The 90574-nt window shown below is 70.6% G+C and carries 76 protein-coding genes and 2 riboswitches; of the genes, 39 read left to right on the top strand and 37 right to left on the bottom strand.

All coding sequences use genetic code 11. The features are described from left to right. Positions 1-276: 276 nt before the first annotated feature. Complete coding sequence (gene ahcY / locus VFV21_RS04180; RefSeq protein ID WP_329668228.1) at positions 277-1701, bottom strand: adenosylhomocysteinase; 1425 nt, start codon at positions 1699-1701, stop codon at positions 277-279. 74 nt (positions 1702-1775) lie between these two features. Next, positions 1776-1863, bottom strand: a riboswitch (S-adenosyl-L-homocysteine riboswitch). 182 nt (positions 1864-2045) lie between these two features. Next, positions 2046-3281, bottom strand: a complete 1236-nt coding sequence (gene metK, locus VFV21_RS04175) for a methionine adenosyltransferase (protein WP_329668227.1) — start codon at positions 3279-3281, stop codon at positions 2046-2048. 196 nt (positions 3282-3477) lie between these two features. Here metK and VFV21_RS04170 point away from each other — a divergent pair, with 196 nt between their 5' ends. The 3 genes from VFV21_RS04170 (at position 3478) to VFV21_RS04160 (ending at position 7153) form a co-directional block, all read left to right on the top strand. Next, positions 3478-5199, top strand: coding sequence for a lysophospholipid acyltransferase family protein (locus VFV21_RS04170; protein WP_329668226.1), 1722 nt, complete (start codon positions 3478-3480; stop codon positions 5197-5199). After that, entirely contained in the window at positions 5199-6008 is an 810-nt protein-coding gene (locus tag VFV21_RS04165; RefSeq protein ID WP_329668225.1) for a UDP-2,3-diacylglucosamine diphosphatase, read from the top strand. Before VFV21_RS04170 ends, VFV21_RS04165 begins: the two co-directional genes overlap by 1 nt. A gap of 98 nt (positions 6009-6106) precedes the next feature. Next, positions 6107-7153, top strand: coding sequence for a metal-dependent hydrolase (locus VFV21_RS04160; protein WP_329668224.1), 1047 nt, complete (start codon positions 6107-6109; stop codon positions 7151-7153). 4 nt (positions 7154-7157) lie between these two features. Here the strand turns inward: VFV21_RS04160 and VFV21_RS04155 are convergent, their stop codons facing one another. The 14 genes from VFV21_RS04155 to VFV21_RS04090 all read right to left on the bottom strand — a co-directional run bounded on the left by VFV21_RS04155 (position 7158) and on the right by VFV21_RS04090 (position 24731). Beyond that, positions 7158-9002: a serine hydrolase gene (locus VFV21_RS04155; protein WP_329668223.1), complete on the bottom strand. Its 1845-nt coding sequence runs from the start codon at positions 9000-9002 to the stop codon at positions 7158-7160. A gap of 113 nt (positions 9003-9115) precedes the next feature. After that, positions 9116-10114 carry a tRNA dihydrouridine synthase DusB gene (dusB, locus tag VFV21_RS04150; protein WP_329668222.1) on the bottom strand — a complete coding sequence of 333 codons (999 nt, stop codon included), beginning with the start codon at positions 10112-10114 and terminating at the stop codon, positions 9116-9118. Between the two features lie 40 nt (positions 10115-10154). Next, positions 10155-11240 (bottom strand): PepSY-associated TM helix domain-containing protein, encoded by a 1086-nt coding sequence (locus tag VFV21_RS04145; RefSeq protein ID WP_329668221.1) that lies wholly within the window; start codon positions 11238-11240, stop codon positions 10155-10157. An 8-nt stretch (positions 11241-11248) separates the two neighbouring features. Then, a complete protein-coding gene (locus VFV21_RS04140; RefSeq protein WP_329668220.1) occupies positions 11249-13363 on the bottom strand; it encodes a TonB-dependent receptor in 2115 nt (704 codons plus the stop codon). Positions 13364-13480: 117 nt separating this feature from the next. Then, positions 13481-14437, bottom strand: coding sequence for a ribokinase (locus tag VFV21_RS04135; RefSeq protein WP_329668219.1), 957 nt, complete (start codon positions 14435-14437; stop codon positions 13481-13483). A gap of 96 nt (positions 14438-14533) precedes the next feature. Continuing rightward, complete coding sequence (locus tag VFV21_RS04130) at positions 14534-15826, bottom strand: NupC/NupG family nucleoside CNT transporter (RefSeq protein WP_329668218.1); 1293 nt, start codon at positions 15824-15826, stop codon at positions 14534-14536. Between the two features lie 66 nt (positions 15827-15892). Then, positions 15893-17026 carry a GGDEF domain-containing protein gene (locus tag VFV21_RS04125; protein WP_329668217.1) on the bottom strand — a complete coding sequence of 378 codons (1134 nt, stop codon included), beginning with the start codon at positions 17024-17026 and terminating at the stop codon, positions 15893-15895. A 76-nt stretch (positions 17027-17102) separates the two neighbouring features. Then, on the bottom strand, positions 17103-17669 hold the full coding sequence (locus VFV21_RS04120; RefSeq protein ID WP_329668216.1) for a TMEM165/GDT1 family protein: 567 nt from the start codon (positions 17667-17669) through the stop codon (positions 17103-17105). Between the two features lie 93 nt (positions 17670-17762). Next, positions 17763-17858, bottom strand: a riboswitch (yybP-ykoY riboswitch). Between the two features lie 30 nt (positions 17859-17888). After that, the gene (locus VFV21_RS04115) at positions 17889-18863 is read right to left on the bottom strand and encodes a hypothetical protein (protein WP_329668215.1); all 975 of its coding nucleotides are present in this window, start codon (positions 18861-18863) and stop codon (positions 17889-17891) included. Next, positions 18863-19891 (bottom strand): hypothetical protein, encoded by a 1029-nt coding sequence (locus VFV21_RS04110; protein WP_329668214.1) that lies wholly within the window; start codon positions 19889-19891, stop codon positions 18863-18865. Before VFV21_RS04110 ends, VFV21_RS04115 begins: the two co-directional genes overlap by 1 nt. Before the next feature lie 145 nt (positions 19892-20036). Beyond that, entirely contained in the window at positions 20037-21182 is a 1146-nt protein-coding gene (locus tag VFV21_RS04105; RefSeq protein WP_329668213.1) for a PDZ domain-containing protein, read from the bottom strand. A gap of 55 nt (positions 21183-21237) precedes the next feature. After that, positions 21238-21780: a hypothetical protein gene (locus tag VFV21_RS04100; protein WP_329668212.1), complete on the bottom strand. Its 543-nt coding sequence runs from the start codon at positions 21778-21780 to the stop codon at positions 21238-21240. Further along, positions 21773-22342: a sigma-70 family RNA polymerase sigma factor gene (locus VFV21_RS04095; RefSeq protein WP_329668211.1), complete on the bottom strand. Its 570-nt coding sequence runs from the start codon at positions 22340-22342 to the stop codon at positions 21773-21775. The genes VFV21_RS04100 and VFV21_RS04095 overlap by 8 nt, the downstream gene beginning before the upstream one ends. A gap of 193 nt (positions 22343-22535) precedes the next feature. Beyond that, entirely contained in the window at positions 22536-24731 is a 2196-nt protein-coding gene (locus VFV21_RS04090; RefSeq protein ID WP_329668210.1) for a TonB-dependent receptor family protein, read from the bottom strand. 183 nt (positions 24732-24914) lie between these two features. Between VFV21_RS04090 and VFV21_RS04085 the strand changes: the two genes are divergently transcribed. The 5 genes from VFV21_RS04085 to VFV21_RS04065 all read left to right on the top strand — a co-directional run bounded on the left by VFV21_RS04085 (position 24915) and on the right by VFV21_RS04065 (position 30311). Continuing rightward, entirely contained in the window at positions 24915-25907 is a 993-nt protein-coding gene (locus VFV21_RS04085) for an extracellular solute-binding protein (RefSeq protein ID WP_329668209.1), read from the top strand. A gap of 4 nt (positions 25908-25911) precedes the next feature. Next, a complete protein-coding gene (locus VFV21_RS04080; protein WP_329668208.1) occupies positions 25912-27495 on the top strand; it encodes an iron ABC transporter permease in 1584 nt (527 codons plus the stop codon). Positions 27496-27602: 107 nt separating this feature from the next. After that, positions 27603-28694, top strand: a complete 1092-nt coding sequence (gene gcvT, locus VFV21_RS04075) for a glycine cleavage system aminomethyltransferase GcvT (protein WP_329668207.1) — start codon at positions 27603-27605, stop codon at positions 28692-28694. Between the two features lie 87 nt (positions 28695-28781). After that, positions 28782-29177, top strand: a complete 396-nt coding sequence (gene gcvH / locus VFV21_RS04070; RefSeq protein WP_034214748.1) for a glycine cleavage system protein GcvH — start codon at positions 28782-28784, stop codon at positions 29175-29177. A 750-nt stretch (positions 29178-29927) separates the two neighbouring features. Next, entirely contained in the window at positions 29928-30311 is a 384-nt protein-coding gene (locus tag VFV21_RS04065; protein WP_329668206.1) for a hypothetical protein, read from the top strand. Between the two features lie 138 nt (positions 30312-30449). On the opposite strand, the gene VFV21_RS04060 is transcribed toward VFV21_RS04065, so the two are convergent. Next, positions 30450-31667, bottom strand: a complete 1218-nt coding sequence (locus tag VFV21_RS04060; protein WP_329668205.1) for a serine hydrolase domain-containing protein — start codon at positions 31665-31667, stop codon at positions 30450-30452. Positions 31668-31744: 77 nt separating this feature from the next. Here VFV21_RS04060 and VFV21_RS04055 point away from each other — a divergent pair, with 77 nt between their 5' ends. Next, positions 31745-32332, top strand: coding sequence for a LemA family protein (locus VFV21_RS04055; RefSeq protein ID WP_329668204.1), 588 nt, complete (start codon positions 31745-31747; stop codon positions 32330-32332). 8 nt (positions 32333-32340) lie between these two features. Then, complete coding sequence (locus VFV21_RS04050; protein WP_329668203.1) at positions 32341-34242, top strand: M48 family metallopeptidase; 1902 nt, start codon at positions 32341-32343, stop codon at positions 34240-34242. Here the strand turns inward: VFV21_RS04050 and VFV21_RS04045 are convergent, their stop codons facing one another. Continuing rightward, positions 34243-35835 (bottom strand): choline dehydrogenase, encoded by a 1593-nt coding sequence (locus VFV21_RS04045; RefSeq protein ID WP_329668202.1) that lies wholly within the window; start codon positions 35833-35835, stop codon positions 34243-34245. 166 nt (positions 35836-36001) lie between these two features. On the opposite strand from VFV21_RS04045, the gene VFV21_RS04040 reads away from it, so the two are divergent. From VFV21_RS04040 to VFV21_RS04025, 4 genes are all read left to right on the top strand, one after another. After that, the gene (locus VFV21_RS04040; RefSeq protein WP_329668201.1) at positions 36002-37348 is read left to right on the top strand and encodes an NTP/NDP exchange transporter; all 1347 of its coding nucleotides are present in this window, start codon (positions 36002-36004) and stop codon (positions 37346-37348) included. Positions 37349-37466: 118 nt separating this feature from the next. Then, positions 37467-38576: an S-(hydroxymethyl)glutathione dehydrogenase/class III alcohol dehydrogenase gene (locus VFV21_RS04035; RefSeq protein WP_329668200.1), complete on the top strand. Its 1110-nt coding sequence runs from the start codon at positions 37467-37469 to the stop codon at positions 38574-38576. Continuing rightward, positions 38576-39418: an S-formylglutathione hydrolase gene (fghA, locus tag VFV21_RS04030; protein ID WP_329668199.1), complete on the top strand. Its 843-nt coding sequence runs from the start codon at positions 38576-38578 to the stop codon at positions 39416-39418. The genes VFV21_RS04035 and fghA overlap by 1 nt, the downstream gene beginning before the upstream one ends. A 13-nt stretch (positions 39419-39431) precedes the next feature. Beyond that, positions 39432-39782, top strand: a complete 351-nt coding sequence (locus VFV21_RS04025) for a DUF1304 domain-containing protein (RefSeq protein ID WP_345786026.1) — start codon at positions 39432-39434, stop codon at positions 39780-39782. 105 nt (positions 39783-39887) lie between these two features. On the opposite strand, the gene VFV21_RS04020 is transcribed toward VFV21_RS04025, so the two are convergent. From VFV21_RS04020 to VFV21_RS04010, 3 genes are all read right to left on the bottom strand, one after another. Then, positions 39888-40358, bottom strand: coding sequence for a hotdog fold domain-containing protein (locus tag VFV21_RS04020; protein ID WP_329668198.1), 471 nt, complete (start codon positions 40356-40358; stop codon positions 39888-39890). A gap of 261 nt (positions 40359-40619) precedes the next feature. Further along, positions 40620-43091 (bottom strand): acyl-CoA dehydrogenase, encoded by a 2472-nt coding sequence (locus VFV21_RS04015; RefSeq protein ID WP_329668197.1) that lies wholly within the window; start codon positions 43089-43091, stop codon positions 40620-40622. Continuing rightward, positions 43088-43984, bottom strand: a complete 897-nt coding sequence (locus tag VFV21_RS04010; RefSeq protein WP_414638477.1) for an alpha/beta fold hydrolase — start codon at positions 43982-43984, stop codon at positions 43088-43090. The genes VFV21_RS04015 and VFV21_RS04010 overlap by 4 nt, the downstream gene beginning before the upstream one ends. A 123-nt stretch (positions 43985-44107) precedes the next feature. On the opposite strand from VFV21_RS04010, the gene VFV21_RS04005 reads away from it, so the two are divergent. The 7 genes from VFV21_RS04005 (at position 44108) to VFV21_RS03975 (ending at position 51811) form a co-directional block, all read left to right on the top strand. Next, entirely contained in the window at positions 44108-44692 is a 585-nt protein-coding gene (locus VFV21_RS04005) for a TetR/AcrR family transcriptional regulator (protein ID WP_329668195.1), read from the top strand. A gap of 130 nt (positions 44693-44822) precedes the next feature. Continuing rightward, complete coding sequence (locus VFV21_RS04000) at positions 44823-46571, top strand: phosphoenolpyruvate carboxykinase (GTP) (protein ID WP_329668194.1); 1749 nt, start codon at positions 44823-44825, stop codon at positions 46569-46571. Between the two features lie 114 nt (positions 46572-46685). After that, on the top strand, positions 46686-48749 hold the full coding sequence (locus VFV21_RS03995; protein ID WP_329668193.1) for a S8 family serine peptidase: 2064 nt from the start codon (positions 46686-46688) through the stop codon (positions 48747-48749). 111 nt (positions 48750-48860) lie between these two features. Then, the gene (locus tag VFV21_RS03990; protein ID WP_329668192.1) at positions 48861-49778 is read left to right on the top strand and encodes a histone deacetylase; all 918 of its coding nucleotides are present in this window, start codon (positions 48861-48863) and stop codon (positions 49776-49778) included. A gap of 32 nt (positions 49779-49810) precedes the next feature. Continuing rightward, the gene (locus VFV21_RS03985) at positions 49811-50410 is read left to right on the top strand and encodes an RNA polymerase sigma factor (protein WP_329668191.1); all 600 of its coding nucleotides are present in this window, start codon (positions 49811-49813) and stop codon (positions 50408-50410) included. Then, the gene (locus tag VFV21_RS03980) at positions 50397-50867 is read left to right on the top strand and encodes a hypothetical protein (protein ID WP_329668190.1); all 471 of its coding nucleotides are present in this window, start codon (positions 50397-50399) and stop codon (positions 50865-50867) included. Before VFV21_RS03985 ends, VFV21_RS03980 begins: the two co-directional genes overlap by 14 nt. Then, positions 50864-51811, top strand: coding sequence for a DUF4097 family beta strand repeat-containing protein (locus VFV21_RS03975; RefSeq protein ID WP_329668189.1), 948 nt, complete (start codon positions 50864-50866; stop codon positions 51809-51811). Before VFV21_RS03980 ends, VFV21_RS03975 begins: the two co-directional genes overlap by 4 nt. 70 nt (positions 51812-51881) lie before the next feature. Here VFV21_RS03975 and VFV21_RS03970 read toward each other — a convergent pair whose 3' ends face one another. Beyond that, the gene (locus tag VFV21_RS03970) at positions 51882-53384 is read right to left on the bottom strand and encodes a tetratricopeptide repeat-containing sulfotransferase family protein (RefSeq protein WP_329668188.1); all 1503 of its coding nucleotides are present in this window, start codon (positions 53382-53384) and stop codon (positions 51882-51884) included. Positions 53385-53400: 16 nt separating this feature from the next. Beyond that, on the bottom strand, positions 53401-54351 hold the full coding sequence (locus VFV21_RS03965; RefSeq protein WP_329668187.1) for a class I SAM-dependent methyltransferase: 951 nt from the start codon (positions 54349-54351) through the stop codon (positions 53401-53403). A gap of 119 nt (positions 54352-54470) precedes the next feature. On the opposite strand from VFV21_RS03965, the gene VFV21_RS03960 reads away from it, so the two are divergent. Genes VFV21_RS03960 through VFV21_RS03945 form a run of 4 tightly spaced genes read left to right on the top strand, consistent with a single transcriptional unit; the run spans position 54471 to position 59706 of the window. Further along, complete coding sequence (locus tag VFV21_RS03960; protein ID WP_329668186.1) at positions 54471-54956, top strand: hypothetical protein; 486 nt, start codon at positions 54471-54473, stop codon at positions 54954-54956. Between the two features lie 4 nt (positions 54957-54960). After that, positions 54961-56820, top strand: coding sequence for a tetratricopeptide repeat protein (locus VFV21_RS03955; protein ID WP_329668185.1), 1860 nt, complete (start codon positions 54961-54963; stop codon positions 56818-56820). Next, positions 56817-58082: an aspartyl/asparaginyl beta-hydroxylase domain-containing protein gene (locus VFV21_RS03950; RefSeq protein ID WP_329668184.1), complete on the top strand. Its 1266-nt coding sequence runs from the start codon at positions 56817-56819 to the stop codon at positions 58080-58082. Before VFV21_RS03955 ends, VFV21_RS03950 begins: the two co-directional genes overlap by 4 nt. Positions 58083-58107: 25 nt before the next feature. Then, positions 58108-59706 (top strand): tetratricopeptide repeat-containing sulfotransferase family protein, encoded by a 1599-nt coding sequence (locus tag VFV21_RS03945; RefSeq protein WP_329668183.1) that lies wholly within the window; start codon positions 58108-58110, stop codon positions 59704-59706. Between the two features lie 742 nt (positions 59707-60448). On the opposite strand, the gene VFV21_RS03940 is transcribed toward VFV21_RS03945, so the two are convergent. Both VFV21_RS03940 and VFV21_RS03935 read right to left on the bottom strand, forming a co-directional pair. Then, positions 60449-63325: a TonB-dependent receptor domain-containing protein gene (locus VFV21_RS03940; RefSeq protein ID WP_329668182.1), complete on the bottom strand. Its 2877-nt coding sequence runs from the start codon at positions 63323-63325 to the stop codon at positions 60449-60451. A 330-nt stretch (positions 63326-63655) separates the two neighbouring features. Beyond that, complete coding sequence (locus tag VFV21_RS03935) at positions 63656-65134, bottom strand: M20 family metallopeptidase (protein ID WP_329668181.1); 1479 nt, start codon at positions 65132-65134, stop codon at positions 63656-63658. A 216-nt stretch (positions 65135-65350) separates the two neighbouring features. Between VFV21_RS03935 and VFV21_RS03930 the strand changes: the two genes are divergently transcribed. From VFV21_RS03930 to VFV21_RS03915, 4 genes are all read left to right on the top strand, one after another. Then, entirely contained in the window at positions 65351-65692 is a 342-nt protein-coding gene (locus VFV21_RS03930; RefSeq protein ID WP_329668180.1) for a helix-hairpin-helix domain-containing protein, read from the top strand. 65 nt (positions 65693-65757) lie between these two features. Beyond that, positions 65758-66321 carry an REP-associated tyrosine transposase gene (locus VFV21_RS03925; protein WP_329668179.1) on the top strand — a complete coding sequence of 188 codons (564 nt, stop codon included), beginning with the start codon at positions 65758-65760 and terminating at the stop codon, positions 66319-66321. A 34-nt stretch (positions 66322-66355) separates the two neighbouring features. Continuing rightward, positions 66356-66820: an SET domain-containing protein gene (locus VFV21_RS03920; RefSeq protein ID WP_329668178.1), complete on the top strand. Its 465-nt coding sequence runs from the start codon at positions 66356-66358 to the stop codon at positions 66818-66820. After that, positions 66820-67410, top strand: a complete 591-nt coding sequence (locus tag VFV21_RS03915) for a HutD family protein (RefSeq protein WP_329668177.1) — start codon at positions 66820-66822, stop codon at positions 67408-67410. Before VFV21_RS03920 ends, VFV21_RS03915 begins: the two co-directional genes overlap by 1 nt. On the opposite strand, the gene VFV21_RS03910 is transcribed toward VFV21_RS03915, so the two are convergent. From VFV21_RS03910 to VFV21_RS03875, 8 genes are all read right to left on the bottom strand, one after another. Next, positions 67407-67721, bottom strand: a complete 315-nt coding sequence (locus VFV21_RS03910) for a non-heme iron oxygenase ferredoxin subunit (RefSeq protein ID WP_329668176.1) — start codon at positions 67719-67721, stop codon at positions 67407-67409. The genes VFV21_RS03915 and VFV21_RS03910 overlap by 4 nt on opposite strands. After that, entirely contained in the window at positions 67718-68242 is a 525-nt protein-coding gene (locus VFV21_RS03905) for an N-acetyltransferase (protein WP_329668229.1), read from the bottom strand. The genes VFV21_RS03910 and VFV21_RS03905 overlap by 4 nt, the downstream gene beginning before the upstream one ends. 80 nt (positions 68243-68322) lie before the next feature. Beyond that, the gene (locus tag VFV21_RS03900) at positions 68323-69552 is read right to left on the bottom strand and encodes a cysteine desulfurase (RefSeq protein ID WP_329668175.1); all 1230 of its coding nucleotides are present in this window, start codon (positions 69550-69552) and stop codon (positions 68323-68325) included. Further along, complete coding sequence (gene sufD / locus VFV21_RS03895) at positions 69552-70847, bottom strand: Fe-S cluster assembly protein SufD (RefSeq protein WP_329668174.1); 1296 nt, start codon at positions 70845-70847, stop codon at positions 69552-69554. The genes VFV21_RS03900 and sufD overlap by 1 nt, the downstream gene beginning before the upstream one ends. Before the next feature lie 2 nt (positions 70848-70849). Then, positions 70850-71614 (bottom strand): Fe-S cluster assembly ATPase SufC, encoded by a 765-nt coding sequence (gene sufC / locus VFV21_RS03890; RefSeq protein ID WP_329668173.1) that lies wholly within the window; start codon positions 71612-71614, stop codon positions 70850-70852. A 128-nt stretch (positions 71615-71742) separates the two neighbouring features. Next, positions 71743-73185 (bottom strand): Fe-S cluster assembly protein SufB, encoded by a 1443-nt coding sequence (gene sufB / locus VFV21_RS03885; RefSeq protein WP_329668172.1) that lies wholly within the window; start codon positions 73183-73185, stop codon positions 71743-71745. 1 nt (position 73186) lies between these two features. Beyond that, a complete protein-coding gene (locus VFV21_RS03880) occupies positions 73187-73636 on the bottom strand; it encodes an SUF system Fe-S cluster assembly regulator (protein ID WP_329668171.1) in 450 nt (149 codons plus the stop codon). A gap of 108 nt (positions 73637-73744) precedes the next feature. After that, entirely contained in the window at positions 73745-74779 is a 1035-nt protein-coding gene (locus VFV21_RS03875) for a VIT1/CCC1 transporter family protein (RefSeq protein WP_329668170.1), read from the bottom strand. A gap of 97 nt (positions 74780-74876) precedes the next feature. Between VFV21_RS03875 and VFV21_RS03870 the strand changes: the two genes are divergently transcribed. From VFV21_RS03870 to VFV21_RS03850, 5 genes are all read left to right on the top strand, one after another. After that, positions 74877-75356 carry an SET domain-containing protein gene (locus tag VFV21_RS03870; protein ID WP_329668169.1) on the top strand — a complete coding sequence of 160 codons (480 nt, stop codon included), beginning with the start codon at positions 74877-74879 and terminating at the stop codon, positions 75354-75356. 183 nt (positions 75357-75539) lie between these two features. Further along, positions 75540-77750 carry a DUF5916 domain-containing protein gene (locus tag VFV21_RS03865; protein WP_329668168.1) on the top strand — a complete coding sequence of 737 codons (2211 nt, stop codon included), beginning with the start codon at positions 75540-75542 and terminating at the stop codon, positions 77748-77750. A gap of 182 nt (positions 77751-77932) precedes the next feature. Then, positions 77933-78502 carry a GbsR/MarR family transcriptional regulator gene (locus tag VFV21_RS03860; protein ID WP_329668167.1) on the top strand — a complete coding sequence of 190 codons (570 nt, stop codon included), beginning with the start codon at positions 77933-77935 and terminating at the stop codon, positions 78500-78502. Then, positions 78499-79842, top strand: a complete 1344-nt coding sequence (locus VFV21_RS03855) for a cytochrome ubiquinol oxidase subunit I (RefSeq protein WP_329668166.1) — start codon at positions 78499-78501, stop codon at positions 79840-79842. The genes VFV21_RS03860 and VFV21_RS03855 overlap by 4 nt, the downstream gene beginning before the upstream one ends. A gap of 1 nt (position 79843) precedes the next feature. After that, entirely contained in the window at positions 79844-80836 is a 993-nt protein-coding gene (locus VFV21_RS03850) for a cytochrome d ubiquinol oxidase subunit II (protein ID WP_329668165.1), read from the top strand. Positions 80837-80913: 77 nt separating this feature from the next. On the opposite strand, the gene VFV21_RS03845 is transcribed toward VFV21_RS03850, so the two are convergent. Both VFV21_RS03845 and fusA read right to left on the bottom strand, forming a co-directional pair. Next, positions 80914-81408, bottom strand: coding sequence for a pilin (locus tag VFV21_RS03845; protein WP_329668164.1), 495 nt, complete (start codon positions 81406-81408; stop codon positions 80914-80916). A 58-nt stretch (positions 81409-81466) separates the two neighbouring features. Beyond that, positions 81467-83503: an elongation factor G gene (gene fusA, locus VFV21_RS03840; RefSeq protein ID WP_329668163.1), complete on the bottom strand. Its 2037-nt coding sequence runs from the start codon at positions 83501-83503 to the stop codon at positions 81467-81469. 229 nt (positions 83504-83732) lie between these two features. On the opposite strand from fusA, the gene VFV21_RS03835 reads away from it, so the two are divergent. The 4 genes from VFV21_RS03835 (at position 83733) to VFV21_RS03820 (ending at position 87468) form a co-directional block, all read left to right on the top strand. Continuing rightward, complete coding sequence (locus VFV21_RS03835) at positions 83733-84161, top strand: OsmC family peroxiredoxin (RefSeq protein ID WP_329668162.1); 429 nt, start codon at positions 83733-83735, stop codon at positions 84159-84161. After that, positions 84154-84882: an alpha/beta fold hydrolase gene (locus tag VFV21_RS03830; RefSeq protein WP_329668161.1), complete on the top strand. Its 729-nt coding sequence runs from the start codon at positions 84154-84156 to the stop codon at positions 84880-84882. Before VFV21_RS03835 ends, VFV21_RS03830 begins: the two co-directional genes overlap by 8 nt. Positions 84883-85016: 134 nt before the next feature. Continuing rightward, a complete protein-coding gene (locus VFV21_RS03825; protein ID WP_329668160.1) occupies positions 85017-85691 on the top strand; it encodes a glycine zipper 2TM domain-containing protein in 675 nt (224 codons plus the stop codon). A 115-nt stretch (positions 85692-85806) separates the two neighbouring features. Continuing rightward, positions 85807-87468, top strand: a complete 1662-nt coding sequence (locus VFV21_RS03820) for an amidohydrolase (RefSeq protein ID WP_329668159.1) — start codon at positions 85807-85809, stop codon at positions 87466-87468. Between the two features lie 34 nt (positions 87469-87502). Here VFV21_RS03820 and VFV21_RS03815 read toward each other — a convergent pair whose 3' ends face one another. Together VFV21_RS03815 and VFV21_RS03810 are read right to left on the bottom strand one after the other, a co-directional pair. Next, positions 87503-88378, bottom strand: coding sequence for a PhzF family phenazine biosynthesis protein (locus VFV21_RS03815; RefSeq protein WP_329668158.1), 876 nt, complete (start codon positions 88376-88378; stop codon positions 87503-87505). A 31-nt stretch (positions 88379-88409) separates the two neighbouring features. Further along, on the bottom strand, positions 88410-89288 hold the full coding sequence (locus VFV21_RS03810; protein ID WP_329668157.1) for a PhzF family phenazine biosynthesis protein: 879 nt from the start codon (positions 89286-89288) through the stop codon (positions 88410-88412). A gap of 116 nt (positions 89289-89404) precedes the next feature. Between VFV21_RS03810 and VFV21_RS03805 the strand changes: the two genes are divergently transcribed. After that, the coding region (locus tag VFV21_RS03805) for an aspartate kinase (protein ID WP_329668156.1) at positions 89405-90574 on the top strand (1170 nt) is incomplete at its 3' end.

Here is a 90574-nt window from a genome sequence, read left to right as displayed (position 1 = left end):
CGGTGGACCCAGGTCGCCCAGCGCTCGTCGGCGTGGCTGTAGCTGATGAATGCGGCGTAGTGCCTCGACCCGCTCATCGGAAGTCGATGCCCCGCCCGCAGCGAGATCGCTGAACGCCCCTGCTCATCCCGGCTCCCCAGCCGACGGCCCGACCCATCATGGCATCGTCCGATCGGACGTGCCCGCACGCGCGCGCTTTCGCCCCCCATCAACGGAAACGGCGCCCGAGGGCGCCGTTCCGGAAGCCGGGCGGAGAACCCCGCCCCGTGGGGTCGATCAGTAGCGGTAGTGCTCGGGCTTGTACGGGCCTTCGACCGGCACGCCGAGGTAGTCGGCCTGGGCCTTCGTCAGCGTGGTCAGCTTCACGCCGATCTTCTCGAGGTGCAGGCGGGCCACTTCCTCGTCCAGCTTCTTCGGCAGGATGTAGACCTTCTTCTCGTACGTGTCCTTGTTGGCCCACAGGTCGATCTGCGCGAGGGTCTGGTTCGAGAACGAGTTCGACATCACGAAGCTCGGATGGCCGGTGGCGCAGCCGAGGTTCACCAGGCGGCCTTCGGCCAGCATGAAGATCGAGTTGCCGTTGGCGAACGTGTACTTGTCGACCTGCGGCTTGATGTTCAGGCGGACCGCGCCCGAGCTGTTCAGGCGGTCGATCTGGATCTCGTTGTCGAAGTGGCCGATGTTGCAGACGATGGCCTGGTCCTTCATCTGCTGCATGTGCTCGAGCGTGATGACGTCCTTGTTGCCGGTCGTCGTCACGTAGATGTCGCCACGGCCGAGGGTGTTTTCGACGGTGTTGACCTCGAAGCCTTCCATCGCGGCCTGCAGGGCGTTGATCGGATCGATCTCGGTGACCACGACGCGGCAGCCGTAGGCGCGCAGCGAGTGGGCCGAGCCCTTGCCGACGTCGCCGTAGCCGCACACGACCGCGACCTTGCCGGCCAGCATCACGTCCATCGCGCGCTTGAGGCCGTCGGCCAGCGACTCGCGGCAGCCGTAGAGATTGTCGAACTTCGACTTGGTGACCGAGTCGTTGACGTTGATGGCCGGGACCAGCAGCTTGCCGGCTTCCAGCATCTGGTAGAGGCGGTGCACGCCGGTGGTGGTCTCTTCCGAGACGCCCTTCCAGTCCTTCACCACGTTGGTCCAGAAGCCCGGACGCTCCTTGGCGACGCGCTTGAGCAGGTCCTTGATCACCTGCTCCTCGTGCGAACCCGAGGGCGAGTTGACCCAGGCGGTGTCGCCCTTCTCGAGCTCATAGCCCTTGTGGATCAGCAGGGTGACGTCGCCGCCGTCGTCGACCACCAGCTCCGGGCCCTTGCCGCCCGGGAAGGTGACCGCGTCGAGCGTGCAGTCCCAGTACTCCTCCAGCGTCTCGCCCTTCCAGGCGAACACCGGGGTGCCCGACTTGGCGATGGCCGCGGCGGCGTGGTCCTGGGTGGAGAAGATGTTGCAGGACGCCCAGCGCACGTCGGCGCCGAGGTCCTTCAGGGTCTCGATCAGCACGGCCGTCTGGATGGTCATGTGCAGCGAGCCGGTGACGCGCACGCCCTTCAGCGGCTTGGCGGCGGCGTACTTCTCGCGGATGGACATCAGGCCCGGCATTTCCTGCTCGGCGATGTCGATTTCCTTGCGGCCCCATTCGGCCAGGGACAGGTCGGCGACCTTGAAGTCGTGCTTGAGGTTTACGACAGCGTTCATTTGGGTATTGCTCCGTTTTGTGGGACGGCCGCGGACCCCTGTGGGAGGGGCTTCAGCCCCGACGGGCCGTCTCAATCTAACGGGCGCGGTTGGTACGGAACCTCAGCCGAGCCTGATCCCTTGTCCGCAGCGCGGACCGGGCTTGCAGCGCCCCTCGGCGGAGGGTCCGGCGGGCCGCGGGGCGGCTGCCGGGGGTGCGGGTCTTTCCAGACCGGGCGCCATTGTATCGCCAGTTCGCGATGGAGGGATGAATGCCGGGGGGTGCAATGAAAACGGGCCGCTTTCGCGGCCCGTTTTTCCCTCTCCCCGGCCCTCTCCCGCGAGCGGGAGAGGGGGCAAGGCGGTTACTTCTTCTTGGCGGTGGACGGCTTGTCGAGGCCGGCGGCCTTGCGCAGGGCGTCGGCCTTGTCCGTCTTCTCCCAGGAGAAGGCGGTGGCGGTGTGCTTCTTGCCCTTGCCGTCGGTGTAGGTCACCTGGAACGGCTTGCGGCCGAAGTGGCCGTAGCTGGCGGTGAGGCGGTAGATCGGGTGCAGCAGGTCCAGCATCTTGGTGATGCCGTACGGGCGCAAGTCGAAGTGGGTGCGAATCAGCTTCTCGATCTTGTCGTCGCCGATCTTGCCGGTGCCAAAGGTGGTGACCGAGATCGAGGTCGGCTCGGCCACGCCAATCGCGTAGCTCACCTGCACTTCGCACTTGTCGGCCAGGCCGGCAGCCACGATGTTCTTGGCCACGTAGCGCGCCGCGTAGGCGGCCGAACGGTCGACCTTGGACGGATCCTTGCCCGAGAACGCGCCGCCGCCGTGGCGGGCCATGCCGCCGTAGGTGTCGACGATGATCTTGCGGCCGGTCAGGCCGGCGTCGCCCACCGGGCCGCCGATCACGAAGTTGCCGGTCGGGTTGATGTGGATCTTCGACTTCGGCAGCGCCTTAAGCCACGCCTTCGGCAGCACGGGCTCGAGGATGTGCTTCATGACGCCGGCGACGATGTCCTTGTGCTTGACGTTCGGGTCGTGCTGCGTGGACAGCACCACGGCGTCGAGGCCGACGATCTTGTCGTTCTCGTAGCGCAGGGTGACCTGGCTCTTGGCGTCCGGGCGCAGCCACTTGAGCTTGCCGGCCTTGCGGACCTTGGCCTGCTGCTCGACCAGGCGGTGCGCGTAATAGATCGCGGCCGGCATGTACTCCGGCGCCTCGTTGCAGGCGTAGCCGAACATCAGGCCCTGGTCGCCCGCGCCCTGTTCTTCCGGCTTCTTGCGGTCCACGCCCTGGTTGATGTCGGGCGACTGCTTGCCAATCATGTTGACGATGGCGCAGGTGTGGCCGTCGAAACCAACGTTCGAGTTGTCGTAGCCGATGTCGTTGATCACGCCACGGGCCAGGGCTTCGATGTCCACCCAGGCGGAGGTGGTGATCTCGCCGGCGACGATGGCGGCGCCGGTCTTCACCAGCGTCTCGCAGGCCACGCGGGCCTTCGGGTCCTGGGCGAGGATCGCGTCCAGCACCGCATCGGAAATCTGGTCGGCCATCTTGTCCGGGTGGCCTTCGGAGACCGACTCGGAGGTGAAGAGGTAGCTGGACATCGTCGCTTATATCCCTTGATTGAGATGAAAGGATGGGTGGGGCGGGCATGATACACGCCCGGACCCCCGGGTGCATCCTGCGCCCCGCCATGTTGCCTCCCGGTTAAGCCGGCTGTCACCCCGCTGACGCCGGGGTTTCACCGGGCTGTCAGGCGCGGGCGCGAAGCTGCCGCCGTCGCAAGCACGGGGGCTGTCCATGATCGAGCTCGAGCGTCGCCTGGCCGAACGCTATCCGAGGTGGTTCGAGGGCCCGCAAGGGCGGCTGGCGCGGCCGCTGGTGCGCGGGCTGGGCAAGTGGTCGGGGCTGGAAGAGGCCGAGCGCTTCCTCGCGGACAACGGCCACCTGCGTGGCCGCGCATTCATCGAGGCGGCGCTGGACCACCTCGAGGTCCGCTACACCGTCGACCAGGTCGAGCGCGAGCGCATCCCGCAGTCCGGGCGCGTGCTGATCGTCGCCAACCACCCGTCGGGCGCGCTGGATGCGCTGGCACTGCTGCATCTGGTCACCGGCGTCCGCCGCGACGTGCGGATCCTGGCCAACGATTTACTTGACGCCGTCGAACCGCTGCGCGACCTGCTGCTGCCGCTGCGCATCCTCGGCGGCAAGCCCGATGCCGGCAGCCTGGCCGCGGTGGACGCAGCGCTGGCGCGGGAGGAGTGCGTGATCGTATTCCCGGCGGGCGAGGTGTCGCGCCTGGGGCTGCAGGGCGTGCGCGACGGCCGCTGGCGCAAGGGCTTCCTGCATTTCGCGAAGGCGAGCGGGGCGCCGGTGCTTCCGGTGCGGATCGGGGCGCGCAATTCGGCGCTGTTCTACGGCGCGTCGGCGCTGTTCAAGCCGGCGGGCACGGCCCTGCTGCCGCGCGAATTGTTCGCCCGCCGCGGCAGCCGCATCGCGCTGCGCATCGGCCGGCCGCTGGTGCTGGCCGACGACCAGCCGCCGGCGAACGCGCTGGCCTCGGTGCGGCAGGCGCTGTACGCCATTGGTTCGCGGCGCGAGGCCGCGGCAAAGGGCCCCGAGCCACTGGTGCACGCGGTCGACCGCCGTTTTCTGGTGGGCGAGCTGGCGAAGCTGCCGCTGCTCGGCAGCACGCCCGACGGCAAGCGCATCCGCGCCGGCCGGCTCGACACCGACTCGCCGCTGCTGCGCGAGATCGGCCGCCTGCGCGAGCTGACGTTCCGCGCGGCAGGCGAGGGCACCGGCCGCAAGCTCGATCTCGACGCCTACGACAGCTGGTACGACCACCTGGTGCTGTGGGACCCGGAGGCGCTGGAAATCGCCGGCGCCTACCGCATCGCCGACGGCGAGCGCGTGCTGGCCGAGCGTGGCCGCGAGGGTTTCTACACGGCGTCGCTGTTCCGCTACCCCTGCGAACTGCTGCCGCGGCTGGCGCAGGGCATGGAGCTGGGCCGCAGCTTCGTCGCCCCGGCCTACCAGGGCACGCGCAGCCTCGATTACCTGTGGCTGGGCATCGGCGCCTACCTGCGCGCGCACCCGGGCGTGCGCTACCTGTTCGGCCCGGTGACGATCAGCGCCGAGCTGCCGATCGCCGCCCGCGAGCAGCTCGTGGCCTACTACGACCGCTATTTCGGCGGTCATCGCGGCGAAGTCGTCGCGAACCGGCCGTTCCGCTTCCTGGCCGCGCCGCCGGCCTGGGGCGAGCTCGGCGCCGACGACGCGTTCCGCGTCCTGAAGGCCAACCTCGGCGCGCTCGGCACGCGCGTGCCCACGCTCTACAAGCAGTACACAGAACTGTGCGAACCCGGCGGCGCGCGCTTCCTGGCGTTCGGCGTGGACCCGGCCTTCAACAATGCCGTGGACGGGCTGGTGGAAGTGGACCTGTCGCGCGTGCGGCCGCGCAAGCGCGAGCGCTACCTCGGACCGGTGCCGGCGGCGCTCGCGGCGGGCGACGCGGCGTGATGGCGGCCGCGACGCGCCGGCAGCGCGCGGTCTTCCTGTCCGACGTGCACCTGGGTTCGCGCAACTGCCACGCGGCCGAGCTGGCGGTCTTCCTCGACGGGCTCAGCACGCGGCGCCTGTACCTGGTCGGCGACATCGTCGACCTGTGGTGGATGGCCCAGCGCCGCGCCGCCTGGGGTGCCGACCAGAACCGGGTGGTGGAGGCGCTGCACGAACTGGCCCGCGCCGGCACCGAGCTCATCTACGTGCCGGGCAACCACGACCGGCCCATTCGCCGTTTTTGCGGGCTGATGCTGCCGGCGATGCAGGTGCGCCGCCGCGCCATCCACCAGATCGCCGACGGCCGCCGCCTGCTGGTGACGCACGGCGATGACTACGACGCCGCCACCCACTTCGGCGGCTTCCAGGAGCGCTTCGGCGACTGGCTCTACGACCGCATCCTGGCCGGCAACCGCGTGACCAACCTGGCGCGGCGCCGGTTGGGCCTGCGCTACTGGTCGCTAGCCGACTTCCTGAAGCGCCAGAGCGGGGCGGCCGAGCGCTACATCGCCCGCTTCGTGCAGGCCGGGCTGGACGATGCGCGCCGGCGTGGCCTTGACGGCGTGCTGTGCGGCCACATCCACCGCGCGGCGCTGCGCGAGGTGGACGGGCTGGTGTACGGCAATGACGGCGACTGGGTCGAAAGCCTGACCGCGCTGGCCGAAGACGCCGACGGCAGCCTGGTGCTGCTGCGCCACGACGGCACCGAGCTGGAGCGACTGCCCGCGCGCGCGCCGCGACTTCGGCTCACGCTGGATCAGGCCGCCTGAGGCGCATCGGCCCGCCCGATCCGCGCGGCGTCGGCGCGGCCGCCCCTGGGTCCGGTGCATCACGCCACGGCGACCGCGGCCGCGGTTAGCATCTCGGCATGGACTCGTTATCGCAGATCGTACTGGGCGGCGCCCTCGCGGCCGCCGTCGCCCCGGCCGGCCATCGCCGCGCCGCGCTGCTGGCGGGCGCGGCGCTCGGTACGCTGCCTGACCTCGACAGTTTCGTGATGCTGCCGCTGGGCCTGGATCCGGTGGCGATGATGACCTGGCACCGCGGGCCTTCGCACTCGCTGCTCGTGCTGCTGCCGCTGGCCTTCCTGGTTTGGGCGGGCTTCCGCGCGCTGGGCGGGCGGGTGGCCGAATCGCCCGGGCGCTGGTTCGCGGCGATCGCGCTGGCGCTGGTCACGCACCCGATCCTCGATGCCTTCACCGTTTACGGCACGCAGCTGTGGTGGCCGATCCCGGTGTCGCCTGCGATGTGGTCGAGCCTGTTCATCATCGACCCGCTTTACACGCTGCCGCTGCTGGTGGCCTGCGTGCTGGCCTGGTCCTGGCGCGAGCGCGAGGCCGCCCGCAAGGCGCTGGTCGTCGGCCTGGCGCTGAGCACCGCCTACATCGGCTGGTCGCTGACGGCGAAGTGGCTGGTGGATCGGCAGGCCGAGCGCACGCTGGCCACGATGGGACTGCAGGAGGCGCCGCGGTTCTCGGTGCCGATGCCGTTCAACACGCTGCTGTGGCGGGTGGTCGTGATGACGCCGGACGGCTTCCTGGAGGGCGAGCGTTCGCTGGTCGCGGATTCCGGCCCGATGGTGTTCCGGAAGTATTCGTCCGACACCGAGTCGCTGGCCCGCGTCGGCGAATTCCCCGCCGTGCAGCGGCTGCTGTGGTTCAACCACGCCTTCGTGAAGGCCGAGGTGCGCGACCGGCAGCTGGTGCTGAGCGACCTGCGCATGGGCGCCGAGCCGGACTACACCTTCCGCTTCGTGGTGGCCGAGCGCGACGGCGTGGGTTGGCGTGAAATCCCGCCGAAGCAAATCAGCTGGCCGTGGGAGGCCAGCCGGCGGCTGTCGCAGATGTGGAACCGGATCTGGGAGGCGCCGCCCGCGCCCGAGGCGGACGGGGCGGCGACCCAGGCGGCGCGCTAGCCGGTCAGAACAGGTCGACCGACGGCCACGTGTCCACGTCGTTGGCGATGGCTTCCATCATGTCGTTCATCGCCTTGGTGCTGCTGTTGTTGCTGTTGCTGGCGGCCACCAGGCCGAAGCCGTCGCTGCGGCGGCGATAGGTGGACATGGTGCCGCTCATCTCGCCGTAGTGCGCGTAGGGCGTGCCGAGCCAGCTTTCGTGCTTCATGAAGCGGAGCAGGTCGATCGGGCGCGCGATCCAGCCGCCGTGCGAATCGAAGCGCTGAGGCTTGACGCTGGAATAGGCGCCGCCGCCGTAATAGACCACTTCGCCGGGCTTGCGGTCGGCCAGCTTGTCGCCGCCGATGACGATGTCGCCCGCGCCCGCCGGCTTGAGCAGGGCGTCCCGTACGTAGGCCTCGTACGACTTGCCCGAGCGCGCCTCGATGATGCGGCCCAGCAGGCAGTAGCCAAAGTTCGAATACATGTCGTCGCTCGTTAGTCCGGCCGGCGTCGTGCCGGGGGTGTAGCCCAGCGGATAGTTCTCGAGCGCCCAGTTGATCAGGCCCGTGTGGCCGGTGCCGGTGTAGTCGAACATCGGGTCGCTCTTGGCGCCGTCGCTGTTGATGCGGCGGAAGCCGGCGCGATGGCGGATCAGGTGGTCGACGGTGATGTCCTCGATATCCGGGTTGCTGTCCGGCGTGGCGAAGGTGCCGCCCAGGAGGCTGTTCGCACCGAACACCCGGTCGCCAGTGTCGAGCGACGTGTCGTTGGCGAGTTTCAGGATCGCGGCATGGGTGATCGGCTTGGACACGCTGGCGACCCGGAAGCGGTGCATCGGGCTGACCGGCATGCCGCTGTCCTTGTCGGCCACGCCGAAGCCGGCCGCATAGACCAGCTTCTCGTCGCGCATCACCGCGATCGACAGGCCCGGGATGTCGTTGGCGCGCATGTACGCGCGGGCCTTGTCCTCGATCAGCTTGAGGTCCTTCGCGGCGAAGGTGGTGTTGCGCCAGATCGTGTTGAAGCGCACGCCGTCGGCGCCATTGAAGGCCTCGACGTAGTCCGGCTCCCACGACTGGTAGAGGTGGTTGTCGAACACCGCCTGGTAGTGCGCCGCCGGCGTGCCGTGGCGCGCCGACCACTGCGGGCCGCCGGACTTGGTCCAGACCGCGGCGTAGCGGTCGCTGCCGCCGTCGCGGTAGCCGCTGACGACGCTGAGCCGGTAGCCCTGGCCGGTGAACTCGTCGAACGCCGCCTGGTACTGCGCCGAGGTCAGGCCGTGGCGCGCGACCCAGGCCGGGCCGCCCTTCTCGAAGATCGCGGCGAAGCGCGGCGCGTTGCCCACCGTGTAGGCGCTGACGTGCTTGAGCGCATAACCCTGGCCGGAAAGTTCGGTCACCGCGGCCTGGTACTGCGCGCCGGTGAGGCCGTGGCGCGCGGCCATCGCCGGCCCGCCGGACCTGGTCCAGATCGCGGCGTACTGCGCGGTGTTGCCGACGGCGTAGCCGTTGACGAAGGTGAGCCGGTAGCCCTGCTCGTTGAAGCTGTTGAACGCAGCCTGGTACTGCTCGGCGCTCAGGCCGTGGCGCGCGGCCCAGGCCGGGCCGGCCTGCTTCTTCCAGACCGCGGCGTAGCGGGCCTGGCCGCGGCCGCCGTCGTAGCCGCTCACCGACACGAGGCGGAAGCCCTTGCCGGTGTACTCCTCGAAGGCGGATTGGTATTGCGCGGGCGTGAGCCCGTGGCGTGCGACCCATTCCGCCGCCAGCGCGGGGGCGGTGGCGGCGAACAGCAGGGCGGCGGCGAACAGCGCGGGCCACGGGGACGGCCGGTCGGCCGTCGCGGGGACAACGGGGGGGTGCGGAATCATGCGAGTGCTCCGGGGGTTGCGAACAGGGGATGCGCCCGTCGCGATCGTGCGCTTTCCAATGAACGATGCGTGGCGCGAAAACCGGCCTTCCCGGTGGTCGCGTAAGAAATCTCTTACGCGGCGGCCGCGGCATCCCAGGGCACGCCCGCCACCAGCGCGTCGAAGTATTCGCGCGTCAGCCGCAGCTGCGACCCGGCGTCGTCGGCGCGATTGACGACCGCGCGGAAGGCGGCGTTCTCCGGCCGGTCCTTCGCGTACCAGCCCAGGTGCTTGCGCGCGATGCGCACGCCGGCGACGTCGCCGTAGAAGGCATGCAGGTGGGCGAGGTGGCCCAGCAGCACGTCGCGCACTTCCTGCAGCGTGGGCTCGGGCAGCTTTTCGCCGGTGGCGAGGTAGTGCGCGACTTCGCGGAAGATCCACGGGCGGCCCTGTGCGGCGCGACCAATCATCACCGCGTCGGCGCCGGTGTGGCGCAGCACGAAGGCCGCCTTCTCCGGCGAATCGATGTCGCCGTTGGCCAGCACGGGGATGCGCAGCGCGGCCTTCACCGCGGCGATGGTGTCGTACTCGGCGTGGCCGGTGTAGTGCTGGTCGCGGGTGCGGCCATGCACCGCCAGCGAGGCGATGCCGCTGTCCTCGGCGATGCGCGCGATGGTGAGCGCGTTCTTCTGGTCGGCGGCCCAGCCGGTGCGGATCTTCAGCGTCACCGGCACGTCCACCGCGGCCACCACGGCCGAGAGGATGCGCGCCACCAGCGGTTCGTCGCGCATCAGCGCCGAGCCGGCCCAGGTGTTGCACACCTTCTTCGCGGGGCAGCCCATGTTGATGTCGATCAGCTGTGCGCCGTGGTCGACGTTGTAGCGCGCGGCCTCGGCCAGCATCACCGGGTCGGTGCCGGCGATCTGCACGCTGATCGGGTCGGGTTCGCCGGCGTGGTCCATCCGGTGCAGCGATTTGTTGGTGTGCCAGAACTTCGGGTCGGAGATGGTCATCTCCGACACGCACAGCCCCGCGCCCAGGCGCTTGCACAGCATCCGGAACGGTTTGTCGGTGACGCCGGCCATCGGGGCCAGCACCACGCGCGGTTCGATGCGGTAGGGGCCGATCTGCATGGGGCGGCATTCTAGCCGCCCCGGGGAGTCCCCGCCCCGGTCAGCGCCGGGTGCGGCGCCGCCAGAACAGGAAGCCCGTGACCAGCAGGAACGTGGGCAGCAGGCCGGTGATCGCGAGGGCCAGCTTCATGCCGGGTCCGCCGACGGCGGCGACGTGGAGCGGGTAGATCGCATCGCTGAGGCGGGCGCCCGGACGGTCGGCGGTGGCGTCATGGCGGAGCAGCACCTGGCTGCCGTCGCGGCTGACGCCGACCAGGCTACGGCCCACCGGATGCCATTCGCCGGGAGCCTGCACGCGGAACGTCACGCCCGGGGCCGCGTCCGCCGGCGGCGCGACGCGCGCGACCCTTGCGCCGGGGAATCCGTCGCCTGCGGCCCGCAGCACCGCTTCCCAGTCGAACCGCGTCGTGGTCGTTTCAGGGGCGGCGGCGATGGGGGCTGGCCGCTCGCCCAGCGTCGCCACCAGCACGGCGCGGAAGCCGCTCGAATAGATCATTGCCACGCCCGTCAGGGTGGCGAGCCCGAGCAGCGGGAGCAGCAGCACGCCGCTGCTGCGGTGCCAGCTGAGCCAGCGTCGTGCGGGCGGTCCCGTGTGCCAGCGCAGCTGGGCCAGCATGCGATGGCGCTTGGGCCACCACAGGTATAGCCCGCTGGCGAGCAGGCCGAGCGAGATCCAGCCGACCACGCCGAGCACTTCCTTGCCTACGGCCCCGCCGAGCAGGTCCACGTGCCAGTGGTGCAGCCACATCAGCCAGTCGTCGCCGGGGCTGCGCACCAGCAGCAGGCGGCCGTCCTTCGGCGCGAAATAGGCGCGCCGGCCATCGGCCAGGTAGCCCTGCCACACGGGCAGCGCTTCGCGCGGCAGGTCGAGCGCGGTGATGCCCAGCCAGGGCGCCTCCTCCAGCAGTCGCCCCATCACTGCGGCATCGGCGACCGGCGCATGGCTGGCGAGCGCCGGGCGGGTGGCGAGCAGCAGCTCGTCGTGGAACACGAGCACCGTGCCCGCCAGCGATACCAATGCGAACAGCGTGCCCACGACCAGCCCCAGCCACAGGTGCAGCCAGGCCAGGGCCGCGCGCAGGCGCGGCCGGGATTTCCGGACGCGGTCGAGTCCGCCCTCGGGCATGGCCGACCTCAGAAGCGATGCGACCAGGCGACGCTGAGCACGCGGCCGCGACCGGCGACGTAGTCGTCGTTGGAGGGCGTGGTCTGCGAGTAGTAGCTGACGTACTGCTCGCCGAACAGGTTTTCCAGGCCTACCGCGAGCTGGCCCACGGGCAGCGCGATCGTGGCCTGCAGGTCGACCGTGGCGTAGCCCTCGAAGGACGCCACGCGCGTGCCGAAGCGCTCGAACTCGCGGTCCATGGCCTGGCTGGCCTGCAGGCGGGTGGCGATGGCCTCGCTCCAGCGGCGCTCCCAGAACAGCGTGGCGCGATCGGGGCTAATGTTGATGCCCTCGAGGTCGGTGTCGACCGCCCCGTCCTGGTTGCGGTCGTAGCGGCCTTCGCTGCGCGCATAGGCCACGCCGAGGCGATCGGCCGGTGACAGCTTCAGCGCCACTTTGCCTTCCACGCCGCGGATCTCGGTGCGCTGGCGGCTCACGTTGTAGTTGTCGGTGGCCGGGTCGTAGACCAGCAGCGAGCCGAGGTCGGAATCCGACCAGTACGCGGCGAGATGGGCGCTCCAGCGTCCGTCCTCATAGTCCAGGCCCACTTCCCGGTTGTCGGCGACCACCGGGGAGAGATCGACCAGGCGGTCGACGTCCTGGCCGGGTCGGTTGATCGCGCGCAGGACGCGACCGATGTCGGCGACGGTGTAGCCCTCGGCGTAGGAGCCATAGAAGGCGAGCGCGCTGGTCGCCTGCCAGACGATGCCGGCGTTGGGCAGCGTCTCGCGCGTATCCGGGTTGCCGCCGCCCACTTGCTGCGCGCCGTAGATCGGCAGCGTCACGTAGTCGTCCACTTCCAGTTCGCCGCGCTCGTGGCGCAAGCCGCCGACCAGGCTCACTTCGCCGATCGTCCACTGCAGCTGGGCGAAAGGCGACAGCGAGGTGTAGGTCGTCTCGGGCACCCAGGCCAGGTCGCTGGCCAGCAGCACCTGCGAGGTGGTGTCCTGCTGCAGGTCGACGCCGATCGTGGCCTGCACGGGAAGCCCGAACAGGTCGCCGCGGGACCAGCTGAACTTGCCGCCGAACTTTTCCGACTCGTTCTGCGACTGGTCCTGCCAGATCGAGCCAGGGTCGTTGCGGAAAAAGTCTACCCAGGGGCTGGATCCGTAGCGGGCCGCGAAATCGACCCAGAACACCTGCGCCTGCAGGTAGCCGCCGGCCAGGTCGCGGTCGAGGTAGTCCAGGGCGACCTGGCTCGAGCGGTTGCGCGCCGGATCCAGCGGCAGGTCGCCGCGCACCGAGGTCGCGGTCCGGCCACTCGCCACGTCGCCCGGCACCGAGACGTAGTTCCCTTCGCCCTCGAGCTCGTAGTGACTGACGCTCAGCTGCAGGCGGCGCTGTTCGCCGAGGTTCCAGCCGACCTTGGTGAATAGGTTGGTCGCGATCGAGTCCATCAGGTCACCCTGCACGCCGTTGACGGCCAGGGCGCGGCCGTCGCCGTCGTAGTGCAACCCTTCGCGCGCGAACGAGAGACCGCCCACGAGATCGACCGAGCCCTGGTGTGTCGCATAGAGCCAGGAGCCGCGCGTGCCGGTGCCGTCGTCCTCGCCCGGCAGCGCGCTGCTGGCGCCGAGCGTCACTTCGTGGAAGGCGCTGCCGTCGGCGGTGGGCGCCCGCCGGGTGATGATGTTGATGATGCCGCCCGAGGCCCCCAGCCCCTGAAGCGCATTGGCGCCGTGGATGACCTCGATGCGCTCGATCATGGCCGGGTCGATGGTGTGGGCGTCGCGGGAGCCGTCGCGCAGCGGCGTGGACTGCGGCACGCCGTCCACGAGGTACATCGGCTGCCGGCCGCGGAGCGATTCACCAAAGCTGGTGAGCTTCTGGCGCGAGGGCGCGAAGGCCGGGATCAGGTTCGCCAGCACCTGCGACAGGTCGCGGGTCAGGGCCAGCTGCTGCTCGAGCTGGGCGCGGTCGATGACCGTGATGGTGTTGGGCAGGGCCGCCTCCGACCAGGGCAGGCGGCTGGTGCTGGCGGATACGGTGACTTCGTCGAGCACGGCCAGGTCATCCGCGGCGAGGGCCGGGGGCGAGGACAGGGCGCCGAGGACGGCGAGGGCGAGCAGGGAAGCGCGGGGCATGCAGGCGGTCCGGGGAGGAAAGTGGCCGCATGATAATAAGAATGATTCGTAATTACAAACAAAAGACGCTGCGGGATGGGGCGGCCCAGGGCGCCCCGCGGTACCTGTCGTGAAGGATTACTTGTCGAGCTCGGAATGGCGCGGCATCGCCAGCGCCGCGCCGCGTCGCTCGGTGGACCGGGCGGCGAACCGGGTGGCGAACCGCACCGCGTCGGCAAAGGCGGCGTCCGGCGGGGCGCCGGCCAGCGCGGCCGCCAGCGCGCCGCTGAAGGCGTCGCCGGCGCCGGTGGTGTCCACGGCTTGCGCCGGCGCGGCCGGCACCCGGTAGGCCGATGCGGCATCGCCGCGCGGCGAGTCGCCGTGCGAGACGAAGGCACCGGCGGCGCCCAGCGTCACCACCACGGTGGCGCGCGGCGCTAGCAGGCGGCACAGCGCGTGCAGCCCGGCGTCGGGCATCGCCGCGAGCGCCGCGGCGTCGACTTCGCGGCCTTCATGCCGGGCCAGCATCGCGGCGAACTCGGTTTCGTTCGGCGTCAGCACGTCGGCGACGGCAAGCATCGTATCGGTGGTGGGCGCGTTCGCGGGCGCGGGGTTGAGGATGGCGAGCACCCCCGCCCGTCCGGCGGCGTCGAGCGCGGCCTGCACGGCGTCGGCGTCGACTTCGAGCTGGGCCAGCACCACGCGGGCGCTGGCGAAGGCGTCGGCCTGCGACTGCACGAAACCGGCAGAGAGTGCGGCATTGGCGCCGGGCGCGACCACGATGACGTTGCGGCCGGACGCATCCACGAAGATGCCGGCGGTGCCGGTGGCCAGATCCGGGTGAACATCGTCGCGCAGGTCGATGCCCTCGGCGGTGGCCAGCAGGCGCGCGCCGGCGGCGGTGTCGTCGGCGCCCAGCGCGGTGATGAAGGTGGTGCTGGCGCCCGCGCGCGCCGCGGCGACGGCCTGGTTGAAGCCCTTGCCGCCAGGGCCGCCGGCGAAGGTGCCGAGGCGCGTGGCGCCGGGGGCCGGCAGCGCATCGGTGGTCCAGACGAAATCCTGGTTGTACGAACCCACCACCACAACCTTGGCCATGAAAGATCTCCCGCCGCTAATGCTGTAGGAGGGACTTCAGTCCCGAGGCTTTTCGGCGAAAAGCTTCGGGACTGAAGTCCCTCCTACAAGGGTCCGTCAGGCGCCGAGGGTGGTGAGGACGCCGGCGATGGTGGCGGTCATGAAGGTGGCCAGGGTGCCGCCCAGCACGGCGCGCAGGCCGAACTTGGCCAAGTCCTGGCGACGCTCGGGCGCGAGCCCGCCGATACCGCCGATCTGGATCGCGATCGAGCTGAAGTTGGCGAAGCCGCACAGCGCGTAGGTGGCGATCAGCTTGCCTTTGTCGGTCAGCGCCACGCCTTCGACGTTGCCGTTCACGATCTCGGCCAGCTGCAGGTAGGCCACGAACTCGTTGAGCACGATCTTCTGGCCGATCAGGCCGCCGACCGTGGTCGCGTCCTGCCACGGCACGCCGATCACCCAGGCGATCGGGGCCAGCAGGTAGCCCAGCAGGGTGGCCATGTCGGTCGGACGGCCGAGGGCCTCGGCCAGGCCGGTCACTTCGCCGATCCAGGTCAGCGGCCAGTTCAGCATGGCGATCAGGGCGATGAAGGCCAGCAGCATCGCGCCGATGTTCAACGCCAGGCGCAGGCCGTCCGCGGCGCCGGCAGCGGCGGCGTCGATGATGTTGCTGGTGGTCTTCTCGACCTCCATCTTCACCGTGCCGCGGGTGAGCGGGTTGCCGGTTTCCGGTATCAGCAGCTTGGCGATCACCAGCGTGGCGGGCGCGGCCATGATGGACGCGGCCAGCAGGTGCTTGGCGTAGTAGGCCGACTCCACCGGATCGCCGCCGCCGAGCATGCCCACGTAGGCCGCCAGCACGCCGCCGGCGATGTGGGCCATGCCGCCGATCATCATGGTGATGAGCTCGGATTCGGTCATGCGGCCGATGTACGGGCGCACCGTCAGCGGCGCCTCTGTCTGGCCAATGAAGACGCTGGCGCACACGCTGGTGGTCTCGGCACCCGACACCTTCATCACCTTGGTGATGGCCAGCGCCATGACGCGCACGATGAACTGCATCACGCCCAGGTGGTAGAGCACGCCCATCAGGGCGGCGAAGAAGATGATGGTGGGCAGCACCTGGAAGGCGAAGATGAAGCCGTAGGTGTTCACGTCCATCAGGTTGCCGAAGATGAACTTCGAGCCTTCGCCGACGAAGCTGAGGATCTTGACGAAGCCATTGCCCAGGGCGTCGAACACGTCGCGGCCGCCCGGCACCAGCAGCACCAGCGCGGCGAAGCCGACCTGCAGGGCGATGCCGGTGAGCACCAGGCGCCAGTCCACCGCACCGCGGTTGTTGGAGAACAGCCAGGCGATGAAGATGAGGACGGACAGGCCGAACAGGCCAAAGAGGATGCTGGTGATCATTGAGCGGCGGAACCCCCGGGACGATGCGGCAGGGTAGAGCAGGCCCCCCGCCCCGGCAAGGCGGGCTCAGCCCTCGTCGCGGGCGGCCACCCGGTTCCGGCCGGCCTGCTTGGCCACCTGCAGGCGCTGGTCGGCCCGTTTCATCAGGCCCGAGAGGTCATTGGCGTCCTGCGGGCAACTGGCCAGGCCAGCGCTGAGGGTCATCCGGCGTGGCTCCACGCCCGCCTCGGGCACGAAGGGTGCGGCCTCCAGCCGGCGCCGCAGCAGGTCCAGCCGCTCCCAGGCGGCCCCGATCGGCAGCCGCAGCACCAGCACGAACTCCTCGCCGCCGACGCGGATCATCGGCTCCTCGCGCGCCAGCTCCTTGCGCAGCACCGTCACCGCGTGGCGCAGGGCGCGGTCGCCGGCCAGGTGGCCCAGCTCGGCGTTGATGTGGCGGAAGTTGTCCAGGTCCACCAGCGCCAGGCTGACGGTATGGCCCTGCGCCCGCGCATCGCGCACCAACTGGGGCACGCGGGTGTTGAGGTAGTTGCGGTTGGGCAGGCCGGTCAGGCCGTCGGTGGCCGAGAACTGGGTGAGGCGCTGGGCGCGGAACACCACCATCGCGGTCACCAGGGTCACCGCCAGCAGCAGCACCAGGCGCTGCACCTGGGTGGAGGTGCTGACGGTGCCGTAGGTGGCCGAGACTAGCGGCTCGCTGCTCAGCGTCACCACGGCCGCCCACAGCAGGCCGGTCTGCAGCATCGCCAGCGCGCCGGCGAACAGGGTGACGCGCACGTCGTGGCGCAGCGCGGTGGCGAAGATCGCGAGCGGGTAGCAGCCCCAGACCACCGCGCTGTTGATCGCCGCCACCGGCGTCTCGAGCGACAGCAGGGCCAGCACCAGGGTCACCATGGTGATGTCGGAGGCCGCCGTGATGGTGGCCAGGCCGGCCACGCGCCGCGGCCGCCTGGCCAGGCGCAGCCAGAGCAGGCTCAAGCCCAGCGCCAGCAGGGCGCCGCACAGGCCGGCCAGGGTTTCGTGCAGGGTGCCGCCCGCCCAGCGGTTGAGCAGCGGCAACAGGAGCAGCAGGCTGGCGACGCCGACGCGCAGGTGCGCCACCAGCAGTTCGCCGCCCGCGCCGACCTCCAGCAGGATTTCGTCGGGCGGCTCGCGCAGCGAGGCCGCCAGGTCTTCGAAGGTTTCGCGCAGGGTACTCACGCGGGGGGTCGTGGCCTGTCCAGAACTGGCCGGAGCATAGCCGGGCCGCCGGCGCGCTGTCAGGCCGGGCTTCGGCTCAGCCCGGCAGGCCCCGCAGCGCCACCCACAGCGCCAGCGCTGCGAACAGGGCGGCCGCGGCCCAGCGGGCGGCCTTGAGCGGCAGCTTCGCGGCGAACTTCGCGCCCAGCAGCACCACCGGCACGTTGGCCACGGCCATGCCCAGCGTGGTGCCCGCGACCACCTGCCACAGCGGCGAGTACTGCGCCGCCAGCACCACCGTCGCCACCTGGGTCTTGTCGCCGATCTCGACGATGAAGAAGGCGATCGTGGTGGCGACGAAGGCGCCGAAGCGCGAGGCCTTCACCTCGCCGTCCTCGAGTTTGTCCGGCACCAGCGCCCAGGCGGCCACCGCGGCGAAAGACAGCACCACCGCCCAGCGCAGCACCTCGGGACTGAATAACGTGGTGACCCAGGCGCCGATCCAGCCGGCGAGGCCGTGATTGGCCAGCGTGGCCACGAGGATGCCGGCGATGATCGGCCAGGGCTTGCGGTAGCGCGCCGCGAGCATCAGCGCGAGCAACTGCGTCTTGTCGCCGATCTCGGCGATGGCGACGGCGAGGGTGGAAACGTAGAAAGCGTCCAATGAAAGACTCCGGGGCCGGGACGCGGTTTGGACGAAGGCCGGCGCCTCGCGGCCCGGCCCGGGTTCGCGACGCGCTGGCCTTCGGTCTTGCCCGCAAGGCGTGTGCCTTGCCCGCGCACCATGGCGATCGCCAAGTATGTTGATGCGAGGTGGCCCGGAGGGCCTGGGCTACTCCCCGAAGCCAGGGAAAGCGCGCCGATTATACCCGCAGGCGGCGGCTCAGGGCTCGCGGCAGAAGTCGTGGGTGGTCTGGCCTGGAACCGGCGGCAGGAAGGCGGGGTACGGGTACGCACTGCCGCTGAACCTCCTTCCCTGGAAGTATTCCCGGTGCATGGCTTCGGCCTGCCGTATGGCTATGGCCTGGGAAGCGGCATCCATACCCCTGAGGCGGCCTTCCATACTCTGGCTTCCATACAACCTGGCGTACAGCAGCCCGATCACCGCTGCCTGCTCGGGATCATTGGGGATCAGGGCCGCGTGGAAGCCTCCGTCGTCCTGGTACGCGATCATCAGGGCGAACGCCGCCTCCGGATAGCCGGCTTTCAGGGCCCGCCGCATCATGCCGGGCGCGTTGCGGCGCCAACGATCGAAGGACGGGTCCGCCATCGCGCCGCGGCTCGACGGTGGCCAGTGCTGTCCCTCGGCGTAGCGCACCATGGCCTCGGGCTCGCCGGCGAGGGCCGCCTGCTCCAGGTATCTCGCGCCCTGGCCAGCGAGGGCGGTGGGTACGGCCTTGCACTGCGCTAGCCGCTCCGCGATCCACGCCGGTTCACGCATGAGGAAGTCGACACTCGCGCTGCTTCGCATCGCCTTGCGTGCGTCCTGGTCATCGGGCGGGGCGGGCGGCGGCGCCATGAGTGCTGCTTGGTGTTCCAGGTGTTCGCAGCGCAGCAGCTCCATCCCCAGCCGGCAGGCGGCCTTGCGGTCCCCCGCGTCGGCGCGTGCAGCCAGTGGGCCCAGGAGGGATGCCAATGGCCGATCCTCAGGCGGCAAGGGCTCGGCATCCGCGGGTTCGACGGGCCGCGGCCGTGTGGTTCCAGGCGCAGGGACCAACGGTTCTCCCCTGCCGCCCAAGAAAGCATCGGACGGAGCACTCGGCGTCATCGAAGCCTCTTTTTGCCACAGCGTCACTGCGAACAGCGCCAGGGCTGCCATCGCCGCGATGCCAAGCGCGCGTCGGATGCGCGGCATCATTAGTGGTTCTCCCCGGGGCGACAGCCCTGGCCCAGTGCCACTGTGGCGCCTGGCAGCGGCCATTCGATGCCGCCGAAAGCGTCATGCAGGGGTATCAGGCCGTGGGCGGCATCCGCGAAGTCGAGAGTGGCATTGTCGAAGTGCCGGTCGTGCCACTCTGCGGCGCGACGTTCAGCCACGGCCGCATGCCGCGGATCATCGCGCACCGGGATCTGGAAATGGCTGGTGTCGAATCCCACGCCGAATACGCGACGCGCCAGGGCCAGGCTGGCCTCGGCCGCCTCCGCGTCGGGCGGCGTCACCCACGGAAGGAAGTTGTGGTTCATGGAGTGCGACTGCAGCATCAGCAGCACTGCGCCCGGCTGACCCGTCTCCAGCGCGCGTTGGACCAAGGCCGGGGCCTCGCGCCGCCACTGGTCGAACTCCGGCGTGGTGATGAAGTTCATCGATCCGGATTGCCCGAATGCGCCACCTGCGGCGTACCGCACCACGGCATCGGGTTCTCCTGCCAGCGCAGCCTGTCGAAGATAGTGCCCGCCGCGCGCGATGAGGTCCTCGTCCAGTCCGGCGCACTGTCGCTGCAGCTCGACCATCTCGAGGAGCTTTGCCGCAGTGTTGTTGGCGGCATCGAGTTCTCCTTTCTCGGTCAGCTCACGTTCCTGTTTCGCCATCGCCTGCGCCCGGTCGTCGGTGAGGTAGGCCAGGGCCTGGCATCGAAGCAGATCCACGCCCAGCCGGCAGGCGGCCTGGGCATCGCCAGCATCGGCGCGTGCCTGCAGGGCGGGGGCGATGTCGGCCAACGGGGTGTCGCTGGCGCGGCGAAGGGTGATTTCGCCGGGCGGCGCCGCGGTGGCTCCGGAGGTCGCGGCGGGTGGCGTGGCCACGCGCTCGACCGCCGCAGGCGCACGCGGCGCGACCGGTTCAGGCGAAGGGAGCGGCGCGGGCGCTGGCCACCATGCGCGGATCGCGAAGATGCACAGGACGACAGCCAGCAGGAGCGCGGGGGCGCGGCGGAGGCGGCTCGTCAAAATCAGGGGCCTGCGGAAGACGGGATGCCTGGAGTAAAGCGGCTCCCGGACCCCGTGGCAACCCAAAGCCTGTGGGAGGGACTTCAGTCCCGATGCCTTCCGGCGAAAGGCATCGGGACTGAAGTCCCTCCCACAAAGAGGCGGATCAGACGGCGGTCAGGGGCTTCGGCGGAGCCGGTGGCGCGGGGGGCGCGGCGGCGGGCGTGCGCGGGGTGGGCGGCGTCGGGGCCACCGGCGGCGCGGGCGGCGCGGGCGGCGGCGGCGGGGCGAACCAGCGCAGCGGCGGGGCGTCGGGCACGGTCACTTCGACGGTGCGCGGCTTGCGGTCGCGGAGCACCTGCACGCTTACCTTCTCTCCTGCGTCCTGCTCGCGCAGCGCGCGCATCGCATCGCGCGGCGTGGCCACGGCGTCGCCCTCGATGCGCTGGATCACATCGCCCGGCTCCAGCGATTCCAAGCCCGGCCCACCGCTGAGCACCAGCACGCCGCGGTCGGTGCCGAAATAGCGGCCGAGCTTCGCGTCCACCGAGGCCAGGTTAAGGCCGCTCCAGCGGAAGGCCTGGCTGAGCACGGGCAGCTGGCAGTCCTCGCTGCCCGGCGCGCAGGGCGCGGTGCGCAGGCGTTCGATCTCGATCGCCACGTCCGGATCGATCAGCGGCGTGCCTTGGGCGCGCTCGAAGGCGAGCGCGCGGGCGACGGCGCCGTCCGCGCGGTTGAAGACCATCACGCGGCCGATGTCGTCCACCACCACGTTCGCGGTGCCGGGCTTGCCGTCGCGGGTATAGCCCAGCGCGATCTTCTGGCCCTTCGACAGGCTGCCCAGGGATTCGCGGGCCTGGGTGATGGCGGATTCGCCGCGCTGGTCGATGGCCTTGCCGTCCACCCGCACCAGCACGTCGCCGGTGCGCAGGCCGGCCTTGGCCGCGGGGCTGTCGGGCGTCACCGCGGCGATGCGCACGCCGGGGCCGGCCTCGTTCTCGGCCATGACGATGCCGACGCCGGGGCGGCGCAGGCCGTCGCCGGCTTCCGACAGGTTGATGCGCAGGTCGTCCACGTCGAGCGTGTTGCCGCCGGGGCCGACCACGATGGCCTGGCGATACGTGCGCACGCCATCGGCTTCGCCCAGCGCGCGGCTGAGTTCGGCGACGCGACGGGCGCTGCGCTCGAGTTCGGCGCGGGCCTGTTCCAGTTCGGCGCGGGTGGCGGCCTCGTCCTTCGGCGCATCGGCGCCGAAGGCGGCGGCGGGCAGCAGGGCCGCGGCGATCATCAAGGACATCAGTCGAAGCTTCATGCGGGCATTCCTCGGAGGAAAACGGGCTCAGGAAAAACGGGGGCGGGTTCAGTGCTCAGAACGTGGCGACCAGGGCGCCATCCACGGTGTCGCCGTCGGCGGCCAGGTACTGGCGGGTGCCCTGGAAGCCGGCGTATTCGCGCAGCAGCGAGACGCGCAGCTGCCAGAGGGCGGCGCGGCCGTCGGGGCCGAGCGCGGGGTCGGACAGCGCGGTGTCGATCTGCTGCAGCCGGTCCTCGAACTCCAGGCCGAGCAGGGTGCCGCTGGCCGAGGCCATGCCCTGCGGGGACACGACGCTGACCAGGTGCTCGAGGCGTGCGGATTCCGCCATCAGCGCGTCGACGTCGGGCGCCGCCGCGGTGGCGACGGGGTCGGGCGCGACCGGCGGGGTGGCGATGCGGCCGGGCAGCAGCGCCGCCAGGGCCAGCACGGCCGCGGCGGCGAGCGCGAACGGCCAGCGAATGCGGGTCTTGTGCTGGCGTGCAGCGAGTCGCTGCTGCAACGGCGGCCAGGCGCTGCGGTCCGGGGTTTCCAGCGGCAGCTGCCGCAGGGCCTCGGCGATCGGCAGGCCGGGGTCGTGGGCGCGGGCGTCAGGCATGGGACAACTCCTGTTCGATCTTCAGCAGTTCGCGCAACTTGCGGGTGCCGCGCGCGAGCTGGGATTTGGAGAAACTGGGCGTGCGGCCCATCAGGCCGGCGATCTCGTCGTGGGTGTAGCCCTCGGCGTGGTAGAGCCAGAGCACGCTGCGGGTGGCGTCGGCCATGCGGCCGAGCGCGCGGGTGAGCAGGGCGGCATCGGCGGCGGCGGCCGGCAGCATCACGTCATGGTTCTCGAGCTCGGCGTCCACCGCCTCCTCGGTCTGGGGCAGCCGGCCGCGGCGGCGCAGGCGCATCAGCGCTTCGTTCACCGCGATCTGGCGCAGCCAGCCCCAGAAGGGCGAATCACCGCGGAACTCACCGATGCGGTCGAACAGCTTGAGCATCGTGTCCTGCAGCACGTCCTGCGCCTCCTCGCGCTCGCCGGTGAGGCGCAGCGCCAGGGTGAAGACGGGACGTTCGAACAGGCGGTAGATCTGCTCGAACGCCCCGGCCTCGCCGCGCCGGGCGCGGTCGACCAGGGCGGCCGGGACATCGATGGCGAAGGACGAGGGGTGGCTCACATCGGTCAAGGATGCGGCGGAGCGGGAAAGCGTCGCAGGCGATTTTGCATGCGGGCAGCCTGTGCCTGCCGGACAGCCCTGTAAACCCTGCCGGAAGGCCCGAAAACAATGTGGGAGGGACTTCAGTCCCGATGCTTGCCGGGGAAAGGCATCGGGACTGAAGTCCCTCCCACAGGAGGGCGGCGCCGGGCGGTCAGAAGCCGATGCGCATGCCCACGAAGGCGCTGCGGGGCTGGCCCGGGCGGGCGCCGGCCGGGCGGCGGGCGACGACGTAGGTTTCGTCCGACAGGTTCTCGACCCGGGCGTAGAGCTCGATCTTGTCGTTGAGCTGGTAGCCGCCGGTCAGGTCCCACACCATCGCCGAATCCGTGCGCTCGCCGGGGCCGCTGCCGGCCTCGGTGCGCATGTCGTCGAGGTAGTTGGCGGCCAGGCCCAGGCGCCAGCGCTCGCCGGCCAGGCCGAGTTCGGCGTGCACCAGGTGCTCGGGCAGGTAGGGCAGCTGGTCGCCCACGGCCACGGTGCCCCACTCCTCGAACGAGGACACGAAGGCGTTGCGGAACTCCGCCTGGGTATAGGTGTAGGCCAGCGAGAACGGCACGGAGACCGCGCCGCCTTCGTTGAAGTCGTAGCCGAGGCTGGCCTCGAGGCCGCTCACCCGCGCTTCGCCGCCGTCGAACTGGTCGCCGAGGTTGCAGTTGCCGCCGCTCGAGGCCGTGCAGGTGCCCACCAGGTTGGAGTAGTCATTGACGAAGCCCACCAGCTCGACGCCCGTCGCGCCCTGGTTCCAGCGCAGGCCGAACTCGCCGTTCACGCTCTTCTCCGACAGCGCGCCCGAGGCCGGGCCTGGCGGGTTGAAGCCGCGGTGCACGCTGCCGAACAGCGTCAGCGAATCGCTCAGCAGGTAGGTGGCACCGAAGCCCGGGATGACTTCGTCCACTTCCGTCTCCACCTTCGACAGCACCACGTCGCGCAGGCCGGTGGCGGTGGAATAGCGGGTGCTGGCCAGGTCGATGCGCTCGTAGCGCACGCCCGGGGTCAGGATCCACTTGCCGAAGCTGATGGTGTCGTGCACGAACAGCGACAGCGCCTCGGCGTCGCCGACGCGGTTGTCCTGGGTGCCGGGTGCGCCGTCGCGGGTCAGCACGAACTGGCCACCCTGCAGGCGGTAACGGTCGTCGTCCTGGTAGCGGTCTTCCTGGTCGCGGTGCACGCGCAGGCCGACTTCCAGCTCATGGCTGGCGGCGCCGGTGGCGAAGCGCGTGCCGAGCACGGTCTGCAGGCCCTGGGCGTAGTAGCTGCGGTTGTTGTTGCGCAGGCGCAGCGCGTTGGCCGGGCTGTCCTCGCCGGTGAGCCAGGCGTACTGGTCGGCCCAGGTGGCCGGGTCGGCCAGGATGGTGCCGATGCCGACGTAGCTGCCGTTGAGCGGGTTCAGCACGTCGTTGAGCTTGTACCAGTTGCGCGAGAACTCGGTGCGGTAGGCGACCGTGTTGAGCGTGGTGTTGTCGCCGAGCTCGATGAGGTGGCGCAGCTCGAGCAGGTTCTGTTCGGTCTGGATGTTGTCCAGGCGCGAAGCGGCGTAGCGGCGGTTCGGGTCGGCGCGGAAGTCGGCGTCGGCCAGGCCGAGGTAGGTCTCGTTGCTGTCCTGGGTGTTGTGGCCGACCTTGAGGTCGAGCTGCTGGTAGACGCCGGCGTCCGGCGCACTGACCCAGCGCAGCTTGGCCACCACGTCGTTGAGCTCGTAGCCCGCGTCGCCGCCGCCGTCGATCTGCTTGAAGCCATTGGTCGACTGGCGCACCACCTCGACCATGCCGCCGAAGCGCTCGCCCATGCCGCCGGCCCAGCCGTGGGCCAGCACGGTGGCGTCGGAGCCATAGGAAAGGTCGAGCTCACCGCCGCCCTCGGACGGGATCGGCGTGGAGATCAGGTTGATGGCGCCGCCGGTGGTGCGCGGGCCGGCCTGGATGGCGGAGGATCCTTTGCGGATCTCGACCGCATCGATGCGGGCCATGGTCGGGAAGTAGTAGGCGGCCGGGGCGGCGTAGGGCGCGGGCGCGATCAGCACGCCGTCCTCCATCACCGTGATGCGGCTGTTGCGGTCGGTGCCCGAGCCGCGGATGCCGATGTTCGGGCGCAGGCCGTAGCCTTCCTCTTCGACCAGGTAGACGCCGGGCACCTGGCGCAGCACGCGGTTGATGTCGCGGTAGTTGAAGCGCTCCAGCGTTTCCTGGTCGACGTAGTGGGCCGAGCCGGCTGCCTTCTGCGTGTCTTCGGCAGTGCCGAAGACGTTCACGCTGTCGAGCCGCTGCAGCTCGGGCGAGGGCGCGCCGCTGGCGAGGGCGGCGGTGGGCAGCAGGGCGAGGGAGATCGCGAGGCGCAGGCTGGGCGACATGGCGGGGGAGTCTCTGGAGAAGTAAGGGAAGTCGGGGGCCGGGGCCGGAATGGGCAAAAGGTTACTGCAAGCGAGAATGATTCGCAATAGCGAAGGCTCGCCGGCGCCCCTCGCCACGCCCCGGCTTTGCGGCTAGGATGAGAATCATTATCATTTTTCCCATTCCCCGGACCGGAGCCCGCCATGTCGCGCCTCACGCTTTCGCTACTCCTCGCCAGCCTGCTGGCCCCGGCCGTGCAGGCGGCCGAACTGGTGGTCTACACCGAGCGCAAGGAGCCGCTGGTCAAGCCGCTGTTCGAACGCTACGAGCGCGAGACCGGCACGAAGATCCAGCTGCTGTCCGATGGCGCCCCGGTGCTGATCGAGCGGCTGGCCGCGGAGGGCGGGAACACCCGCGCCGACGTGTTCATGGCCGTGGACGCGGGCAGCCTGTGGCAGGCAGCCGAGCGCGGCCTGCTGGCGCCGGTGCAGTCGCCCGCGCTGGAGGCGGCGATCCCGGCCAACCTGCGCGATCCGCAGGGCCGCTGGTTCGCGCTGTCGCAGCGCGCGCGCACCATCGTCTATTCCACCGAGCGCGTGCAGCCGTCCGAGCTGTCGGGCATCGGCGACCTGGCGCGCAAGAAGTGGCGCGGACGCCTCTGCCTGCGTTCGTCCAAGAAGGTCTACAACCAGTCGCTGGTGGCCACGCTGATCGAGCGCATCGGCGTTGAGTACACCGAGACCGTCGTGCGCGGCTGGGTCGCCAACCTTGCTACTGAGCCCTTCGCCGACGACACGCTGCTGGCCAAGGCCATCGCCGCCGGCCAGTGCGACGTGGGCCTGATCAACACCTATTACCTCGGCCGCCTGCAGCACGACGACCCGGCGTTCCCGGTGCAGGTGTTCTGGGCCAACCAGGCCGGCGTCGGCGCGCACGTGAACGTCTCGGGCGCCGGCATCGTCGCCGCCTCGAAGCAGAAGGACGAGGCGCGCAAGTTCCTCGAGTGGCTGGCCTCGGAGTCGGTGCAGGCCGACTTCGCCAGCGTCAACTTCGAGATCCCGGCGCGCCCGGGCGTGGCGCTGGATCCGGTGGTCGCCGCTTGGGGTCCATTCAAGGCCGATCCGGTGAACGTGTCGGTGGCGGGCGCGCGCCAGGCCGAAGCCGTGAAGCTGATGGATCGCGCCGGCTGGCGCTGACCGGATGAGCGCCGCCGTCGCGCGCGCCGCCTGGCCGCGGGTGCTGGCCTGGGCGCTGGCGCTGCCGCTGCTGCTGCCGGCGCTGTGGCTGGCGAGCGCGTTCGCGACGCCGGCGCCCGACGTGTGGCCGCACCTGTTCGCGCAGGTGCTGCCCGGCGCGGTGCGCAACACGCTGGTGCTGCTCGGGCTGATCGCGGCGCTGTCGCTGCTGGTGGGCGTCGGGCTGGCCTGGGCCAGCGCGCGCTACGAGTATCCGGGGCGGCGCCTGTTCGACTGGGCGCTGGTGCTGCCGATGGCGCTGCCCGGCTACGTGGTCGCCTTCGTCTACGTCGGGCTGACCGACTACGCGGGGCCGCTGCAGTCCGCATGGCGCGCGCTGGGCGGTGCGGCCAACGGCTTCCCGGAGCTGCGCAGCGTGCCGGGGGCCGCGCTGGTGCTGTCGCTGGTGCTTTATCCCTACGTCTTCCTGATCGTGCGCGCCGCTTTCCTGCGGCAGGGCAGCGCCGCGATGGATGCCGCGCGTTCGCTGGGGCACGGGCCGCTGTCGGCTTTCTTCCGCGCGGCGCTGCCGATGGCGCGGCCGGCTTGGGTGGCGGGGCTCAGCCTGGTGCTGCTCGAAGCGCTGGCGGACTTCGGCGCGGTCAGCATCCTGGGCGTGGATACGCTGGCGACCGCCATCTACAAGACCTGGTTCGGCTTGTACTCGCTGACGGCCGCGGCACAGCTGGCGTGCGCGATGGTGGCGCTGGTCGCGCTGGTGCTGGTGCTCGAGCGGCTGGGGCGCGGGCGGGGCCGGCACGCGGGGCCGCAGCTGATGCCGCCGCCGCGGCGTCCGCTGGCGGGCTGGCGCGGCTGGGCTGTTTCGGCGGCCGCGCTCGTGGTGGTGTCGCTGGGGTTCGTGGTGCCCGTGGCGCAGCTGCTGGCCTGGTCCTGGCAGTCCCGCGCCGCGCTGCCCGACGTCGGCGCGCCGGCGCTGAACACTGCGCTGCTCGCGGCGATGGCGGCGGGCCTGGTGCTCGCGATCGCGCTGGCCTTCACCCTGCTGGGCCGGCGCGGTGGCGGTGACCGGATCGTGCAGGCGGCGGGGTTCACGGCCGGCCTCGGCTACGCGGTGCCGGGCACGGTGCTGGCGGTCGGCGCGATGTGGCTGCTGGTCGCGGCCGAGCGCGCGATGCCGTGGCTGGGCGGGCTGGCGCTGAGTTCCAGCCTGGTGGCGGTGCTGCTGGCGCTGTCGGTGCGGTTCCTGCGCGTGGGCCACGAGGCGACCGAGTCCGCGTTCCAGTCGCTGCGTCCCTCGTTGCTCGAGTCGGCGCGCGTGCTGGGCGTGCCGGCGGGCGCGCGCCTGCGCCGCATCGTGCTGCCGCTGCTCCGGCCCGGCCTGGTCGCGGCGCTGCTGCTGGTGATCGTGGAGACCGTGAAGGAACTGCCCGCCACGCTGATGCTGCGCCCCTTCGGCTGGGATACGCTGGCCGTGCGCATCTACGGCTACACCACCGAAGGCCTGTGGGCGCAGGCCGCGTGGCCCGCCCTGTGGCTGTGCCTGGTCGGCCTCGCCCCCGTGTGGTGGCTGGTTCGCCAGCAGCGGTAGTTTTCCGCATTCGCTGAGAACCACCCCACGGTCCGCGTTGCGGATCACGTGTCCGGGACGGGGCGGGGTGCGATAATGGCGGCCTTCCCCGAACGCACTGGCAGGCCATGAGCAAGAAGACCGTCCTCAACGAAACCCACCGGGCGCTGGGCGCCAAGATGGTCGACTTCGGCGGCTGGGACATGCCGATCAACTATGGCTCGCAGATCGAGGAGCACCACCACGTGCGCCGCGACGCCGGCATGTTCGACGTCTCGCACATGACCATCCTGGACCTGCGCGGCGAGCAGGTGCGGCCCTTCCTGCGCCAGCTGGTGGCCAACTCGGTGGACAAGCTGCAGAAGCCGGGCAAGGCGCTCTATGCCTGCATGCTTGATGCCAACGGCGGCGTCATCGACGACCTGATCATCTACTTCTTGGCCGAGGACTTCTTCCGCCTGGTGGTCAACGCCGCCACCCGCGACAAGGACCTGGCCTGGATCACGGCGCAGGCCGCGCCCTTCGGCATCACGATCCAGGAGCGCCGCGACCTGGCCATCGTCGCGGTGCAGGGTCCGAATGCCCGCGACAAGGTGCTGGGCCTGCTCTCGCCGGACGCCGCGCAGCGCGCCGGCAAGCTGGGCAAGTTCGTGGCCTGCGAGGCCGACGGCCTGTTCGTCGCCCGCACCGGCTACACCGGCGAGGACGGTTTCGAGGTGATGGTGCCCGAGGCGCAGGCGGTCGATTTCTGGAACCGCCTGCTGGCCGCGGGCGTCAAGCCGGCCGGCCTCGGCGCGCGCGACACGCTGCGCCTGGAGGCGGGCATGGCGCTCTACGGCCAGGACATGGACGAGTCGGCGACCCCGTTCGAGGCCGGCCTGGCCTGGACGGTCGCGCTCGACGAAGGTCGCGACTTCACTGGCCGCGCCCGGCTCGAGGCGCAGAAGGCCGCCGGCGCCGCGCGCCAGATGATCGGCCTGGTGCTGGACGAGAAGGGCGTGCTGCGCCACGGCCAGGCGGTGTTCACCGCGGCGGGCGAGGGCGAGATCCTCTCCGGCACCTTCTCGCCGACGCTCGGCAAGGCGATCGCGCTGGCCCGCGTGCCGGCCGGCGAGGTCGGCGCGGTCGAGGTCGACATCCGCGGCAAGCGCCTGCCGGTGCGCGTGGTGAAGTATCCCTTCGTCCGCGACGGCGCCGCCCAGCCGGGCGTGCTGGCCTGAGCCACCGCGCGCGGCGGATGCCTTCGCCCGCGCTCCCCGCTAGACTATCGACCACCCCCCGCCACGCACCGACCATCGAGGCCTGTCATGAGTGAGATCCCCGGCGACCTGAAGTTCCTCAAGTCCCACGAATGGGCCCGCGTCGAAGACAGCGGCCGCATCACCGTCGGCATTTCCGACCACGCCCAGGGCCTGCTCGGCGACCTGGTCTACGTCGAGCTGCCCAACGTCGGCGACAGCCTGGAGCAGGGCGCCGCCGCCGCCGTGGTCGAGTCGGTCAAGGCCGCCAGCGACGTCTACGCCCCGGTCGCGGGCAAGGTGGTCGAGGTCAACTCGGCGCTGTCGGACAAGCCCGAGACCATCAACGAGGACGCCTACGGCGAAGGCTGGCTGTTCGTGCTCGAGGCCAGCGAGCCGGAGCAGCTCAACGAGCTGCTCTCGCCCGACGACTACGCCCAGCTGCTCGAGGACGAAGGCCACTGACGGCCCGCCCGACCGAAGCATCCGACACCGGCCGCCACGTGCGGCCGGTGTCGTTTCCGGGTGTCGGAAAGTCGGTGCCGGTGTCGGCGGCGGCGGCGGAAGTTCGCGCAGTTCGGCCATCCGGGGCATCGAAACGCGCCGGTTCGGCGCCCCGCCGGAAAGTTTTTTTCGGGCGCGCCAGGCGTGCTTTCCCGACCGTCGGAGCGCACTTCGCGCGCCGGTGCGGCGCGCGCGCGGCGCCGCGCATCGCGACGCGCGTGGCTTTTTTCCAGCGCTTTTTTCGCATGCGCTTTTTTCGCACGCATCGCGGGTGGTTCTTCCCAGTCGCGCCGACCACGCGTTCGGCACCAGAACATGGCGAGGGGCCCTTGAAATTTTTTCTGCAAAGTTGTTGACATCAAGATTTCCCGTGATTAGCTTTCGCCCAGCAGATGTCAACTGCGGAAACGAGTGATCAGGATCGAATCGACAACGCGGGCCACAACACCGAACTCCACCCGGACTCCGTCGTCGGTGGATCAGGGCAACCATCCCTCCGCGAAATCGAAATCGACCGTCCGCAAGAACCGCCATTCCAACGCCCGGGCCGGTCATGGCCCGGGCGTTTTCATTTCCGGCGCCGCCCCGCGCCGGACCCGATCCGTCCACGGCGCCCTTGGCGCGGTGGCGGTGCTGCGTCGCGGGAATCCTCCCGCGGCGATGCTTTTGTGACTGGGCAGTCCAAACGCCAACTGACGAGGAGTTGACACCATGGCTACGAAGAAAGCTGCGAAGAAACCGGCCAAGAAGGCCGCGAAGAAGTCCGTGAAGAAGACGGTCAAGAAGGCGGTCAAGGCCGTCAAGAAGACCGTGAAGAAGGCGGCCAAGAAGGTTGCCAAGAAGCCGGCCAAGAAGGCCGCGAAGAAGGTCGCCAAGAAGCCGGCCAAGAAGGCCGCGAAGAAGGCTACCCGCAAGCCGGCCGCCAAGAAGGCTGCCAAGAAGTCGGTCAAGAAGACCGCCAAGAAGGCTGCCAAGAAGCCGGCCGCCAAGAAGGCTGCCAAGAAGCCTGCTGCGAAGAAGAAGGCGGCGCGCAAGCCCGCTGCCAAGAAGCCGGCGATGGCGATGCCTGCCGCCCCGGTGGCTCCGTCGCTCTAAGACGGATCGCAAGCGCGGTATCTGGGCTCTCTCCCCGTATTGCCCAGGCGGGGAGGGAGACTTTCCAGAAGCTCCAAAGAGAACGCCGGCCCTGGGCCGGCGTTTTGTTTTGTTCTGGCGCCGGCGCCGGGCCCAGCCTCAGCGCCGGCGGCGCGGCCTCACCGGTTCCGGCGCGAGCCAGTCGCGCGCGGGCAGGCCCAGGGCCCGGTCGAGCGCGGTCGGCAGCAGCGCGGCCGGCATCGAGGATTCGGAGTTCCAGAGGATGACCACGCCGATGTCCTTGTCCGGCAGGAACGCCGCCATGGCCCGGTAACCCTGCACCGCGCCCGCGTGGTAGACCAGCGTGTGGCCGGCGTAGTCGTAGATGCGCCAGCCCAGGCCGTAGTACGCGCTGCGCAGCCGCTCCCGGCGCCAGCTGTTGCCGCGGATCTCGCCCGGCGTCTCGACCTGCGGCGTCTGGATCTCGTTGAGCAGTTCCGGCGGCAGCACGTCCGGGCGGTGGCCCATCTGCGCCACCAGCCACTGCGACATGTCGCGGATGCTGGCGTTGACCCCGGCCGCGGGCGGGATGCGGTAGTAGGTTTCCTTCGGGCGCACCGGCAGCCACTTGCCGCCGCTGCGCACGTGCGGGCGCGCCCAGCTCGGGCTGGCCTCCAGGCCGTCGCGTCCGAAGGTGGCGCCGTACATGCCCAACGGGTGGAACAGCCGCTTCTCGACCTGGTGGTGGTAGAAGTCGCCGGTGACCGCGAACACGAGGTCGCCGACCAGGCTGAAGGCGATGTTCTGGTAGGCGTAGCAGTCGCCCGGCGCGCAGGTGAGGGGCGCGTCGGAAAGTTTTTCGGCCAGGAGCGGGTAGGGCTGGTCGGCCTCGAGGTCGCGGTCGAAGGCGTTGTAGCCGAGGCCGACGCGGTGGCTGAGCACCTCGCGCACCGTCAGCCGCTGCGCGCCCTGCAGGTCGCGCAGGGTGAAGGCGGGCAGCTGGTTGGCGATGGGGGCGTCCCAGCTCATCGCGCCCTCGCTGACCAGCATCGCGCTCAGCGTGCCGGCGAAGGCCTTGGACAGGGAGGCGACGCGGAACACGGTGTCGGTGCCGACCGGCTGCGGGTTGCGGCTGTCGACCACGCCGTAGCCGCGCATCGACACCACCTTGCCGTCCTGGACGATGGCCATGGCCATGCCCGGGATGCGCGACTGGGTGACGACGCCTTCGGCCAGGACCTCGAGCTCGCGTGCCTGCGCGGTGAAGTCGGGCGCCTTGGCTGCATCGGCGGCGGCGGCCGTGCCCGCGACCGCGAGCCAGAGGGCCGCGAGAGCGGCGGGCAGGCGGGACGGCGCGTTGGCTTTCTTGCGTGGCATGTCCGACGTATGCTTGGGGAACAGCCCCATTCTAGCGCGCGTTCCGCGCCGGGGGACTGAACAGGGGAGAGTCCATGATGATCACTTTGCTCGTGCTGGTGTTGGTCGTCGGTGTCGCCGCCGCCTGGGGCGTCGGGATTTACAACGGGCTGGTCACCGCCCGCAATGCGTTCAAGAACGCCTTCGCCCAGATCGACGTGCAGCTGACCCGGCGCTACGACCTGATCCCGAACCTGGTGGAAGTCGCCAAGGGCTACCTCAAGCACGAGCGCGAGACGCTGGAGGCCGTGATCCAGGCCCGCGCCGCCGCCGTCAGCGGCCTGGCCGCCGCCAAGGCCAACCCGGGCGACCCGAATGCGATGGCCTCGCTCGGCGGCGCCGAGACCGGCCTGGCCGGCGCGCTGTCGCGGCTGATGGTGGTGGCCGAGGCCTACCCCGACCTCAAGGCCAACCAGAACATGATGCAGCTCACGGAAGAGCTGACCTCCACCGAGAACCGGGTCGCCTTCGCGCGCCAGGCCTACAACGACTCGGTGATGGCCTACAACAACAAGCGCGAGGTGTTCCCCTCGAACCTCATCGCCGGCCTGTTCAACTTCGCCGCCGCCGCCCTGCTCGAGATCACCGAGCCGGCCAAGCGCGAGGCGCCGAAAGTTTCGTTCTGAGCTGACGGATGAACTTCTTCGAGCGCCAGGAGCAGGCCCGGCGCCAGTCGGGCCGACTCGTCATCCTGTTCGGCCTGGCGGTGCTGGCCATCGTGGCCGCGGTGAACCTGGTGTACTTCATCGCCGTCGGCGGCCTGCCCGACGAGGGCTCGCCGCGCCACGTGCTGGGCGGGATGCTCGTGGTCAGCATCGTCACCGTGGGCATCATCGCGGTGGCGTCGATGCACCGCATCTCCAGCCTGGCCGGCGGCGGCGCCGCGGTGGCGCTGCAGATGGGCGGCACGCCGGTTCCGGAAGACACCACGGACCTGCACTACCGGCGCCTGCGCAACGTGGTCGAGGAGATCGCGATCGCCTCGGGCGTGCCGGTGCCCCAGCTCTACGTGCTCGAGCAGGAGGCCGGCATCAACGCCTTCGCCGCCGGCTACGCGCCCGGCGACGCTGCCGTGGCGGTCACCCGCGGCGCGCTCGACAAGCTCAACCGGGATGAGCTCCAGGGCGTCATCGCGCACGAGTTCAGCCACGTGCTCAACGGCGACATGCGCCTGAACATCCGGCTGATGGGCATGCTGTTCGGCATCCTGGCGCTCACCGTCATCGGCCGGAAGGTGCTGATGCACGCCCGCGGCGGGTCGCGCGACGGCGTGCCGATCATCCTGCTGGCGCTGGCCGTGATGCTGGTCGGCTACGCCGGCCTGTTCTTCGGCCGCCTGATCAAGGCGGGCGTCAGCCGGCAGCGCGAGTTCCTGGCCGATGCCTCCGCGGTGCAGTTCACGCGCCAGACCAAGGGCCTGGCCGGCGCGCTGAAGAAGATCGGCGGGCTGCACGGCGGCTCGAAGCTGGCCAGCGGCGACACCGAGGAAGTGGCGCACATGCTGTTCGGCGATGGCGTCGGCTACCGGTCGCTGTTCGCCACCCATCCGCCGCTCATCGAGCGCATCCAGGCGCTGGAGCCCTCGTTCCGGCCGGAGGCGCTGGTCGAGCAGTCCGCCCGCTGGCAGATGCATCCGCCCTCGGGGCTGGACGAGGACATCGCGCTGGGTTTGGACGCGAGGACGTCGCCGCCGCTGCCGGGCGATCGCGCCGAGCTGCAGGTGACGCCCCCGGCGGTGGTGGCGCAGGTGGGCGCGCCGAAAGCCAACGACTACGAGCGGGCCGGCGCGCTGGTCAACGCCCTCCCGGAAACCCTGCGCCGGGCCGCGCACGAGCGCGACGAGGTGCCGGCGCTGCTGTTCGGCCTGCTGATGGCGCCCGCGGGAAAGGTGCGCGAGCGCCAGCAGTTCGAACTCAGCAGCCGCCTCGACGAGCGCGTGGTGCGGCAGGCCCTGGACTACGCCGACCGCCTGGCCGACCTGCCGCGCATCCTGTGCCTGCCGCTGGCGGCGATGGCGATGCCGTCGCTGCGGCGCCGCCCGCGCGCCGAGCTCGAGCAGTTCATGGACGCCTGCTACGTGCTCACCCACGCCGATGGCCAGGTCAGCCTGTTCGAGTACAGCCTGGGCCGCCTGCTGGGCAGCCACGTCAAGCACGTACTGGATCCGGCCGGCAGCTCGCGACCGGCGACGCAGCGGCTGGCCGACGCCAGCGCGGCCGCGGTCGAAGTGATGGCGGTGCTGGCGCAGGCCGGCCACGACGACCCGGCGGCGGCGCTGCGTGCCTACCTCGCCGGCCTGGCGCGCGTGTTCCCGCGCCTGAATGCGCCCTACCGCCCGCCCGCCGACCCGCTGCGCGCGCTGGACGAAGCGCTGCCCAAGCTCGACGCCGTCGAGCCGATGGGCAAGGAGCTGCTGCTCGAAGGCCTGGTCGCGGCCGTCAGCCACGACGGCCGCATCTGCGTGGCCGAGGCCGAACTGCTGCGGGCGGTCTGCGCGACCCTGCGCTGCCCGCTGCCGCCGATGCTGGAAGTCTGATCAGGCCGCCAGGCCGCGGATCAGGTCGGCGGCGCGCTCGGCGATCATCATGGTCGGCGCGTTGGTGTTGCCGCCGACCAGCTTGGGCATCACCGAGGCATCCACCACGCGCAGGCCGCGGACGCCGCGCACGCGCAGCTGCGGGTCGACCACCGCGTCGGCATCGTCCTCCGCGCCCATCCGGCAGGTGCCGACCGGGTGGTAGATGGACTCGGCCTTGCGGCGGATGAAGGCGACGAGGTCGGCCTCGTCCTGCAGCTGGTCGCCCGGGAAGAGCTCCTCGCCGCGGTAGGGCGCGAACGCCGGCTGCGCCAGGATCTCGCGCGACAGCCGCAGCGCCTCGAGCATCACCTTCAGGTCGTAGCCCTCGGGATCGCTGAGGTAGCCGGCTTCGATCTTCACCTTGTCGGCGGCGTTGGCGCTGGCCAGGCGGAGGCGGCCGCGGCTGCGCGGGTGCAGGCCGCAGGCGTGCAGGGTGTAGCCGTTGCCGGGCAGGCGGTTGCGGCCGTGGTCGTCGAGCTGGGCCGGCACGAAGTGGAACTGGATGTCCGGACGCTCGTCTTCCGCCAGCCGGCTGCGCAGGAAGCCGCCGGCCTCGGCGATGTTGCTGGTGCCCGGACCGGACTTGAACAGGTAGTACTGCAGCGCCACCGAGACGTCGCTGAGCTTGTCGTAGCTCAGGCCCTGGGTGCAGCGGGTCATGGTGCAAACGTCGAGGTGGTCCTGGAGGTTGGCGCCGACGCCCGGCAGGTCGCGGCGCACCGCGATGCCGTGCTCGCGCAGGTGCTCCGCCGGGCCGATGCCCGAGAGCATCAGCAGCTGCGGCGAGTTGAGCGCGCCGCCGCACAGGATCACCTCGCGGCTCGCGGTCTCGCTGAAGCCGGCCTTGCCGCCGACCGCGTACTCGACGCCGCTGGCGCGGTCGCCGTCGAAGGTGATGCGGCTGGCGGTGGCGCGGGTCACGACCGTGAGGTTCGGGCGCTGGCGCACCGGCGCCAGGTAGGCGCGGGCGCTGGAGCTGCGGGCGCCGTCGCGGGTGGTGGTCTGGTACCAGCCGAAGCCGTCCTGGCGGGCGCCGTTGAAATCATCGCTGCCGGCGTGGCCGGCCTGTCGCGCCGCCTCGATGAAGACTTCCGACAGCGGGTTCTTGTGCCGCGGGTCGGACACGCCGAGCGGGCCGTCGCCGCCGTGGAACTCGCTGCCGCCGCGCTGGTTGCCTTCGCTGCGCTTGAAGTAGGGCAGCACGTTGGACCAGTGCCAGCCTTCGGCGCCCATCGCGGCCCACTCGTCGTAGTCGCCGGCGTGGCCGCGGATGTAGCACATCGCGTTGATCGAGCTGGAGCCGCCGAGCACCTTGCCGCGCGGCCACCACAGCGAGCGGCCATCGAGCGCGGGCTCGGGGGCGGTGTTGTAGTCCCAGTTCACGCCCTTCTTGCCGACCAGCTTGGCCAGGCCCGCGGGCATGTGGATGAAGGGGTGCCAGTCGGACGGTCCGGCTTCGAGCAGCAGCACGCGGCAGGCCGGGTCTTCGCTGAGGCGGTTGGCCAGGACGCAGCCGGCGGAGCCGGCGCCTACGATGATGTAGTCGTACACAATGTCTTCTTCATTCGGTCACGGTCCGAGGCTAGGCCCCCGTTCTAGAGCAAACACTCGGGGCGCGGCAGCGGCGTTTGCGGGGTGTGACGGGGCTCACACGCGGTTAACGGACTGGCGGCCACCGGGCGGGTTGGCTATCGTGCGCCGACCCCCCGGGAAGCGCATGCAACCAGAACAGCACACCGCCGGCCGCTTCGACCACCTGCGCGGCGCGCTGCGGGAGTTCCCGCCGTTGATCTGGTCCTTCCTGTACTTCTTCTTCCTGCTCACTGGCTACTACGTCATGCGACCTGTGCGCGACGCGGTGGCGGCCTCGAACGACCCAGCCATGGTGTTCCCGCCGGCGATGGTGGAGTGGTTCGCGCTGCGCGGCGTGGACCTGGGCGAGTTCCAGATCCAGGCGCTGTTCACCGGCACTTTCCTGTCCATGCTGCTCCTGCAGCCGGTGTACGGGGCGCTGGTGAGCCGGTTCCCGCGGCGGGTGTTCCTCCCTGTCGTGTACCTGGTGTTCATCGCCTGCCTGTTCGGCTTCTACGTCGCCTTCGACATGGACATGCCGGGGCGGGGCGGGGCGTACTTCATCTGGGTGGCGGTGTTCAACCTGTTCGCCGTGTCGGTGTTCTGGAGCTTCATGGCCGACATCTACACCGACCCGGAGGCACGCCGGCTGTACGGCTTCATCGCCGCGGGCGGCACGGTCGGCGGCCTACTGGGGCCGGAGATCACCTCGCGACTGGTCAGCCAGTTGGGCGTGGGCAACATGCTGCTGGTGTCGGCGGGGTTCCTGGGCCTTTGCCTGGTCTGCATCCTCAGGCTGGGGCCCTGGGCGCGCCAGCGCGAGCGCAACCGCGGCAACCTCGCCGAAGACGAAGCGATGGGCGGCCGCGTCCTGGAGGGTCTTCGCCGTATCGCCGCCGATCCGCTGCTGCGGGCACTGGCTTTCCTGATGTTCTTCGGCGTCGGCGTGGGTACGCTGCTTTACAACGAGCAGAACGCGATCGTGCGCGAGATGACAGCCGGCAACCCTGCGGCTGCGGAGCAGGCCACGGCCTTCTTCTCGACGATCGACAAGTGGATCAACTGGGTGGTGCTGGTGGTGCAGGTATTCCTGACCCGCACGCTGCTGACCCGCTACGGCGTGGCGCCGTTGCTGCTGGTGCCGGCGCTGGCGATCATGGCCGGCTTCTGCGTGCTGTTCGCGTCGCCGCTGCCGATGCTGGTGGCGGTGGTGCAGGTGCTGACCCGCGCTTCCGAGTTCTCGCTGTCCAAGCCCGCGCGCGAAACCATCTACACCCGCGTCGACCGCGAGGCACGCTACAAGGCCAAGGCCGCGATCGACACCGTGGTTTACCGCGGCGGCGACCTGGCCTTCGCCTGGCTACACAAGCTGATGGCGGCGTTCGGGTCCTCAGGGGTGTTCGCGGGCGGCATCCTGGTCGCGGGTGCCTTCACCGCCAGCGCCTGGCGCGTGGTGCGCGAGCAGGCCAGGCTCCCGTCCGACCGGCACTGAGTCAGGCCTTTCGACCGCCTTTCGGCTCCCGGGTCGCGCGCCGGCCTTCGCGCCCCGGCGACACTCGCCGCGGCGCGCTGCGGTACGCTGGGCGCTATCGTTCCCGGGGAGATTCCGCATGAAGGTCAAGGCTGCCGTCGCGCACAAGGCGGGCGCACCGCTCACCATCGAAACCGTCGACCTCGAGGGCCCGCGCTTCGGCGAGGTGCTGGTCGAGCTCAAGGCCACCGGCGTCTGCCACACCGACGAGTTCACGCTGTCCGGCGCGGATCCCGAGGGCCTGTTCCCGGCGATCCTTGGCCATGAGGGCGCCGGCATCGTGGTGGACGTGGGCCCGGGCGTGACCACGCTCAAGAAGGGCGACCACGTCATCCCGCTTTACACGCCCGAGTGCCGCACCTGCGAGTACTGCCTCAACCCGAAGACCAACCTGTGCCAGGCGATCCGCTCGACCCAGGGCCAGGGCCTGATGCCCGACGGCAGCAGCCGCTTCAGCCTCGACGGGAAGCCGGTGCTGCATTACATGGGCACCTCCACGTTCGCGCAGTACACCGTGGTGCCCGAGATCGCGCTGGCCAAGATCCGCGAGGACGCGCCCTTCGACAAGGTCTGCTACATCGGCTGCGGCGTCACCACCGGCATTGGTGCGGTGATCTTCACCGCGAAGGTCGAGGTGGGCTCGAAGGTCGTGGTGTTCGGCCTCGGCGGCATCGGCCTCAACGTGATCCAGGGCGCGCGCCTGGCCGGCGCCGACATGATCGTGGGCGTCGACCTCAACCCGAACCGCGAGGCGATGGCCCGCAAGTTCGGCATGACCCACTTCGTCAACCCGAAGGACGTGGGCGCCGACCTGGTGCCTTACCTGGTCTCGCTGACCAAGGGCGGCGCCGACTACACCTTCGAGTGCATCGGCAACACCCAGGTGATGCGCCAGGCGCTGGAGTGCGCGCACAAGGGCTGGGGCACCAGCGTGATCATCGGCGTGGCCCCGGCCGGCGCCGAGATCAGCACGCGGCCGTTCCAGCTGGTCACCGGCCGCAACTGGCGCGGCAGCGCCTTCGGCGGCGCCCGCGGCCGCACCGACGTGCCCAAGATCGTCGACTGGTACATGGACGGCAAGATCGACATCGACTCGCTGATCACGCACACGATGCCGCTGGAGAAGATCAACGACGCCTTCGACCTGATGCACCGCGGCGAGTCGATCCGCAGCGTGGTCGTGTACTGATGTCGGTCGAGGTCGCCAGCGAGCACGGCTGCTTCGGCGGCGTGCAGGGCTTCTACCGCATGGCTTCGCCGGCCTGCGGCGGGTCGATGCGCTTCGCCGTGTTCCAGCCGCCGCAGGCGCGCGAAGGGCGGGTGCCCGTGCTGTACTTCCTGGCCGGCCTGACTTGCAGCGAAGAGACTGCGACCATGAAGGCCGGCGCCCAGCGCGTCGCCGCCGAGCTGGGCCTGATGCTGGTGATGCCCGACACCAGCCCGCGCGACACCGGCATCGACGGCGCCACCGGCGACTGGGAGTTCGGCGAGGCGGCGGGGTTCTACCTCGATGCCACGCAGGCGCCGTGGTCCTCGCGCTTCCGGATGGAAACGCACGTGGTGCACGAGCTTTCGGCCGCGGTGGCCGAGCATTTCCCGGCCGATCCGGGCCGGGCGGGCATCTTCGGCCATTCGATGGGTGGCCATGGCGCGCTGGTGCTGGCGCTGCGGCATCCGGACAAGTACCGCAGCCTGTCGGCGTTCGCGCCGATCGTGGCGCCGAGCCGGGTGCCCTGGGGCGAGAAGGCTTTCTCCCGCTACCTCGGCGAGCACCACCGCGCCTGGGCCGAGCACGACGCCTGCGAGCTGGTGAAGCGGCGGCCGTTCGGCGGTCCGATCCTCATCGACCAGGGCCTGGACGACAAGTTCCTGGCGCTGCAGCTGCAGCCCGAGCGTTTCGAGGCCGCCTGCGCCGAGGCGGGGCAGGCACTGACGCTGCGCCGCCACGCTGGTTACGACCACGGCTACTACTTCATCGCCAGCTTCATCGAGGACCACCTGCGGCACCACGCCGCGGCGCTTGCCGACTGACCGGAGAGAAGCCATGTCCCTGACCGCAATCGTGCTGACGGCCTTCGTCGCCCTGCTGCACGTGGGTTTCCTGGTGCTCGAGATGTTTTTCTGGACGAAACCGCTGGGCCGCAAGGTGTTCCGGCTCGATCCGCAGGTGGCCCGCGACTCCGCCAAGCTGGCGATGAACCAGGGCCTCTACAACGGCTTCCTCGCCGCCGGCCTGGCCTGGGGCCTGTGGCTGGACGACAAGGGCATCTGCCTGTTCTTCCTGGGCTGCGTGGTGGTGGCGGGCTTGTTCGGCGCGGCCACCGTGAAGCGCTCGATCCTCTACGTGCAGGCCGTGCCGGCTATATTGGCGGCCATCGCGGTGCACTACTTCTGAGTTTCTGGGAACAAGGAAATAGTGAAGAGGAGATAGGAGATAGTGAAAAGCGGAGTCTCGCAGGCTCCCGCCTCCCACTATCTCCTATCTCCTATTCACTATTTCCTACTTCTTGGCGCTCAGCCACATGCGGATTTCCGCATGAAAGACCTTCTCGCCGGCCGGATCCAGCACATCCACGTTCACCGGCAGGTCGTAACCCTCGGCGGCGCTGACAATCGGGATCATCGGCGTGGCGATGGCGCGCATCGTGCCGTTGGCCTTCTTCAGGTACGACACCGTCATGCCCTTCGGGATCCAGCGCATGTCCTTGGGCAGCGAGGCGTCGGTCATCACGCCGGCGCAGAGTTCGGCCAGGTTGCACAGCGCGATCGCGTGCACGGTGCCGATGTGGTTCTGCACCGCGCGGCGGTGCGGGATCGTGGCTTCGCAGCGGCCCGCCTCCAGCACCCGGATCGTCGGCTTGATGCTGCCGAAGTAGGGCGCCTTGAAACAGACCGCGCGGCTGAACAGCCAGTGCCCGGCGGGGTAGCGGGTGAACTTGCGGTAGAGCCGGAGGAGCGGGCTGTCGGGCATGGGGGGTAGGAGATAGGAGATAGGAGGTAGGAGGTAGGAGGTAGGAGGTAGGAGGTAGGAGGTAGGAGGTAGGAGGTAGGAGGTAGGAGGTAGGAGGTAGGAGGTAGGAGGTGGGAGGTAGGAGGTAGTGACTGGGAACTAGGAACTAGGAACTAGTGAAAAGCGCGCCCGCGAGCCCGGGAATGCTCTTACTAGTTCCTATTTCCTCTTTACTATTTCCTATTTCCTATTTCCTATTTCCTATTTCCTATTTCCTCGCTCTCACGCTGCGCGATGCTGCTGCGTCCGCTCACCGCGATGCAGCGACGCCGACACCAAATCCGCCGGGTCGAAGTCGTCGACCGTGATGGTTTCCCAGGTCAGGGCGCGCAGCTCCTCGAGCTGGGTCTTTTCCTCGGCGGTGATCCAGCCCTCGGCGACGCCCTCGGCCAGCTGCGACGGGAAGTCGAGCGCCTCGATGTCGCTGTTCTTGAGCGCCTTGAGGAACTTGCGCTCCACCGGCTCGGCCAGGATCACCTTGGGCAGGAAACTGTTGATGCGGCCGGCCGGGTTGTTCTCGCAGGGCGTCAGGAAAATGCCCGAGGCCATGCGGTCGCGCGCGTCCGACGGCGACATCAGCAGCGCGGCGGCGCGGCGGCCCAGGCGGTCCGACGGCAGCTGGGCGCGGCGGCCCCACGGGAACACCAGCATCCACATCAGCCAGCCCACCGGGCGGATCGGGAAGTTGCGCAGCGCGCCGGACAGCGCGAGCTCGATCTTGTGCGCCGAATCGTGGAAAGCGTAGGCCAGCAGCGGCTGCTCGGCCGCCGGGCGACCCTCGTCCTCGTAGCGCTTGAGCATCGCGCTGGCGATGTAGAGCTGGCTGAGCACGTCGGCGAAGCGGCCGGAGATCTTTTCCTTGAACTTGAGCTTGCCGCCCAGCGTCAGCATCGACACGTCGGCCACCAGCGCCAGGTTGGCCGAGTAGCGGTTGAGCTTGCGGTAGTAGCGGCGGGTGTAGGCGTCGCCCGGCACCTTGCCGATGCGCGCGCCCACCAGGCCCAGCACCCAGCTGCGCACGGCGTTGGAAATGGCGAAGCCGATGTGGCCGAACAGGTTGCGGTCGAACTCGCGCAGGCCGGCGGCGGCGTCCGGGTTCTGGGCCGCCTGCATTTCCTTGAGCACCCACGGATGGCAGCGGATCGCGCCCTGGCCGAAGATCATCAGGGTGCGGGTCATGATGTTGGCGCCCTCGACCGTGATCGAGATCGGCGCTGCCTGCCAGCCGCGGCCCATGTAGTTCATCGGGCCGAGGATGACGCCCTTGCCGCCGTGGATGTCCATGGCGTCGGCCGCGACCATGCGCGCCATTTCGGTGGCGTGGTACTTGGCGATGGCCGACGGAACGGCCGGCTTCTCGCCGCGGTCGACGGCAGCGGCGGTGGCCTGCGACAGCGCCGCGCAGGCATAGGCGTTGCCGGCGATGCGGGCCAGCGCCTCTTCCACGCCCTCGAAGCGGCCGATGGAGAGGCCGAACTGCTTGCGGATGCGCGCGTACGCGCCGGTGACCACGGCCGCCAGCTTGGACGCGCCGCTGGAGGTCGAGGGCAGCGTGATCGCGCGGCCCACCGACAGGCACTCGACCAGCATGCGCCAGCCCTGGCCGATGTACTGCTCGCCGCCGATCAGCTGGCTCAGCGGCAGGAACACTTCCTTGCCGTTGAGCGGACCGTTCTGGAAGGCGCAGTTGAGCGGGAAGTGGCGGCGGCCGATGTTCAGGCCCGGGGTATCGCGCGGGATCAGCGCCAGGGTGATGCCGCGGTCGCTTTCGCCACCGAGGAGCTTGTTGGGGTCATGCAGGCGGAAGGCCAGGCCGATCACGGTCGCCACCGGCGCCAGCGTGATGTAGCGCTTGTCGAAGGTGAGCTTGACGCCGAGCACGCGGGCGCCGTTCCACTCGCCTTCGCAAACGATGCCGAAATCGGGCAGCGAGGTGGCGTCGGAGCCGGCGGTCGGGCCGGTCAGCGCGAAGCAGGGCACCTCGCGGCCGTCGGCCAGGCGCGGCAGGTAGTGCTTCTTCTGCTCGTCGGTGCCGTAGTGCAGCAGCAGCTCGGCCGGGCCCAGCGAGTTGGGCACGCCGACGGTGGAGCTGAGCGTGGCCGAGATCGAGGCCAGCTTCTGGATCACCTTGTGGTGGGCGAGCGCCGAGAAGCCCAGGCCGCCGTATTCCTTCGGGATGATCATGCCGAAGAACTTGTTCTTCTTCAGGAACTCCCAGAGCTCGGGCGGCAGGTCGTTGCGGACGTGGGTGATCTCCCAGTCGTTCGTCATCTTGCACGCTTGCTCGACCGGGCCGTCCAGGAAGGCCTGCTCCTCGGCGGTGAGTTCCGGCTTGGGCTGGGCCAGCAGCTCGTTCCACTTCGGCATGCCCGAGAACAGCTCGCCCTCGAAGCCGACGGTGCCGGCGTCGAGCGCGGTCTTCTCGGTGTCGGAGAGCTTGGGCAGCATCTTCTTGTAGATGCCCAGCAGGGTCCGGGTGATCACCGCCTGGCGCAGCGGGGTGATCAGCAGCGGCAGCGTGACCACGGCCAGCAGCGCGGCCGCGACGTAGGTGGCCGTGAGGTTGGCGCCGGCGAGGCCGACGGCCACCAGCAGGGTGGCGGCCACCGCGGTGAACACCGCGAGGCTGAGCCGGTGGTAGGCCACCAGCAGGATCGCCAGGGCCAGCGCGAGGAAGGGGGCGAGGATGCTCATCGTGGATCTCCGTGGGCGGCCGTGGGGGCCGGCAGGTCGTGCAGGAATGAAAGCAGGGTATCGGTAAAGGCGCTGTTGTCGTCACCGGCCACCATATGGGTGGCTTGTGGCAGTCGGACGTGGCGCGCGTGCGGCGCCAGTTCGAGGAAGTGTTCGACCGTATGGTCGGTGACCAGGTCGCTGCGGCCGCCGCTGACCAGCAGCACCGGCACGTCCAGGGCGCGGCAGGCGTCCTCGATGGTGCCCTGCAGGCCGTCGGTGTCGGGGATGAACTCGCTGAGCAGGCGCGGGTCCCAGTGCCAGCCGAGGCGGCCATCGGCGCGCCGGACCAGGAGGTGCGCGAGCTGCGCGGGAGATTTTTTCTCGCGGCGGTGGGGCAGGTAGGCCGCGATCTGCTCGGCCGCGTGCTCGTAGGACTCGAAGCCGTCGGGGTGCGCGGTCATGAAGCCAAGGATGCGCTCGACGCCAGCGGCTTCCCAGCGCGGCGTGATGTCCACCAGCACCAGCGCCGAGAACGCCCGGTCGCGGGCCTGCGCCATCAGCCCGGTCAGGCCGCCCATCGAGGCGCCCACCAGGATCGGTGCGGGGCCCAGCGCGCGGGCCGCGACGGCCACGTCGTCCACGAACTGCTCGCCGGCGTAGCGCGAGGCCACCGGATTGCGCGCCGACTGCCCGTGGCCGCGCACGTCCCAGGCCAGGCTCGCGCGCCCGGCCTCGGCCAGCCGCTGCTGGGTGCTGCGCCAGGCTTGCCGGGTCTGGCCGAAGCCGTGCGCCAGCAGCAGCCCCGGGCCGGCGCCCGGCAGGTGCTCGGCGGCCAGCGCCAGCCCGTCGCGCGCTTGCAGCGTCAGCGCGACGGGGGCGGGCACGGCAGCAGCTTGGGCGGTTGAGTCCATACGGGCGAGTATGGGTTGGCCGCAATGGGCCTGTCAATACCAAAGCGTATGGTGCATCATGGGCCCGTCCGGAGAGCCCGTGAAGGCTTACCCGGCTCCCCTGCAGCCAGTAGACTCCGCCGTATGGTCGCCTCCGCCCCCAAAACCGAACGCCCCTCGCGCCTGAGCGCCGAGGACTGGGCCCTCGCCGCCCTCGACGTGATCGCCGAGCAAGGCCTCGCCGCCGTGGCGGTCGAGCCGCTGGCGCGACGGCTGGGCGTCACCAAGGGCAGCTTCTACTGGCATTTCCCGTCGCGCGAAGCGCTGCTGGTGGCGGCGCTGGAGCGCTGGGAAGTGATGGAGCAGGAAACCGTGTTCGGCCAGCTCGAGGCCATCTCCGACCCGCGCGCGCGCCTGCAGTCGCTGTTCCAGCTGGTGGCGCACGAGCTCAAGCCGCACATCATCTATAGCGAGCTGCTCAAGGCGCTCGACCACCCGGTGGTCCAGCCGGTGCTGCACCGGGTGTCGCAGCGGCGCATGGATTACCTCACCGCCAGCTTCCGCCAGGCCGGCCTGCCGCGCCTGGATGCCCAGAACCGCGCCCGCCTGACCTACGCCGCCTACGTCGGTTTCCTCCAGCTCTCGCTGCAGCTCGGCCAGCCGCGCCTGCACCACGACGAGTTCGAGGCCTACGTGGGCCACGTGATGACCACCCTGATCCCCGAGTGAGGGCGCGCGTTCGCGCGGCGGCGACGCACCGCCGGGAGCGAGCGGTTAGAATGGCCCCCGACGTCCGGCGCTGGGTCCCCGCGCCGTCCCCGCTTTCCCCTTGACCGGCCCCGCCAGGAGCCCTTACGCCATGCCCAGCCAGCTCGCCAGCCTCAAACAGTGGGTCGACGACGTCGCCCGCCTCACCCAGCCCGACCAGGTCCACTGGTGCGACGGCTCCGACGCCGAAAACGCCAAGCTGGTCGAGCTGATGCTCGCCAACGGCGACCTGCACAAGCTCAACGAGCAGACCCACCCTAACTGCTACCTGCACCGCTCCAGCCCGCAGGACGTGGCCCGCGTCGAGCACCTCACCTTCGTGTGCACCACGAATCCGGCCGACGCCGGCCCGAACAACCACTGGATGGAGCCCGCCGAGGCCCACGCCCAGATGGACGCGCTCTACGCCGGCTGCATGCGCGGCCGCACCATGTACGTGGTGCCGTACTGCATGGGCCCGATCGACTCGCCGCTGTCGCGCTGCGGCGTCGAGATCACCGACAGCCCGTACGTGGTCGCGAACATGCGCATCATGACCCGCATGGGCGCCGCCGCGCAGGCGCGCATCGAGCGGGAGGGCAAGTTCGTCAAAGGCCTGCACTCGATCGGCGAGCTCGACCCGAACCGCCGCTTCATCATGCATTTCCCGGAAGAGCTCAGCATCCAGAGCTTCGGCTCCGGCTACGGCGGCAACGCGCTGCTGGGCAAGAAGTGCCACGCGCTGCGCATCGCCAGCTACCAGGCGCGCACCGAGGGCTGGCTGGCCGAGCACATGCTGATCGTCGGCATCGAGAACCCGAAGGGCGAGACGCACTACGTCGCCGCCGCGTTCCCGTCGGCCTGCGGCAAGACCAACCTGGCCATGCTGATCCCGCCGGAGGGCTACCGCCGCGACGGCTGGAAGGTCTGGACGGTCGGCGACGACATCTGCTGGATGCACCCGGGCGCCGACGGCCGCCTGTACGCGATCAACCCGGAGGCCGGCTACTTCGGCGTGGCGCCGGGCACCAGCGAGAAGACCAACGCCAACGCGATGGCCATGCTCAACCACGATGCCATCTTCACCAACGTCGGCGTCACCGCCGATGGCCAGCCGTGGTGGGAAGGCATGACCACGGGCACGCCGGCGCAGGACTGGCAGGGCCGCCCGTACGACAAGGCCGTCAGCCCGGCCGCGCACCCGAACGCGCGCTTCACCGTCAGCGCGAAGCAGTGCCCGAGCTACACCGACAAGGCCGAGGATCCGCAGGGCGTGCCGCTGAGCGCGATCATCTTCGGCGGCCGCCGCGCCTCGCTGGTGCCGCTGGTGCTCGAGGCCCGCGACTGGACCCACGGCGTGCTGGTTGGTGCCTCGATGGCGTCCGAGACCACTGCCGCCGCCACCGGTGCGGTCGGCGTGGTGCGCCGCGACTCGATGGCGATGAAGCCGTTCGCCGGCTACAACTTCGGCGACTACTTCGCGCACTGGCTGTCGTTCGACAAGCCGGGCGCGAAGCTGCCGAAGATCTTCCAGGTCAACTGGTTCCGCAAGGATGCCGACGGCAAGTTCATGTGGCCGGGCTTCGGCGACAACCTGCGCGTGCTCGAGTGGGTGCTCAAGCGCGCCACCGGCCAGGCCGGTGCGCTGGAAACGCCGGTGGGCAACGTGCCCAAGCCGTCCGACCTCAACACCGACGGCCTGGGCCTCGACGCCGCGGTACTCGAGCAGCTGCTCGCCGTCGACCGCGAGGGTTACAAGGCCGAGCTGGCCAGCATCGGTGAGTACCTCGACGAGTTCGGCGACCGTACCCCGCACGCCCTCAAGGCCGAACGCGCCAAGATCGCCGCCCAGCTCGCCTGAGCGGCCGTCCCGCCCTGGGGGTAGGCCCGGGGCGGGCGTGGGGGAAATTCCGGATGGGCGCGGGCAGGGACCCGGCGCAGGGTGGAGGGGTCTTCTTCCACCCTGGAGCCCGCCATGCGCACGACCCTTTCCCTGTCCATCACCCTGGCGCTGGCGCTCGGCGCCAACGCGGCGTCCGCCGAGGCCCGGCTCGGCAGCTCCCTGCAGGACGTCCTCGGGCAGGGCGGCACGCACGAGGTCATCGTGACGTTCCGTGACACCGAGGCCGCCCGCTCGATTTCGCTCTACACCCTGAAATACCAGCTGCTCAGCGAGCTTCCGATGGCGGGCGCGGTCCTCACGCGCACGCAGATCGAAGCGCTGGCGGCGCGCGATGACGTCGAGAGCATCTATCTCAACGAACCGCTGTCCTTCGGCAACCACGAGGCGGCAGAGATCACCGGCGGCCACTTCGTGCACGACCAGTACGGCGCCAAGGGCGCCGGCGTCACCGTCGCGGTGATCGACTCCGGCATCGATGCCAACCATCCCGACCTCAGCTACGGCAGCACCACCGTGCAGAACGTGAAGCTGGTCGGCGACCTCGGCCTGGCCGGCGTGGCCGCCGCGATCGAGAACCAGCCCAATACCGACACCAGCAGCGGCCACGGCACCCACGTCGCCGGTACCGTCGCCGGCACCGGCGCCGCCTCGGCGAACGATCCGCGCCGTGCCGCCTACTACGACGGCATCGCGCCGGAGGCGAGCCTGATCGGCCTCGGCGCCGGCGAAGGCCTGAACATCTTCTTCGCGCTGCAGGGCTTCGACTGGGTGCTGGCCAACCAGCAGCGCTATGGAATCGACATCGTCACCAATTCCTGGGGCTCCTCGGAAAGCGTCTACGACCCGAGCAACCCCATCAACCGCGCGAGCTACGAGGCCTACCGCCGCGGCATGGTGGTGACCTTCGCCGCCGGCAACGACGGCCCCACCGAAGACACGCTCAACCCCTATGCGATCGTTCCCTGGGTGGTGAACGTCGGATCGGGTACCAAGGACAAGGCGCTGTCCGACTTCTCCAGCCGCGGCCTCGCGGGCGATTTCTACAAGCACATCGACGTGGTGGCCCCGGGCTCGGGCATCTGCTCGACCCGCGCCATCGGCACCGCGATCGGTGCCACCGGCACCCTGCTCGACGCGACCGACCCGACCTACACGGCCTATTACCACTGCATCAGCGGCACCAGCATGGCCACGCCGTTCGTCGCGGGCACGGCCGCGCTCATGCTCGAAGTGAACCCCGAGCTCTCGCCCGACCAGATCGAGCGCCTGCTGATGGAAACGGCCAATCCGATGCCGGGCCAGGCCTACCAGGACGTCGGCGGCGGCTACATCAACGTCGCGCGCGCCGTCGAGGCGGCGGCGCTGGAGGTTGGTGAGCGGACGGCGTTCCTCGCCGGCGCGACCGCCTGGTCCAGCCAGGGCGCCTGGAACACGGCCGCGGAGAACAACGACAACATCAGCCTCGAGGGCCGCTGGCGCGCCGTGTCGGACGCCACGGCCGTGGACGGTGCCTTCACCAGCGCCAGCCTGGGCAAGCGGGAGGTCCCGCGCGCGCGTTTCGCGTTCTCGGGCAGCGCGTTCCAGCTGCGCTTCCCGCGCAACGCGTCGGGCGGCCAGGCCGACGTGTACGTCGACGGCGTCCTGCGCGGCCGCGTCAGCTACCTCTCGGCGACGGCAGAATCCGATGCGCGCTTCGCCGTCGCCGGGTTGGAGACGGGCGTGCACCAGGTGGAGCTGCGCGCAGTGCAGGGCCAGGTGTATCTCGACGGCGTGCTCGTCGACGGCGCGCTGCTGGAGCCGACGGTATCGCTGGTCCAGCAGTCGTCCCGGTTCGAGGGCAGCATCGGTCCCTCGGTCGAGAACCTCGAGGTGGACGAGTACGCGCTGGAGGTCCCGGCCGATGGCGTCTCGGTCCGCGTGCAGCTCGGCTGGTCCGGCGTCGCCGACCTCGACCTGGAGCTGCTGGATCCGGAGGGCCGCGCGATCGCAAGTGCGGCCAGCCTGGCCAACCCCGAAGTGCTCGATGTCCAGGTCACGCTGCCCGGCACCTATCGGATCCGGGTCAACGGTTACGCCAGCCTGCTGACCAACTACCGGGTCGATGCGGTGGTATCGCGGGCGGTGGCGTCCCCCTGACGCGGGGCCGCCTGCGGCGCATGGGAAGGCCCGCCCCGCGCGGGCCTTCTTCTTTGCAGGGCAGGCCAGGGGTTCACCGGGCGCAGGGTGCCGTCCGTTATCCTGCGGGCGATGAATGCGTACTACTGCCATCATTTCGTCCTGCCGCTGCCGGATGGCCACTCGTTCCCCATGGCCAAGTACGCGCGCCTGCACGAGCGCGTGGTCGGCCTGGCGCCCGGACTCGGCGTGGTCCTGCGCGAGCCGCCGCCGGCCACGGACGAGGACCTGGGCCGTGCCCACGATCCCGGGTACGTGCGTGCGATGGCGGACGGCACGGTGGATCCCGCGGTGATGAGGCGGGTCGGATTCCCGTGGTCCGAAGCGATGGTCGAACGCTCGCGGCGTTCGTCCGGCGGTACCATGATGGCGCTGCGCGACGCGCTGGCGGGCGAGGGCATTGCCGTCAACCTTGCCGGCGGCACCCATCACGCCGGTCCGGCGCGGGGTGGCGGCTACTGCGTGTTCAACGATGCCGCGGTGGCGGCCCGCTACGTGCAGGCGCAGGGGCTGGCTGCGCGCGTGCTGGTGGTGGACCTGGACGTGCACCAGGGCGACGGCACCGCGATGATCGCGGCGGGCGACGAGACCCTGTTCACCTTCTCGATGCATTCGGCCCGCAACTACCCGGCGGTGAAACCCGCCTCCGACCTCGACGTGGCCCTGCCCGACGGCACCGGCGACGACGCCTACCTCGACGCCCTGGCCGCACACCTGCCGCAGGCGATCGACCGCGCCCGGGCCGATGCCGTGGTGTACCTGGCCGGGGCCGACCCCTTCGTCGGCGACCGCCTGGGCCACCTCGCGCTGAGCAAGGCCGGCCTGGCCGAGCGCGACCGGCAGGTGCTGGCCGCCTGCCGGCGCCACGGCCTGCCGCTGGCGGTGTGCATGGCCGGCGGCTATGCCCCGGACGTGGACGACATCGTCGACATCCACGCCGCGACGGTGAAGTCGGCGGCCCAGCACCACCGGACCCTGGCCGGCCTCTAAACCCTCCGGCGGCCCGCCGCATCCGAGTGGGTATGCTGAGCCTCGCCGTGACCCTCGACGCCGCCACCGACCTGCCTGCCGCCCCGCCGCGCGAGGAGGACCACGCCCTCGTGCGTGCCGCCGGCGGCGGCGACGTGCGCGCCTTCGAGCAGCTCTACCGCAAGCACTCGCGCCGCGTGTACGCCGTGCTCTGGCGCCTGTGCGGCCACGAGGCGCGGGCCGAGGACCTGGTGCAGGAAGCCTTCGTGCGCGCCTGGCAGGCCTTGCCGGCGTTCCGCTTCGAGAGCGCGTTCTCAACCTGGCTGCACCGGCTCGCGGTGAACACCGCGCTGATGGAGCTGCGTTCGCGCCGCGGCGCCGAGGCGCTGGAAGACGACGATGCCGCGCTGGAATTCCACGCCACCGGCGACAGCGCCGGCCAGCGCACCGCGCTCGGGCTCGACCTCGAGCGCGCCGTGGCCACGCTGCCGCCGCGCGCCCGCGCGGTGCTGGTGCTGCACGACATCGAAGGCTGGAAACACGAGGAGATCGCCGCCGAACTCGGCATGGCGGTCGGTAGTTCGAAAGCACAACTGCATCGCGCCCGCGGCCTGCTGCGCGTGCGCCTGGGAGAAGCCCATGGGCGAGAATGAACTGCGCTGGCAGCTGCGCCAGCTGCCCGCTGAAATCGACCCGCCGCGCGACCTGTGGCCGGGCATCGCCGCCCGCCTGCCGGCGCCCGCGCCGCGTCGCCGCATCGCGCCCTGGCTGGGCGGCCTGGCGCTGGCCGCCTCGGTGTCGCTGGCGATCGGCCTGGCCTGGCAGCTGCGCACGCCGACCGCCGCGTCACTCGATCCGCAGGCCGAGCTGGTGCAGCGCGAGGCCGAGGCGATGACCCGCGAATACCTGGCCGCGCTCGGCCAGTTCGAAGGCGCGCCGGTGCCCGATCCGATCGCGCCCGCGCTGGCCACGCTCGACCGCAGCGCCGTGGAGATCCGCGCCGCCCTCGACGCCGATCCCGATGCCACCTTCCTGCTCGGCCAGCTGCGTCGCACCTACGCCCGCCGCCTCGAACTGACCCAGCGCGCCGCCGGCGCGACCCCCGCATGAACCTGATCACGGAGACCACCATGAGCACCCACGCCCTGCTGCGCGCCACCGCGCTCGCCGGCCTGTTCGCCGGCGCGAGCGCGCTCGCGGCCACGCCCATCAACGAAACCCGGCCGCTGTCGGCCACGGGCCACGTCAACGTCAACAACCTCAAGGGCAGCATCACGGTGCGCACCTGGGACCGGCCCGAGGTGCGCATCACCGGCAGCCTGGGCGAGGGCGTCGAGAAGCTGGAGATCGAAGGCAGCGCCGAGCGGCTGAGCATCCACGTGCGCTACCCGGAGCGCAGCGGCTGGTTCAGCTGGGGCGAAGCCAAGGGCGAGGCCACCGCGCTCGAGCTCACCATTCCCGCCACCGCGGCCCTGAAGGCGTCCGCGGTCAGCGCCGACATCGACGTCGCCGGCACCCGCGGCGCGCGCCTGGGGCTGGAATCGGTCAGCGGCGACCTCACCGTGCGCGGCGCCCGCGCCGGCGAGGCCAGCTTCGAGTCGGTCAGCGGCAACGTGGACGTCGAGATCAACAGCCGCAGCACCAGCGCCGAGACCGTGAGCGGCGACCTGCGCCTGCGCGGCGCTATCGTGGGCCGGGTCGAACTCGAATCGGTGTCCGGCGACCTCGGCCTGCGTGCCGGCGCCGTGGACCGGCTCGACGTGAGCAGCGTCTCCGGCGATGCCGACCTGCAGCTGGCGCTGGCGCCGGGTGCCCGCGTCACGGCCGAGACCCTGAGCGGCAACCTCACGCTGCGCCTGCCGGCGAACGCCTCGGGCCGCGTGCAGGCCGAGTCCTTCAGCGGCAGCATCCGCAGCCCGGTGGGCGAAGTGGTGACCGAGGAATACGGCCCCGGCAGCACGCTGGAAGGCAAGCTGGGCGACGGCTCGGCCGACCTTCGCCTCGAGAGTTTCTCCGGCGACATCCGCATCAGCACCGGCGACGCCGGCGAGTGATTCGGTGGTGTTGCGTCGCGCGCCCGCGCGACGCAATGCGGATCAGTGCGCCACGCGCAACCGCGGCGGCTCAGCCCGCCTTGACGCCCGCTTCTTCCAGCGCGGCACGCAGCGGCGCCAGGTGCGCGCCGAACGGCTTCCAGCGGCCCGAGGCCTTGCTGTTGAGCGGCTGCCGCACCTGCCAGTAGCTGGCGGTCTTCACCGTGTTGGCCTGGGTGTGGAACTGCAGGCAGGCGTCGTCCCAATCGAGGCCGAGGAAGGCCAGCAGCTTCTCCAGCGCCGGGCGCGGCTCGCGCACGAAGGCGTCGTAGTCGAAGTCCAGGATGTCGTCGCCGTACAGCGATTTCCAGTGCGCCATCAGGCGGCGGTACTGGCCGTAGTAGTGGCCGATGTCGCCGAGGTCGGCCGAGTAGCCGGCCACGCGCAGGTTCAGGTGCTGGGTGAACACCGACAGCCCGGTGTCCATCGGGTCGCGCAGGGTGTGGATGATCTTCGCGTCCGGGAACAGGCGCTTGATCAAACCCACCAGCTGGAAATTGTCCGGGCGCTTGTCGGTGAGGTAGCGGCCGTCGGCGGCCTGCGGGAACTTGCGCGCCAGCTCGGCGCGGTATTCCGCGGCGAAGGCGCGGCAGCGCGCGTCGTCGAGCCCGGCCACCGAGGCGGGGAAGGGCGCCAGCCGCTGCGCCGCGAGCCGCGGCAGGAACTCGAGCTCGCCGCCCGGCGTCACCTGCGGGTGCGCGGCCAGCACCTGCTCGATCAGCGTGGAGCCGGAGCGGAACATGCCCAGCACGAACAGCGGCGCCGGGCCGGACGGCGCCTGCGCGGTCCTGGCGGCCGCCGTCGGGAACGCCGCGATCATCGCGTCGGTGAGCGCGGCCTGCTGCGCGCGGTCGTAGCTTCGGCCGTTCTGGCGCACCAGGCTGCGGTTGCCGCGCGCGTAGGCGTCGAAGGCGAGGTCGTGCGCACCGAGCTTCTCGTAGGCGCGGCCGAGTGCGAACAGCAGGTTGGCGCGCACGGTGAGGTTGCCCACCACCTTGCCCGCGGCCTCGTTCACCCGCGCCAGCAGCGGGTCATCCACGCCGGTGGGCGTGCGCAGGTTCAGGGTGCGGGCCAGTGCCTCGTAGCGCAGCTCGTCGCTGGCGCGGTCGGCCGGCGGCGGGCTGGCGAGGATCTCGTCGTAGCAGGCCAGCGCCTGGTCGCGCTCGCCGCGCTCCTCGTGCAGGTTGCCGAGATTGAGCGCGGCCGGCAGGTAGCGCGGCGACAGCTTCAGCGCGGCGCGCAGTTCGGCCTCGGCTTCGTCGTCGCGGCGAAGGAAATCCGACAGCAGGGCGGCGCGGTTGAGGTGCACTTCCTCGGCGCGGCGGATGCCGCGCGCCAGCGCTTCGCCGTAGGCATCGAAGGCTTCCTGGTGCCGGCCCTCGGCGCGCAGCAGGTAACCGAGCTCGTACCAGCCCTCGGCGTTCTCGGGGCGCGCGGCCAGCACCTGCCGGAACAGGTCGATGGCTTCGGCGCGGCGGCCCTGGCGGTGCAGCGCGGCCGCCTGGGCCAGGAGGTCTTGGGACGGCTCGGTCATCGGGGTTCCCGCGGTGTCAGGGGCGGTGCAGCAGCAGCTGCCAGCCCACGAGGTTGTTGCCGGCGTGGTACTGCGGCAGGCGTTCGATCAGGGTGAAGCCCGCCGCGGCGGCCTCGGCCTGCAGCGCGTCCATGCGGGCCTCGGGGCAGGCGTGTTCGACCAGGTCGTTGAGGCGGCGGGCGGAGGCGCGCAGGTCGGCCTCGGCGCGATCCACCTCGAGGCCGACGGTGGCGGCCGGCGCCTGCTTGCGGGCGTTGAGCAGCTTCTGCACCGCGTCCAGCGCGACGTCGAGCACGCGGCCGCCGCCGGCGTGGCGCGCCTGCGGAATGGCCTGCTTCACGGCCTGGATGGCCGCGCGCAGCTCGTTGGTGGCGTGCTCGGTGCTGCCGGGCGTGACCTGCTCCATCGTCACCAGCGCGTGCAGGCGGCGGTAGAGCTTGGTTTCCTTCAGCACCAGGTCGCATTCGGCCAGCGACTGGCGCGCGCTGCGGATCAGGACGGAATCGGCGTGATGGACGATGAACTGGGCGTCGCCGCCCGGCTTGAGCACGCGGAAGATTTCGGCCAGCGCCTCCGGCGTGCGGGTGAATTCGAGCGCGTAGTGGCCGGTGACGGCGTCGAAGCGCGCGTCCTCGAACGGCAGTTTTTCCGCGGCGACGCCGGGGTGGAAGCCGATGCCCTCGAAGCGACGCGCGCCATCGGCGACGTCGCGCACCGGGTCGATGCGCGCCAGGTCGATGCCGTGGATGTCCCAGGCGTAGCCCTGGGCCTGGGCCGCCTGCCGCGCGATCAGCGGGACCGCGCCGTTGCCGGTGCCGATGTCGAGCACGCTGGCCGTCGGGCCCAGCGTGGAGAAGAACTCCACCCAGGCGGCGCGCAGTTCAAGGTCGTAACCGCCGTCGGGGCCAGCCGGCCCCGTGACGATGGCGCCGCTGCGATGGAAGGTCTCCCACTGGTCCAGGCTCAAGCTTGTGCGCTCCTTGGAAACCGGGGAATATTATCACGATCCATTCACGGCAAATCCCGCGCCCGCAGCGCTCCGCGCGTGGATTCGCCGTCCCCGTGGCGCCCTCGCAAGGAGTCCCCGTGAAAGCCCCCAAGTCTCGTTCCCTCGCCGTCGTGGCGCTGTCCCTGTTCGCCTCCGCAAGCTTCGCGCTGGCGCAGTCGCCGTCGCACCCTTGCGCTGCCACCGAAGATCCCGAGGCGCGCCTGGCGTGCTACGACGAAGCCTTCCCGCCGGTGGCCACCGCCGCGGGCCTCGCCGAGGCGCGCCGCGAGCAGGCCAGGCGTGATTTCGGCCTCAGCGTCGTGCAGAAGCGCGACCAGGCCTCGGAGGAAGACCGCGCCGCCGAACCCGAGCGCGTCGAGGCCAGTGTCGCCAGCGTCACCACCCGCGCCAACGGCCAGCGCGTGGTCACGCTCGACAACGAACAGATCTGGCTGGTCACCGAAACCACCGACAAGGGCCAGCTCAAGCCCGGCGACCAGATCGTCGTGCGCCGCGGCGTGATCGGCAATTACCTGATGCGCACGCCGGGCCGCGTCACGCTGCGCGTGCGCCGGGTGCTCTGAGCCGATGAACACCCTCGCCACCGCGCCGCAGGCGCTCACCGCCGACGAGGCCAGGCAGTGCGAGGCCGCGGCAGGCCTGCTGCGCGAGGGCAAGGTGCCCGACGCGCTTCGCATCGCCGAGGGCGTGCTGGCCAAGGTGCCGCGTTCGCCCGATGCCCTGCAGCTGGTGGCGATGTGCCAGTCCGAGGCCGGCGAGTTCGCGCTGGCCGAGCGCGGTTTCCGCCGCGCGCTCGAGCTCTCGCCCGACCAGCCGCTGTTGCTGGTGAACCTGGCCACGCTGCTGCGCAAGGTCGCGCGGGTGCCGGAGGCGCTGGTGCTTTACCAGCGCGCCACCGAAGTCGCGCCGCAGTTCGGCAAGGCCTGGCTCGAGCTCGGCAACACGCTGTTCGACCTGGGCCTGCCCGACAAGGCGGCGCCGGCGCTCGAGCGCGCGGTGCAGGCGCAGCCGGATTCAGTGATGGCCTGGAGCGCGCTGGGCAGCGCGTATCGCGAACTCGGGCAGTGGGAACCGTCCGAAGCGGCGTTCCTGAAGGCGCTGAAGCTGGCGCCGGGCTACAGCGCGGGCTGGCTCAACCTCGGCGCGGTGATGCGCCTGCGCGGACGTTCCGACGAAGCCCTGGCCTGCTTCGAGCGTGCCGCGGTGGCCGGCTTCCGCGGTCCGGAGCTGGGCGACGCGACCGCCGGCGCCCTGCTCGACGAAGGCAAGGTGGAGCAGGCCATCGCACAGGCCTCGCGCGTGGTCGAAACCCACCCCGGTTACGTGCCGGGCCACGTCACGCTGGCGCACCTGCTGTGGGAGTACGGCCCGCAGGTGGCGCCGGGGCGCGATGCCATCGCCGGTTTCCGCGCCGCCGTCGAGGCGCAGCCCGCCAACCTGTCGCTTACGCATGAGTTCGCGCGTTTCCTGATGGCCGCGCGCCGTCCCGAGGAGGCGCTGGATCGGGTGCGCCACCTGCGGGTGAAGACCGACGCCCCCGGCCTCGCGCTGATGGAAGCCCAGGCACTGGACGACCTGGGCTACCCGGGCCAGGCCCGCACCGCCTTCGAGGCGATCGCCCGTGGCCCGCTCGCGAAGCTGCCGTTCTTCCTCAACGCCTACACCCGCCACCTGCTGCGCACCGGCGACTGGCAGGCGGCCGCCGCGCGCGCCGAAGAAGCCACCCGCATCGCGCCGCAGCACCAGGAAGGCTGGGCCTACCTGGGCACGGCCTGGCGCCTGCTGGGCGACGCGCGCGAGCACTGGCTCTGCGATTACGAGCGCCTGGTCACCAGCCTGCAGATCGAAACGCCGGCGGGCTTCGCAAACCTGGAGGCCTTCCTGGCGGCGCTGCGCGCCCGCCTCGACACGCTGCACCTGGCCGGCCGCGAACCCGTGCAGCAAAGCCTGCGCGGCGGCTCGCAGACCCCCGGCCGGCTGTTCGGCCGCAAGGATCCGCTGGTCGGCCAACTGCAGGCCGCGATCGAGCAGGCCATCGCGCGCTGGCTGCCGACCCTGCCCACCGACGACAGCCATCCCTTCCTCTCGCGCAAGGCCCGGCGCATGCGCATGAGCGGCTCGTGGTCGGTGAAGCTGTGGTCGTCCGGCCTGCACGTGAACCACATCCACCCCGAGGGCTGGATGAGCTCCGCGTTCTACGTGTCGCTGCCGCCCTCGGTGCGCCAGCCCGCGGGCGACAGCCAGGCCGGCCACTTGCAGTTCGGCCAGCCGCCGGTCGAGCTCGGCCTGTCGCTCGCGCCGCGCCGCGTGCTGCGTCCGCAGGCGGGACACCTGGCGCTGTTCCCGTCCTATTTCTGGCACGGCACCGTGCCCTTCGAGGACGAGCAGCCGCGCGTCACCGTCGCCTTCGACATGGTGCCGGCATGAGCGAACCGCTCCCGGGGCTGGTGCAGGCCGCCGCCGCGGCCGCCCAACAGGGCCGCTGGGCGGAGGCCGAGCAGCTCTGGCGCCGGGTGCTGGCGGTCGACCCGCGCCACCCGCAGGCGCTCTATAGCCTGGGCGTGCACGCCTTCAAGCGCGGCCAGCTGGCCGAGGCCCAGGCCATGCTGCAGGCCGCGCACGCCGCCGCGCCGCGCGAGCCCGCCGTCGCCATCTCGCTGGCGATGGTGCTGCGCGAGGCCGGCGATGCCGCCGGCGAGCTGCGCGCGATCGAGGCCTCGCTGGTCGCCGATCCCTATTTCCTGCCCGCCCTGGTGGCCAAGGCGGCCTGCCTGCAGCGGCTCGGCAAGCTGCGCGCCGCGGCCGACGTCTACCGCAATGCGCTGAAGGTGGTGCCCAACGAGTCGCAGTGGCCGCCGCCGCTGCGCGCCCAGCTGCTCGAGGGGCGCGCGCTGGTGGAAAAGGTCGGCCGCGAGATGGAGGCCTTCCTGGCCGAGCGCCTGGGCACCCGCGCCGCGGCGCTGTCGCCCGCCGAGGCCGAGCGCTGGCGCGAGGCCGGCGCGATCATGACCGGCCAGTCGGCACCCTATCCGTCGGTGTGCAGCCGCCTGCAGGTGCCGCGCCTGCCCGCGATCCCGTTCTTCGACCGGGCTGGCTTCGACTGGGTGCCCGAGGTCGAATCGCGCACCGAGGCGATCATCGCCGAGATGCGCGCGGCGATGACCGAGGACGCCACCGGCTTCCGGCCCTACATCGCCTACGAGGCCGGCGTGCCGGTGAACCAGTGGCAGGAGCTCAACCACTCCAAACGCTGGAGCAGCTATTTCCTTTGGCAGCACGGCCAGCCGATCGCCGAGCACCTGGCGCGCTGCCCGGAGACCGCGCGTGCCCTCGAGGCGGTGGACATGGCCGACATCGGGGGGCTGTGCCCGAACGCGATGTTCTCGGCGCTGGCGCCGCACACCCGCATTCCGCCGCACCATGGCGAGACCAACGCCCGCCTGGTGGTGCACCTGCCGCTGGTGGTGCCCGACCACTGCCTCTACCGCGTTGGCTACGAGCGCCGTCGCTGGACGGTGGGCGAGCTGCTGATCTTCGACGACAGCATCGAGCACGAGGCCCGCAACGACAGCGACGAGCTGCGCGTGGTGCTGATCTTCGACATCTGGAACCCGCTGCTGTCCCCGGCCGAGCGCGAGATGATGCGCGCGCTGTCGGCGGCCTCGGCCGAGTTCCAACTGCAGGCGTGACAACCGCATACCCCAGGAGTTGACGATGCAAGAGACAGGGACGCAGGGCGCCGGCACGGCGCCGGGGAGCGCGGTCGCGCAGGGCTTCACGCTGCTGCAGCAGGGCAAGCTGGCCGAGGCCACGCAGCACTGCCGCGCGCTGGTGCTGGCGCATCCGGCCGACCCGCAGGTGATGATGCTGGCCTGCGAGGTGCGCCTCGCGAACGGCGACCTGGCAGGCGCGTCCGAAGCCGCCGACGCGGCGCTGGCCGGCATGCCGGGCAATGCCGCGGTGATGCTGAAGAAGGCGCACGTGCTCGTGCTGCAGCGCGAGCGCGCCGAGGCGCGGCAGCTGGCGTCCGCGGCGGCCGCGCTGGCGCCGGGCGACGGGCGCAGCCAGTGGGCGGCCGGCAAGATCTTCGCCAACTGCGGCGACGCCGCGGCGGCCTGCCCGTATTACGAGGCGGCGATCGCGGCGGGCATGACCCACTGGGCCCTGAACTTCGACCTGGCCAGCGCGCAGTTCTTCGCCGGCCAGTTCGACGCCGCCGACCGCAACCTCGCGCGGGTGCTGGCCCACGTACCCGGGCACGGCCAGGCCATGTACCTGCGCTCGGTGCTGCGGCGCCAGACCCGGAACGACAACCACGTGGCCGACCTCCAGGCCCGGCTGCAGGGCAAGCTGGCCTCGCCGGCCGATGCCGCCGCCGGCCTGTATGCGCTGGCCAAGGAGTTCGAGGACCTAGGCGAGGACGCCGCCTCGTTCAAGGCGCTGTCCGACGGCGCGGCGCTCAAGCGCCGCGCGCTGAACTACGACGCGGCCGCCGAGCGCGCGTCCATCGACGGTCTGCGCAGCCTCTACACCGCCGAGGTCATGGCGCGGCCGACGCCGGGCCACGAGGAGGAGGGCGCCATCTTCATCGTCGGCATGCCCCGCACCGGCACCACGCTGGCCGAGCGCATGCTGGCCAGCCAGGGCGAGGTCGGTTCCGCCGGCGAGCTGCTCGACTTCGGCCAGCTGCTGGCCCTGGCCGCGCAGGAAGCGCAGGCGGCGCAGCCGCACCTGTCGGTGGCGGAGGCCTCGCTGGGCATCGATTTCGCCGCGCTGGGTCGCCGGTACATGCACGCCGCGCGGCAGGCGGCGCCCGGCAAGCGCTATTTCATCGACAAGATGCCGATCAACTTCATGTACTGCGGCATCCTGCGCAAGGCGCTGCCCAAGGCCCGCATCATCCACCTGGTGCGCGACCCGATGGACACCTGCTACGCGGTGTTCAAGACGCTGTTCTACCAGGCCTATCCCTTCAGCTACGACCAGGCCGAACTGGCGGCGTACTACGCCACCTACCGGCGCCTGATGCAGCACTGGCAGGCGGTGATGCCGGGCGCGATCCTGGACGTGCGCTACGAGGACCTGGTAACGGACACCGAGGCGCAGGCGCGGCGGATGCTCGACTTCTGCGGCCTGGCCTGGAACCCGGCCGTGCTCGATCCTTCCGCGCACCCGGGCGCTATCGTCAGCGCCAGCGCCGCCCAAGTGCGCGAGCCGGTGCACGCCGGCTCGGTCGGCAAGTGGCGCCGCCACGAGGCCGGCCTCAAGCCGCTGCGCGACCGTTTGGCCGCCGAAGGTTTCCTGGCCTCCTGACTCTGGCCACTGGCCCCGGTCCGGGTCATCTGGTGTGGTGGACGGAGGGCCCGCGGCGTCCGACTCCGATGCTTGCGCGTGTGCGATCCGGACCAAGGCCGGGCATCTTTCTCGCTGATCCGGCTTGTCTAACTGATTTACGCGCTTAACTCCGCTGCGGCCTATCGCGCGCGTCCCTTCGGACGCGAGGTGTCGCGGCGGCGCGAGCCGGGAAGTTGGCTAGATTGGGAGTCCTATGCGCCCGGCGGCGGGTGTGGGGCCTTGGCGATTCTTATCGGTCCGTTCTACTCCGATCGCTTCGTCTCAACGGCCAGGCCACTCGATCGCTCTTGAGAAAAGCCGCCGCCTGGGTCGCCGCTCGCGCGCGATGGATCGCCGAGCCGCCCATCGGAAAAGAACGGACCCAGGCTCCACGCCTTACACCCCCACCCGCCGCCGGGCGGATAGGTCTATGGCATTGGCCACCTTCCACGCTGGCCTTGAAGCCTCATCTCGCGTCCGAAGGGACGCGCGCGATAGGCCGTCCGCGGCTACTTGCCGTGCGCTGGTCAGCCAGCCAGGTCAGCAAGAAAGATGCCGCGCCTTGGTCCGGATCGCACACGCGCAAGCATCGAAGCGCGTGGCCACGGGCCTTCCGTCACGAAACCAGGCGGGTACGCACCGGCGGCGCCGGCGCCATACCCCCAGCAAAAAAAAAGCGGCGGGCCGAGGCCCGCCGCTCAAGGTGTTGCTTAAGTGTTGCTTAGAACTTGAACGTCACCGAGGTGAAGAAGTAACGACCAGCCTGGTCGTAACCACCCAGCGAGTTGCCGTTCAGCGGCGCCAGGGCGCCACCGACCAGCGGCGGCTCCTTGTCCGCGATGTTGTTCACGCCGACGGTCAGCTCCGCGTACTCGCCGATGTAGGCCGAGGCCGACAGGTCGAAGTAGTTGTAGGCATCGATACCGCCGTTGGCGGCCGTCAGGGTGTCACCGGTGCCGCGGGTACCGTCGGTGAGGATGTAGTCCATCTCACCGAAGTAGCGCCAGCGCAGGTTGAAGGTGTACCAGTCACGCGAGTAACGCACGTTCGCGATGTGGCGCCATTCCGGCGACTGGCAGCTCGGGTTGACGAGGCCGGCGCAGTCGTAGGTGGCATCTTCGTTCACGCCCGGGAGCGGGGTGATTTCCTGCTCGAGCAGGTAGCTGCCCTGCAGGGAGGTCGCGAAGCGGCCGCCCAGGGCGTCGAAGCGGTAGTTGACGCCGAGGTCGATACCGCGGAACGAACGCTCACCGAAGTTGTCGGTCAGGTTGGTCACGAAGCCCGAGGTGGCCGGGTCGCTGCCGCGCCAGAGGTCGCCACCGCCCGAACGGTTCACGCGGTCGCACAGGAACGGGTCGCCGGTGATGCCGCAGAAGGTCAGGATGGTGGAGGCGCCGATGGTGCCGATCGCGTCTTCCAGGAAGATGTCGTAGTAGTCGACGCTGATCTGCAGGTTGTCGATCGGGGTGATGACCACACCGAAGGTGTAGGTATCAGCCTGCTCGGGCTTCAGGTTCGGGTTGCCACCGATGAACTGGTTGTACTGGCCAGCCGAGTTGTCCGGGACCAGGCCGTAGCGCGCCGGATCCAGGCCGGTGTTCTGGCACTGGGCGACGGTGAACTCCGGCGTCGGGCCGGCGCACGGGTCGGAACCCGCCCACAGGGCGATCGACTGGGTCGCGAACAGCTCGTTGATGCCCGGGGCGCGGATCGCACGGTTGTAACCACCACGCGCGCGGACCATGCCGAAGTCGGCGTTGAAGCCGAACTTGTAGGTGTCGGCGGTGCCGGACAGGTCGTAGTCGGAGTAGCGGTAGCCGATGTCGAACGACAGGCTGTTGACGAAGCCGACGTCGGACAGGACCGGGATGATCGACTCGAGGAAGAACTCGGTCACCTTGGTGCCGCCGCTGACCGGGGTCGCCGGGCCGCCGGCGCCGGCGAAGTTGCCGGCCTGGCTGTCGGAGTCGGCGTTGAAGTCGTAGGTCTCTTCGCGCCACTCGGTACCGACCACCAGCGAGATGTTCTCGCCGCCGGCCGACGGGAAGCCGAAGCCAACGTCACCGGTGGCGTACGCGTTGAACTGCGTCAGGCTGGTCGAGGTCTCGTAGATCGAGGTGCCGGCGAGGGCAGCCGCGGCCTCCGGGGTCACGCCGTTCGGCACCCAGACGTTGTACGGGATGCAACCCGCGAACGAGCCGGCCGGGCAGCCGAGGATGCCGTCGACGATGCGCTGGTTCAGGAAGTCGTTCAGGCCCTGGCTGTCGTCACGGGTCTGCGCACGCAGCACCGAGGCGTTGTACGACCAGTTGTCGTTGATCGAGCCTTCCAGGCCGGCGACGACGCGGAACGAGTTGGTCTCGTCGATGCGGATGCGCGGGCCGCCTTCCACGTTGCGCTTGGCGACGTAGACGTCGAACGGCAGGGTCGGGTCGAGGCCGAGGTCGGAGCAGAGGCTGCCCACCAGCGGGTTGGCGCAATCCAGGCCCGGGACCAGGGTGAAGAACGCACCGGACTCGGCGATCTGCGAGGAGTCGCCGCGGTTGATGTACATCAGCTCCATGTACGGGCGGAAGTGCTCGTTGATCTCGTACTTGAGCGAGGCGCCGAAGGTGTAGCGCTCGTCCGGACGCTGGTAGTAGTTGATCGGGGCGAAGTTGTACGGCGCGCCGTAGGAACCGGCCCAGCTGCCGTCCGGGTTCAGCGAGGTCGAGAAGCCGTCGTCGTAGATGCCGTCGCCGTCGGTGTCCTGGCCCACGTAGAAGTTGCCGGCCGCGTTGGTGGCCGAGCCGCCGCAGGCGGTGCCCGGGGCGTTCAGGGCGCAGGACGAGTAGTCGCGCTCACCCTGGAACAGGGCTTCGTTCTTGCGGTAGGTCAGCCAGGCGGTGGCATGGCCGGCGCCTTCGGCGAAGCTGCCGCCCATGGCGATGTCGACGTTCTTCGAGACGCCGTCAAAGCCCGAGTTGCCCGACGGGTAGTCGAAGTTGCGGGCGTCGAGGCGACCCTGCATGTACTCGTTGTCGTTCTTGTGCTGGTAGGCGCTGTAGCCACCCGTGATGGAGATGCCTTCGAACTCGGTGTCGAGCACGAAGTTGACCACGCCGGCGATGGCGTCGGAGCCGTACACGGCCGAGGCGCCGCCGGTCAGGATGTCAACGCGGCTGACGAGGGCAGCCGGGATGATGGAGATGTCGCGGACTTCCGCGGCGCCCGGGGGCAGGCGGTTGCCGTTGACCAGGGTCAGGGTGCGCTGCGGGCCGAGGCCACGCAGGTCGATGGTCGGGTAACCGGTCGCGCCGTTGTTGGCGAAGGAGTCGAAGTAGGTCGACAGCTGCGGGTACTGGTTGACGAGGTCGTCAACGCGGGTGGCGCCGGCGAACTGGAACTCGTCACGGTTGATCTCGACGACGGGCGACGAGGCGGTGACGGTCTGGCTCTGGATGCGGGTACCGGTGACGACGATCGCGTCAAGGGTGGCGGCTTCGTCCTCAGTGCCTTCGTCCTGGGCGATCGCGGCGCCGGTGCTCATGGCGGACGCAGCACCCACGACGAGCGCGAACTTGATCGCGTCGCGGAGCTTGGTGGTCTTCAAAGTCATCTCTACTCTCCAAGTGGTTCTTGATTTGGCATGGGAGCCCGCCGCCGACGTGAAGCCACGCACCCCGGGTAACCGGCAGACCGCCCGACTATAAGCGGGCCCGGGCATTAATTAAAGTGTCGTTAAGAAAGCAATCAAGAGCGCCTTCACGCCATTCATTGTCCTGAATGGGACGACGGTATTATTACGGCGGCTATTGTCGCTATATCGCGACGGTCGCTGCCGTCCCCCCAAAAGCATGTGGGAGGGACTTCAGTCCCGATGCTTTTCACCGAAAAGCATCGGGACTGAAGTCCCTCCCACAGGGGTGTCCCGGGTCGGGGGGGGGGCTCAGCAGCAGCCGTGGTCGCCGAACTGGGCGGCGCCGGCCTTGACGCCGACGCCCTGGGTCTTGCCCTGTTCGCTGGCCACGTAGTGCTCGGCGATCACCCGGGCCACGGCGGCGGTGACCCGCTTGCCGGTGGGGATGTGCAGGAACTCGTTCGGGCCGTGGGCGTTGGAGTGCGGGCCCAGCACGCCGGTGATCATGAACTGGGCGCCCGGGAACTTCTCGCCCAGCATGCCCATGAAAGGAATGGTGCCGCCTTCGCCCATGTACATGGCCGGGGCGCCGAAGAACTCCTGGCTGGCGGTGTCGATGGCCTTCTCCAGCCAAGGCGCAAGCAGCGGAGCGTTCCAGCCGGTGCTGGCCTTTTCCAGCTCGACCTCGACCTTGCAGCCGTTGGGCGGGTTGGCCTCGAGCACGCGCTTGAGGATCTCGCCGGCCTTCTTGGGCTCCAGGGTCGGCGGCAGGCGCAGGCTCAGCTTCACCGCGGTGTGCGGGCGCAGCACGTTGCCGGCGCTCGACAGCGGCGGCATGCCGTCCTGGCCGGTCACCGACAGGGCCGGGCGCCAGGTGCGGTTGAGCACCAGCTCGGCCAGGTCCGGGTGCATCGGGGTCATGCCGGGCAGGAACGGGAACTTGTCCCAGACCTCGGTGCCCAGCACTTCGGCGGCACGCCTGGCCTGGGCGATGCGCTGGTCGGGGATGTCCACGTACAGGTCCTCGACCAGGATCTTGCCGGTGGCCTCGTCCTCGAGCCGCGACAGCAGCTGGCGCAGGATGCGGAAGCTGGAAGGCACGATGCCGCTGGCGTCGCCGCTGTGCACGCCTTCGCTGAGCACGCTGACCTTGAGGTTGCCGCCGGCCAGGCCGCGCAGCGAGGTGGTGCACCAGAGCTGGTCGTAGTTGGCGCAGCCCGAATCCAGGCACACCACCAGCGAGGGCTTGCCGATGCGGTCGGCCAGGTGGTCGACGTAGAAGGGCAGGTCGTAGCTGCCGGATTCCTCGCAGGCTTCGATCAGGATCACGCAGCGGCTGTGCGGCTTGCCCTGTTCCTTCAGCGCGCGGATGGCGGTGAGCGAGCCGAACAGCGCGTAGCCGTCGTCGGCGCCGCCGCGGCCGTAGAGCTTGTCGCCCTTGATCACCGGCTTCCAGGGGCCGAGGTCGTCGGCCCAGCCGGTCATCTCGGGCTGCTTGTCGAGGTGGCCGTAAAGCAGCACGCAGTCGTCGCCCTCGCCGGGCACTTCGATGAAGATCAGCGGGGTGCGGCCCTCGAGCTCGACCACGTCCACGGTCATGCCGGCGATCGGCTGCGCCCTGGCCCAGCCCGCGAGCTGCTTCACCGCATCATCCATGTAGCCGTTCTCTTTCCACTGCGCATCGAACATGGGCGACTTGTTCGGGATGCGGATGTACTCGACCAGCTGCGGGACGATGTCGCCGTCCCAGGCGTCGGCGATGAAGCGGTCGGTCTTGGCGGTGTCCATGGCTTTCCTTCTTGCAGCGAGGGGATGTCCGGATTTTACCCCCGATGGCCGGGACCCTGCCGAACGCGGGTAGGAAGGCGCCGACGCGGGTTGGCGCGTGCTTCGCAGGGCGTTGGCCTGCGAACGGCGATGGGGCCGCGCGCGCGAGCGATCGAGACTGGCGCTGCCGGTGCGGGCCGACCGCGACCGGCCCACCCATTCCCGAGAGGTATCGCCATGCGCAAGTCCATTTCACTGCTTTCCACCCTGCTGCTGTCGGCCCTGCTGGCCGGCGCCGCCCACGCCGCCGAGAAGGTGGACATCAACTCGGCCGACGCGGCCACGCTCGATCGCGTGCTCGACGGCGTCGGCCCCAGCAAGGCCGAGGCCATCGTCGCGCACCGCAAGCAGCACGGCGCCTTCCGCAGCGCCGACGAGCTGGCCGAGGTGAAGGGCATCGGCCTGTCCACCATCGAGGCCAACCGCGAGCGCATCACGGTCGGCGCCGGCGCCGCGGCCGCCAAGGCGCCGCCGGCGGAGGACGCGGCCCCGAAGTCGCCGGCGCCGGCCGGGGGCTGAGGCTTTCCAGCGCGGGGCCCGGCCTTCGCCGGGTCCTCCGTTCCCCGCGATCCAGGAGGCCCTCGATGTCCGCGATCCTGCCGGCTTCGGCCCGGCCCTCCAGCGGCTACCGCGCCCGGCGGCTGGAGCACCGCTCCGTGCCGGGCCGCACCTACGTGCTGACGGTGAACACCTTATATAAGCGTCCCGTATTCCGGGACGACGAGGCGGCCCGGGCGGTGTGCCGGGTCCACACGGCCGCCTGGCCCTGGCGGGACGCCTGCCTGCTGGCCTGGGTCCTGATGCCCGACCATTGGCATGGGCTGGTCACGCTGGGCGAGCGCGATTCGCTGTCGACGCTGGTGGGCCGGTTCAAGGCGATCACCTCGCGCGCGGTCGAGGACCGGCACCGGGTGAACGGCTGGCTGTGGGGCCGAGGCTTCACCGACCGCGTGCTCGGGCCGGACGACGACCCGGTGGCCGAAGGCCGGTACCTGGTGGCCAACCCCCTGCGCGCGGGGTTGGTGGCGAGCCTGGCGGACTACGCCTACTGGAACGCGGCGTGGCTGCAGCCGGGCGACCTGCCGCCGGACGCCGGCCGCGGCGCCCCGGCCGCGGTGCGGGACGCCGACGACCCGTCCACGGGCTGATGGGCGCGGCCGGGGCCTGCGCTAGACTTTGGCCATGATCCTGCCGCGCTATCGCATCGCTGACTCCTCCATTCCCGGCGCCGGACGCGGGCTGTTCCTCGAAGAAGCGGTGGCGCCCGGCCGCATCGTCGTCGCGCCCGACAACATCCCGGCGACGCAGCGCTGGGAGAGCATCCGCGCGCGGCCGGACGCGGCGGCCGCGATGGCCGCGGCGGTGCGATGGTTCGAGGACCAGTGCACGGTGTCCCTGGACTGGCCGGACGAGTGCTACGTCAACCACAGCTTCTCGCCGAACGGGCTGTGGCACCTGGGCTTCATCTTCGCGGCGCGGCCGCTGCGCGCGGGCGAGGAGCTGACGGTGGACTACCGCCACCTGCTGCCGGAGGGCGAGCAGGAAGCGTTCCGTGACGCCGCCAGCGGCGAGGCGATCGTCGGCTTCTCGTGGGCGGAGTCGCTGGCCCGCTCGACGCGCGAACTCGCCGCGCTGCAGGCCGCCTGATGCGCCTGCTGCACCTGCCCGCGCACGAATACCGCCGCGAGCGCTGGCGCAACGAGCGCGGCTGGACCCGGGAGATCCACCGCCATCCCGAGGGTTCCGCCGACTGGCAGTGGCGTGCTTCCATCGCCGAGATCGACCAGGACGCGCCGTTCTCGCCTTTCCCCGGCTGCGACCGCGAGCTGGTGCTGCTGGCGGGCGAGGGCATGCACCTGCAGTTCGACGACGGCGAGCGCGAGCGCGTGCCGATGATGCCGCCGCACGACCGGCTGCGTTTCGCCGGCGAGCGCGCGCTGCACGCCGAGCTGGTGGCCGGCCCGACCCACGACTTCAACCTGATCTGGCGCCGCGAGGCGTTCGACGCGACGCTGCTGCACCGGCCGCTGGTCGGCGCGATGGTGTTCTTCGCCGAACCCGGCGTCACCTGGCTGGTGCACCTGATGCGCGGCCAGGCGCACGTGAAGGACCTCGCCCGCCCCCTGCACCTGGCCCAGGGCGACAGCCTGCTCATGACCCACGATCCGGCCAGCCCCTCGCGCCGCATCCTCGACGGCGGCGGCGAACTCCTCCTCGCCAAACTCACGCCGCGCTAGCGGTCGTCGCGGGTCCAGATGGCGCCGTCTTCGCGTTTCACCGGGAATTTCGGCACGGCCGAGTAAGCCGGGGCGCAGAGGGCCTCGCCGGTGCGCAGGTCGAAGCGGGCGCCGTGCAGGGTGCACTCGACCTGGTCGCCGTCGATCGGGCCGGCGCTGAGTTCGAAGTCCTCGTGGGTGCACTTGTCCTCGAGCGCGTACAGTTCGCCGTCGAGGTTCACCACCAGGATCGGGGTGTCGCCGTCCCAGGCCACGCGCGATTCGCCCGGCAGCAGCTCGGACTCGGCGCAGACGCGCACCCAGGCGGTCACAGCGCCTTCTCCAGCACCTCGAAGCGCAGGTCGTCGCGCAGCGGGATGCCGAAGCGCTCGTCGCCGTAGGGGAAGGGCTTCTTGAGGCCGGTGCGGCGGTAGCCGCGGCGCTCGTACCAGGCAATCAGCTCGTCGCGAACGTCGATCACGGTCATGCGCATCACCAGCATGCCGTAGTCGTCGCGGGCGATGCGTTCGGCCTCGGCCATCATTTCCTTGCCGATGCCGCTGCGCTGCAGCGTCGGCAGCACCGAGAACATGCCGAAGTAGCCGGCGCCGTCCTCGACCGCCACGTGGGCGCAGGCGAGCACCTGTCCGGCGCGCAAGCCCAGCAGCACCTGGCTGCGCGGCCGCTGGATGTGCGCGAGCACGTCGTCGGTGTTCGTGCGGCGGCCGTCGAGCAGGTCGGCCTCGGTGGTCCAGCCGGCGCGGCTCGCGTGGCCCCGGTAGGCCGACTCGACCAAGGCGACGATGGCCCCGGCATCGGCCGGCGTGGCGGCGCGGAATTCGAGCGGCGGCAGCCAGCCGTCCCCGGTGCCACCGCCCGCCGCGGTGCCCGGGGCCGCAACGGTGCCCGCACCGGGCGTATCCTTCTGCCAGTTCATGCGAGCAGCTTCCTCACTTTCTCGATCGCGTCGCCCAGCGCCTCGATCTCGACGTGGGTGTTGTAGAAGGCCAGCGAGGCCCGGCAGGTCGCCGGCACGCCGAAGTGCGCCATCAGCGGATGCGCGCAGTGGTGGCCCGAGCGCACCGCGATGCCCTCGAGGTCGAGCAGCGTCGCCAGGTCGTGCGCGTGCGCGCCTTCGACCAGGAAACTGATCACCGCCGCCTTGCCCGGCGCGGTGCCGAACATGCGCAGGCCCGGGATCGCCGACAGCCGCGCCTCGGCCATGCGCAGCAGCGCCTGCTCGCGCGCCTCGATCTCGGCCATGCCGATCGCCTGCAGGTAATCGACCGCCGCGCCCAGCCCGACCACGCCGGCGATGTTGGGCGTGCCGGCCTCGAACTTGTGCGGAGGGTCGTTGTAGGTCGTCTTTTCGAAGCGCACTTCCTTGATCATCTCGCCGCCGCCGAGGAAGGGCGGCATCGCCTTGAGGTGCTCGCGCCTGGCCCACAGCCCTCCTGTGCCGGTCGGCCCCAGCATCTTGTGGCCGGTGAAGGCATAGAAATCACAGCCCAGCGCCGGGATGTCCACCGCGCGGTGCGGCGTCGCCTGCGACCCGTCCACGACGGTGGTGACGCCGCGCTTGCGCGCCTCGCGGCAGATCTCGGCCACCGGGTTCACCGTGCCCAGCACGTTAGAGACGTGGGTGAAGGCAAGGATCTTCACTTCGCCGGTGAGCTTGGCGCGCAGGTCGTCGAGGTCGAGCGCACCCTCGGGCGTGATCTCCACGACCTTGATCACCGCGCCCGTGCGCTCGGCCACCAGCTGCCAGGGCACGATGTTGGCGTGGTGCTCCATGCGGGTGAGCAGGATGGCGTCGCCGGCCTGGAGCCGCGGCAGCGCGAAGCTGTAGGCGACCAGGTTGAGGGCGAAAGTAGTGCCCGAGGTCAGCACCAGCTCGTTCGCCGGCACGCTGAGGAAGGCGGCGAGCTTGCCGCGCGCGCCCTCGTAGGCCTCGGTGGCCTCGCTGCCCAGCGCGTGCACGGCGCGGGAGACGTTGGCGTTGTGTTCGCGGTAGAAGGCGTCCACCGCGCGGATCACCGACTGCGGCTTCTGCGAAGTGTTGGCGGAATCGAGGTACACCAGCGGCTTGCCGTGCACCTGCCGGGTCAGCACCGGGAAGTCGGCGCGGATGCTCAGCCAGTCGGGGCGGGTGGCGGCGGTCATCAGGGGGTGCTCCGGGCGTCGAGGCGGGCGGTGAGGCCTTCGCCGAGCGCTTCGGCAAGGCCGGCGTCGCCCAGCACCGCCAGCGGTTCGCGCAGGAAGGCCTGCACCAGCAGCGCGCGCGCCTTCGCCTCGGGGATGCCGCGGCTGCGCAGGTAGAACAGCGCGGTCTCGTCCAACCGGCCGACGGTCGCGCCGTGCGCGGCCTTCACTTCGTCGGCGTGGATCACCAGCACGGGCTGGCTGTCGATTTCGGCGGCGTCCGAGAGCAGCAGGTTCTTGTTCGACAGGTTGGCGTCGCTGCCGTCGGCCCCGGCCTGGATCTCGATGCCGCCGTGGAAGACGGCGCGGCCGCGCTGGTCGGCCAGGCCGCGCCAGGGCAGCTCGCAGCGCGTATCGCGGGCCTGGTGGCGGATGCCGAGGCGCGTGTCGAGGTGCCGGCGGCCGTCGGCCAGCAGCACGCCGCCGGCCAGCACGGCGGCGCCGGTGCCCTGCAGGTCGACGTTGAGTTCGTGGCGCGACAGTGCGGCGCCGAGCTCCAGGTCGGCGCGCCGGTACTCGGCGCCCGCGGCCAGCACCGCGTCGGTGCGCGCGAACAGGCTGGCGCCGGGGTCCTCGGCCTGCACGCGGGCGTGCACGAGGCGCGCGTCGCGGGCCAGGTGCACGTGCATCACGTGGTTGGCGAGGTGGCGGTGGGCGCCGACGCCCAGGTGGTGCTCGACCACGGTGGCCGACGCGCCTGCGCGCAGTTCGACCAGGTGGCGCAGGTGCGCGGCGGCATCGCCCGCCGCGGGCGCGCCGACGAAGACGAGGTTCAGCGTCGCGTCCGCGCGCACGCCTTCGGCCACGCGCAGCAGCACGCCCTCGAGCGCCAGCGCGGCATTGAACTTCGCGAACAGCGCGTCGGCCTCGTCGAACACGCGGCCGAACACGGCCACCGCGCGGGCATCGTCGGCGGCCAGCGCCTGCGACATCGGCCGCAGCTCGACGCCCGCCGGCAGGTCGGCCAGCGACGACAGCGCGGCATCGAAGGCGCCGTTCACGAACACGAGGCGAGGCGAGGGGATCGCGGCCAGCGCGGCGGCGTCCACGGTCGCCTCGGCCGGCGCCACGAAGCCGCGCGCCGACAGCGCGCGCAGCGAGGTGTACTTCCAGCTTTCGCTGCGCGGGCCGGGCAGGCCGGCGGCCAGCGCCGTGGCGAGCGCCGCGCGCCGGGCCGGGCCCAGGCCCAGCGCGTCCACGCGCGCCGCGGGCAGCGCCGCGAAGCCGGCTTCGAAGGATTGCAGCAGGGCGCTCATGCTCAGGCCGACGCCCCCGGCGCGATCCGGTCCTTCACCCAGGCGTAGCCGTGCGCCTCGAGCTCGAGCGCGAGTTCAGGGCCGCCGCTCTCGACGATGCGGCCGTCGGCCAGCACGTGCACCACGTCCGGCTTGATGTAGTCGAGCAGGCGCTGGTAGTGCGTGATGACCAGGAAGGCACGCTCGGGCGAGCGCATCAGGTTCACGCCGTCGGCGACGGCCTTGAGCGCGTCGATGTCCAGGCCCGAATCGGTCTCGTCCAGGATCGCGAGCTTGGGTTCGAGCAGGGCGAGCTGGAAGATCTCGTTGCGCTTCTTCTCGCCGCCGCTGAAGCCCTCGTTGACGGCGCGATGCAGCAGCTCGTCCTTGAGGTGCAGCACGGCCAGCTTCTCGCGCACGCGCTTGAGGAACTGCATGGAATCGAGCTCTTCCTCGCCGCGCGCCTTGCGCTGGGCGTTGAGCGCGGTGCGCAGGAAGTAGGTGTTGTTGACGCCCGGGATCTCGACCGGGTACTGGAAGGCCAGGAACACGCCGGCGGCGGCTCGCGCCTCGGGCTCCAGCGCCAGCAGGTCGATGCCTTCGAGCTGCACCGAGCCCTCGACCACCTCGTAGCCCTCGCGCCCGGCGATGACGTTGCCCAGCGTGGACTTGCCGGCGCCATTCGGGCCCATGATGGCGTGCACCTGGCCCGGCTTCACCTCGAGCGAGAGGCCCTTGAGGATGTCCTTGCCGGCGACGCGGACGTGGAGGTTTTCGATCTTCAGCATGAGTGTTGCATCCGTAGTTGGTTTTCTCCCTCTCCCGCCTGCGGGAGAGGGCCGGGGAGAGGGCATCGCGAACTTGCCCTCTTCCGCCCTTCGGGCACCTTCTCCCGCAAGCGGGAGAAGGGAATCTGTCAGCCGACGGCGCCTTCGAGGCTGACTTCGAGCAGCTTCTTGGCCTCCACCGCGAACTCCATCGGCAGTTCCTTGAAGACCTGCTTGCAGAAGCCGTCGACGATCATCGACACCGCGTCCTCCTCGCCGATGCCGCGGCTGCGGCAGTAGAAGAGCTGGTCGTCGCTGATCTTCGAGGTGGTGGCCTCGTGCTCGACCGTCGCCGTGGGGTGCTTTACTTCGATGTAGGGGAAGGTGTGCGCGCCGCACTGCTTGCCGATCAGCAGGCTGTCGCACTGGGTGTAGTTGCGCGCGCCGGCGGCGGTCTTCTCCATCTTCACCAGGCCGCGATAGGTGTTCTGGCCGCGCCCGGCGCTGATGCCCTTGCTGATGATCTTGGACTTGGTGTTCTTGCCCAGGTGGATCATCTTGGTGCCGGTGTCGGCCTGCTGGCGGTGGTGGGTGAGCGCCACCGAATAGAACTCGCCGACCGAGTCGTCGCCCTTGAGCACGCAGCTCGGGTACTTCCAGGTGATCGCCGAGCCGGTCTCGACCTGGGTCCAGCTGATCTTGCTGCGGGCGCCGCGGCACTCGCCGCGCTTGGTCACGAAGTTGTAGATGCCGCCGACGCCGTTCTCGTCGCCCGGGTACCAGTTCTGCACGGTGGAGTACTTGATCTCGGCGTCTTCCAGCGCCACCAGCTCCACCACTGCGGCGTGCAGCTGGTTCTCGTCGCGCTGCGGGGCGGTGCAGCCCTCGAGGTAGGACACGTGCGCGCGCTCTTCGCAGATGATCAGCGTGCGCTCGAACTGGCCGGTATGGCCGGCGTTGATGCGGAAGTAGGTGCTCAGCTCCATCGGGCAGCGCACGCCCTTGGGGATGAACACGAAGGAGCCGTCGGAGAACACCGCGGAATTGAGCGCCGCGAAGTAGTTGTCGCCCACCGGCACCACACTGCCCAGGTACTGGCGCACCAGGTCCGGGTACTCGCGGATCGCCTCGGACATCGAGCAGAAGATCACGCCCTTCTCGGCCAGCTCCTTGCGGAACGTGGTGCCAACCGAGACCGAGTCGAACACCGCGTCCACCGCCACGCCAGCGAGCTTGGCGCGCTCGTGCAGCGGCACGCCGAGCTTGTCGTAGGTGTCGAGCAGCTCCTGCGGCACTTCGGCCAGCGACTTGTACTTCGGGCCCTTGGGCGCGCTGTAGTAGCTCAGCGCCTGCAGGTCGATCGGCGCGATCTCGAGCTTGGCCCACTCCGGCACCGGCATGGTGAGGAAGTGCCGGTAGGCGGCCAGGCGCCAGTCGGTCATCCATTCCGGCTCTTCCTTTTTGGCCGAAAGCGCGCGGACGACGTCCTCGCTCAGTCCCGGGAGGAAGGTGTCGGACTCGATGTCGGTGATGAAGCCGGCGTCGTAGCGGCGCGCCAGCTTTTCGACGATTTCCTGGTTCTGGATGGCCATCTCAGCCTCCTGCCGCCGCGAGCTGCAGCGGGATGGATTTGCGGGCGGCCGACGGCGGGAGCATGTCGGCCAGGGTGATGCCGCCGAGCGCGTCGGCGATCACGTCGTTGATGCGGCGCCAGTGCGACTGCACGCCGCAGTGCGCCTCGTGCTCGCAGCTGGAGTGTTCGCCGGAGCATTCGGTCATGTTCAGTGGGCCTTCGATCGCCTCGACCACCGCCTTGAGCGGGATCTCGGCGGCGGGGCGGGCCAGGCGGTAGCCGCCGCTGGCGCCGCGGAAGCTTTCGACCAGGCCGGCATGGGCCAGCGGCTTGAGCACCTTGGCGACCGTGGGGGCCTCGAGCCGCGAGCGTTCGGCCAGCTCGGCGGCGGAATGCACGCGGCCGGGCGCCTCGGCCAGGGCGACCAGGATGACGGTGGCGTAATCGGTGAGCTTGGTGACGCGAAGCATGGCGTCGGCCTGGCGGGTTGAATCAGGACCGAAATTGTACGCTTTGGCCCGGGCCGGCTCAATCCACGGCGCGTGAAGCCGTCCCGGGGGCTGGTGCGGGGGCTCGCGTCAGGCCACGTCCACGCCGATCAGGTGGCCGATCAGGAAGACCGTGGCGCCAGCCAGGGCGCCGATGCCCAGCATGCGCAGGCCGCCGAGGATCGGGTTGCGGCCCGAGAACAGGCTCATGGCCGCGCCGGTGCCGAACAGGCCGACCGCCGCCAGCCCCGTGCCCCAGTAGGCCGCCTGGGGCAGGGCGCTGCCGGCGAAGAAGGGCACCAGCGGCACCAGTGCGCCGACGGTAAAGGCGCAGAACGAGAACGCCGCGGCCCCCACCGGGGAGCCCAGGTCGTCGGGGTTCAGGCCCAGCTCCTCCCGGGCCAGCACGTCGAGCGCCTGGGCCGGGTTGCGCACCAGCTGCTGCGCGAACGCGCGCGCCTGCGCCGGATCCATGCCCCGGGCGATGTAGATCAGCGCCAGCTCCTCGGCCTCGGCTTCCGGATACTGCTTGAGCTCGTCCGCCTCCAGGCCGATCTGGTACTCGAACAGTTCGCGCTGCGAGCGCACCGACACATATTCGCCGGCGGCCATCGACAGCGCGCCGGCGAGCAGGCCGGCGATGCCGGTCGCCAGGACCGTGCCCGTGCTGGCCTGCGCGCCGACCACGCCGAGGATCAGGCTGGCGTTCGAAACCAGGCCGTCGTTGACGCCGAAGATGGCGGCGCGCAGGTTGCCGCCGCCCACGCTGCGGTGGCTGACGCCGACCTGGGCCAGGTCGGTGGGCAGCAAATGGCCCGAAAGCGCCGCGGTGTAGGCCGAGAGGCCGCGCACCTTCAGCGCCGCGAGTGCGGGCTTGACGCGGCGTGGCCCCAGCCGGCGCGCGAGCGTGGCGACCAGGCGCGCACGCTTGGTGGGCTCGAATGCGCCGGGCAGCGGCTGCCCAGCGGCACGGGCCGCCTGCTCCCAGGTGGTTGCCTGGCGATCGGCGGCGTCCGCGAGGTCGCGGAACAGGCGGGCGATGCGCGTGTCGCGCTCGGCCTCCGCCAGCGCCCGGTACAGCCAGGCCGACTGCTTCTCCTCGTTCCAACTGTTCGCCGGATCCATCGCGCGTCTCCCCGTGACGCGCCCAGCATATGCCGGGGCTGCGCCGCGCGCCCGGATTGGCGACAATGGCGGCCCCGTCGCTCCCCGGATGTACCGCATGCCCAAGAAGATCGAAGCCCGCCAGTCCGCCATCCATGGCAATGGCGTCTTCGCCACCGAGGCGATCGCCAAGGGCGAGCGGGTGATCCGCTACAAGGGCCTGCTGCGCACCCACGAGGAAGTGGACGCGGTGTACGCCGACGACGCCGACACCGGCCACACCTTCCTGTTCACGCTCAACGACAAGTACGTGATCGACGCCAACGTGGACGGCAACGACGCCCGCTGGATCAACCACAGCTGCGACCCGAACTGCGAGGCCACCTGGCTCGAGGACGGCAAGAAGAAGCGCAAGGACCGCATCTACATCGAGGCGATGCGCGACATCGCCGCCGGCGAGGAGCTGACCTACAACTACGGCATCGTGCTGCACGAGCCGCACACCGCGAAGCTGAAGAAGCTCTGGGCCTGCCGCTGCGGCTCCAAGCACTGCACGGGCACCATGCTGCAGCCCAAGCCGCCGGCCAAGAAGCGCTGACCATCGCCCCTGTGGGAGGGCTGTAGGAGGGCGTTCAGGCCCGAAGCCCTTTGCCGAGAAGCTTCGGGCCTGAAGGCCCTCCTACAGCCCTCACGCAGGGCGCTGGCCGGGCATGACTTACGACCCGCTCGACGCGGCGCCAATGCGCCGATCATTCGCGCGTCGCTTCACCCTGGAACCTGAATGAAACTCGCTGCCTGCCTCGGCGCCCTGGCGTTCGCCGCCGCGCCCGCCCTCGCCATCGACGTCGATGGCCGCATCGATGCGTCCGAATGGGCCGGTGCCCGCCACATCACCGACTTCGAGATGGTGCAGCCGCTCAACGGCGAGCCGGCGCGCCTGCGCACCGAGGCCTGGGTGCTGGCCACGCCGAACGGCCTGGCCGTGGCCTTCCGCAACGCACAGCCGGCCGACGTGCCGCGCACCACCCAGCGCACCCGCCGCGACGAGGACGGGGCGCTGGACCGCGTCAACTTCATGGTCGATTTCGACGGCGACGGCCGCACCGGCTACGACTTCATGGTCACGGTGGGCAACGGCATCAGCGACGAGGTGATCACCAGCGAGCGCAACTTCAACACCGACTGGGACGGCCACTGGCACCACGCGGTGTCGCAGGACGCCGACAGCTGGAGCGTCGAGATGCTGATCCCCTGGCACGTGGCGCCGATGGCGAAGCCCGCGGACGGCCAGCGCACGCTGGGCATCTACGTCGACCGCGTGGTCGGCAGCACGGGCGAGCGCTATGGCTGGCCGGGCATCAGCTTCCAGCGGCCGCGCTTCCTGTCCGAGTTCGCGAAGATCCAGGTGCCGCACTACGAGCAGGCGCTGGTCGCGGTCACGCCCTACGTGGTCGGCGTCAGCGACATCGCCAACGGCGGCACCGATTTCGACGCCGGCGCCGACCTGTTCTGGAAGCCCAACGGCCAGTTCCAGCTGTCGGCCACGCTGAACCCCGACTTCGGCCAGGTGGAAAGCGACGACCTGGTGGTGAACTTCGGCGCGGTCGAGACCTTCTTCGGCGACAAGCGGCCGTTCTTCACCGAGAACCAGGGCATGTTCGACGTGCCCTTCGGCGCCGGCAACAGCCGGCTGCTGTACACGCGCCGCATCGGCCAGTTCGCCGACGTGGACGCGGCGGTGAAGCTCAACGGCAGCCTCGGCCAGGTGCGCTACGGCGTGCTGGCGGCCACGGAGGACGGCGACCTGGGCCGCGATTTCTTCGCGCTGCGCGCCACGCGCGATTTCGGCGCCCAGGACCTGGGCGGCATGCTGACCCGCGTGGACGTGCCCTTCGCGGACCGCGAGGCGACGGTGACCTCGGTGGATCACCTGTGGTCGCCGACGCCGGCCTGGAACATCCGCTCGCAGGTGGTGGCGTCCAGCGTCCGCCAGGGCGGCACGCGCAGCGACGACAGCGGCTTCCAGGTGCGCGCCGACCAGGAGCTCGGCAACGGCTGGCGCCAGCAGGCCTACCTGCTGCACCTGGGCGACGAGCTGCAGCTCAACGACATCGGCTTCATCGACCGCAACGATTTCAACTACCTGCGCTACGAGCTGGCGCGCCGCTACCCGAACCAGCCGGAGGATTCGAAGTACGCCTCGCACGAATGGCGCTGGGCCGCCTCCACGCGCCGCAACGACAGCGGGATTTCCATCGCCGAGGCCGCCGCCATCCAGCGGATCAGCGAGCGCCGCGACGGCGGCAACGAGTTCTTCGATATCGCCGCCTGGTCGTCGGGCCATGACGACCTGATCACCCGCGGCAACGGCGTGGTGCGGGTGCCCGAAAAGATCTACGCGTTCTGGGAGCGCGCGCGCCCGCGGCAGGGCTTCCTGTCGTGGGAGGCAAGCGCGCGGGTCGCCGGCGAAGGCCTGGAGGGCGCGTCCGGGGCGGGCCTGGAGCTCGAGCTCGAGCCGACCCTGCATTTCAGCGACAGCCTGGCGCTGGAGCTGGGGGTGGGCGTGCAGCACCTGCCCGACTGGCTGCTCTGGCGCGGCGGCAACCGCCTGGGCAGCTACCGCGCCGACATCGCGACGCTGGGGGCCAGCCTGCAGTGGCAGATCGGCCACCGCCAGGAGCTGCGCGTGAAGCTCGAGACCATCGCCCTCGACGCCCGCCTGCGCCAGGCCTGGGCCGTGCGCGCCGACGGCGAGCCGATTGCCACCGCCACGCCCGCCGACATCACCGATTTCAGCCTCGCGAACCTGGGCTTCCAGGTCCGCTACCGCTACGAGCTGGCGCCGCTGTCCGACCTGTACATCGTCTACGGCCGCGGCGGCCTGGACCAGCGCGACAGCGGCCGCTCGCTGGCCGACCTGTTCGGCGACGCCAGCTCCCTGGCCGACACCGAGCAGCTGCTGGTCAAGGTGAGCTACCGCTTCGCCAACTGACCCGGCGGCCGCTGTGGGAGGGACTTCAGTCCCGATGCTTTCCGGCCAAGAGCATCGGGACTGAAGTCCCTCCCACAGGGGTGCGGGGTGATGGGTTCCTGAACAGGTGGAACCGGGGTCTTGCGGGTTGTCAATGATCCAAGTCTAATGTTTCAGAAATTTCTGAAACTTCGAGGCCGGTCATGGACCTTCCCCCGCTCAGCCAGTCCTTCGTGCTGCATTTCGGTGAAATGGGCAGCCGCTGGGGCATCAACCGGACGGTGGGGCAGATCTACGCCCTGCTGTTCATCTCGGCCCAGCCGCTGACCGCCGACGAGATCACCGAGCGGCTGGGCGTGAGCCGGTCGAACGTGAGTATGGGCCTGAAGGAGCTCTCGTCCTGGCGGCTGGTGCGCCTGAGCCACCAGCCCGGCGACCGCCGCGACTTCTACGCCGCGCCCGAGGACGTCTGGGCCATCTTCAAGATCCTGGCCGAGGAGCGGCAGCGGCGCGAAGTGGACCCGACGCTGTCGATGCTGCGCGATGCCCTGCTCGAAACGCCGGATTCGCCCGAGGAGAAGCATGCCCAGGCGCGCATGCGCGAGATGCATGACCTGATCGAGCAGCTCACCGAGTGGTTCGCCGAGGTGCGCAAGCTCTCGCCGTCCACGCTGGAGAAGCTGATGTCGCTGGGCGCCAAGGCCACGGCGCTGCTGCAGTTCACCGACAAGATGCGGGGGGCGGCGCCGGCCAACGAGGAGAAGGCGTCGTGAGCGAACTCGACCCGGCCCTGCTGGCGCGCATCCAGTTCGCGGCCAACATCAGCTTCCACATCCTGTTCCCCACCATCACGATCGCGCTGGGATGGTTCCTGCTGTTCTTCAAGCTGCGCTACCTGCGCACCGGCAAGCAGCACTGGCTGGACGCCTACTACTTCTGGGTGAAGGTGTTCGCGCTCACCTTCGCGCTGGGCGTGGTGAGCGGCATCACCATGAGCTTCCAGTTCGGCACCAACTGGCCGGGCTTTATGGAAACCGTGGGCAACATCGCCGGGCCGCTGCTGGCCTACGAAGTGCTGACGGCGTTCTTCCTCGAGGCCAGCTTCCTCGGGATCATGCTGTTCGGGCGCAAGCGCGTGGGCGAGCGCGTGCACACGCTGGCCACGGTGCTGGTGGCGGGCGGCACCACGCTGTCGGCGTTCTGGATCCTGGCGCTGAACTCGTGGATGCAGACGCCGGCTGGCTTCGAGATGATCGACGGCGTGGCGCATCCGACCGACTGGTTCGCCATCATCTTCAACCCGTCGTTCCCCTATCGGCTGATGCACATGCTGCTGGCCTCGGGCCTGACCGCGGCCTTCCTGGTCGGCGGGCTGTCGGCCTACCGCTGGCTGCGCCGCGACCGCGCGCCCGACGTGATGGCCGCGATGCGCACCGGCGTCGCCGTCGCCGCGCTGCTGATCCCCGTGCAGATCTTCGTCGGTGACCTGCACGGGCTGAACACCTTCGAGCACCAGCCGGCCAAGGTCGCGGCGATGGAGGGCGTCTGGCAGGACGAGAAGGGCGCGCCGATGCTGCTGTTCGCGCTGCCCAACGAGGAGACGCGCAGCAACGACTACGCCATTGCCATCCCCAAGCTGGCGAGCCTGATCCTGACCCACTCGCTGGACGGCGAGATCCGGGGCCTCGATTCCTTCCCCAACGCGCACCCGCCGGTGGCGCCGGTGTTCTGGGGCTTCCGGGTGATGGTGGGCACGGGCCTGCTGATGCTGGCGGTGTCGTGGTGGAGCGCCTGGCGCCTGCGCCAGAACGCGGAGCCCACGCGGTGGCAGGCGCGCGCTCTGTTGGCCATGACCTTCTCGGGCTGGGTGGCGACGCTGGCCGGCTGGTACGTCACCGAGATCGGCCGCCAGCCCTGGCTCGTGACCGGCGTGCTGCGCACCGTGGACGCGATCTCGGCAACGCCGGCCCCGATCATCGGCATCAGCCTGACCGCCTACCTGCTGCTGTACGTGGCGCTGCTGTCGGCCTACGTCTCGGTGCTGTTCTACCTGGCCCGCCACCGCGGCAAGCCCGACCACCAACCGGCCGTCGCCGGCCTGCAGGAGGCCTGAGATGGAGACCTTGCTCCCGGTGGTGTTCACGGCGCTGATGGCGCTGGCGATGCTGCTCTACGTGGTGCTCGACGGCTACGACCTCGGTGTCGGCATCCTGCTGCGCGGCGTGCCCGATGCCGACAAGGACCGGATGATCGCGTCCATCGGCCCATTCTGGGACGCCAACGAGACCTGGCTGGTGCTGGGCGTGGGCCTGCTGCTGGTGGCCTTCCCGCTGGCGCACGGCGTGATCCTGGGCGCGCTGTACCTGCCGGTGGCGGCGATGCTGATCGGGCTCATCCTGCGCGGCGTCGCCTTCGATTTCCGGGTGAAGGCGCGGGCCGCGCACAAGCCGCTCTGGAACGGCGCGTTCTGGGCCGGCTCGGTGCTGGCGGCGTTCTCGCAGGGCTACATGCTGGGCAGCTACGTGCTGGGCTTCCGCGACGACGCGATCGGCGGGGCGTTCTCGGTCGCGATCGGGCTGGCGCTGTGCGCGGGCTACGCGCTGCTGGGCGCCGGCTGGCTGGTGCTCAAGGCCGAGGGCGAGCTGCGCCAGCGCGCGCTGCGCTGGGCCTACGCGAGCCTGTGGCTGACGGGCCTGGGCATCGCGGCGGTGTCGGTGGCGACGCCGTGGGTCAGCCCGCGCATCTTCGAGAAATGGTTCGCGCTGCCGCAGCTGCTGTTCCTGCTGCCGGTGCCGGTGCTGACGGCGCTGGTGTTCGCCGCCACCGAGGGCGCCATCCGCCGCTTGCGCAAGGGCGAGAGCCGGCGCGACTGGATTCCGTTCGCGGGCGCGATCCTGCTGTTCGTGCTCGCCTTCGCGGGCCTGGCCTACAGCTTGTTCCCCTACCTGGTGATCGACCGGATCACGCTGTGGGACGCGGCAGCCGCCACGGGCTCGCTGAAGATCATGCTGTTCGGCGCCGCGATCACGCTGCCGATGATCCTGCTCTACACGGTCTACGTGTACCGCGTCTTCTGGGGCCGCAGCGCCGCCCTGAGCTACGACTAACCGCTGTGGGAGGGACTTCAGTCCCGATGCTTTTCGGCGGAAAGCTTCGGGACTGAAGTCCCTCCTACAGGAATCGATCAGCGGCAGTCGGGGAGGCGGGTGGCGGCCGGGTAGTTGGTGGCGCGGCATTCCCAGGACACCGCGCCGTCGGCCTGCGCGGTCGGGACCAGGCGGATGACGCCGCCGCGGGCCACGTGCGGCTTCATCGAGATCGCCACCACGCCGTTGGGTTGGATCGAGATCGCGGCGACCGAGGCGTCGGCGAACTGGTCGGGATTGCCCAGCGACAGCGCGGCCAGGCTGCGCGGCCAGGCCTGGTTCGTCTCGTAGAACGCCTGCACGGCGGCCTGCACCTCGGAAGCGCGGGCGATCGCGTCGGCGGCCTGCTGCTGGGACGGCGGGCGGACCGGCGCCTCCGGCGCGGCGGCGTCGGACGGGGCGGGGGGCGCGGACGCCACGGCGGCGTCGCCGGCCTCCGGCAGTTGCGAGAAGTGCACGGACACGCGGTACGCGATCAGCGAGAAGAGGATCGCGAACACCAGGGCGATGAAGAGGGCGGCAGGCGATTTCATCCTTGGACCGTCAGGCGCGGCGGGGCTGCCGCGCCTGCAGTCTAACCCCGGCCCGCGTTCAGTCCTCGTCGTGGTGCGGCCGCCAGGATTCCACCAGCTGCTTCTGCACCTGCGGCGGCACCGGCTCGTAGTGGCTGAATTCCAGGTCGTAGCGGCCGCGGCCAGCCGTGGCGCCCTTGAGTTCAGCCGCATAGTCGGTGAGTTCGCTCAGCGGCACCTGCGCCTTCACCAGCACTTCGCCGCCGCGGCCGGCGTCGGTGCCGTGGATGCGCGCGCGCTTGGCCGCCAGCTGGCCGGTGATGTCGCCCATGTGCGATTCCGGCGCGGCGACGGTGAGGTCCACGATCGGTTCGAGCACCTGCGGCCGCGCCTTCAGGATCGCGTCGAGGAAGGCCTTCTTGCCCGCCGCCACGAAGGCCACTTCCTTCGAATCGACGCTGTGGTACTTGCCGTCGTACACCGTCACGCGCACGTCCTGGATCGGGTAACCGGCCACCGCGCCGCCGTGCAGCACCTGGCGCACGCCTTTCTCGACCGCCGGCAGGTACTGGCCCGGGATGGTGCCGCCCTTCACCGCGTCCACGAACTCGAAGCCCTGGCCGCGCGCCAGCGGCTCCACCCGCAGGTAGACCTCGCCGAACTGGCCGGCGCCGCCGGTCTGCTTCTTGTGGCGGTGGTGGCCCTCGGCCGCGGCGCCGATGGTTTCGCGGTAGGCGATGCGCGGCGGGCGCGTGGTCACCGCGACGCCGTAGCGCTCCTTGATGCGCTCGAGCATCACCCGCAGGTGCAGCTCGCCCAGGCCGCGGATCACGGTCTCATTGAGTTCGGCGTGGTGCTCGACGTGGAAGCCCGGGTCTTCTTCGGCGAGCCGGTGCAGGGCGGTGGCGAGTTTCTGCTCCTGGCCACGGGTGGCGGCCTCGATCGCCAGCCCGAACATGGGCTTGGGGAAATCCAGCGGATGCAGGCGGATGTCGTCCTCGTCGTGGCTGTCGTGCAGCACGGCGTCGAAGTGGATGTCGTCGACCTTGGCCACTGCGGCGATGTCGCCGGCCACGGCCTCGTCGATCTCGACGTGGTCCTTGCCCCGGAGCCGGAACAGGTGGCCGACCTTGAAGGGCTTGCGGCCGTCGTCGATGAACAGCTGGCTGTCGCGCCGCACGGTGCCCTGGAACACGCGGAACACGCTGAGCTTGCCGACGAAGGGGTCGTTGACGATCTTGAACACGTCGGCGATCACGTGCGCCGCCGGGTCCGGCGTGGCGGTGATGGGCTGGCCGTTCTTCTCGAACGGCGGCGGGTTGCCCTCGAGCGGGTTGGGCAACAGTTTCTCGGCGAGCTCCAGCAGCTCGGCCACGCCCGCGCCGGTGCGCGAGGAGGCGAAGCACACCGGCACCAGGTGGCCCTCGCGCAGGCACTGCTCGAAGGCGTCGTGCAGGGCCTGGCCGCTCAGGCCTTCTTCGCCCACCTCGAGGTAGCGCTCCATCACCTGCTCGTTGATCTCGACCACCTGGTCGATGATGCGCTGGTGCGCCACGGCCACCGGCCCGAGGTCGGAGTCGCCGTCGGGGGTGAAGAAGCAGTCCACCACGCGCTTGCCGCCGTCGGCGGGCAGGTTGATGGGCAGGCACTCGGGGCCGAAGGTGTCGCGGATCTCCTCGACCAGCTGCGCCAGGTGGCCGGGATCGGCGTCGATGCGGTTGATCACGAGGATGCGGCACAGGTTGCGCGCCTTGGCGTAGTCCATCATCCGGCGCGTGCCGTACTCGATGCCGGTGGCCGCGTTGATGACGATGGCGACGGTTTCCACCGCCGAGAACGCGGACAGCGTCGGCCCGCGGAAATCGGCGTAGCCCGGCGTGTCGATCAGGTTCACGTGGATGCCGCCGTGGTCGATGCTGGCCAGCGCGGTGTTGAGCGAATGGCCGCGCGCCTTTTCCATCGGGTCGAAGTCGGACACCGTGGTGCCGCGCTCGAGGCTGCCTGCCGCGGGGAGGGCGCCGCCGGCATGCAGCAGGGCTTCGAACAGGGTGGTCTTGCCGGCGCCGGAGTGGCCCGCCAGGGCCACGTTTCGGATGGTTTCGGTTCGGTACGACATCAGGCCGTCTCTCCCAAATCGTGATGGGTGGATAGGCCGTCATGGTCGGCGGCGCAGAGGCGCTGCCAGGTCGTTTATCGCGCGACCGCGCGTCGGTCATGGCGGGGCCCCGGGCGGGGCCGGGGAGGGCTAGCCTCCCTCCGTCGCGGCGCCGGGTCAACCCGGGCCCGGGGGCGGGGGTAGACTGCGGGTCCCGGCCGCCCCCGCGGCCCGACTCAGGAGCAGCATCATGGGATTCAAGCGCCGCGCCACCGCCCACTGGGAAGGCGACCTCAAGACCGGCCAGGGCCGCATGAGCACGCCGCAGAGCGGCCTGTTCGAAGGCACCCGGTATTCCTTCGGCACCCGCTTCGGCGACGAGAAGGGCACCAACCCCGAGGAGCTGCTCGCCGCCGCCCACGCCGGCTGCTACTCGATGGCGCTCGGCTTCATCCTGCAGAACGCCGGCTTCACCGCCACCCGCATCGACACCCAGGCCGAAGTGGCGATGGAAACCTCGCCCGGGCCGCACGCAGTCGGCGTGCACCTGACCGTGACCGCGACGGTGCCCGGCATCGACGCCGCGGCCTTCGCCGACATCGCCGCCAATGCCAAGGAAAACTGCGTGATCTCGAAGGCGCTGGCGCTGCCGGTCACGCTGGACGCGACGCTTGTCTGATCCCCGGCGCGCCGTCGTCTTCGTGCACGGTGCGGGCGGCGGTGGCTGGGAGTGGGACGCGTGGGCGCGGGTGTTCGCGGCCGAGGGCTGGCGGGTGTTCGCGCCCGACCTGCAGCCGGCCGCGGACGGCCTCGCCGCGACGCGGCTGGCCGACTACCGCGCCCAGGTTGCGGACGGCCTGGCGCGCGCCCGCCGCGAGGCCGATCGGGTGGCGCTGGTCGGCGCCAGCCTCGGCGGCTTGCTGGTGCTGCTCGAAGGCGCGCAGGCCGATGCCCGCGTGCTGGTGAATCCGATGCCGCCTGCCGGCCTGCCGGCGGACCCCTCACCGGCCGTGATCCCCTGGCGCCGGCGCGCCAGCCTGGCGGGCACCCGGCGCGCGATTCCCGAGGCCGACGACGCGGCGGCACTGCTTGCGTTCCAACGCTGGCGTGATGAATCCGGCGCGGTGATGGATGCGGCGCGCGCCGGTGTCGCGCTGCCCGCATCGCGCGCACCCACGCTGGTGATGGCCTCGCGCGACGATACCGATGTGCCGTTCGAAGCCAGCGCCGCGCTGGCCGGTTCGCTCGGGGCCGCCTTCCTGCCGCTGGCGGGCAGCCACGTCGCTCCCCTGCTGGGCCGCGATGCGCCCGCCGTCGCCGCGCTCGCGGCGCAGTGGCTCGAAACCCCTGTGGGAGGGACTTCAGTCCCGATGCTTTTGGGCGAAAGGCATCGGGACTGAAGTCCCTCCTACAGGGGTGGGTAAACGGCCGGCAACGGGCAAGATTCCGGCCCGGCGAGGGCCCGCGGGATTCAGCCCGGGTTGGGCGCCGCGGCCCGACGATGCGCCCACGCCATCCGGCGTCAGGAGCTGCCATGAACCGCCTCGTTTCCCGAACCCTTGTCCTCGCCGTGGCGCTCGCCGCCGGCGGCGTCAGCGCGCAGGACTACCGATCCCCGGACTATGGCTACGAAGGCGGCTACGGCGACTACCGCGGCTACGACGACCGCGGCCGTGACGCGCGCGGCTCCGCCTACGACCTGGCGCGCGTCACCCGCGTCGAGCCCATCGTCGAGCGCGCCCAGCCGGTCAGCCGCCGCGAATGCTGGCGCGAAGCCTCGCCGGTCCAGGAAGCCCACAACTACTACGACCCGTACGCGAACCCGCGCTACGCCCGCCGCGACCCGCGCCGCCCCAGCGGCAGCGGCGCGGTGCTGGGCGCCATCGTCGGCGGCGTGCTGGGCAACAGCGTCGGCAACGGCGACGGCCGCCAGGCCGCGACCGTGGTTGGCGCGGTGATCGGCGGCGCGGTCGGCAACGACATGGAGCGCCGCAGCCGCGAGCGCGCCTACGGTCCGCACGACGCCCGCTACAACCCGGCCCTTCAAGAGGTCGAGCGCTGCCGCATCGTCAGCGACTACGAGGGCGAAAGCCGCGTCGTTGGCTACCGCGTCGGCTACGAATACGCCGGTCGCGAGTTCGAGACCGTGACCGACTACCACCCGGGCAGCGAGATCCGCGTCCGCGTCGACGTCACCCCCGAGGGCTGAGCCGCCCCCGAAAAAGGGGTCAGAGTAATTATTTGTTTCAAACAAATAATTACTCTGACCCCTTTTTCTTGACGGCGATTTAGGTAGGGTAGGGCCCTTCTAACGGGAGCCCGCCATGCGTCGTCTGCACCTCGCCCTTGTCCTTGCCGCGCTGCTGCCCGGCGCCGCCACCGCCAGCGGCATCACCGGCCTGGTGAACGCGCGCATCCATACCGGCGAAGCGGACTGGCCCGTGCGCACGGTGCTGGCCTGGGACGCCGAGGGACGCATCGTCCACGTCGGCGACGACGCCAGGGCCCTGTCCGACAAATACCCGGGCATCACCCTGGTCGACGCCGGCGGCCGCGACGTGGTGCCGGGCCTGATCGACGCGCATGCCCACTTGATGAACCTGGGCTTCGCCCTGCTGCGCGCCGACCTCGTGGACGCCACCAGCAAGGAAGACGTCATCGCCCGCCTGAAGGCGTTCGAGAAGACCTTGCCCGAGGGCGCCTGGCTGCTGGGCCGCGGCTGGGACCAGAACGACTGGCCGGGCAAGGACTTCCCGACCGCCGCCGACCTCGACGCCGCTTTCCCGGACCGCCCGGTCTGGCTCGAGCGCGTCGACGGCCACGCGGGCTGGGCCAACAGCGCCGCCATGCGCGCCGCCAAGCGCGACCTCGGCGGCGACTGGCAGCCCGAAGGCGGCCGCATCCTGCGCGAGGACGGCCGCGCCACCGGCGTGTTCATCGATACCGCCTCCGCCGTGATCGACGAAGTGGTGCCGGCGCCCGATGCCGCCCTGCGCGCCGAGGCGCTCGAGCGCGCGCTCGCGGCGGCCGTGAAGCACGGCCTGACCGGCGTGCACGACATGGGCGTGTCGCTGCCCGACCTGCGCCTGATGCGCGACTTCGCCGACGCCGGCCGCCTGCCGCTGCGCATCCGCGCCTATGCCGACGGCGATTCGGCGGCGCTGGCCGCGCTCTGCCGCGCCGGTCGCGCCTATGAGCACGCCAGCGGCCGCCTAGCCATGCGCGGCGTGAAGTTTTACGTGGACGGCGCACTGGGCAGCCGCGGTGCCGCCCTGCTCGAGGATTACAGCGACGAACCCGGCCACCGCGGCCTGCTGGTCACCGAGCCGGCGGCCTACGCGGCGGCGGTCGAAAAGGCACGCAGCTGCGGCGTGCAGCCCGCCAGCCACGCCATCGGCGACCGCGGCAACCGCATCGTGCTCGACACCTACGCCAAGGCGCTGGGCGATGCCGCCGGCACCGACCACCGCTGGCGCGTCGAGCACGCGCAGGTGGTGGCGCCGGCCGACATCCCGCGCTTCGCCACGCTCAAGCTGATCGCCTCGATGCAGCCCACCCACGCCACCTCCGACATGCCCTGGGCCGAGGCCCGCGTGGGCAAGGCGCGGCTGGAGGGCGCCTACGCCTGGCAGCGTTTCCGCGCCGCCGGCGTGCCTCTCGCGCTGGGTTCGGATTTCCCGGTGGAATCGGTGGACCCGCGCCTGGGCCTGTACTCCTCGGTCACCCGTGCCGACCTGGCGGGGATGCCCGCGGGCGGCTGGCTGCCGGACCAGAAGCTGACCCCGCAGCAGGCGCTGGCGGGCTTCACTGCCGACGCCGCGCACGCCGCGTTCGATGAGAAAGCGCTGGGCAAGCTGGTGGCGGGTTACCGCGCCGACTTCGTCATCCTCGGCGGCGATCCGCTGACGATCCCGCCCGCGCAGCTGCCCAAGCTCGAAGTCATCTCGACCTGGGTCGACGGCAAGCCCGTCTACGAGAGGAAGTAACGCCGCCTCTCCTGCTACAGGTTCCGGCGAGTCATCAGGACCAGTCGAGCTCGCCGCGCACCACGGTTTGCACCTGGCCGCCGGACCAGACGTCGCCGGCGGCGTCCACGCGCAGCTCGAGGCGCGCGTCGTGGCCGACTTCGCGGCCCTGGCTGACGACGTAGCGGCCGTCGGCGTGCGGCAGCGCCGCGCGTTCATGCAGCCACGCCGCCAGCGTCGCGTTGGCGGCGCCGGAGGCGGCGTCCTCGACCTGGCCCGGCTGGCCGACGAGCGCGCGCACCACCAGGTCGTAATCGCGGCCTTCGCAGCGGGCGAACACGCACAAGCCCATCGCCTCGTGGTCGCGCGCCAGCGCCGACACCGCCTCCCAGCGCGGCACCAGGCGCCGCACCGAGGCTTCGTCGCTGAGTTCGGCCAGCCACCAGCGGCGGCCGCCGTCCATCAGCACCGGCGGCAGCGCGCCGGCGGTGAAGCCCTCGAGCGCGGCGAACAGGCGCGGGTCGTCGGGCTGGCCGATCTCGAGCACGCGGGCCCGCGGCGCGCGCACCGCCAGCCGGCGCTCGCGGCCTTCGCCACGCACTTCGATGGGCAACAGGCCGACGGCGCATTCCTGCACCAGCTGGCCGTCGCGCGGCGTGGCCAAGCCGGCGTCGAGCACCGCGTGCGCGCTGCCGATGCTTGGATGGCCGGCGAAGGGCACTTCGCGCCGCGGGCTGAAGATGCGCAGGCGGTAGCTGGCCGCCGGCGTGGACGGCGGCAGCACGAAGGTCGTCTCCGGCAGGCGGGTCCAGCGCGCGATCGCCTGCATGGCGGCGTCGTCGAGGCCGGTGGCGTCGAGCACGACGGCGAGAGGATTGCCGTCGCCGGGTTTGGCGGCGAAGACGTCCAGCTGTACGAATTTACGAGGCATGGGGCGTCCTGCCCGGGTGGGGGCGTGCAGGTTACCAGTCCAGCGTGCCGCGGATGACGGTCTGGGTGCAGCCGCCGATCCAGGCCTCGCCGTCCCGGTCCACGCTCACTTCGATCCGGCCGTCGCGGCCCATCTCGCGGCCCTGGCTGACGAGGTAGCGGCTGCCGAGCGCGGGCAGGGCGCCGCACTCGTGGATCCAGGCGGCGATGGCGGCGTTGGCGCTGCCGGTGACCGGATCTTCCGGGATGCCATCGGCCGGGCAGAAGGCGCGCACGGCGAGCTGGTGGTCGCTGTCGGCCGGCGCACGCCCGAACACCGCCAGGCCCACGGCCCCGGTGAGTTCGGTGAGCGCGGCGATGGCGGCGAGGTCGGGCACCATCGCGCGCACCGCGGCGGCGTCGGCCAGTTCGACCACCCACCAGGCCGGGCCGTTGTCGATCAGCGCCGGGGCCAGCGCGCCGCGGCGGACCCGGGCCAGGGCCGCCGACAGCGCGTCCTCGTGCGGCACCCGCAGCGGCCGCGGCCGGCCGCGGGGCGCGCGCACGGCGATGCGGCGGGCGGCGCCTTCGCCCGACACCGTCATCGGCAGCAGGCCGGCGGCGCATTCCTGCACCAGCCGCCCGTCCACCGGTTGGGCCAGCCCGGCCTCGAGCACGGCGTGGGCCGTGCCGATGCTGGGGTGGCCGGCGAAAGGCAGCTCCTGGCGCGGGGTGAAGATGCGCACGCGATAGCTGGCCCCGGCTTCGACCGGCGGCAGCACGAAGGTGGTCTCGGACAGGTTGGTCCAGTTCGCGAAGGCCTGCATCGCGGCGGTGTCGAGGTCGCGGGCGTCCAGCACCACGGCCAGCGGGTTGCCGGCCCCGGGCCGGTCGGCGAAGACGTCGAGCTGCAGGAATTCACGGCGGCGCATGGGGGAAGCTCCGTTCTGGGGCGTGGGGGCGTGGCGGGCTTTCGCGGCGGCGCCTTCGTTTACACTGGCGCACGCCGCGCGCCAGCGCCGCGTCCCCTCATCTTAAACCTGGAACCATGAGCCCATCCGCGCCCGCCGCCGGTGCCGACGCACCGGATTGGATCGTCCTGAAGTTCGGAGGCACGTCCGTGTCCCGACGCCATCGCTGGGACACCATCGGCCGCCTGATGAAACGCCGGGCGGAGGAGGAGGGCGCGCGCGTGCTGGTGGTGGTGTCGGCGGTGTCCGGCGTCACCAACGAACTGCAGGCGATCTGCGAAGCCTCGGCCGACCCGGCCGCCCGCCACGCGCGGATCGCCGCGCTGGTGCATCGCCACGAGGAGTTCGCGGCGGAGCTGGGCGTCACCTCGCCCGAACTCACCGAAAGGCTGGCCACGCTGGTGATGCTGGGCGACGACCCGCGCGCCGACACCGGCGCGCTCGACTGGCAGGCCGAAGTGCTGGCCCAGGGCGAGCTGCTCTCGTCCACGCTTGGCGTCGCCTACTTGCGCGCGCAGGGCCTGGACGTGGGCTGGACCGATTCGCGCGAGTGGATCCACGCGCGCCCGCTGCCGAACCAGACCGACTGGGCCAAGCGCCTGTCGGCCAGCTGCGATTACACCGGCGACGCCGGCCTGCGCGCGCGCTTCGCCGCGGCGGGTCCGGCGCTGCGCATCGCCCAGGGCTTCATCGCCCGCGCGCCCGACGGCGGCACCGCCATCCTCGGGCGCGGCGGTTCCGATACCTCCGCGGCCTACTTCGGCGCGCTGCTCGGCGCCCGCCGCGTCGAGATCTGGACCGACGTGCCGGGCATGTTCAGCGCCAACCCGCGCGCGGTGCCGGATGCGCGCCTGCTCTCGCGGCTGGACTACGAGGAAGCGCAGGAAATCGCCACCACCGGCGCCAAGGTGCTGCACCCGCGTTCCATCGGCCCGTGCCGCGAGGCCGGCGTGCCGATGGCCATCCTCGACACCGAGCGTCCTGACGAACTGGGTACCCGCATCGACGCGCTGGCCGCCACCGTTCCCGGCGTCAAGGCGATCAGTCGCCGCAACGGCATCGTGCTGGTGTCGATGGAAAGCATCGGCATGTGGCAGCAGGTCGGCTTCCTGGCCGACGTCTTCGAGCGCTTCAAGCGCCACGGGCTGTCGATCGACCTGATCGGTTCGTCGGAGGCCAACGTCACGGTGTCGCTCGACCCGAGCGACAACCTCGTCAGCACGAACGTGCTCGACGCGCTGTGCGCC

Origin of the sequence: Arenimonas sp., assembly GCF_036275555.1 — a bacterium.
Lineage (GTDB): Bacteria > Pseudomonadota > Gammaproteobacteria > Xanthomonadales > Xanthomonadaceae > Arenimonas.
Note: the sequence above shows the minus strand (reverse complement) of the source record. Positions and strands in the feature narration are given on the sequence as shown.

Coding starts and splice junctions, on each gene's coding strand:
- VFV21_RS04085 (WP_329668209.1), top strand. CDS start 24,915: ATGTCGCGCCTCACGCTTTCGCTACTCCTCGCCAGCCTGCTGGCCCCG.
- VFV21_RS04005 (WP_329668195.1), top strand. CDS start 44,108: ATGGTCGCCTCCGCCCCCAAAACCGAACGCCCCTCGCGCCTGAGCGCC.
- VFV21_RS04170 (WP_329668226.1), top strand. CDS start 3,478: ATGATCGAGCTCGAGCGTCGCCTGGCCGAACGCTATCCGAGGTGGTTC.
- VFV21_RS03835 (WP_329668162.1), top strand. CDS start 83,733: ATGGGATTCAAGCGCCGCGCCACCGCCCACTGGGAAGGCGACCTCAAG.
- gcvT (WP_329668207.1), top strand. CDS start 27,603: ATGAGCAAGAAGACCGTCCTCAACGAAACCCACCGGGCGCTGGGCGCC.
- VFV21_RS04025 (WP_345786026.1), top strand. CDS start 39,432: ATGTCCCTGACCGCAATCGTGCTGACGGCCTTCGTCGCCCTGCTGCAC.
- VFV21_RS03900 (WP_329668175.1), bottom strand. CDS start 69,552: ATGACCGCCGCCACCCGCCCCGACTGGCTGAGCATCCGCGCCGACTTC.
- VFV21_RS03970 (WP_329668188.1), bottom strand. CDS start 53,384: ATGACCGAGCCGTCCCAAGACCTCCTGGCCCAGGCGGCCGCGCTGCAC.
- VFV21_RS04130 (WP_329668218.1), bottom strand. CDS start 15,826: ATGATCACCAGCATCCTCTTTGGCCTGTTCGGCCTGTCCGTCCTCATC.
- VFV21_RS03845 (WP_329668164.1), bottom strand. CDS start 81,408: ATGAAATCGCCTGCCGCCCTCTTCATCGCCCTGGTGTTCGCGATCCTC.
- VFV21_RS03865 (WP_329668168.1), top strand. CDS start 75,540: ATGAAACTCGCTGCCTGCCTCGGCGCCCTGGCGTTCGCCGCCGCGCCC.
- VFV21_RS03810 (WP_329668157.1), bottom strand. CDS start 89,288: ATGCGCCGCCGTGAATTCCTGCAGCTCGACGTCTTCGCCGACCGGCCC.
- VFV21_RS04105 (WP_329668213.1), bottom strand. CDS start 21,182: ATGAAGCTTCGACTGATGTCCTTGATGATCGCCGCGGCCCTGCTGCCC.
- sufB (WP_329668172.1), bottom strand. CDS start 73,185: ATGGCCATCCAGAACCAGGAAATCGTCGAAAAGCTGGCGCGCCGCTAC.
- dusB (WP_329668222.1), bottom strand. CDS start 10,114: ATGCAGATCGGCCCCTACCGCATCGAACCGCGCGTGGTGCTGGCCCCG.
- VFV21_RS04040 (WP_329668201.1), top strand. CDS start 36,002: ATGCAACCAGAACAGCACACCGCCGGCCGCTTCGACCACCTGCGCGGC.
- VFV21_RS03820 (WP_329668159.1), top strand. CDS start 85,807: ATGCGTCGTCTGCACCTCGCCCTTGTCCTTGCCGCGCTGCTGCCCGGC.
- VFV21_RS03915 (WP_329668177.1), top strand. CDS start 66,820: ATGCGCCTGCTGCACCTGCCCGCGCACGAATACCGCCGCGAGCGCTGG.
- VFV21_RS04140 (WP_329668220.1), bottom strand. CDS start 13,363: ATGCCCCGCGCTTCCCTGCTCGCCCTCGCCGTCCTCGGCGCCCTGTCC.
- VFV21_RS03920 (WP_329668178.1), top strand. CDS start 66,356: ATGATCCTGCCGCGCTATCGCATCGCTGACTCCTCCATTCCCGGCGCC.
- VFV21_RS03985 (WP_329668191.1), top strand. CDS start 49,811: ATGCTGAGCCTCGCCGTGACCCTCGACGCCGCCACCGACCTGCCTGCC.
- VFV21_RS04100 (WP_329668212.1), bottom strand. CDS start 21,780: ATGCCTGACGCCCGCGCCCACGACCCCGGCCTGCCGATCGCCGAGGCC.
- VFV21_RS04155 (WP_329668223.1), bottom strand. CDS start 9,002: ATGATTCCGCACCCCCCCGTTGTCCCCGCGACGGCCGACCGGCCGTCC.
- VFV21_RS03860 (WP_329668167.1), top strand. CDS start 77,933: ATGGACCTTCCCCCGCTCAGCCAGTCCTTCGTGCTGCATTTCGGTGAA.
- VFV21_RS04090 (WP_329668210.1), bottom strand. CDS start 24,731: ATGTCGCCCAGCCTGCGCCTCGCGATCTCCCTCGCCCTGCTGCCCACC.
- VFV21_RS04115 (WP_329668215.1), bottom strand. CDS start 18,863: ATGATGCCGCGCATCCGACGCGCGCTTGGCATCGCGGCGATGGCAGCC.
- sufC (WP_329668173.1), bottom strand. CDS start 71,614: ATGCTGAAGATCGAAAACCTCCACGTCCGCGTCGCCGGCAAGGACATC.
- VFV21_RS03850 (WP_329668165.1), top strand. CDS start 79,844: ATGGAGACCTTGCTCCCGGTGGTGTTCACGGCGCTGATGGCGCTGGCG.
- VFV21_RS03990 (WP_329668192.1), top strand. CDS start 48,861: ATGAATGCGTACTACTGCCATCATTTCGTCCTGCCGCTGCCGGATGGC.
- VFV21_RS03940 (WP_329668182.1), bottom strand. CDS start 63,325: ATGACTTTGAAGACCACCAAGCTCCGCGACGCGATCAAGTTCGCGCTC.
- VFV21_RS03995 (WP_329668193.1), top strand. CDS start 46,686: ATGCGCACGACCCTTTCCCTGTCCATCACCCTGGCGCTGGCGCTCGGC.
- VFV21_RS03880 (WP_329668171.1), bottom strand. CDS start 73,636: ATGCTTCGCGTCACCAAGCTCACCGATTACGCCACCGTCATCCTGGTC.
- VFV21_RS03975 (WP_329668189.1), top strand. CDS start 50,864: ATGAACCTGATCACGGAGACCACCATGAGCACCCACGCCCTGCTGCGC.
- metK (WP_329668227.1), bottom strand. CDS start 3,281: ATGTCCAGCTACCTCTTCACCTCCGAGTCGGTCTCCGAAGGCCACCCG.
- ahcY (WP_329668228.1), bottom strand. CDS start 1,701: ATGAACGCTGTCGTAAACCTCAAGCACGACTTCAAGGTCGCCGACCTG.
- VFV21_RS04000 (WP_329668194.1), top strand. CDS start 44,823: ATGCCCAGCCAGCTCGCCAGCCTCAAACAGTGGGTCGACGACGTCGCC.
- VFV21_RS04080 (WP_329668208.1), top strand. CDS start 25,912: ATGAGCGCCGCCGTCGCGCGCGCCGCCTGGCCGCGGGTGCTGGCCTGG.
- VFV21_RS04010 (WP_414638477.1), bottom strand. CDS start 43,984: ATGGACTCAACCGCCCAAGCTGCTGCCGTGCCCGCCCCCGTCGCGCTG.
- VFV21_RS04145 (WP_329668221.1), bottom strand. CDS start 11,240: ATGCCCGAGGGCGGACTCGACCGCGTCCGGAAATCCCGGCCGCGCCTG.
- VFV21_RS03950 (WP_329668184.1), top strand. CDS start 56,817: ATGAGCGAACCGCTCCCGGGGCTGGTGCAGGCCGCCGCCGCGGCCGCC.
- VFV21_RS04065 (WP_329668206.1), top strand. CDS start 29,928: ATGGCTACGAAGAAAGCTGCGAAGAAACCGGCCAAGAAGGCCGCGAAG.
- gcvH (WP_034214748.1), top strand. CDS start 28,782: ATGAGTGAGATCCCCGGCGACCTGAAGTTCCTCAAGTCCCACGAATGG.
- VFV21_RS04160 (WP_329668224.1), top strand. CDS start 6,107: ATGGACTCGTTATCGCAGATCGTACTGGGCGGCGCCCTCGCGGCCGCC.
- sufD (WP_329668174.1), bottom strand. CDS start 70,847: ATGAGCGCCCTGCTGCAATCCTTCGAAGCCGGCTTCGCGGCGCTGCCC.
- VFV21_RS03980 (WP_329668190.1), top strand. CDS start 50,397: ATGGGCGAGAATGAACTGCGCTGGCAGCTGCGCCAGCTGCCCGCTGAA.
- VFV21_RS04165 (WP_329668225.1), top strand. CDS start 5,199: ATGGCGGCCGCGACGCGCCGGCAGCGCGCGGTCTTCCTGTCCGACGTG.
- VFV21_RS04050 (WP_329668203.1), top strand. CDS start 32,341: ATGAACTTCTTCGAGCGCCAGGAGCAGGCCCGGCGCCAGTCGGGCCGA.
- VFV21_RS03945 (WP_329668183.1), top strand. CDS start 58,108: ATGCAAGAGACAGGGACGCAGGGCGCCGGCACGGCGCCGGGGAGCGCG.
- VFV21_RS04015 (WP_329668197.1), bottom strand. CDS start 43,091: ATGAGCATCCTCGCCCCCTTCCTCGCGCTGGCCCTGGCGATCCTGCTG.
- VFV21_RS03825 (WP_329668160.1), top strand. CDS start 85,017: ATGAACCGCCTCGTTTCCCGAACCCTTGTCCTCGCCGTGGCGCTCGCC.
- VFV21_RS03935 (WP_329668181.1), bottom strand. CDS start 65,134: ATGGACACCGCCAAGACCGACCGCTTCATCGCCGACGCCTGGGACGGC.
- VFV21_RS03955 (WP_329668185.1), top strand. CDS start 54,961: ATGAACACCCTCGCCACCGCGCCGCAGGCGCTCACCGCCGACGAGGCC.
- VFV21_RS04060 (WP_329668205.1), bottom strand. CDS start 31,667: ATGCCACGCAAGAAAGCCAACGCGCCGTCCCGCCTGCCCGCCGCTCTC.
- fghA (WP_329668199.1), top strand. CDS start 38,576: ATGTCGGTCGAGGTCGCCAGCGAGCACGGCTGCTTCGGCGGCGTGCAG.
- VFV21_RS03815 (WP_329668158.1), bottom strand. CDS start 88,378: ATGCCTCGTAAATTCGTACAGCTGGACGTCTTCGCCGCCAAACCCGGC.
- VFV21_RS04135 (WP_329668219.1), bottom strand. CDS start 14,437: ATGGCCAAGGTTGTGGTGGTGGGTTCGTACAACCAGGATTTCGTCTGG.
- VFV21_RS04020 (WP_329668198.1), bottom strand. CDS start 40,358: ATGCCCGACAGCCCGCTCCTCCGGCTCTACCGCAAGTTCACCCGCTAC.
- VFV21_RS03870 (WP_329668169.1), top strand. CDS start 74,877: ATGCCCAAGAAGATCGAAGCCCGCCAGTCCGCCATCCATGGCAATGGC.
- fusA (WP_329668163.1), bottom strand. CDS start 83,503: ATGTCGTACCGAACCGAAACCATCCGAAACGTGGCCCTGGCGGGCCAC.
- VFV21_RS03925 (WP_329668179.1), top strand. CDS start 65,758: ATGTCCGCGATCCTGCCGGCTTCGGCCCGGCCCTCCAGCGGCTACCGC.
- VFV21_RS03930 (WP_329668180.1), top strand. CDS start 65,351: ATGCGCAAGTCCATTTCACTGCTTTCCACCCTGCTGCTGTCGGCCCTG.
- VFV21_RS04035 (WP_329668200.1), top strand. CDS start 37,467: ATGAAGGTCAAGGCTGCCGTCGCGCACAAGGCGGGCGCACCGCTCACC.
- VFV21_RS04055 (WP_329668204.1), top strand. CDS start 31,745: ATGATCACTTTGCTCGTGCTGGTGTTGGTCGTCGGTGTCGCCGCCGCC.
- VFV21_RS03875 (WP_329668170.1), bottom strand. CDS start 74,779: ATGGATCCGGCGAACAGTTGGAACGAGGAGAAGCAGTCGGCCTGGCTG.